Here is a 110,623-nt window from a genome sequence, read left to right as displayed (position 1 = left end):
GGCTCTGAGGCTCAACACAAGTGACCGCCGCGTCCGAACTGACCGACTACGCCAAGCTGCGCCGCATGCCGTTCTACTATGCCTATTCCGTGTTGACGGCCACGGCCGTGCTGTGCGGCGTCGGCGCCCCCCTTGTGCTGTTCGCGGCCGAGCTTGGCATCGACAAGGACCGGATCGGCCTCATCGGCGGCATCCTGCCCTTGTTCCAGATCCTGGGCATTGCCAGCATCCCGGTGGTGCTCCGGTTCGGCACCAAGCGGCTATCCGCCCTGGCGCTGCTGGCGCGCTATCTCTTCCTCTTGCCGCTGTTCGCCGCGCCGATGTTCATCGACGCGCCGAACGTCGTCTTTCTGCTCATTTTCGGGGCGGTCATCTGCTACGCCATCGGCCGGACACTGTCCGAGGTGTCTGTCATTCCATGGTCGCAGGAATTCCTTCCACGCCTCGTGCGCGGCCAGATCAGCGGCAATCTGGCCATCGCCTATCTCCCCGTGGCGCTGATCGGCTCGCTTCTTATCCAGCGCTGGCTCGATGGGCAGGAGGGCATAGAGCGGTTTTATCCGGTCTTTGCCTTCGGCATAATCGTGGGCATTGCCGGGGCGCTGTGCCTATTCGGCATGCCCGGCGGCGCGCCGCGCCCGACGACGCGCACCGCCAGGGATGCGCTCGCCCAGCTCAAGGTGCCGCTACGCGACCGCAATTTCCTCGCCTTTCTCTATTCGTCCGGCAGCCAGTTCCTCGTCCACTCGGCGCTTGCCGTCTTCCTGCTGCTGTTCTTCCGGGAACGGCTGGGCATATCGAGCGGGCAGATCGTGCTCATGGCCGCGCTCATTCCGGTCGGCTCCGCCGCCGGCAGCTATGCCGCCGGCTGGTTCATCGATCGCCATGGCACCCGCGCCATCCGCATCACCCTGCAATCGCTGCAGGTGGCGATGCTGCTCGGCCTGCCATTCATCCACCCCGAGCTGCCCGTTGTCGAATTCCTGGCGGGGATGGTGTTCTTCCTCTTCGGTTTTCTCGTCCAGGGCGCCATGGTGGCCGGCAATATCTACATGCTGAACTATGTCCCGCCCGCCGACCGCGAGAGCTATATGGCGCTCGCCTATTCCAGCGACGGCATATTCGGCGGCGGCCTGACCGTGATCGCCGGCGTACTAGTGCAATATTTCGAGCACAACGCCTTTGTTGTCGGCACCACCCAATTCGGTGGCTATGAAGTCCTGTTCTTCGTCACCGCGCTGGTCACGATCTCTTCCGCCGCAGTCTTTGCCCTCCTCAAGGAGGAAGGCGCGACCGGCGTTCGCGACTTTCTCGGTCAGTTCTCGACAGGCAATCCGCTCCGCGCGCTCTGGGGCATCCAGCGCTCATCGAGCTTCACCTCCGAGCAACGCCGTCGCGACCTTGTCTATGGTTTCGGCGGCACCGGCAGCACGCTGGCCAAGGACGAACTCATTTCCGCCCTTTCCGACCCCAGCTTCGATGTCCGCCACGAGGCCATTCGCGCCCTCGGCCGCCTGCCGCCCACGCCCAAGGCCATCCGCGCGCTCGAAACCATTCTCGATTATGAAGGCCTGATCGAGCTGCAATATGCCGCCCTCGATAGCCTGGGCCAGCTGCAATCGCGGCCAAGCGCCGGCAAGATTGCGGGCTTTCTCGCCGATGCCAATCCGCTCTTGCGCAGCCGGGCCGCCCGCTCGCTCGGGGATATTCGCGACGAGACCCATCTGCCGGCGCTCAGACAGATGCTGGACGAGGACAGGGACATCGACTGCCGCCTTGCTGCGGCCTCCGCCCTCGGAAAATACCGGGATCGAGACAGCATCCCCGCCCTGGTGGCGATCTATTGCGCCCAGGTCACCGACACCCACGCCGTCAGCGAACCCCGCAGCAAGGTCGTGCTGCTCGCCATCGCGAAGATTCTCGGCATCGAGGAGAAATTTGCCCGCAATTGGCGGCGCGAACAGCGCATGCCGGGCTATTGCCTGCCGGGCCTGCTCACGCGGCTGGCGCAGAATATCGATAGCGTCGATACCGCCAAACGCGCCCGGCGCGTGGCGCTCGAAGCGGCTGCTGCAGAGCTGGGCACGGGCCCGACCGCGGCGAGCCTTTCCGCGCTGCGGGCACTCCGCCCCGATCTCGCAGCGTCCCGGCATGCCGATGCATTGCTGGTCATCGCCCTACTCGACGGAACGACGGCAATCGACAATGCCCACCCGGCCCTGATGATCCTGCTGGCCATCGCGGCGCGGCAGGTCCTGCGGCAGCCGACCGGAAGCGCGACAAAATAAGGACGTAAACTGTTTCACCGCGTCACCGACGCGGTGAAATGCTCTAGGGCGCGATCAGCGCCCAGCCGATATCCATGCAGCCGGACTTTCCGCCGTAATAGACCACCAGCACCTGCCCGTTGCGCAGGGCCGTGGCCGATGGCAGGCCAAAGCTCCACATCTCCATGTCGGCTAGCGCCTCGCCCAGCGAAGCGCCATTCTCGGCACTGGCGGCCTGCTCCTGGGTATACAGCACCACTTCGCTCTCGGCGCGGAATGGCGCCTCGACGCTGTCGGCCAGCCGCGCCCGGATGGAGCGCGTGCCGAACCGGTCGACATAGGCCAACACCACGCGCCCATCGCCAAGGATCGCCAGCCGGGCCGCCTGGTCGGCAAAGCCGATATCCTCCGGCGCCGTCCAGCTGCGGCCCGCATCCGCACTCACGCGGCGATGGATATTGCGATATTCCCCCGCTTCGCGATCGAAGGTCCAGGCAAAGCTGACGAGGCGCCCATCTGGCGCGGCAGCAATCCGCAGATCCCAGTTGAAAATCCTGTTGGTCGGATCATGCGCCGAAACGAGCGGTGCCGACCAGCTTTGTCCCTCATCGTCCGAAAACAGCAGAACCGCCTTCTGGTCCCATGTGCCGGCATCGAGATAGGTCTTGTTGGTCTCTATGCTCATCGCCAGCCGCCCATCGGCGAGCAGAACCAGCGGCGCGGTCAGGCTGGGCGGGCCGATGTCTTCGGGCAGCGCGACATGCCACCAATCGCTCCAGCTCAGCCCATCATCGTCGGAGCGGCTGAGCAAGATCGCCATGGGCAGGCACCCCTCGGTCTCCGCATTGAACAGCGGCTGACCGGGAAAGCTGGTCCGATCCACCCACATGGCGGCGGCGATGATAACGCCTGGCCGCAACGCGGTGAGATAGGCAAGCTTGAGCGTGCCCTTGCGTCCATTGAGGTCGGGCGAAGCCGGCAAGCCGGGATGGGCGACCCAGCCCTTGCCATCGCCATGATCGGCCCGGACGGTGATTGCATCGTCGTCGCCATCCTTGCCCGAACCGTGCCGGGCCGTGACGATCAATTTCCCGCTGGCCAGTTCTACGACGCTGGGAAAGGTATGGCAGGCGCGCGCCGTCCCGGCCTCGCCGGCCATCAGCACACCAGAGGCAATTGTCTTCATGAGCGGTGCTGCTCGCGCCCGGGCCAGCCCATTAGCAATTGCGCCGATTTTTCCGCCTCGCGCGCCTTGGCTTCATCCTTGAACACCTTCATCACGCAGCGCGGTTCGGTGCGGCTGATGACGTCATAGACGAGGTGATAGCCGGTCTTGTCCATGATCGGCCCGATCCAGCCGGCGCAATGGTCGCAATAGCGTCCCATAGGCGCAGCGTCATTGTCCTGCACCTTGCTCAGGCTCGGACATTCGTTCATCCGCAACTCGATATGGTCGTCATCGACCATGATATCCATGTCGCAGTTTTCTTCTTCCTCGATCACCGACCAATATTCGTACATGCCCTGAAGGCCCTTGGTCTCGATCAGCTCGAGGATATGGCGCTCCTGGTTCTTCGAGATCGCCAGCCAGTAGAGTTCGAGGTCTTCCTCGCCCCGGGTCTCGAGGAATTTGTAGACCTCGTTGTAAAAGCGGGTGAAGTGATCGCTGGGGATCATGCACGCCTCCTGATGACCTGGCGGCAGGCGCCCGGTCCGGTGATCTCGGTGTCGATACGGTAGGGGCTGCCCTCCGCAATGGCCTCGTTGACCTTGATCGTCTGGTCGCAGAAATGGGCCGACACCGCAGGCGCGATCTTGGCGACGTGGTGATAGGCGGTGCAGTGCCGCACCGTCAGCACGATTTCCTCCTCGCCCACCGCGATGTCGTAATCGGCACTTTCGCGGTCGAAGAAATAGCGCCAGTGACGAACCATCTCGTTGGCGTCGCCGTCCATCATGTGGCGGCGGAGATCGGCATAGACGTCCTTGCCCACCTTGGCGAAGATCTCGTGCAGGACGTCCACGCCATAGCGCTCGACGATGAAATCAATCGTCGTATTGGTCGCCCCGTGGAAATCGAGATGGACATTGCCCTCTTCCTGATAGCGGAGAGGTTTTTCCTGCGGCTCATTCATGGTCGCGCCTATGATGAGTTTTGCCACCGATGATTGTTTCGAGCACGGTGAAATCCTTGGGGTCGAGCACCGCGAAATCGGCGAGCTTGCCGATTTCGATACTGCCCATGTCGCGGTCCCTGCCGATGACGCGCGCTGGCACGAGGCTCGCCGCATGGGCCGCCTGCACCAGATCGGCTCCGGCCATGTCGATATAATTGCGCATGCCCTCGTCCGGTGTCAAAGACGAGCCGCAAAGCCCGCCATCGCGCGATCGCACGGCCTTGCCGGGGGCGCTGGTGACGAAATAGCCCGGATAGAATTCGAACTCCGTGCCCGGCAGGCCGGCATATTTCATCGAATCCGTTTCGAGGAACACCCGATCCGCCGGCAATTGCGCCAGGATGCGCAACAGCTTGGGATGGGCATGAATGCCGTCCGCCACCACACCCAGCGCCAGATGACGTTCGGCCATCAGCGCGTCGGGCAGGGAAAACACATGCACGCCCGAATTGTCCGGCGGCAGCGTGCGCATCACGTCATACATATGGGTGACCGCGTCGATCCCCCAGCTGACATAGCGCGAGACATCGTCGGGCGCCGCCTGGCTGTGGCCGAAATGGATCGACACCCCTTCCGCCTTCATCGTCTTGATGAAGGCTTCCGCCCCCGGCAGTTCCGGCGCAATCGTCACCGCCGCCAGCCGCCCCTTGGCGCTGTCGAGCATGCGCTTGGCCAGTTCCGGCGATGGCAGCTGCAAATTCTGCGGATTGTGGGCGCCGGGCGAATTGAAGCACGGCCCCTCGCTATGAATACCGATGGCGCGGGCCCCACTTGCCCTGGCACACGCATCGGCCAGACGCTCCAGCACACCGGAAAATTCAGCCGGAGGCTGGCATCCGATCGAGGGCAGGAATGCGGTGACGCCCCGCGCCGTCAGCTTGGTCGACGAATCGGGCACGCCGTCCGGCGTCGCATCGGAATAAAGATTGAGGTCGAACCCATGCTGCAGCACGTCGATCATGCCGGGGAAGACCAGTTTGCCGGCAATATCGATCTTTTGCCAGTCGGCGCCGGTCACCGCGCCGGGCAGCGCCAGGCCGACAATGCGCTCGCCCTCGACCAGCACATCGCGCCGAACGACACCTGAAGGCGTAACAACCAGCCCCCCAGCCCAGTTCTGCTTGACACCCATTGGTGAACCCTTATTAGCATGTTATTATGCTAATGAGTTAACTCAGTTCCTTCCGGGTGTAAATATGGATCGGCGCACTGTCTGCATTACGGGCTCGACCCACGGTATCGGTCTTGGCCTCGCGCGCGCCTTTGCCGCTGCCGGGGCGCGGCTCGTGCTCAATTCCCATCGCCAGGACGAGCACTCCGAGGCTGCCATTGCCGAGCTTTCCGCGCTGACCGAAGTCCACTTCGTAAAGGCCGATCTCACCCGTTCCGGCGAGGCCGAACGGCTGGTCGAAGCGGCACATTCGCGTTGGGGCACGCTCGATACCCTGGTCAACAATGCCGGCACCTTTGCCGACACGACCTTCGGCGAACTCACCGAGGACATGTTCGACCGCACCTTTGCGCTCAATGTCCGGGCCTATCTCTTTGCCGGCCAGGCCTTTGCCAATCGCGTCGCTGCCGACCAGACCGGCGCCAGCATTATCTGCGTCGGCTCGACCAATTCCATGGCCGCCGAGCGCGATAGCGTGGCCTATGACGCGTCCAAGGGCGCCGTGCTGATGCTGGTCAAATCCATGGCCGTCACGCTCGCCGCGCGCGGCATCCGCGTCAATGGCATCGGCCCCGGCCTCGTGCGCACCCCGCTCACCGCCAATGCGCTGGCCTCGGACAGCGTCAGGAAATCGCTCGAACGCCAGATTCCACTCGGACGAATTGCCGAGCCCGATGATATTGGCGGGGCTGCGGTCTTCCTTGCATCTGACGCGGCACGCTATATCACGGGGCAGATGCTGTTCATCGATGGCGGGATTCTCGCCAATCAAATGTCCTGGGGCACCGAGCCGTGAATGTAGACCTGACACCGCGACATCTACAATTGCGGGATCTCCTGTTCCGCCGCTGGAAGACCAATGGACTAAAGGCCGGCGACAAGATCGAGTCCCAGAACGAGATCACCAAATTCTGTGATTTCTCGCTGATTACTGTGATCAAGACCCTCAAGGATCTTGAAGCCGAGGGGGTCATCCGCCGGCAAGTCGGGCGCGGCTCCTTCCTGGTCGAGACCCCCTGGTCCGAGGCCCATCACCGCGTCGGCTTCTTCTACAACCGCAACATCGTCGGCGGCGGCATTTTCGACAACGAGTTCTATACCCGTCTCGTGATTGCGCTCGAGCGCGGCGTTGTTTCCGATGGCCACGAGTTCATCATGGGCAGTTTCACCCACGACAAGATGCCCATCAGCCTGTGGGACCGGCTCGACATGGTGGTGCTGACCGGCGTCACCGAGCAGACCGATATTTCGCCGCTGAGCCAGACCACCAGCCAAATCAGCGTGCTCGACGCCGTCATCGATCTGCCGGGGGTGCATTCCTACCGGCTCGACTACGGCCCGGCCTTCGAGCAGATGTTCGCCCATCTCGGCGACCAGCCCCACCGCGTGCTCTATCTCGATACGGTCCACGTCTCGTCCGAGCAGGGCGCACGCCTTGCCGCCTTCCGCGCAGCCTGCGCCGCTTCCGATGTCCCGCACACCTTGCAAATCGCCACGGTCGACCAGGAAAACGAGCTGTCCGATCTTTCCGCGCTCGAACAAACCGTCACCGATTTCCAGCCCGATCTCATCTGCGGCTACATGCACCACCGCTGGCACGGCCGTATGGCCGAGTGGCAGGCCAAGCCCGTCCGCATCTATCCCTTCGGCCTCGATTCACGCCGCCCCGGCTTCGTCGTTGAAAGCGGCGACTGGATGAAAAGCGTTCTGCCCATCATCTACGAAAAGCTCGAGGACCGGCCCGGCGCCGCCGAAATCCACACTTTCCCCGCCCATTTCGTTCCCTGACCAAAGGATATTTGCATGCTCAAGCTCATCGACAAAGGCGCCCGCTCGCACCTGCCGTTCAGCCCCGCCTTCATTGCGGGCGATTTGATGTTCGTTTCCGGGCAGGCTTCGGTCGATAGCGAGACCGGCGTGATCATCCCGGGCACGTTCGAAGAAGAAATGCGCCGTTCGATCGAAAATTTGCGCGCCATTCTCGAAGCGGCCGGCCTCACACTCGATCACGTCATCAACGTCAAATCCTACCTCGCCAGCGAGGAAGACGGCGCGCTCTACAACAAGATCTATCCCGAATATTTCTCCGAGCCGCGCCCCAGCCGCAGCACCATCAACGGCGTTCTGGGCACCAAGCTCAAATTCGAACTCGACTGCGTGGCGTATACCAAGGCCACCCGCCAGCAAGCCGTGCGCGACTGATTTTTTGATCCCGTCATCCCCGCGCAAGCGGGGACCTCTGGCCGAGCAGGAAAAACTGAGGTTCCCGCTTGCGCGGGAATGACATCGAGCAAAAAACGCTTCCCAGTTGTGGGGAGGACAAGACGATCCTCTCCTCCCCACACATCTAACGTCTCCTGCGCCTCCCTCCCCCTTGTAGGAGGGAACGAGGGTGGGGGTTCCTTTATGAAAATCAGGCTCGGAGCTTCCCTCGGGCTTGACCCGAGGGCCCCTATCCACGCGCACGGGTCAAGCCCGAGGGAAGCACCGTGATCAATTGACGATGCGGGCAAACCCAGGCACGGTCATCCGGCTCTTGCGCCCCCTCTCCCCTCAGGGGAGAGGGATGGGGTGAGGGGTGAAGCCCCAGCAAGAACTCACGGACGCTCTTCACTCACATAAGAGATCCCTAAACCTCCAGCCCCAGCGGATCGGCATCGAGCGGCCAGATCGGGCGCGGCAGGCGCTTGAAGGGCAGTGCGCTCCAATCGGGATTGCTGGTTCCGGGCGTCGCCACGAACAGCTGCAGCCGCGAGATCGGCGCGAACAGATCCTTCTGCTTGTAGAGGTTCTTGATCGAAACAACCTGCTTGGTTTCGTAGACAATGCCATGCCGGCTCATCAGATCGAGCGAATAAAGGTTCGTCCGCTGCGAGGTCAGCAGCACCTCGATCCCCTCCACCCGCACCACGGCCACGTCGCCCACGCCGATCCTCTCGTCCCCGATATGGCTCTGCCAGGAATCGCGCGCCAGATGCAGCACTTCGGCCTCGGCATCGAGCGCCGGGCCCGAATGGGGCTCGAACTTGCCGCCAATGCGCAGCTTGAGCTTGGCGCCCAGCCCGACCTGGAAGCAAATCTTGACCGCCAGCGGATCCCAGAGCGGCACAATGGCCGCATTGCGTATGCCCGCATCGATGAAGGCACGCAGCACATGGGTGGTGTCGCCCGGCGCGCCGCTGCCGATCTGATCGGACGTGTCGGCGATCACCAGCGGCATGTCGCCGACGATCTTTGCCTCTTCAATAGCCTGAGCAAACGGCGTGAACGGCAGCGTCGCCTCGGCGCGGATCGCATAGAAGCGCTTGCCGAAATCTTCCGCTACTGCCCTGGCCTTGGCCTCATCGCCATCAACGACGGCCAGCATTTTGACGCCCGCCAGCGGCACGTCGGCCCAGGGGAAACCATGGTTGAGCGACAGCGACAGGACGCCGTCCTTCCCCTCCGCCGCTTCCATCGCGGCGCAGAAAGCCGGCATCGGGCCGTCCATCGTGGTGGGGAACAATCCCATCGTGCGGCAGTCGAACAGCGCCATCTTCGGGTCGATCTCGCCCGCCAGCGTCCGCTTCATGAGGTCAAACACCTCGTCGGCGCGCTCATTGTGATCGATATGCGGATAGGTCTTGTAGAAGACGATGAAATCGGCCGCCTCGATCAGAACATGGTCGATATGGGCATGCAGGTCGAGCTCGAGCCCGATCCGCACCGATGGTCCGACAATGGCGCGGACCCGGCTGACGAGGTCGCCTTCGCAATCGTCGTAACCATCCGCCACCATTGCCCCGTGCAGATAAAACAGCACCGCATCGACCGGCCCGGCCGCCTTGAGATCGCCGAGAATACGGTCCCGCATGGTTTCATAGGCGTCGCGGGTCGTCGGCCCGGCTGGATTGGCGAAGGCGAACAGGCTCTGGACCACTTCCCAGCCCTCTTCCTGTCCGCGTCGGTGCCAGGTCTGGGTCGGGCCGCTCCAGGGCGACGGATCGGCGGCAGCGATATCGGCCTCGTTCCAGAACGCCCCCTGGAAATCGTCGAGCCCGGTGGGGAATGAGGCAAAAGTGTTGGTTTCGGTGCCGAGCGTGGCGATGAAAAGACGCATGAAGCGATCCCTGTCAGATGTCGAGACGATGACTGTGCTGGTCGAGCCAACTGCCGGGAACGAGCACCGCGGCGCGGGCCCGCTCATCCTCGGCCTTGACCTTCTCGGTAAAGACTGGCGCGTGCCCGTCCTGCGGGCGATAGCCCAGAAGCTGCCGCGCCGGCTCAATGTCCCAGCGCATGCCCGGATTGTCGGAGACGAGGTTGAAAATCCCGAACCCGAGCGGGGCCGCCGTCTCCGCGCAATCCATGGCGTGGCAGAAATCACGATTGGAGAGCCACATCTCCTGCCCCCAGCTGCCGATACCGAGATCGGGTCCCGCCAGATTGTCTCCCGGCCAGATATTGCCGATGCGGAAGGCGAGGAAATCGGCGCCGCTCTCGGCCGCGAAGGCCCGGCCCATCTCCTCCCCGATCAGCTTTGACACCGCATAGGGGTTGAGCGGCAGCGGCGGGGAGTCCGAGCGGATGGCTTCCGTGCGGAAGCGATAGCCGCCCATCACCTGGTTGGTCGAGGCAAAGGCCACGCGCCTCACCCCGGCCTCCCGCGCCGCCCGCAGCACATTGGCCGTGCCCACCACATTGGCGGGATGCACTTCCTCCCATTTCGCCACCGGGCGGATGTCTCCCGCCAGATGGATGACGGCATCGACCCCATCGAAGAGGCGCGTCCATTCCGGGCCGAAAGCGCTGATATCGGCCTCATGGATGCCCTCGCCCGCGCGCCGGTCGAGCAGCACCAATTCGTGCTCGCTGGTGTCGCGCCAATGGGCAATCAGTTTGCCGCCGAGATTTCCGGCGGCGCCGGTCAGGAGAATACGCGCCATGCGTCAGTTCACTTGTGTCAGTCGTTGAAATTGCAGGTCGGAAAGCCCAAGGCCCTCCGCCGACGCCACGATCTGGCCGAGCGTCGTCGGATCGAGCGGAATACCCTCGTCAAGCCGCTGCCGGCGCGTCGCCAGTTCCGGCTCCCCGGGCAGGAGGACACGGCCCGGATGATCGTTGTTTTCCGACTGCATCCAGGCCAGCACCTGCGCCATCTCCCCGCCGAACGCCTCGAGCGTCCCCATGCGTTCGGGCGAGACGATGATGGACAGCATGGAATTGATCACGGCGGGGTCGCTGGTGCCGTCATGCTGGGTTTCCCCGCCCAGAAGCGCCGCGCCCAGCAATTCGCAGGCCAGCGCCAGCCCCGAGCCCTTGTGCTGGCCAAAGGGCGTCAGCACGCCAGGAGGCGTCGTGAACAGTTCATTGGGGTCGTTGGTGGGCAGGCCCTCGGCCGTCAAAAGCGCATTGTCGGGCAATGTCCTGCCCTCGTTGCGATAGACCCGCACCTTGCCCATGGCCAGCGTGCTGGTGGCAAAATCGACGATGACCGGCTCTGCCCCGGCGCGCGGAAAGCCGGCCGCGAAGGGATTGGTCCCGAGCCGGGCCCTGGTCCCGCCAAAGGGCGCGACGAAGGGTCCGGCGACCACATTGACGAAGTGCACCGAGACCAGCCCCGCCGCCGCACATTGTTCGGCCCAATGCCCGATGCGTCCCAGATGGTGGCTGTTGCGCAAGCCGATGATCGCACTGCCATGGTCCTTTGCGCGCTCGATGCCCAGTTCCATGGCGCGATGGCCGGTCACCTGGCCCACCCCGCGCTGCGCATCGAAAATGATCATGCCGCCCATGTCGGAGACGAGCCTCAGCTCGCTTTCGAGCATCATCCCTCCGGCCTTGAGGCTCGCGAGATACATCGGCACCACGCCGACGCCATGCGAATCATGGCCGCGCAGATTGGCCTCGACGAGGTGCACGCCGATCAGCGCCGCGGTCTCCTCCGAAGCACCGAGGGCAACGAACAATTCCACCACGGCAGCACGCAATACATCGGCATCGACCTGCATGGCTCATCCCCCGCCAAGGCAATTTCGCCAAAGCCTATGCCAGCGTCGCCGCGTCTGTAAGCCAGTTCCGTTTCGCGCCAAGGAACGCCGCGCCCAAAAAACGCAAAAGCCCGGCATCCCGATCGCGGAACGCCGAGCTCAAATTCCTGTCCGGTGATCCCCGGTCAGAGCGCCGCCGACACCCGCGGCAGGCTGGTGGTGACGCGCTTGGCCGCGCCCTGCAGCGCCTCTGCCGCCCGCTCGACGAGGGTCTTCATCCGATTGTCCGGCGCCGACAGGCTCATCGCGGCAATCGGAAAACCCTGCCCGTCGAAAATCGGCACGCCGATGCAGGTAACCCCGTCCTCGTTCTCGCCGCTTTCGATGGCAAAGCCGCGCTTGCGCGTTTCTTCCACATGGCGGCGGAAGGTGCGCAGATCGGTCACCGTGCGATAGGTCCGCGGCTCGAATTGCGCGCCGACAATGGCATCGACCCGATCATCCGGCATGAAGGCGGCGATGGCCTTGCCCAGCGAGGTCGAATGGATGGGATGGCGATGCCCGATCCGGGCCTGGAAACGCTGCGAGCGCGTCGCCTCGCGAATGTCGACATAAACCACTTCATGGTCGTCGAGCACGGCCAGGTTGATCGTCTCGCGAAAGCCGTCCGCAAGCTCGTCCATCTCGCGCTGCGCCGTGCTGCGCAGGCTGTGATAGAGCTGGTCGATCCGCGCCAGCTCGCGAAACCGCTCACCGACCCCGTAGCGATCCTGCACGATGTCGTGGGCAAACAGGCCCGCGGCCGACAGCGTCTGCAGATAACGGAACACCGTGGTCTTGGGCATGTCCAGCGCCTGCACCACTTCGGTCAGCGTTACGTCATGGGCCTGGCTGGCCACATAGGCGAAGACCTGCATCGCCTTCGCCACTGGCAAAACCGAGTATTGGTCGTTCACTTTGGTCAAATCTCGCCTCCAGACAAAGGCCGCCACCCTTTTTCCCTCAAGGAGAACGGCACCGGCTGGAATAGGAAATCAAGCTGCTTAACATGTCAACATACCCAATTTTTGCACATGATCTAAGCAGGCGGATCCGGCTTATTTCGTTAAGCGAAACTCGGTCGCATTTACACCGGACGATACCGGGTGCCTCCTTGCAGCAAGTGCGTGTCGTTGGGGCCCGATCCGATCGGAGTGACACGCGAGTGGGAAAAACATAAGCAAGGGAAAACACATGCCTACGATCTCCAAGTCTTTCCGTCTGGGAGTGACCATGCTGAGCGCCGCCGCGGCGATCATGGCTGCGGCCCCAGGCATTGCCCTGGCCGCCTCGCCCCGCGCCGACGAAGGCAAGATGATCCTCGTCGCCCGGCAGGATCCCGGCACGCTGGACTACACCAAGAGCAATCTGACCGCGCTGCGCCTGTGGATTCCGGCCAATGTCGTCGAGCCGCTGGTCTATTTCAACAAGGACGGCACCGTGTCGCCCGGCGTTGCCGAGAGCTGGACCATCAGCGATGACCGGCTGACCTACACCTTCAAGATTCGCGAGGCCAAATTCTCCAATGGCGAGGCGCTGACCGTCGACGACGTGGTCTATTCGCTCAACACCATGAAGGCGAGCCCGGTCACCCAGAACTCCTCGCCCTACCAGGCGGTCGAAACGATCGAGAAAACCGACGACAGCACCGTCACCATCACCCTCTCCCGTCCCAGCCAGGGTTTCTGGCGCGGCATGGGCTCGACGGCGGCGCTGATCCAGCCCGAGGCCTCGGCGGCGACCATCGCCACCAACCCCATAGGCACCGGCCCCTACAAGGTGGTCAGCTACACCTCGAACTCGAGCTTCGAATTCACCGTCAACGAGAATTACTGGGGCGATGCCCCCGCGGTGAAGGACGTCACCGTCCGCATCATCACCGATGGCACCGCGGGCCTCAACGCTCTCGAAGCCGGTGAAGTCGACGCCCTGCCCGTCATCACCATCGACCTCTGGGAACAGCTGACCGCGCGTGGCCTCGATGACAAATTCTCCATGGTCACCTATCCCCAGATCGGCGAGCCGACCTATGCGGTGATCAACCAGAAGCTCGATCCCGAGCTGCGCCAGGCGCTCGCCATGACGCTGGATCGCCAGGCTTATAATGACGCTTTCGGCGCATCGTGGGGTGCGGAAAACACCTGCACCTTCGCCCTGCCCAACCAACCCTGGTACGAGGCCGAGAGCCCTGAATCCTGCCCCTATCCCTATGACATCGAAAAGGCCATGGCGCTCGTGGCCGAGAAGGGCTACGCCGCAACGCCGCTCGAATACGCTTCGCTCAGCGACGTGCCGGATCTGTCCCTGCCCGCCGACATCATGGTCCCCACCATGCAGGCCGCAGGCTTCAATATGAGCCGCAACGCCATCGACCTGGCGCGCTATTCGCAGCTCATCTTCCAGGGCCGTCCGCCGCAGTTCGATGTCACGGTCATGTCGGGCGACGCCGACCCAACCCAGTTCGCCTGCCCCGATCCCAACGCAGCCGGCTGGAGCACCTATTGCTCGGCTGAATACACCCAGGCCCTGTCCGACGCCGACGAAGCGCTGACCGACGAGGATTACCTGGCCCTGATGCAGAAATCGGCCGATATCCTGCGCAAGGATGCCGTGATCGTGCCGATCATCGCCAAGAAGGGCGTTGGCCTGTTCGAACCCGACCTCAAGGGCTTCGTCGAGCCGCGCGTGGCCGTCGCCATCGAATTCGCGCCGCTGCACTGGTAAGTCTGTAGTCTGGCGGGGCCGGCCCGGAGTCGGCCCCGTTAATTGTATCTGTTAAGAGGAGGCGCCCAGCTCTATGCCGGTCTATATCGCCCGAAAGCTGGCCTTTTTCCTGCTCGCGGTCATCGCCGCATCCATCGCGATTTTCCTGCTCATCCGCGGCGCCGGTGGCAATGTCGCCGCCATCATCCTCGGCAAGGACGCCACCGCCGACGCCATCAATGCGCTGTCCCAGCAATACGGCCTCGACCGTCCCATGGTGGTCCAGTATTTCGACTGGATCGGAAATCTCCTTCAGGGCGACCTCGGGCGCTCCTTCCGCACCAATGAAGCGGTCACCGACCTCGTCGTGTCGCGCCTGTCCATCTCCATTCCGCTCTGCGTCTCCGGCCTCCTGCTCGGGCTTCTCATCGCCATTCCGGCGGGGACATATTCGGCGCTCAATTCCGACAAGCCCATTGGCGCGCTGATTGCGCTGCTCAGCCAGGTCGGCATCGCCGTGCCCGTCTTCTGGGCCGGCATTCTGCTCTCGCTGTTGTTCGGCGTGCGGCTGGGCTGGCTGCCCACCGGCGGCTGGACCAATTGGGACGCCAATTTCTGGGGCGCTGTGCGCTCGCTTGTCCTGCCGGTGATTTCCCTCGGCGTCATCCTCGGCGCCTCGCTGACGCGCTATGTGCGCTCCGCCGTGCTCGATGTGATGAACCAGGATTATGTGCGCACCGCCCGCGCCACCGGCATGACGCGCATGCAGGCCCTGCTCCAGGTTGGCCTGCGCAATGCCGCCCTCCCCATCGCCACCGTGGTCGGCCTCCAGATCGCCGAGCTGATCGGCGGCACCGTGATCATCGAGACCGTGTTCTCGCTGCCCGGCCTCAGCCGCATGATCCTCGCCAATGTCGCCGCCCGCGAAGTCATCGTGGTGCAGTCCACTGTCATGCTGATCATCATCTTCGTCATGTTCATCAATCTGCTCGTCGACCTGCTCTATGGCGTGCTCGACCCGCGCGTGAGGCTCACCCGATGAGCGGCGTTTCCACCGTCACACCGGCAAATCCGGCACGCGCCCGCCGCCCGCGCTGGCGCACCAATACAGCCCTGCTGCTCGGCATCATCCTGACCATCGGCTTTGTCGGCATCGCCATCGCCTCGCTGTTCTACCTCCCGCACAATCCAAACGTGCCGCGCATTCCCGACCGGCTGCTGCCGGCCGGCTCGCCCAATTACCTCCTCGGCACCGACGTTCTCGGGCGCGATATCCTCTCCCAATTGATGGTCGGCGCCCGCACCTCGCTGATCGTCGGCGCCGGTGGGGCCTTTATCAGCCTCATCATCGGCACCATCGCCGGGCTCTCGGCCGCCGCCTTCGGCAAATGGGCCGACGAAACCATTTCGCGCGGCGCCGATATCATGCTGTCCATCCCCGGCATCGTCACTGCGCTCGTGCTCGCCGCCACCATCGGTTCAGGCGCCCTCACGACGATCCTGGCACTCTCTGCCTTCTTCACGCCGTCCTTCACCCGCGTCATCCGCTCGGCTTCCATGTCGGTGCTGCAGGAGGATTTTATTACCGCGGCGCGCATGTATGACCGGCCGACCTGGTTCATCCTCATCCGCCACGTCCTGCCCAATGTGGCGGGCGTCATGATCGTCCAGTTCACCCTCTATTTCGCCGCCGGCATCCTCACCGAGGCGGGCCTCTCCTATCTCGGCGTCGGCGTCACCCGTCCCTCCATTTCCTGGGGCATGATGCTCAACGAAGCCCAGCAGCAGGTGGGCATTTCCTCGCCCCTCGCCATGTGGCCGGGCCTTGCCATCGTCTCCGTCGTTCTCGGCCTCAACCTCCTCGGCGATGGCCTGCGCGATATTCTCGATCCCAAGCTGGCGCGGAGGAAATAATGACCAGTCCCGCAGCCATCGAAGTCCGCGACATGCGCGTGGGCTATGAAGACCTCACCGCCGTGCGCGGCGTTTCCTTCTCCGTTCCCGCCGGCGGCCGCATGGGCCTTGTCGGAGAATCCGGCTCGGGCAAGAGCATGACCGCCCTTGCCCTGATGGGCCTGCTTCCCGCCGGCTGGCGGACCGACGGCGAAGTGCTCCACGACGGTGTCAATCTCACCACCGAGCCGGACCGCGCCTTCTCGGCCCGGCGCGGACGGACCATCTCCATGGTGTTCCAGGACCCCATGTCCTCGCTCAATCCGGTGCGCCGCGTCGGCGATCAGATCGCCGACGTCATCCATCGCCACAATGGCGTCAGCCGCCGCGAGGCCATGGCCCAGACCATCGATCTGATGGCGCAGATGAATTTGCCGCGCCCCGAGCAATTGGCCCGTTCCTACCCCCACCAGATCTCCGGTGGACAGAAACAGCGCATCATGATCGCCATGGCGCTGGCCTGTTATCCCCAGCTCATCATCGCCGACGAGCCGACGACCGCGCTCGACGTCACCGTGCAAAAGCAGGTCCTGCGCCTCCTCAGCGCCGCCACCCGCGAGCGTAATTCGGCCCTCCTGATGATCACCCATGACCTGCCCGTCATCGCCGCCATGTGCGACACGGTCGCGGTCATGTATGCCGGGCGCATCGTCGAATATGGCAGTGTGGCCGATGTCTTCGGCAATCCACGCCATCACTATACGCGGGGCCTCCTCGACTCCCAGCCGACCATGGACAATATCGCGCTCGACGGCACGTCCCGGCTCGTCTCCATCCCCGGCATGGTGCCGCCCTTGCAGCGCCTGCCCAGTGGCTGCGCCTTCCATCCGCGTTGCCCCGCTGCCACCGACATCTGCCGCAGCAACATGCCCGAACTCGACAGGGGCACCACCGGCGTCGCCTGTTTCCACCCGGTCGCTCCAGCCCGGGAGCCCGCCGCATGACCCAGCCAATGGAACGCCGCCCGCTCCTCGCCATGAGCGGTGTCACCCAGACCTATGCCCTGCCGCGCACAAATCTGTTCGGCCCCAAATCGAGTTTCACCGTCCTCGACGGCATCGACTTCGATGTCTGCGCTGGCGAAGGGGTCGGCCTTGTCGGCGAGAGCGGCGCGGGCAAGACCACGCTCACCCGCATTCTCACCGGCATGGAAAAGCCCCAGACCGGCACCGTCACCTTTGACGGCGCCGATATCTGGTCGGGCGATGTCGCCCACCGCGCTTATTTCCGTCGCTCTGTGCAGATGGTGCTGCAAAATCCGCGCAGCTCGCTCGATCCGCGCATGCGCGTCGGCACGGCCCTGCTCGAGCCCATGCGCAGCCTCAAGATCGCCGGCGATCACACCAAGCGCCTCTACGAGGTGCTCGACCAGGTCGGGCTCGACCGCAGCGCGCTCGAACGCTATCCACACGAGTTCTCCGGCGGCCAGCTCCAGCGTGTCGCCATCGCCCGGGCGCTCATGCCCAATCCCCGCGTCCTCGTCGCCGACGAACCGGTCTCGGCCCTTGACGTCTCCATCCAGGCTCAGGTGCTGAACCTCCTCAAGGACCTCGTCCGCGATTTGCAACTGGGCCTCGTCTTCATCGCCCACGATCTCTCGGTGGTCGCCTATACGACCAGCCGCGTTTCCGTCATCGCCGCCGGCCGCATCGTCGAAGTGGGCCAGCCCGTTGAACTCTTCACCCACCCCAGGGCCAAGGAAACCCAAAACCTTGTCGATGCGGTGCTGACAGTGGAAGCGGGCCTGGCGGGTACGGCGCTTTAAGCGCCGGTTCCTTCTCGGCCCGGGGCGATTGCCGCGTATTTCGTCGAGACACCGGGCTTCCCTCGGGCTTGACCCGAGGGCCACTCCGGGAGCTTCGATGCGGCCAGCGCCCGCTGATAAAGACCCTCGGGTCAAGCCCGAGGGAAGCACTGCGCCCGGGGAGCTATTGGGCCAAAGCGGGACCTGCCCGCACCAACTCTCCCCCTCCCGCGGCGAATAACCCGAACTATTCCGCACCACGAAATAGCCCGGCGTTTACCTCGAGCGCCCACTGGTGTGTGTTGGACAAAACAACTCGAGGAGCAGCGAATGCTGAAGTTCGACGAGTCCGCACGCATTATCGCGTCCGAGTCTCGCTTTGTGTCCGGCGGCGTGAACAGCAATTTCCGTCTTGGCATGGGCCCCGGCCCCCTGGTCTTCACCCATGGTGAAGGGGCCTATCTCCATGACGTCGATGGCAACAAGCTGATCGATTATTATTGCGGCATGGGCGCCACGGTTCTCGGCCACAGCCCCAAGGGCGTGCAGCAGGCCGTCAAGGACCAGGTCGAAAAAGGCATTCTCTTCGCCGGCCAGTCGCCTATCGAATATGAAGCCGCCCGCATCATCTGCGAGCGTATCCCCAGTGCCGAGCGCCTGCGCTTCGGCTCGTCGGGCTCCGAAGTGGCCCAGGCCGCAATGCGCCTCGCACGCGCTGCAACCGGCCGCCGCGCCATCGTCAAGTTCGAGGGCCACTACCACGGCTGGTTCGACAACATCCTGTGGTCCACCGCTCCCGCTCTCGCCGACGCCGGCCCTGCCGACGATCCGGCGTTGATCGCAGGCAGCAAGGGCCAGGGCGCGAACGATGGCGACGGCCTCGACGTGCTGCAGTGGAACGACCTCGCCGCCGTCGAGGCGCGCCTGGCCAAGGGCGACGTCGCTGCGCTGGTGATGGAAGCTGCCATGTGCAACCAGGGCGCCATCGCACCGGGCGAAGGCTATCTCGAGGGCGTGCAGGCCGCATGCCGCAAGCACGGCACCATCCTCGTCTTTGACGAAGTCATCACCGGCTTCCGCCTCGGCCAGAAGGGCGCCCAGGGCCGCTTCGGCATCACGCCCGATCTCTCGCTCTTCGCCAAGGCCATCGCCAACGGTTTCCCCGTGGCCGCCATTGTCGGCCGCGCCGACCTGATGGACCTGTTCGCCACCGGGGGCGTGCTGCACGGCGGCACCTTCAATTCCCAGCCCGTCGCCATGGCCGCCATGGTGGCGACGCAGAAGGCCCTCACGCCCGAGCACTACGAGAAGACTTCGGTCTATGGCGTGCGCCTGCGCGACGGCATCCGCGACATCTTCAAGGAAGTCGGCATCAAGGCCCAGGTCACCGGCTTCGAGCTGATGTTCCACATCGGCTTCGGTCTCGACGCGCCCGCCCGCAACTATCGCGACCTCGCCCGCGCCGACAAGGCCGGCTATTCGCGGTTCTCGCAGGCCCTGCTGCGCAACGGCGTTCGCGTCCTCGAGCGCGGCGCGTGGTTTGTCTCCTCCGAGCACAATGACGAAGTCGTCGACAAGACCCTTGAGGCCGTTCGCGCTGCCGCCAAGGAAGTGGCGCCCACTCTGGGCAACTGACGAAATAATCGGGCGGAGGCTCTTTCCAGGCTGCCTCCGCCCGATTTGCTTGCCACTTCCCTTGCCACCGCCCATGCAGTAATGCTCGCCCCAACCACCGGGATCGGCAAGAGGGACGCCCAGATGCGCGAGGGCGACATCATCAACGGACTGGTCCGGGGCCTCGCGGTCATCGAGTGCTTCGACGAAGAGCACGCCCGCCTCTCCATCACCGACGTGGCCGAACGCACCGGCCTTGAGCGCGCCACGGCGCGACGGTGCCTGCTCACCCTCGTCCATCTCGGCTATGCCAGCTATGACGGCAAATTCTTCCAGCTGACCCCGCGCGTCCTCAGCCTCGGGCACACTTATCTCTCGGCCATGCCGCTACCGCGCCTCGTCCAGCCCTTCCTCGAAGAGCTGTCGCGCGAAACCAGCGAAAGCACCTCGGCCGCCATGCTCGACGGCACCGACATTCTCTACATCGCCCGCGCCTCGACGCGCCGCGTCATGTCGATCAATCTCGCCCCCGGCGCCCGCTTGCCCGCCTATTGCACCTCCATGGGCCGCACGCTCCTCGCCGCCCTGCCGCCCGCCGAGGCGCGCGCCATTCTCGACCGATCCGATCTCGTCGCCTATACCGATCGCACCAAGGCCGACATTCCCGGCATCACCACCGAGCTTGCCGTCATCGCCGCCCAGGGCTTTGCCGTCATCGACCAGGAGCTCGAACTCGGCCTCGGCTCCATCGCAGTGCCGCTCTACAACGCCTCCGGCAAGGTGGTGGCCGCCATCAATATCGGCGCCCAGACCGCCCGCGCCTCCACTTCGCACATGATCGCCAATTTTTTGCCCCTCATGCGCAAGGTCCAGGCCGAACTCCGCCCGATCCTGCGCTAGCTGGCTTTGCACCGACGCTGTCCCTCCCCCTGCCAGGGGGAGGTTAGGAGGGGGTTTTGGGGTTTCCGTATCCCTCAACAGGGCACCAAGCTTCCCTCGGGCTCGACCCGAGGGCCACTTCGCGAGCCCCGTATCGACGGTTTTTTTTGGGACGAGACCCTCGGGGCAGGCCCGAGACAGCACCGCCCGCGGACGAGGCGCGCGCCCTTCCTACCAAAATCAATGCAAGCACTGGCTCCACCCCACCCACCGGCGGCCACCCTCCCCGTTGCGGGGACCTCCGTTTCCTTTCCGGCACAACCGCCCCCAGGAGAAACAGAGGTTCCCGCTTCCGCGGGAATGACATCGGAATTGTGGATGTCTCCGAGCCGAAGCCGCGTCCCACCCACCGGCAGATACCCTCCCCCTTGAGGGCTTCGAGCCGCTTCAACAATCGCTCCAGTGGAGCGATTGTCGGCGAGAAGGCCGTGAGAGCTACGCTCGAATGGCTGGCAGGGACGGGTGCGATATAGCAACCAGCCGAAAGCCTCTCGGATTCCCCTGACACCGCGTCACAAATCCCGTCACAAACCCTTCACTTTAGAAAATTTCCTAGATTTATCAGCATCTTAATCCGTCACACACACGTCACGAAACCGCAATAAAACCGTTAATGCGCACCAATAAGGTCTGCGGCGTCACGAGGCGGCCCCATCATGGCTGGCCCGGCTCAGAACCGAATTCCGAAAGGGAACTTTCATGAAGACCGCACTTTACGCCAGCACCGCTATTCTCGCGCTTGCCGCCTTCGCCACGCCGGCCTTTGCCCAGTCGCGCGATACCATCCAGATCGCCGGCTCCTCGACGGTCCTGCCCTTCTCGTCCATCGTGGCCGAAGAATTCGGCGCCACCTTCCCCGAGTTCAAGACCCCGGTCGTCGGCTCCGGCGGCACCGGCGGCGGCTTCCGCCAGTTCTGTGAAGGCGTCGGCGCCAACACCATCGACATCGCCAATGCCTCCCGCCCGATGCGCGACAGCGAGCGCGAAGCCTGCACCGCAGCCGGCGTCACCGACATCCGCGAGATCCAGTTCGGCTTTGACGGCATCGTCTTCGCCTCCGCCGCTTCCGGCGCCGATTTCGCCCTGACCCCTGCCCAGGTGTTCAAGGCCATCGCCGCCAAGGTTCCGGTCGATGGCGCACTCGTCGACAATCCCTACACCTCCTGGGACCAGATCGACCCGTCCCTGCCGGCCCAGCCGATCGCGCTGGCCATCCCCGGCTCCAATCACGGCACTCGCGAAGTCTTCCAGGAACGCGTCGTCACCCCCGGCGCTGAAGCAGCCGAGCTGCCCGAAGGCCTCTCCGACGAGGAAATCGAGGCCGTCGAAACCACCTTCCGCCAGGATGTCGTGGTCGAGATCGCCGGTGACTACACCGAGACCCTCGCGCGCCTCACCGCCAATCCGAATACGGTCGGCGTCTTCGGCCTCTCCTTCTACGACCAGAACCGCGACACGCTGAAGGTCGCAACCGTCGATGGCGTCTCGCCCTCGCTCGAAACCGTTGCCTCGGGCGAATATCCGGTCAGCCGCCCGCTGTTCTTCTACGTCAAGGGCCAGCACATCGGCACCATTCCGGGCCTCGCCGAATTCACCGAATACTTCCTCTCCGAGGGCGTTTCGGGCACGGGCGGCATCCTCGAATCCGCTGGCCTCATCCCTCAGCCGGCCGAAAAGTCCGCTGAAGTCCTCGCCGCCTTCCAGGCCCAGTAAAACCAATCCTGCGGGTCGCATCGCCTCCGGTGCGGCCCGCATCTCCTCCCGTGTCAGCCAGGAAAACCTGACAAAGTGAACACAACGATCGCTGCCGGTCTGCTCCTCGTTCTTCTTGGCCTGGCTTACCACCTTGGCTGGTCGAAAAGCCGCGCTCTTGTCACGTCCGACGGGCAGCGGGTCCATTCCCGCCCGCACTATCATGGCGCCCTCGTTGCGCTCTGGACGCTCATTCCCGCGCTGCTCGTCCTGGCGATTTGGGCTTTCTTCTCGCCGGGCGTCACCCACTGGTTCACCGTCTCCCAGCTCCCGGCCGATGTCGTCGCCAGCCTCGACCAGCTGGGCCTCAACGCCCAGCTCCAGCGCATCCGCGACATCGCCTCCGGCTTCGGCGTTACCGGCGAGATCCAGCCATTCGAACAGGCTGCCGGAAACAATCTAGGGCGGTTCCAGCTCCTCAGCTTCCTCATCATGATCGGCGCTGCGGCGGGCCTCGGCATTCTGGGCCTGACCTTCGCCCGCAAGCGCATCAGTCCGCGCCTTCGCGCCCGCAATGAGGTCGAGCGCGCCATTTCCCTGGCGCTGATCGCCTGTTCGGCCGTCGCCATCCTCACCACTCTGGGCATCGTCGCCTCGCTGGTCACCGAAGCCTTCCGCTTCTTCACCTTTGTCAGCCCGGCCGACTTCTTCTTCGGCACCGTCTGGGCCCCAAAATTCTCCTCCACCGGCGCCGGTGACGCCGGCCAATATGGCCTCCTGCCGCTCTTGACCGGCACGCTGATGATCTCGGCCATCGCCATGCTGGTCGCCGTGCCGATCGGGCTGATGACCGCCATCTATCTCAGCCAATATGCGCACCGGTCGGTCCGCGCCGTGGTCAAGCCGATCGTCGAAATTCTCGCCGGCATCCCCACCATCGTCTATGGCTTCTTCGCCCTCGTCACGGTTGGCCCGTTCCTGCGCAATCTCGGCGATGCCATCGGCCTTTCGATCAGCGCCACCAGCGCGCTGACGGCGGGCCTCGTCATGGGCGTGATGATCATCCCCTTCATCTCCTCGCTCTCGGATGACATTCTCAACCAGGTGCCGCGCACTCTGCGCGATGGCGCCTATGGCCTGGGCGCGACCCAGTCCGAAACCATCCGCAATGTGCTGCTGCCCGCGGCCCTGCCCGGCATTGTCGGCGCCTTCCTCCTCGCCGTCAGCCGCGCCATCGGCGAAACCATGATCGTGGTTCTGGCCGCCGGCAATGCGCCGATCCTCCGCGGCAATCCGCTTGAGCCGGTCTCGACCATCACCGTTTCCATCGTCAACCAGCTGACCGGAGATACCGATTTCACCGGTCCCCAGTCGCTGGTCGCCTTTGCCCTGGGCCTCACGCTCTTCGTGATGACCCTCTGCCTCAACATCGTTGCCCTCTACATCGTCCGCCGCTTCCGGGAGCAGTATGAATGACCGACCAGTCCTACAGCGCTCCCGCTGACGCCGTCGCCCGCCGCGCCGCTGTTCGCGCCGGTCTCAAGCGCCGTCATCTGGGCGAACGCATCTTCCGCGTTTCGGGCATTGTCGCCATCGTCCTGGCGCTGGGCTTTGTGGCCATGCTGTTCACCGATGTGCTGCGCAAGGGCATCCCCGCCTTTACCCAGGCCAACATCACGCTCGATGTCACCTTCGATCCCGAGGTGATCAAGGTCGATCCGGCCCCGGTGCGGACCGAAGGCCAGTCCGACGCCGAATACCGCGCTGCCCGCCTCGGCTGGGAGCGGCAGGTTGCCATGCTCAACTGGAACCGCATCATCGAGGCCTCCCTGCGCGCCGCCGTGCCGGAAGGCTTTGAGATCGACAGCCGCCAGATCCTCACCATTCCCGAGACCGACGCCCGCCACCGCGTCCGCGAGATCTTCGTCAACGATCCCTCCGTGCTCGGCCAGACCCGCACTGTGACCCTGCTCGCCTCGGCCAATACCGACAATTGGGCCAAGGGCAATATCAACCGCGATTTGGGCGACGCCCAGCAACAGCTGTCCGCCCCCGCCCGCACCCTCATCGATGCCTTCGAGCAGGAGGGCATCATCACCCAGGGCTTTGCCTGGTCGCTCTTCACCAATGTCGACAGCCGCTCCTCCCCGGCGGCCGCAGGCCTGCTTGGTGCGCTCATGGGCTCGCTTTGGATGATGCTGATCGTCGTCGTCCTCGCCGTGCCCATCGGGGTCGGCAGCGCCATCTATCTCGAGGAATTCGCGCCAAAATCGCGCTTCACCGACCTCATCGAGGTCAACATCAACAATCTCGCCGCCGTGCCGTCCATCGTCTTCGGCCTGCTCGGCGCGGCGGTGTTCATCAACTGGTTCCACCTGCCGCTTTCCGCGCCGCTGGCGGGTGGGCTGGTGCTGACGCTGATGACCCTGCCCACCATCATCATCGCCACCCGCGCCGCCCTGCGCGGCGTCTCCCCGGCCCTGCGCCAGGCAGCCCTGGGCATGGGCGCCAGCCGCACGCAGATGGTGTTCCACCACGTGCTGCCGGTCACCTTCCCATCCATCCTCACCGCCACCATTATCGGCGTGGCGCAGGCCCTGGGCGAAACTGCCCCGCTTCTTCTCATCGGCATGAACGCCTTCGTCGCCGCCGTGCCCGCCACCCCGGTCGAACAGGCCACCGCCCTCCCGGTCCAGATTTTCCTCTGGCAGGCCAATGAAAACCGCAATTTCTTCGAGGCCCGCACCTCCGCCGCCATCATGGTGCTGCTCGCCTTCATGATCACGCTCAATGCCATCGCCATTTTCCTGCGCTCGCGCCTCGAAAAGCGCGCTTAAGGAGATCCCGCAAAATGGATATGCTCGCCGGTAAGGTAAAGATGACCACCCAGACCCTGGACGCTGCCATGGACGCTGCAATGAACCCCGCCGCCAATCCTGCCGCGCTGATCGAGCATCCGATCCGCCTCACCGCCCGCGACGTCACCGTTCACTACGGCGCCAAGCAGGCCCTGCACGGCATTTCCATCGACATCCCCGATCGCGCCGTCACCGCCTTCATCGGCCCCTCGGGCTGCGGCAAATCCACCTTCCTGCGCTGCATCAACCGCATGAACGACACCATCGAGGGCGCCAAGGTCGGCGGCCGCATCGAACTCGACGGCGAGGACATCTACGCCCCCGATCTCGACGTGGTCGAACTGCGCGCCCGCGTCGGCATGGTGTTCCAGAAGCCCAATCCCTTCCCCAAGTCGATCTACGACAATGTCGCCTATGGCCCGCGCATCCATGGCCTCGCGCGCAACAAGACCGATCTCGACGAGATCGTCGTCAATTCCCTGCGCAAGGCCGGACTTTTCGAAGAGGTCAAGGATCGCCTCGCCGAGCCCGGCACCGGCCTTTCCGGCGGCCAGCAGCAGCGCCTCTGCATTGCCCGCGCCATCGCCGTCGGCCCCGAAGTCATCCTCATGGACGAGCCCTGCTCGGCCCTCGACCCGATCGCCACCGCCATCATCGAAGAGCTGATCGACGAGCTGCGCACCAATTACACCATCGTCATCGTCACCCACTCCATGCAGCAGGCGGCCCGCGTCAGCCAGAAGACCGCCTTCTTCCACCTGGGCAATCTCATCGAGAAGGGTGACACCGAAGACATCTTCACCAATCCGGTGAACAAGCAGACCCAGGACTACATCATGGGCCGCATCGGCTGATCGCGGAACAGGAGCCATTCATGTCCAACGCCGAACATATCGTCACCGCCTATAGCGAGGAGCTTCTCACCCTCGCCCAGTCCATCGCCGAAATGGGGGGCCTCGTCGAGGCCGCCATCGAGAACGGCACCAAGGCCCTCATCACCCTCGACCGGGAACTGGCCGACCTCACCATCATCGCCGACCAGCGCATCGACGAGATGCAGCGCCGGATCGACGACATGGCTGTGTCCATGATCGCCCGCCGCCAGCCCATGGCCTCCGATTTGCGCGCCATCATCACCGCCATCCACGTCGCCAACGATCTCGAGCGCGTCGGCGACATGGCCAAGCAACTGGCCCGCCGCTCGCTCAAGCTCGAGGGCATCAGCCTCCAGCCCTCGTTCTATAACGGGGTGAAAAACATGAAGGCGCTGGTCCTCCGCCAGGTCAAGGACGCGCTCGACGCCTATGCCAATCGCGATGCGGGCGGCGCCGTCGAGGTCTGCAATCGCGATGACGAGGTCGATGCCCTGCACACTTCGCTCTTCCGCGAATTGCTGACCTATATGATGGAAGATCCGCGCAACATCACCACCTGCACCCATCTTCTCTTCTGCGCCAAGAATATCGAGCGCATCGGCGATCACGCCACCAACATTGCCGAACGCGCCTATTACCTGGCCACCGGCAAGCAGCTGACCGCCGAAGTCCAGCAACTCCAGCGCCAGCAGATCAAGATCTGACGAGACGCACAGCTCTCTCATCCACCTCCCCCTTGAAGGGGGAGGAAGGGAGGGGGTGAGGCCCCAAACGCCGACTACACGGCTCCTTCACCCGAGCCCGAACGACGGAGCACCTCCATGCCCGCGACAATTCTCGTTGTCGAAGACGAAGGCGATATCGCCATTCTCCTGCGCTACAATCTCGAAGCCGAAGGGTTTCGCGTGGTCACGGCCGAAAGTGGCGACGAGGCCCAGCAGGCCATTGCCGAAAAACTGCCCGACCTCATCCTCCTCGACTGGATGCTCCCTGAAGTATCCGGCATCGAGCTCTGCCGTCGCCTGCGCGCCCGCGAGGAAACCGCCCGCGTGCCGATCATCATGCTGACAGCCCGGGGCGAGGAAGAAGAACGCGTGCGGGGCCTCGCCACCGGCGCCGACGATTATGTCGTCAAACCCTTCTCGGTTCCCGAGCTTCTGGCGCGCATCCACGCCCTCCTCCGCCGCGCCAATCCCAATCTGGTCACCGCATCGCTCAAGGTCGGCGATCTCGAACTCGACCGCACCACCCACCGCGTCAGCCGCGCCAATCGCGATATCCATCTCGGCCCCACCGAATATCGCCTGCTCGAATATCTGATGCGCCATCCCGGCCGCGTCTATTCGCGCGAACAGCTCCTCGACGGCGTCTGGGGCAATGATGTCTATGTCGACGAGCGTACGGTCGACGTCCATATCGGTCGCCTCCGCCGCGCCATCAATCGCGGCCGCGAAGCCGATCCCATCCGCACCGTGCGGGGCGCCGGCTATGCTTTCGACGAACGGTTCGGCCAGGCGGCCTGATCATGATCACCATCTATCACAACCCCGATTGCGGCACCTCGCGCAATACGCTCGCCATGATCGTCCAGAGCGGCGAGCCTCTCCAAATCATCGACTACCGCACCAGCCCGCCCGACGAAGCGCGCCTCCGCTGGATGATCGCCGAGGCGGGCCTCTCGGTCCGCGACGCCCTCCGCAAGAAAGACACGCCCTATGAGGCGCTGGGCCTCGGCGATCCAGCCCTCACCGACGACGACCTGATCGCCGCCATGTTGGCCCACCCCATCCTCATCAACCGCCCCTTCGTTATCTCCCCCAGGGGCGTCCGCCTCTGCCGCCCCTCCGAACTGGTCCTCGACCTCCTCGAAAACCCCGACATCGGCCCCTTCACCAAGGAAGACGGCGAAATCATCATCGACGCCGACGGGCGGCGCTCATCCGCCAAATGACCACGCTCGGCCCTCGCCTCCCTCCCCTTATGGGGAGCGTCCCATCGGCCTGAGTTTGCGCTAGAAGCTTGAGGGCCACCGGCCGATCCCTCCCCCTCCCAGGGGGAGGTTAGGTGGGGGTCCGTTCGGCACTCGACGCTGCAAACCCATCCGCCTCCCTCCCCCTTGTGGGGAGGGAACGAGGGTGGGGGGCCTTGTTTGTCACCCTAGGCCGCAACCATCCTGAAACCCCCGCCGCCTAAGGCCCAACCTCCGGGGTATCGCGCAGCGGCGTCGTATCGTTGAGCGGCACGGTCTGGCGTTCGATCATGCGATGCACCATCGGATTGCCTTCGCCCCGGTGCAACGCCCGCAATTGGTCGATATTGTCCGCATCGGCCTTGGTGCGCCGCATATTGTGCCGGACATAGTCGATCCAGGTCGGCACGTGGTAGCTTTCGACCCACAATTCGGGATGTTCCAAATCACGCAGCAGCGACCATTGCCGCGCCCCGTCTCGCATGCGGATACGGCGTCGCTCGCTCATCAGCCCCAAAAAGCGCGGAATATCCTCCTGGGCGATGTGATAATCGATCATCACCATGATCGGCCCGCTGCGCGGCCTGAGATCGAGCCGCAGCAGGGGTTCGTTGAAGGTGTCGAGCGGGTTGAGGTCGCGGTCGTCGAACTGCGGCAGGGCCAGGCGGAACCCCACCAGCATGCAGAGGATCAGCACCACGCTTGCCGAGGCCAGCGCCCAGTCCGGCCCGATGCTGTCCGCTGCCGCGCCCCAGAGCCAGCTGCCCGCCGCCATGCCGCCAAAGGTGGCAGTCTGGTAGAGCGAGAGCGCCCGCCCCACCACCCAGCGCGGTGAGGAGAGCTGGATCGAGACGTTGAACAGCGACAGCGCCAGAACCCAGCAGGCGCCGGCCGGCAACAACGCCAGATGGCTGAGGATGGGATCGCGGCTAAAGCCGAGCGTCACGCAGGCAATGGCAAAGCCAAGGCATGCCATGCGCACGATGGCTTCATTGCTGAAGCGTTGGCGCACGCGCCCATTGAGGAAGGCGCCGATGATAGCACCCAGCCCGAAACAACCGAGCAGCGTGCCATAGACCATGGCCCCGCCGCCGACGAATTCGCTGGCCACCGACGGCAACAGCGCCAGCACCACGATGGCCGCAACGCCGAAGAGGAAGCCGCGGAACAGCACGGTCAGCAGATTGGGCGACAGCGACACATAGCGAATGCCCGCCCACATGGCCCGCCCCAGCGTCTCGCGCGGCAGCCGCGCCGGGACGCGGTTGGGCTTCCAGCGCCAAAGCGCCCCGATCAGCGCCAGATAGGAAACCGCATTGATGGCGAAAGCCGCGCTGGCCCCTGCAAAGGCAACGATGAGCCCGCCCACTGCCGGGCCGACGCTTCGCATCATGTTGAAACCCATGGCATTGAGCGTCACCGCACCCGGCAGCTCATCCCTGGGCACGAGATCGCCCATCGAGGCCTGCCAGGATGGGTTGAACAGCGCCGATCCGCAGCCGATGAGAAAGGTGAAGGTCAACAGCAGCCAGGGATTGAGGAGGCCCATGAAGGCGAAGACGGCCAGCACCAGCGACACCAGCGCCATGCCCGACTGGGCGATCAGCATCACTGTGCGCCGGTCGAAATTGTCGGCCAGCGCCCCCGCGGCGATGGAAAACACCATAATCGGCAGCGTCGTCGAGGCCTGCACCAGCGCCACCATATTGTGCGAAGTGGTGAGGGTCGTCATCATCCAGCCCGCCCCGACCGACTGCACCAGCCCGCCAAGATTGGACACCAGCGTCGCCAGCCACAGCAGGCGGAAATGTTCGTGGCGAAATGGCGCCAGTATGGATGGGCGCTCGGACATTGGGCCTCTCAATTCTGCCTCTTGTTTTCATGCGCCATGCCCACTTCCGAGGCAAGGCTGATCGCTTAGGCCGAACCCCGGCCAGCGGCGTTGGTTCCTGCTTCGTGGGCACAAATGTGGCGCTAAACGAGAACCTCCTCGTCCTCCACCAGAAGCCGCGCCAGAATGCGCAATCCTCTTTCCAATTGTCGTCGATTGGGGGGCGCGACAATGCAGAGGCGCAGGCCCCCGACCGGCTCGGGGCCGACCTGCATGGTCGAAGGGGCTCCGAGCCGCAATCCGGCTTCGCTCGCCCGTCGCGCCAATTGCTCGGCCCGCAAGGGATCGAGCGGCAGCCACACATGCGGCGCGCCTGCCGGCATCGGCATGGCCCCGAGACCCAGAATGGTCCGCGTCATCTCGAGCCGCGCCAGCGCCTCGGTGCGCAGCACCGGCAAGACGGCGTCGGCGATCCCGGTCTCGATCATGGCCGCACCCAGTTCGGCCGTCAGCGGCGGCAGGCCCCAGCTCTCCGCCCGCATCCGCCGCCGCACACTGGCCATGAAGGCCGCCGGCGGCGCGATCACCCCCAGCCGGATCAGCGGCGTCAGGCTCTTGGAAAAAGACGTGACGAAGAATGTCCGCTCGGCCACGAGATCGCGATAGAGCGGCCCTGGCTTGGTCGAATAGATCCCGTAAATATCGTCCTCGACGATATAGCCGCCCTTGTCCGCCACCACCCGAGCCAGTTCCGCCCGCCGCGCCGGACCGGTTTCATAGCCCATCGGGTTCTGGCACACCGGGGTCAAATAGACCGCCGCCGGGCCCGTTTCGGCCAGGAGGCGCGCCAGCGCATCGGGCAAGGGCCCTTCGTCGTCCCGCGCCACCGGCAATACCGGCAGGCCGAGAATTCCCGCTGCCGCAATGGCGCCCGGAAAGCTCGCGCCCTCGGTGATCACGGCCCGCACCACATCCTTCAGCGCAGCAAAGGCCAGATGCAGCCCCTGCTGGGCGCCGTTGACCAAAACGATGTCATCGGCCGCCATGGGCGACCGGCGCTGGCCGATCCAATTGGCGACGACGGCCCGCTGCGCCGGCGTGCCGGTAAAATCGACATAGCCGCCATTGGGCAGCAACAGCGCCCGCTCATTGGCCAGCGCGCTGGCCTCGGCCCATTGCCCGGCGCTGACCAGCGGCGGCGGCGCATTGATCGAGAGATCGACAAAGCCCTGCGCCTCCCCGGGCGGCGCCGCTTGCTGGCGCACAAATGTGCCCCGCCCGACTTCGCTGCTCACCACGCCGCGCGCGCTCAACGTGTCGATGGCGCGGGTCACGCTGCCGATGGACACCGACATTTCCCGCGCCAGCGCCCGATGGGTCGGCAGCTTGTCCCCAGCCCGATACCGCCCCTCGGCGATGGCGCGCACGACTGCATTGGCCACGCGCTCATGCACGGCCACGCCGCTCAGTTCGTCGGATTGGCTCGACATTGTATCGCTCATCGCGGAAATTGTATCATATGCATCACTCGACCTTACAGCACGTCTTCACAGGGGTCCACCAATCCGCAGTTCGAGCCCGCCAATGCTAACACTTTGCTAACCAATTCGCGCCCAGTGCGAATGCAAAAAGCGCCTCCGCCCAGCCGGTGACCCGCAACCACCCGCTCAACGGCCCAGTCTGGTGCGTTGTCGCCCACGCGCCGGCAAAACGCCTTTCTGGCCCGGCCGACAGCCCCTACTTCCCTGACAACCACCTCCCCCGCTGATCCCCGGATTTATCCTCGCCACCGCCGACGCTGATACAATTCACCCGTACAAGGATGACATGAGAGGCGAGGCAAAAACCGGCCATCGACGGGCATAAGCAGAAGAAACCGCAGCGAAAACTGGCCATGGCGCCACCATAATGTCAACTATATTGACATAACAATACTTCAGTGATTGTATCGTCCATATTCGCAGAGGGGTGATACAAAATGACCGCCAGCGCCTTCCGTCTTTCCGCCCGCGCCGAAACCGTCAAGGCCTCGGAAATCCGCGAACTGCTCAAGCTTGTCGGCCGCCCCACCATGATTTCCTTTGCCGGCGGCATTCCCGACCCCAGCCTCTTCGCCCTCGGCGATTTCCAGGCGGCGGCCCGCGAAATCTTTGCAGGCCCCGCCAGCGCCCGCGAGGCCCTGCAATATTCGACGACCGAGGGTTTTCTGCCGCTGCGCCAATGGCTTGCCGACTATATGGGCAAAAAGGGCGTCGCCGCCGGTCCGGACAATATCCTCGTCACCTCCGGCTCCCAGCAGGCGCTCGACCTCATCGGCAAGCTCACGCTCGACCAGGGCGACACTGTCCTCGTCTCCCGCCCGTCCTATCTCGGCGCGCTCCAGTGCTTTACGTCCTATGGCGCCCGCTTCGCTGCCCATGATGCACCGCTGGACGTGGCCACCGATCCGGCCAAGCTCCTCTATCTCATACCGGATTTCGCCAATCCCGATGGCCGCACGATGGACCGGGGCGCACGTCTAGCCGCCCTCAGCCGTGCCGAACGGCTCAATGCCCTCATCGTCGAGGACGCCGCCTATACCGATCTGCGCTATGACGGGGCCGACCTGCCGCCCATCGCCGCCCTCGACCAACAGCAATCGGGCTCGATCGAACTGACCCGCACCCTCTATTGCGGCACCTTCTCCAAGACGCTTTCCCCCGGCCTGCGCATCGGCTGGGTCTGCGGCCCGGCCGCCCTCATCCGCAAGCTGGCATTGTTCAAGCAGGGCGGCGATCTTCACACCGCCACCTTCAACCAGCGCCTCATGCATCATGTCGCCCTCACCGGCTTCGAGGCGCAGATCGAGCGCAGCCGCATCACCTATCGCGCCCGGCGCAATGCCATGCTCTCCGCGCTCGAGCGCCATGCCCCGCCTGCGCTGCGCTGGACGCGGCCGGAAGGGGGTATGTTCATCTGGCTCACACTGCCGGAAGACATTGATGCCACAGGGCTTTTGTCCGAAGCCATCGCCGCGGACATTGCCTTCGTGCCCGGCGGCGCCTTCTTCACCGATGGCTCCGGCCGCAATGCGATGCGCCTCAGCTTCTCGCTCGCCGACGAAGCCCAGATCGAAATCGGCATCTACAAGCTCTGCGCCCTTATCAACGCGCCGCGCAAGAAACGGGCCGCAATGGGCCGCTAGGCTCTGCTACCATCGCGGGGACAGTCGAATCGGATCCCGGCCATGCCCTCCATCCCGACGCAGCGGTACAACCCGCTGCATTTTCTTGCTGCCTTCGCCAGCGGCGGCCTCCTCACCCTTGCCGTCTTCGTCAATGGAGAAGCAGGCCGGTTCGGCGGGGCGATGTTCTCCTCCTGGCTGGCGCATGGCGTGGGGACAATCGTCGCCATTCCCCTGCTCGCCCTTGTCTGGCGCGACCAGCGCCGAGCCGCCGCCCAGGCCAGCGAAACAGTCGGCAAGGCCCCGCTTTGGGGCTATCTCGGCGGCATCATCGGCGCCGCGACGGTCATGCTGACCTCCACCTCGGTCAATTCGCCCCTCGCCCTCGCCGGCACGCTGGCGCTGGGTCTGGCCGGCCAGGTCATCCTCAGCCTCGCCGCCGATTTCTGGGGGCTGCTCGGCCTGCCCAGGCGCCGCCTCGATTGGCGCGACGCCGGTGCCGTTGCCCTCATCGCCGCCGGCTCCCTCCTCATCATCCTCTTCGGCCTCGGTGCGGCATGATCCTTCCCATTTTCGCCGCCTTCATCGCCGGCACGCTGATCATCCTCAGCCGCCAGGTCAATGGCCGGCTGGCCATGTCCACGACGCCGCTGATCTCCTCGTTCTGGAACCACATCGTGGGCTTCGTTTTCCTCACGCTTATTGGTCTCGTGCTTGGCGGCCTTATTCCAGCCAATCTGGCTGAAATGCCCTGGTGGATCTATTCGGGCGGCGCTATCGGCGTGGTCTTCGTCACCGCCGGCTCCTGGCTCATCACCCGCATTGGTGCGGTCAATTCCACGATCATGGTCATCGCCGGCCAGATGGTCTTCGGGGTGATTTTCGATCTGTTGCGTGGCCAGCCGATCACCCTCTGGGCCTGCGTCCTCGGCGTGGTCCTGATCCTCGCCGGCATGGCCCTCACCCAGCGCCGGCCATAAAAAAACGGGGCCCATCGGCCCCGTCTTCTCAAAGCAATGTCGATCCGCTTAGCCCGCGGCGGTATAGGCCGTCTTCACCACGGTGAAGAACTCGGCCGCATATTTGCCCTGCTCGCGCGGGCCATAGCTCGAGCCCTTGCGCCCGCCGAACGGCACGTGGAAGTCGACGCCCGCGGTCGGCACGTTGACCATCACCATGCCCGCTTCCGAATTGCGCTTGAAGTGCGTCGCATATTTCAGCGAGGTGGTGACGATACCCGCACTGAGGCCGAAATCGGTGTCGTTGGAGATTGCCAGGGCCTCTTCATAGTCCTTGGCCTTGATCACCGCCGCAACCGGCCCGAAGATTTCCTCGCGGGCAATGCGCATCGAGTTTGTGGCTTCGGTAAAGAGCGTCGGCTGCAGGAAGTAGCCGTCCGTCGCCGCCTTCACCCGCTCGCCGCCGGCGACAAGCCTGGCGCCCTCGGCCTTGCCGATCTCGATATAATCGGTGTCCTGCTTGAGCTGGCTGGGATCGACCACGGGACCGATCTCGGTGTTCTTGTCGAGAGCATCGCCAACACGCAGATTGCGGGTGCGCTCGGCCAGGGCCTCGACGAATTTGTCGTGGATCCCTTCCGTGACGATCACGCGCGAGGCCGCCGTGCAGCGCTGGCCGGTCGAGAAGAAGGCCGACTGCGCCACCGATTCGACGGCGATCTTGAGGTCGGCGTCGTCCAGCACGATGGTCGGGTTCTTGCCGCCCATTTCCAGCTGGAACTTGCGGTTGTGCTCGATCGAGGCGGCCGCCACGCGCTTGCCCGTCCCCACCGACCCGGTGAAGGAGATCGCGGTGACGTCCTTGCTGTCGAGCATGGTCTGGCCGACGACCGAGCCCTTGCCCATGACGAGGTTGAGGACGCCCTTGGGCAGGCCGGCCCGCACCAATATATCGACAATCGCCCAGGTCGAGCCCGGCACGAGGTCGGCCGGCTTGATCACCACGGTGTTGCCATAAGCCAGCGCCGGCGCGATCTTCCAGGACGGAATGGCGATCGGGAAATTCCACGGCGTGATGATGCCGATGACACCCAGCGGCTCGCGGGTGATTTCAACATTCACGCCCGGGCGTACGGACGGTAAGATCTCGCCCGCCAAACGCAGCACTTCGCCGGCAAAGAAATCGAAGATCTGGCCGGCGCGGGTCACCTCGCCAATGCCTTCTGGCAGCGTCTTGCCCTCTTCGCGGCTCAAGAGCTCGCCCAGTTCCTGCTTGCGCGCCAGGATCTCGTCGGCGGTCTTGCGCAGGATGGCGTGGCGCTCGAGAATGCCCGAGCGCGACCAGGCCGGAAACGCTGCCTTGGCGGCAGCGATCGCCCGATTGGCCTCCTCGACGGAAGCGCGGGCATAGACGCCCACCACATCACTGAGATTGGAGGGATTGATGTTCTCAATCCCATCAGTCCCCACCCAGTCGCCGTCGATGAGGTTCTTGTGCAGTTCGGTCATATCGCAAGCCTTTCGGATCGTGTGGGTCAGCGCGAGACGCAGTGCGCTAGAGAAGGTCGGCGCGAGCCAGATCGCGCAGCAAATGGCTGGAGCCGTAGGTCCAGGGGGGGCATTTGGTAGATAGGTTCACCCGGTTCGAAAGTGTACCCAGGCTCGGCGTCGAAATCGAAACAATGTCGCCGATCTTGTGGGTGAACCCCTTGCCGGCCCCGTCGCGATCCTTGACGGGCGCGAACATGGTGCCGAGATAGAGCACCAGCCCATCGGGATATTGATGGTGCCCGCCGATCGTGGCTTCCACCAGCGACGCGGGGGTGCGCGAGATCTGGCCCATATTGGAATGGCCTTCGAGCACGAAGCCATCCTCGCCCTCGACGCGGAGCACGATCTCGGACTGGCTGATCGTTTCGAGCGTGAACTCGCCATCGAAGAGCCGCACGAACGGGCCCAGCGAAGCCGAAGCGTTATTGTCCTTGGCCTTGCCCAGGAGCAGGGCCGAACGGCCTTCGACGTCGCGCAGATTGACGTCATTGCCAAGCGTCGCGCCGATGATCTCGCCACGGCTTGTCACCAGCAGCGCCACTTCCGGCTCGGGATTGTTCCAGCTCGAAATCGGGTGGAGGCCAACCTCGGCGCCATGGCCCACCGAGCTCATCGGCTGGCCCTTGGTGAAGATTTCCGCATCCGGGCCGATGCCCACTTCCAGATACTGGCTCCAGACGCCCTTTTCGATCAGCGCCGCCTTGACCTTCATGGCGCCATCAGAGCCCGGCACCAGCTGGCTGAGATCGGTGCCTATGAGGTCGAGAATTTCGGCGCGCAAGTCGTCGGCGCGAGACTTATCCCCGCGCGCCTGCTCTTCGATTACTCTTTCGAGCAGCGAAACGACAAAGGTGACGCCGGAGGCCTTAATAGCCTGCAGATCGATGGGAGAGAGAAGGGTAATTTGATCCGCATCGGTCGGACCATTGAAGGGCTTGCCGAGGACCGTCTCGGCGTCACCCAGGATTTTGCCGTTTGCACTGCGAACATGTTCAGCCGCCTTGCCGCTTTCGGCAATGTCCCGGACGGTCGCGAACCCCTTGGTGGTGATATCCACCAATTGTCCGTCCCGCACCGTCACGATACGCGGATATGCGTATCCCGGCACGCGGGCGCGTCCGATCAAGACGCCGCCGGGGATCGAGTTGCTGCCCATGTTTCTTGCCTCCCGCTTTTGTTGTCGAGTGACTAACCCGGCATGACGACCGGGCGCAAGCCAAACCGGCAAAAAGTCATACTTATAGTCGACATCTCGGCGCAAAGTGCTGCCCGGAAGGCGTTCAGTTTCCGTTCAGCCACGCCGCAATACTGACGCATTAGATGGGGACATCTCTCCATCCCTGTGTGACCAAGGAGTCTCTCATGCGTCTATCGAGCGCCCTCGTACCCTTCGCCCTCATCGCCACCGCAATCCCGGCCTATGCCGGGTCGATCACCATCGAGGGTCAGGGCGAAGTGCGCGCCGCGCCGGACATGGCCATGATCAGCTCGGGCGTAACCACCCAGGGCAGCACCGCGCGCGAGGCGCTGGATGCCAACACCGCTTCCATGGCCGAACTGATCGCCGCCCTCAAGGCCGAGGGCATCGAGGCCCGCGACATCCAGACCTCGGGCTTTTCGGTGAGCCCGAACTATGTCTATTCGGACGCCCGCGACGAGAACGGCTACTCCCTGCCGCCCAAGATCAATGGCTACCAGGTGTCCAACACCGTCAGCGTTGCCGTGCGCGATCTTGCCGAACTCGGCTCAATCCTGGACAAGTCCGTTACCGTCGGCGCCAACACCATCAATGGCGTCAGCTTCTCGGTGGCTGACCCGGCCGAGCTTTACAATGAGGCCCGCAAGTCTGCCTTTGCCGATGCCCGCAAGAAGGCCGAACTTTATGCCACCGCCGCCGGCGCGACCCTCGGCGAGCTCGAATCTATCGTGGAAAGCCAGGGTTTTAACTCTCCCCAGCCCTATCCAATGTATGCCCGCGCCGAGATGGCTGCCTCCGCGCCCGTGCCGGTCGAAGCCGGCGAAATGAGCTTTGCCATCACCGTCAAGGTCGAGTGGGATTTGGACAACAAAGCCAACTAAACGGTGCAGGAACGCGATTTTGCCACGTTTCGGCCAAATCGCCCATGCCAATCACCTCATGCAATGGCCCCGCAATTTTGGGGCCATAAGCGTGTGAGCTACCCGGATCCCCTCTCTGAGGGGCTCGGGGCGGTGGGGACGGCTTCCGTAGTCACCCGTCCCCACCAACCCCTCCCGATCGGAGGCCATGCCGCCTCGAAATCATAGGCGCGGCTCCTACGCCAACACCTTCCAAACCATGTTGAGGCCAACCAGCACGAGGAAGGCCGCAAAGACATATTTCAGCGTCTTCTGGTCGAGCCGATGCGCCAGCGCAGCCCCCAACGGTGCGCAGAACGCGGCCAGGACGCCGACCAGCACCAGCGCGACAAGGTTGATATAGCCCAGGCTAAGCGGCGGCAGGTCCGCCACGCCCCATCCGGAAATAAGGAAGCCCAGCGTTCCCGAGAGCGCAATGGCAACGCCGATGGCCGCCGAGGTCCCCACCGCCTTGTGCATGGTCTCGCCAAATGACACCAGCGTGGGCACGGTCAGCGAGCCGCCGCCAATCCCCATCAGCGACGACAGGTACCCCACCACAAAGCCTGCAGCTCTGTGGGTGCCGGCCGAATTGCGCAGATGGCCCATCAGCTTGGTCTGGAACGAAAACAGGATATTGGCCGCGATGACAAAGGCCAGGACCGCAAAGACGATGCGCAGCACATCTCCGGAAAACCAGCCCGCCATGAGCCCGCCGATGAATGTCCCCGCCACGATGAACGGCGCCCACAGCCGGAACACCTTCATGTCCACCGCACCGCGCTTGTGATGCGCCCGCGCGCTCATGATCCCCGTCGGAATGATGATGGCAAGCGAGGTGCCCACCGCAACGTGCTGGACGATGTCGGGATCAAATCCCATCAGCAGCAGCGCATTGCCAAGGGCCGGCACGATCACTGCCCCGCCGCCGATTCCGAGCAGGCCCGCAGCGATGCCCGAGACCACTCCGGTCGCCAGCATCCCCACCACGAACGGCCAATAGGCCAGGACGGCGTTCCAATCCATGCTCATTCCCCGATAAGATGTAAAACCACCTCGCGCCGATGGGGGCGCCTGCGGTGTTCAAAAAGATAGATGCCCTGCCAAATCCCCAGCACGGGCCGCCCGTCGGCAACGGGAATACCCAGTGAGGTCTGGGTCAGCGCCGCCTTGATATGGGCCGGCATGTCGTCCGCACCTTCCGTCGTATGCACCAGCCAGTCCATGCCCTCGGGCACAAGACGCCGGAAGAACCCCATCATATCCGTCTGGACATCCGGGTCGGCGTTTTCCTGGATCAGCAACGAACACGACGTGTGGCGCACGAACGCGGTCAGAAGTCCGGTCTCGACGCCGCTGGCTGCCACGACATCACGGAGCCGGGCGGTGAAGTCGAACAGACCCTGCCCGCGCGTTTCGATTGTTAAGCTGTCGATGGCTTGGCGCATGTCGGCACGCTAGCACGACGTGCCGCAGGAACCAGAGGCTGGCCCGCCCCAATCCGTCCACCGCCCCAATTGCGCCTTGTTCTGTCCAGCGCGAGGCTCATCAGAAAGCTGGGGGAACTGTCTCTAATGCCCGGCGTTGGGGCCTTTCAGCGGAGGGAGGGCCTCAATCAAGCCCCCTTCCCCATTCAGATTGGGTTCAGACGCTTGCCGCGATGCTCGTGCCAACGTGTCTCCGAGACGACGAAGGAATCAATAATGCGCCTCAAAAACTGGCTCTTGACCGGCACCAGCATCGGTCTCCTCGCACTCGCACCGCTATCCGCCAATGCCCAGGATGGGGATTTGCGCGCTGCCTACGAAGCCTATGCTGCTGCCCAGGCAAGCGGCGACGCCGCTGCCCTCGAGGCCGCGCAAGGCGCTTTGACGGAGCTATGCATCGTCGCCGGCTATACGAGCCTGGATGAGTGCATCGCGGCCATTAACGGCGGCGCCCCGGCCCCTGTGCTGGAGGAAGCCCCTCCGGCAGAGGAAATCCAGCCGGAAGCACCTGTCGAAGAACCCCAGCCTGAAGCCCCGGCCGAGCAGCCGCCTGCCGAAGCACCGCCTGCCGAGCAGCCTTCCGAACCCCAGCCTGAGGCCCCGGTCGAACAGCCGGCCGAGCCCGCTCCGGAAGCGCCGGTCGAGGAGCCTGCCCCGCAGCCCGAAGCGCCTGTTGAACAGCCGGCCGCCGAATCTCCTGTGGAGGCTCAGCCTGCTCCCGAAGCCCCCGCTCCGGTCGAAGTTGCGCCAGAAGCGGCTCCCGCGCCCGAAGCGCCTCCGGCACCCGCCGCTGAAGCAGCACCGCCTGCAGAACAGCCTGCTGCCCCCGCAGCACCGGCTGCCGATTACGGCGCCCTTCTCGGCGCCCAGGTGGAAGCTTACAACGGCGCCGTTGCCGATCTGATGGCGGGCAATGACCCCGCCGGTGCCCAGGCCCGGATCGATGCTGCACGTGCCGAAATAGCCCGCCTCTGCGCCGAAGCCGGCCTGGGCGACGAACAAACCTGCCTTGCAAACTTCGGCCTGCAACTGCCTGCGATCCCCGCCTTGCCCACAGCGCCCGCGCCTGAGCAGCCCGCAGCGCCAGCACCCGCTCCGGCTGACGCCCAGCCGCCCGCAGCCGGCGAGCAGCCGCCTCCGCCAGCCCCGGGCGAGCAGCTTCTCACCCCTGAAGGCGCCCCGGCCGAGATTATCCCTGACCTCCCCGAAGGCATCACCCAGGAACAGGTCGCACCGGTCCTCGACAGCGCCAAGGACGACGCTGCACCACCGCCGCCGGCCGTGGAAGGCGCCCCAGCGGCTCCTGCTCCAGAAGGCGCTCCCGTCGCTCCTGCAGCCCCGGCCCAGCCGGAGGCTCCGCCCCCGCCGCCGCCGACCAGCGATTTTGAAGCCCAGACCCTCATCGCACCGGCCGAGGCGCAGATCGTTTCGGTGACTGCTGAAGAAGGTCAGGTTTTTGAGGTTACCGGGGCCCCCGCGGCGCCGACGGCCCTGCCGCCCAACGTGACGATCGTCAACCAGACCAATGTGGTCAACAACGTCACCAACAACACGACCAATGTCGACAATTCGACCACCAATATCGGCCAGCAGAACAACGTTCAGCAGAACAATGTCCAGCCGCCCGCCGTCCAGCCTTTGGGACCGGGCGAAGCAATCACCCAGGTGATCTTCCAGGTCGGTAGCCAGCTCGTCGTCAATTCCATCGGCCAGGACACGGACCGCTTCTACAATGCCCAGCAGGACGAGGTCTTCTACGAAAACCTGCGCAATGGACGGGTCCGCGAAACCATCACCCGGCCCGATGGCAGCAAGGTCGTCACCGTCCGCAATGCCAATGGCGATATCCTGCGCCGCTCGCGCATTACCCCGGATGGCCAGGAGGTCGTGCTCGCCTATTTCGACGAACGCTATGACACGGACCTGCTCGAGTGGCGCGACCCCGGTGCAAACCTGCCGCCCCTGCGCCTCAATATCCCGGTGCGGGACTATGTGCTCGACGCCGAGTTTGCCGACGAGGACGAGCTGGAAGTCTTCTTCCGCCAGCCGCCGGTGGAACAGGTCGCCCGCATCTACTCCATCGATGAGGTGAAGCGCTCCGCACGTGTCCGCGACAGTGTCCGTCGTCTCGAAGTGGGCAACCTCACCTTCGACACGGGTGCCGCAACCATCGGCCGTGATCAGGTCGGGGCACTCTCGGGCGTTGCAAACGCCATGCTCGGCCTGCTGCAGCAGAACCCGGCCGAAACCTTCCTTATCGAAGGTCACACGGACGCGGTTGGCTCGGATGTCTCCAATCTGGGCCTGTCGGATCTGCGCGCAGCCACCGTGGCGCGCATTCTGACCGACTTCTACGGCGTTCCGCCGGAAAACCTGGCCACCCAGGGCTATGGCGAACGTTATTTGAAGATCCGGACCGAAGCGGCCGAGCGGGAAAACCGCCGGGTTACCATCCGCCGCATCACCCCGCTGATCACGCTCGCCAGCAACTGATCACCAGCGCACACAATCGACAAGGGGGCCGGTCCACCGGCCCCTTTTTTGTGCCGAGAAGGCCTCTTGCGTGCGTGCGGACCCTCTTCTTGGCGGAGAAATGTCGGACCAAGCTCCAAACAGGCACGAAGGTGAACCGCCGCATGCCGCAGAAACGGCATGTCTATCCCGTTGTCTCGCCTAAGTCTTTTTCCTGCCATAATTGTTTTGGGCGATGTGATCACGCTTAAGGGAACTCTCGGGCATAGGTCGCGTTCTTTAGCCAGCGTTGAAACAAAGGAGCGAACATATGGCTACCCCGGAACGCGATACTGTTTACACCCAAGACGGCAACCGCACCGTATATACCCGCGAAAGCAATGGTACGGGCTGGTTTGTCGGCATCATCGTCGCCCTGGCACTTCTGGCCATCGGCTATCTTGTCTTCTCGGCCAATTCGGGCCCGTCGACGACTGTTGATGTCAATGGCGCCCCTGCCATTGAAAGCCCTGTGACCGACCCCGCGGTGGCTCCGGCCCCGATGACTGAAGCGCCCGCCCCGGCAACTGAAGTGGCCCCGATGACTGAGGCTCCGGCCCCGGCTACCGACGCGGCCCCGGCAACCGAAGCTCCGGCTCCGGCAACTGATGCGGCTCCTGCCACTGGCACGGAAACCGCTCCGGCCCCCGCCCCGGGCGCCTAAGCTTTAAGACCCCCGCCTCGGTCCTCCCCCGAGGTCTCTGGGCCCCAGCATCAGCTGGGGCCTTTTGTTTGTGCCCCTTATTGCATCGGGCCATCCCCGTCCCCACCTTGATCCGAACACCAAGGGAGCTTGAATGTTCAATATCGATCAGATCCTCAAGACGCTGCAGACCGACCCCAATGCGCAGCGTACCGCCGTGACCGGTGCGGCCGGCTTGGCTGCTGGCATGCTGCTTTCCGGGAAGGCCGGAAAATTGCTGGAGGGCACGGCCAAATTGGGCGCCGTGGCGGCTCTGGGTGGCCTGGCCTACAGTGCCTGGCAGAATTACCAGCGCCAGCAACCGTCCGGGGCTCCATCCCGTGAGGACGCATTCATTCCCGCCCACGCGGACACGCAGGGCCATGAAGAACTCGGCAAGACCCTGGTTCGCGCCATGATCGCGGCAGCCAAGGCCGATGGTCGGATCGACGCGGAAGAAAAGGAAGCCATTTTCGAAAAGCTCAAGGCGATGTCGCTTTCGGCCGAGGAAAAGGCATGGGTGTTTGACGAGCTTTCAAGCCCTCTCGACATCAACGCAGTGGTCGCGCGCGCCGATACGCCCGAGCATGCCGCCGAAATCTACGCCGCATCTCTGGTCGCCATTTCGGCCGATACCGCGGCCGAGCAGGCCTATCTCGAGGTCCTGGCCGGCAAGCTCAAGCTTGCGCCGGCACTCGTCTCCGAGATCCACAAGGCCGCCGGAGAAAGCGCGCCGCAGGCCGCTTCGACCCCACCCTCTCCCTTCGCCTATACGCCCTCCGCCAACACTGTCTGATTGAGTTACCGCGCGTCGAGAGGCGCGCGGTAACACCCATGTGCGTTCTTGCAGTCCCTGCACTCGGCCGCCATCTCTGGCGGCAAGGAGATCACCATGGAACTCGGACTTTACTCATTTGCGGAAAACACCCCCGATCCGTTGAACGGCAATGCGCTGCAATCGCCAGCGGAACGCCTTCGCGACCTGATCGAGGAAATCGAGCTGGCCGACCAGCTTGGCTTGGCCTTCTACGGGCTGGGTGAGCATCACCGGCCCGACTATGTCGCTTCGGCCCCGACCACCATTCTTGCCGCAGCTGCAGCGCGCACCAAATCCATCCGGCTGTCGACCGCTGTCACCGTCCTCAGCTCGGAGGACCCGGTTCGCGTCTACCAGCAATTTGCCACGCTCGATCTTATCAGCAATGGCCGGGCCGAAATCATGGCGGGCCGCGGCTCGTTCATCGAGAGCTTCCCGCTCTTCGGCTACAAGCTCGACGATTATGATGATCTGTTCGAGGAAAAGCTCGAAATGCTGCTGGCCATCCGCAAGGGCGGCAAGATCGCCTGGCCGGGCAGCCAGCACACCCAGCCCATTCCGGGTCTCGAGATTTACCCCAAGCCCGTGCAGGATCCGCTGCCGCTGTGGATCGCCGTCGGCGGCACGCCCAATTCCGTGGCCCGCGCCGCCTATCATGGCCTGCCGCTGATGATTGCCATCATCGGCGGACGACCGCGCCAATTCGTGCCGCTGGTCGAACTCTATCGCCAGACCGGCGCCAAGGTCGGCCACGCCGCCTCGATGCTGAAGCTGGGCGTTTCCGGCCACGGTTTCATTGCCGAGGATAGCCAGGCGGCGCGCGACATTGCCTTCCCAGCCCATAGCGCCGCCATGAGCCGCATCGGGGCAGAGCGCGGATGGCCGCCATCCACCCGGGCACAGTTTGACGCCGGCGCCACTCCGGAAGGCGCCTATTACATGGGCTCGCCGCAGGAGGTCATCGACAAGATCCTGATGCAGCACGAGTGGTTCGGCCACGATCGCTTCGGCCTTCAGCTCAGTGTCGGGACACTGCCTCATGACAAGGTCATGAAGTCGATCGAGCTCTATGGCACAGTGGTCAAGCCCGCGATCGACAAGGCTTTGGGGACTACTTCCCCGAGCGTGTGATCGAGCGGATCGCCAGCGGGGGCACGCCGGACTTTTCGGAGATGGCGCGGTCCTGTTCCTCGATAGCGGCCTTGGCGGGTTCATCCCCGTCGAGGCCACCGAGCAGATTGGCGTCGACCTTGCGGTTGGAGCGCTGCGAGCCGTCTTCGTAAATGACGTTGAACATGACGAATTCGGTGCGGGCTGTTGGCTTTCTGGCCATGATAAACTCCTTTGGACAAAACATGACCGCGAGCCCGGGGGGCCCGCGGTCTTCGTTGGATTCAGTAATGGGGATCAGCGGTAGATGTGGTCGCCCTGCTCGTCGATGATCTGCCGGCCCTTGCTCAGTGCAAGCGCAATCAGATCGTCGCGGGAATTCATGCGGTCGGCACGGATGAAGCGGTAAATCTTGAGCTCGCCGCCAATATCCTTCTCGATGGTTCCGGCAAGCTGTAGCTCACCGCCGGCCTTCATCTCGATAGCCTTGATAAGGTGGCCCTTGTAGCTTTCCTCGCCCATGACCTTGTCACCGGCTGGCTCGGTGGTGGCGGCTTGCCCACCACCAAAAAGCTTCTTGAAAAACGACATGAGCGGCCCTCCTCCTTATTGCGGTCTGCGCACCGGCCGGGGTCGCACCAGCTCGCCGCGCTTTTCCATCTCTTCCTGCAACCATAGCGGGGAGATGTCAAAATAGTTGGGCCAGGTCGGCACCCCGTTGGCGAGGCCTACCTTGGCGAAATAGGCACGATCCCGAAGCGGCTCGGTCCCCTCACCCCGTTCGGCGAGCATGGGTCCCGCGTTGAAGGTGCCCTGTGTTCCATCCGAGAACACCACCACCAGCTTGTAGGGGATGGCGGCCCGGATGGACGTTATTTTGAGACGGGGAGTTGCCATAGGCAGCTCCTAATTGTCGAGGAAGCTCCGCAGCTTGCGGCTCCGGCTCGGGTGCTTGAGCTTGCGCAGCGCCTTGGCCTCGATCTGGCGAATACGCTCGCGTGTCACCGAGAACTGCTGGCCAACCTCTTCAAGGGTGTGGTCGGTGTTCATGCCGATACCAAAGCGCATGCGCAGCACGCGCTCTTCGCGCGGCGTCAGCGAAGCCAGAACCCGCGTGGTGGTTTCACGCAGATTCGACTGGATCGCCGCATCGATCGGCTGGATCGCGTTCGAGTCCTGGATGAAATCGCCCAGGTTCGAATCTTCTTCGTCACCGATCGGCGTCTCGAGCGAGATCGGCTCCTTGGCGATCTTGAGGACCTTGCGGACCTTGTCGAGCGGCATCTGCAGCTTTTCGCTGAGCTCTTCCGGCGTCGGCTCGCGGCCGATTTCGTGGAGCATCTGGCGGCTGGTGCGGACGATCTTGTTGATCGTCTCGATCATGTGCACCGGAATACGGATGGTGCGCGCCTGGTCGGCGATCGAACGGGTGATCGCCTGGCGGATCCACCAGGTCGCATAGGTCGAGAACTTGTAGCCGCGACGATATTCGAACTTATCGACCGCCTTCATCAGGCCGATATTGCCTTCCTGGATGAGATCGAGGAACTGCAGGCCGCGGTTGGTGTACTTCTTGGCGATGGAGATCACGAGACGCAAATTCGCCTCGACCATTTCCTTCTTGGCGATCGCAGCTTCGCGCTCGCCCTTCTGCACCTTGTGAACGATGCGGCGATATTCGGCGATATCGAGACCGGTCTCGGTGGCCAGCGTCGCAATGTCCTGGCGGATGTCGTGGACGGTGTCGGCTTCGCGGCGTGCAAATTCGCCCCAGCCCTTGCCGGCCAGGCTTTCCAGCCCCTGTTCCCAGGTCGGATCGAGCTCACGCCCGTAGTAGTTCTGCAGGAAGGCTTCGCGCTTGACGCCATAGCTTTCGGCCAGGCGCAGCAGGCGACCTTCGAGCTTCACCAGACGCTTGTTGATGTCGTAGAGCTGCTCGACCAGGCTTTCGATACGGCTGGCATTGAGCGAGAGCGACTTCACATCGGTGATGACTTCGCCGCGCAACGCACTCAGCTGTTCCGTTTCGGCATCCGATATGGCGGCGGATCGGTCTTCGGCATGACGATCCTGCATCTCGCGCATCTGGCCATAGGCCTCGGCGATGCGGTTGAAGGTCTCCACAACCTGCGGCTTGAGCTCGGCTTCCATGGCCGAGAGCGACAGGGCGTTGTCGAATTCGTCGTCATCGTCCTCGACCGGATCCTGCGGGGGCTCCGGCTCTTCGGGGACGTAATCGTCATCTTCGCCCGACGAGGCGCGCTTTGGGGCGGCCTTGGGCTTGTCCTTGCTCGTCTCGGGTTCGGCCTTGACCGGCATTTCCACGGTCGGCGCCGCCTGCTTGGCGTCCGGGCCGGCATAAGTGGCTTCAAGATCGATAATATCGCGCAGCAGGATTTCACCCTGCGCCAGCTGATCGCGCCAGATAATGATAGCCTGGAAGGTCAGCGGGCTTTCGCAGAGGCCCTCGATCATGGTCTCGCGACCGGCCTCGATGCGCTTGGCGATGGCGATTTCGCCCTCGCGGCTCAAAAGCTCGACCGAGCCCATTTCGCGCAGATACATGCGCACCGGGTCGTCGGTACGGTCCGAGCCCGACTTTGCATTCGAGGTATTGGCGACGGCCGTGCCGGCGGAAGGGGCGACCTCCGTACCGGTGTCTTCCTCGTCCTTCTCGACTTCGGTCTCTTCGACCTCGTCCTCATCGACGACGTTGATGCCCATTTCCGAGAACATGGACATGAAGTCTTCGATCTGCTCCGAGCTGGTCTCGTCGGAAGGCAGGACGGCATTCAATTCTTCATAAGTGACGTAGCCGCGCTTCTTGGCGACCTTGATCAGCTTCTTGACCCCAGCATCGTTCTGGTCGATCAGGGGGCTGTCATTGGACGTCTCGGGAGCCCCGGCTTCGGGCTTCTCGGTGTCCTTGCTGACTTTGTTCGCTGCCTTGGTGGCCATCTGCTACTCCTCGGGACCCGCGGTCATCGGGCGCCGGACTTGTCATAGGTGGGGACAGCTCAAGACAAGGTAAAGGTTTGGTCACCAAGCCGTTAACGACCCGGTCTATCATGGCTCGCATTGGGACTGCGCCAGCGATAATCCGCATACGCAAAAAGCGCGCGTCGTCACAGGCTTTTAGGTCGATCCTAAAAACTGCGAGTCGCGCGTCCCGATAGCGAACCAAACCCTTCGATCAATGCCTCTGTGCCATCGACAGTGGTAATCTGGTTCTTGATGTCTCGCAGCCGTTCAAAGGTTTCTTCGCTCGGGTCTTCGCCCAGCGCGGCTTCGGCTGCCTTCAATTCCCTATTTAGCTGAACTTTCTTGTTATGCAAGGCCAGCGCATGACTTAATCCGATCTCGGCGTCCGTCGCTGCGGTTTCCGGCCCCGCCTGCCACACACCTTGGCGCAACAATGTGTCGCGCATGCGTTCGAGCGCTTCCCCGTGCCCGCGCGCGCCCAGCGCGGACTTGAGATCGTCGGCGGAGATGTCATGGTGTCGCACCACGAGCGCGAGGATGTCGCTCAGCACCTTCTGCGCCAGCGGCGTTTCGCAATCGAGCGCCGCCAGAATTTCGAAGCTGTGCTCCACGAGAGACGGGTGGTTGACGAGGGTCAGGATGATCGTCGCCTCGCGTGGCGTGACATTGGCCACGGCGCTCGGCCGCATCAGCCGCGAATTGCGCAGCGTGTCGGAAACGACAAGGCGCGGCGTTCCCCGCGACGGAAATCCGTAGGCCCCACTCTGTCCATAGGCGGGCCGCCCCCGGCCTGCATCCCGCCCCTGCCGAAGCGGGGCAAAGAACGCCTTCAATTTTTCGTCAAACGCCTGCTGGTAGTGGAAGCGCACACTGCTGTCGCCGATGACATTGGCGCGCTCGCGCAACCGCGCCTGCAGGGCTGCTCGCTCTTCCGGCGCCTCCGGCACCAGCCCACCCGTCTCAAGGCTCCACACCATGTCCGAAAGGCTGCGCGCCGTGTCGATCACATCGGCAAAGGCCTGCCGACCCTGGGCCTTGATCAGATCGTCCGGGTCCTGCCCCTCGGGCAGGGTCGCGATCTTGACGCTGCGTCCGGGCTTGAGATGGGGGAGAATGATATCGATGGCCCGCTCGGCTGCCTTGAGACCGGCCTTGTCGCCGTCAAAGCACAGCACCGGCACCTCTGCCATCCGCCAGAGCAATTGCAGATGCTCTTCCGTCAAGGCGGTGCCGAGCGGCGCCACCGCGCCCTCAAAGCCGGCAGACACCGCCGCGATCACGTCGAGATAGCCTTCAACCACGACGACTGTGGCGTCGTTGCGCACCGCAGCCCGCGCCGAATGACCATTGTAAAGCGTCTGGCGCTTGGAAAAGAGCTGGGTTTCCGGCGAATTGAGATATTTCGCCGGCACGTCCGGGCTCATCGCCCGGCCACCAAAGGCGATCACACGCCCTTTGAAGTCCGAAATCGGGAACATCACCCGGTTGCGGAACCGGTCATAGGTCAGCGGATCGTCGTCCCGGCTGGTCACGAGGCCAGTATCGATCATCGCCTGCGCCGATACGCCGTTGGCCGCCAGGTGCTCCTTGAGCCCGTTGCGGCTGTCCGGCGCAAAGCCGATCCGGAAGCGGGTCTGGCTGATCGGGGAAACGCCGCGCTCGAACAGATAGCCGCGCGCCCGCGCTCCAATATTGTGCGCCAGGGCCGCTTCGAAATATTTCGTGGCCAATTCCATGACATCGAGCAGGCTCTTTTGCGCCGCGTCGCGCTTTTCGATCCGCTCGTCGCGCGCCGGCATCGGCACGCCCGCCATGCCCGCCAGCTTTTCCACCGCTTCCGGGAAACTGAGGCCGACTTTCTCAGTCAGGAACCGGAAATGGTCGCCCGAAGCGCCACACCCGAAGCAGTGATAGATGCCGCGCCGGTCGTCGGCATGAAAACTCGGACTCTTTTCATTGTGAAACGGGCAGCAGGCCCACATGTCGCCCTTGCCGGGCTGACTCTTGCGCTTGTCCCAAAGCACATGCTCGCCCACCACCTGCGTGATGGACAGGCGCTGTCGAATTTCTTCCAGGAACTGATCGGAGAAGCGCATGCGTGTTAAGTAAGCACTCTGACGCGCCGAGTCACGGTCAAGGAACTTATCCACAGCATGTCTCGATACAAAAAACTGCCGCTGACCATGTTGCTCGCCCTGACCACGCTGCCCGCGCTGATGATCGGCACGGTCCTCTGGTTCGTCGCCGACATCTTTCCGGCTTGCACCATCACCGAGCAGTCCCGGCTGGCCGCGCCGGATGGGGCCTTCGATCTCGTCACCTTTTCACGGGTGTGTGGCGAGGACACGCCGCCTAATACCCAGGCTGCACTGTTACAGCCGGGAGCGACCGTTCCCGACGATGTCGCCAGCTTTGTCTCCGTGGGCGCAAGCACCGATTTTGCGCCGCGCTGGACCGCCGGACAGGCTCTCGAACTGAGCCTGCCCGCCGACGCCCAGATTTTCCGCAACGACGACACTGTCGCCGGCGTGGCCGTCACCTATCGTTGAGCGCTCAGGCTTCCTTGCTGCGCTGGTAGAGCCGCCAGGCCCAGCCGAACAGCCCTATGGCCAGAATGATGAGCACGACCCCGCCCATGATCACGCCGACCGCCGCCGTCAACACCGGGAACAGGAGGAACACCAGCCCCAGCAGCACATAGGAGATGCCCGAGAGCACTACGGGCCAGATCCGCGCATAGCTTTCACGCTCCCGGACCACCACCACGATCTGCATCACGCCAACGAACAGCGCAGCGATGCCGACCAGCGTCGACATGAACGTCACCGTGAAGATCGTCGCGAGGAACGGGCTGATCAGGATGACGATGCCAAGAATGAGCGATGCCGCATTGGCGATAACGTCGAACCAGTAATTGCCGCTTTTGCCGCCGCCGAACGTCAGGCTCCAAAGCCCCAGCGCGCCATCGATCAGCAACAGCACGCCACCGAACAGCACCAGCACGGCCAGCGCATCGATCGGAAAGATCACCGCGTAGAGTCCAGCCAACAGCATGAATACGCCCCGCAGGGCGGTTGCCAGCGCGAAACGTTTTTTGGTCCTGGATGAAATAGACATCTGTGCCCTCCATGCACGCCGGAACATCGGGTGCCGGTCCAGTTTAGCGCGTCGCACCGGCTCCAGCCAGTCTCGCATCGCTTTAGATTATCTAAACCCGCGATTGCCAATTGTGCATTGATCCAGGGGCCAGCCCATGGAATGTAACCGTCTTCCTTTTTGAGGCCGCGCGACCAGGCGGTATTGTCTTCATGTCTTTGCCGCTCATCGCCCTCTTTCTTGCAGCCTTTGCCTTCGGCACCGCCGAATTCGTCATTGCCGGCGTCCTCCCGGAGGTCGCCCTGGGCCTCGGCGTCACCGTGCCGGTCGCCGGCTACCTGATCTCGGGATATGCCATCGGCATCGCGATCGGCGGGCCGCTATTGGCGCTGGTGACCAAGAAGATGCGCCGCAAGACGCTGATACTCGTGCTGGGATCGGTCTTCGTCGCTGGCCAGGTCTTGAGCGCCCTCGCCCCGAATTTCGAGCTGCTGCTCCTCGCGCGTCTCCTCGTGTCATTCGTGCATGGTACGTTTTTCGGCATCGCCGCCATTGTTGCCGTCAGCATAGCGCCGCCGAACCGAAAGGGCTTTGCCGTGGCCCTCATCCTGGCGGGCCTCACCGTCTCGAACATTCTGGGCGTTCCGGGGGGAACGGCCGTCGGCAGCGCCTATGGCTGGCGCGCAACATTCTGGGCCGTGGGTGCGGTCGGGCTCGTGGCCACCATCGTTATCGCCCTTTTCCTGCCCGCGCGGGCTGGCGAAGGGGCCAGTGCCAGCAGTTTCCGCCGCGAATTCAAGGCCCTCGGCCGCCAGCAGGTCTGGAGCTCACTCCTCATCGCCGCCCTGGTCATGGTCGGCCAATACAGCCTCTTCACTTTCATCGCACCATTTCTCATCGAGGTGACGCGCCTCGATACCGGCACTGTGCCATGGATGTTGCTGCTTTACGGCGTCGGCTCCACTGCGGGCGTGTTCATCGGCGGGCGCCTCGCCGACTGGAACATGATGCGATCTCTCACCGTGATCCTCACCGCCCAGGCCGTGCTGTTCATCATCGTGCACCTCGTCAGCCCCTATGCGGTGCCGATGGCGTTTCTGGCCCTCTTGTGGGGCGGCACCAATTTCGCCTTCGGCTCGCCGCTGCAGGCCCGGATCCTCACCTGGGCCAGTGACGCCCCGAACCTGGCGTCCTCGCTTATTCCCACCGCCTATAATGTCGGCATCGCCATTGGCGCTATCCTTGGCGCCGTCCTGCTCGAAGCCAATTTCGGCTACGCCAATTTGCCCTTCATCGGGGCGGCGGCCTCAAGCCTGTCCGTACTCCTGGCCATCGGCTCGCATCTTGCAGAACGACGCAGCAGCGCGATCCCGCCGGTTTCTACCCTGGCCGGTTAGCCGCCGACGGCTCGTCTCGCTCCATTGCAATTGCGTGGGTTTGGTAACGGAAACTTCCACAATGGAGGTTACCAACCAGCAAGGGAGCGAGGGGGAGCCACATGATCATCGACAATGCGTCATTGTTGATCGCAATCACGTTTTCCAGCGTGGCCCTGATGGGGGCTCTCATTATCGGCTGGTACAATGCGCGTGGGGAAAAGTACCTTGCCCTCGGCGCTGCGGGCATCGGACTGATCGTGGTGAGCATGGCCATTCTCGGCCTGCGCAACGGCGCCTATGACTTCACCATCCAGTTCGTCCCCTATTTCCTGCTGATTTCGGGGATGAGCTTCATCTATGCAGGCGCCCGCCAGTTCCGCAACGCCGCCAGCACCTTCAGGTCCCCGATCATCACCTGGGCCGTATCCGTGGTCAGCCTCTCCATCCCGCTGATCGCCGGCTATTCGGGCACCGGCACCCTCATCCTCAACTGGATCGCCGCGGCCTATATGCTGCTCTGCGCTTGGGAATACTGGCGCGGCCGCCACGAAGCGCCCGTCGCTCTTGTCGCCAACACGATCCTTTACGTCCTCGTCTCGACGTCTTTCGTCGCTGCCGCGATCATGCTGATCATCGACGGCCGGGCAATTATAGACGCCCCTCCCGACAATTGGGCAGAGCACTTCAACCTCATCATGTCGATTGTTGGCCTGACAGGCATCGGCGCCATAACCCTCACCCTGCACCATGCCCGCGCTGCCCGCCGCCACCGGCACGAGGCAAACACTGACTCTCTGACCGGTGTTCTCAACCGCCGCGCGCTATTCACCCATTTCCCCGAGGACGAAATCGTGCCCGAACTGGTCGTTGCCATGTTCGATCTCGACCATTTCAAGCAGATAAACGACCGTCGCGGCCACGCTGCCGGCGACAAGGTGTTGCAGAGCTTCGCCCAGACCCTCCGGGCCGAGACTCGCGGGGCGGACATTCCGGCCCGGTTGGGTGGAGAGGAATTCTGCGTGGTATTTCCGGGCCTCGACCGGGAGGCGGCGCTCGTCATTGCCGAGCGCATTCGCGCGGCCTTCGCGGCAAAGGCCATTCCCACAGGTCACGACAATGGCATCGCTACGGTCAGTGCCGGGCTTGCATCGGGCGGTGGCGAGGAAACTTTCAGCTCGCTGCTCAGCCGTGCCGACGCGGCGCTTTACAAGGCCAAGAGGAGCGGGCGCAACCAGGTACAACTGGCCGCACTCCGCCTCGTGGCCTGATCAGGCAGTCAGTGCCGCGCGCACCTGCCCGCTGACCTTGCCGAAGTCGATCCGGCCCGGATAATCCACCTTGAGCTGGCCGATGACCTTCCCCATGTCCTGCGGTCCGGCCGCCCCGACCGTGGCGATTGCAGCGGTAATTGCGGCGGCGACTTCCTCGTCTGTAAGGCGCTTGGGCAGGAATTCGTTGAGAATATCGATCTCTTCCTTTTCCACCGTCGCCAGATCCGAGCGACCGGCCTGCGCATAGATGGCAAAGCTCTCTTCGCGCTGCTTGACCATCTTCTGGATGATGGCCAGAATCTCGTCCTGCGTGGCCGGCCCCTTGCCGTCGCCGCGATTAGCGATATCCCGGTCCTTGATCGCCGCATTTATGGCGCGCAGCGTGCCGGTCCGGCGCTGATCGCGGGCTTTTAGCGCAAGTTTGAGACCTTCGCTGATCGTTTCACGCATGAGAAAACGCTCCTTGCTATGCAATTTATCGCCCCCATATAGGCATGAAACGCCGGGCGCGCTACTTGCGCTATCGGGCGCAGGCTTCTAAGAGGAGGCCTTAACCTACATCTTCGCAAACTGATCGGGGACGGCTCCGCCCACCCGGTTTGTCGCGCGACCTTATCGAACCAACAGTGGAGACCGACCGTGACCGGCTGGCAGCAATCCCCCGCGACCGCAGTGCTAATTCTGGCTGATGGAACGCGCCTCGAGGGTCGCGGCATCGGCGCCGTCGGCCACGCAGCCGGCGAAGTCTGCTTCAACACGGCGATGACCGGATATCAGGAAGTGCTGACCGATCCGTCCTATGCCGGACAGATCATCACCTTCACCTTCCCCCATATCGGCAATGTCGGCACCAATGACGAAGACATCGAGACGGTCAACATGGCCGCCCTGTCCGGCGTCCGGGGCGTGGTCCTCAAGGCTGACATTACCAACCCGTCCAATTATCGCGCCGCCGAAAAGCTCGATGCCTGGCTCAAGAAGCGCAACATCGTCGGCATCACCGGCATCGACACCCGTGCGCTGACTGCCCTCATCCGTGAAAATGGCATGCCCAACGGCGTCATCTCCCATGAACCGTCCGGCATGTTCGACGAACCCTCTATCCAGGCAGAGCTTGACGCCTTCCCCGGCCTCGAAGGTCTCGACCTTGCCAAGGAAGTGACCACCGCCCAGACCTACCACTGGGACCAGACCAGCTGGGAATGGAACAAGGGCTACGGCACGCTCGACAATCCAGAGTTCCATGTCGTCGCCGTCGACTTCGGTGCCAAGCGCAACATTCTGCGCTGCCTCGCCGACCAGGGCGCCAAGGTCACCGTCGTGCCCGCCACGGCGACTGCCGCCGACATCCTGGCCCATAATCCCGATGGGATTTTCCTGTCCAATGGCCCCGGCGATCCGGCAGCCACCGGCAAATACGCGGTACCGACCATCCAGAAGCTGATGGAAACCGGCAAGCCGATCTTCGGCATCTGCCTGGGTCACCAGCTGCTCGGCCGAGCATTGGGTGGCACCACCTCGAAGATGCATCAGGGGCACCACGGCGCCAATCACCCGGTCAAGGACCTCACCACCGGCAAAGTGGAGATCACCTCCATGAACCACGGCTTTGCGGTCGACGCCGCCTCACTGCCTGCTGGCGTCACCCAGACCCACATCTCGCTGTTCGACGGGTCGAATGCCGGTCTGGCTGTCGATGGCAAGCCGATCTTCTCGGTCCAGTACCACCCCGAGGCCAATCCGGGTCCGCAGGACAGCCACTATCTGTTCACGCGTTTCCTCAACCATGTGCGCAAGCAGAAGGGTGTCGAGGAAAAGCCGGAATATGTCGCTCCCGGCGCCGCCGCCTGAGTGTCAGCGCCGGGGCGCCAGCCCTGAACGCATGCGAAAATACCGAAGGGCGTGGTTCACACCGCGCCCTTTGTCTTTTTGAGAACCGACACCGGCGCGGTCAGTCGTAGGTGTCTTCGTCGGCGCGTGCCGAAAGTCGCCCATCCGCGCCCGGCATGTCGCCGTCATCCTTGGGTTCGGGCAGCTTGCTGTCTTTCGTCTGGGCCGATTTGCGCTCCTTCTCCGCGCTTTCCGCGGGCGTCGAATCGGGCAAACCCTTCGTCTTTTTCTCGGTCATCTCACTCTCCTTCTCTCTGGAAAGAAGAACGCATTCCCCTGACCCGCGGTTCACAAGCGGACCCCTCTCTTCTGCTCCAGCCAGGCTTTCCTATCGCGCGGTAACAATCGTCCGGTTGGGCAAGGCTGCAACCTCAAATCCCAGATTCCGCGCCAACAGCGCAAAGGCCCGGCTGCCATTGTGCGCCTTGTAGGCTTTGTCAGGAAACCGCGCGCCCGCTTCAATCACGTCCGCGCGCACCAGCAGCAGATCGCACCCCACGACAGTCACCGGCGCAACATTGAGATAGCGGAAATCAACCAGCGGTCGCACCGCCCCACTGACTGGCAATCGCGCATCCGCCTCGCGACCGCCGGCCCGATAGAGCGATTTGAAGATATCCTGCGTGTAGAGCATGGTCGCTTCATTGCGATCCCTGCCCTGCGCGTCGACCACCTCGACAGTCACAACCGGACGATCCGCCGACACCATGGCTTCGAGCGTCCCGGCGGGAACCGCGGTCACACGCCCGTCGAGCACGACGCAATGCCTTCCCCGCCCCGCCTCGAGCATGCCATTGCGACGGCTGTTCTCCTCCTCAACGGCGGGAAACACCTCAAAGCCGAGGCCAGATTCGGCGAGCGTCGCGCTGGCCGCCCCAATCGCGCCCGCATCGCTGCCGAAAAGACCGATCGAAAGTTTGTCCTTGGGATAGCTGATGGACTTGAGAACCGACGCGACAGCCTGGGTCCCCGCGCTGAGATCAACGGCGACAAAAATTTCCGGCCAGGTGGCAGGGGGGTCGATCACCTGGCGCGCATAGCTTCGGCTCGGCTTACCGAAATCCAGCCCCGCCAGATCCGCGTGTTGGCGGCCGCGCCACCACCATTGCACCCGGTTCGGTATGCGCCAGAAACGCGGCCCCTTGTAGTAGACCGGCATAAGCCAGGAATTTCGCCACAGATGGGAAACCAGCGCCGGTTCGCCGCGCCCGATGGTCGTGAATTCCTCCGCCACTGCATCCGCATAGGCCTCAGAGGTGGGCGCCGGCTTGCCCCATCCCGACAGCGGGCTCCAGAAATTGGGCAGCAGCACATCGGGCCGCTCCTCGCGCGGCACACGAAGGCCGATCCCGTTGACGAAACGCGGTCCGGTCGCATCCACCACATCCTCGGTCGCCGAACAGCGCGCCATCTCGTCGATGCATCGCTGCCAGAACACATGGCCCGGCTCGGACCCCATGAAGGCGTTGCACAGGAGGAAAGGCATGCCGCGATAGCGCCCGTCATTCTCCTCGACATGGATTTCCGGCTCGGCCCCTACGAAACACGCGCTCTCCAAGCACAGGCGATCGATCCGCCCCTTGGGCCACATATCGAGGTCGGCATAGATGCCACCCTCATGGTGCAGCACGAAAAAACGCCAGGCGTCGGCGCGAAAGATCCCCGAGCGATAGCCGTCGAAAGTCGCCAGATGCTCGGGATAGTGCGCTTCCACCAATGCGCGAATATCGGCATCATCCCACAGCTTCAGCTCATAATCGGGATGGGTGCGCTTCCATTCATCCCAGGTGCGCTGCGCAAACCGCGTGAGCGTCTTGGTCTTCCAGGTGAAGTGGATGATCTTCGGGATGGTCATCGAGGCTCCGGCACGAGAGCGTTTCCAGGAAAAGTGGGCACCACTTTTCCGGTTCGGAAGCGCGACAAAACAAGGACTTAGAGTGATGTCATCGTGTCGACGACACGGTGAAATGCTCTAGGAATGCGCCGGAGCCATAAACCATCACCGTGTCAGATGCTTGCCGAAAATGTGTCGCAGTCCGCCGGATTGCCGGTGCGGTAACCGCGTTCGAACCACGCCTTCCGCTGCGCCGACGTGCCATGGTTGAACGTCTTGGGCACGGCAAATCCCTGCATCCGCTTTTGCAGTGTATCGTCCCCGATCTGGTTGGCCGCATTGAGCGCTTCCTCGAAATCGCCCGCTTCGAGCAAATTCTGCTGGCCGGCATAATTGGCCCAGACACCTGCATAACAATCGGCCTGCAATTCGACCCGAACCGAATAGGCATTGGCCTCGGTCGCGCTCATCGCCTGACGGCGCCGGTTGAATTCGGGCAGGACGCCCGTCAAATTCTGGACGTGGTGACCAACTTCGTGCGCCAGCACATAGGCCTGGGCAAAATCGCCCGGTGCACCAAACTGGCGGTGCAATTGGTCATAAAAGCTCAGATCGATATAGACCCGCGAATCGCCCGGACAATAGAAGGGTCCCACGCCCGAATCGGCCATGCCGCAGGCCGTATCGACCTGGTTGGTGAACAGCACGACCCTTGGCTCGGGATAATCGCTGCCGGAAGCCGCAAAGACCTCACCCCAGAGGTCTTCCGTTTCCTTGACCACGACGCCGACGAAATCGGCAAGTTCATCCTGCCCTTCGGCTGGCAATTGACGAGAGGATGCGGTGGATGGCGCGCTGCTCTGCCCATCGGTGAGCATGTCGAGCGGGTTCTGCCCGGTCACCAGCCACAGGATGCCGAGCACCACCACGATGCCGATGACCCCGCCAATCCCGCCGCGCGAGCCACCCCCTGAGGGAATGCGGATGCCGCCGCCGCGGCCCATGCCTCCCAATCCGCCGAGGCCACCCAGACCGCCCCCAGCCTGACCCCGACGATCCTCGATATTGCTGCTGCGCTCGCGCCCACGCCATTTCATGTTCAGTCGCCTTCTCTATCTGCCCCGACAGCTAGCATAAGCGCTAACTTGGGAAACAGGTTGCAACGGTCTCCCGGCAATCCGACCTTGCCGCAAATTGACCACACGGTCAAAACTCCCTAGCCTCAGCCTACCTCCGTCATGCCAGCGTCAACTGGTAGAGGCATGAGCAGGCTGCTCGTCATGAGCGACAAGGGCCGGTCGCAAGCCGGCTGCCCGGGAGCCTTGCCCCCGGCGCGACCCTTCTCACATGGAGATTTTTGATGAACTTCCTACCCAGGATTTCTCGTCGGGGCTTCTTGGCCGGTTCGGCCAGCCTTGGCGCCATGGCCGCCATGCATCCCTTCGCCGTCATGGCTCAGTCCAATCAGGCCCATCTGCGGCTGATGGAGACGACCGATTTGCATGTGGCGGTCTTTCCCTATGACTATTTCAGCGACGCCCCCAACGATACGATGGGCCTGGCGCGCACCGCCTCGATCATCGAGCAGATCCGCTCCGAAGCCGGCAATGCCATGCTGATGGACAATGGCGACATTATCCAGGGCAACCCCATGGGTGACTATTACGCCTACGAAAAAGGCCTCAATCAGGGCGATGTGCACCCCATCATCGCCGCCATGAACGTGCTTGGTTACGAAGCCGCCACTCTGGGCAATCACGAGTTCAACTACGGCCTCGACTATCTCGATCGCGCTCTCGAAGGCGCCGAATTCCCCTTCGTCTCGGCCAATCTGGTCCGCGGCACGCTGGCGGCCGATGCGCTCCAGGACGACACCTACATCGCCCCCTATCTCATTGTCGAAAAGGAACTGACCGATGGCGGCGGCGGCACGCGCACCGTCAAGGTCGGTCTCATCGGTTTCCTGCCGCCGCAGATCCTCACCTGGGACGCCACCCATCTCGCCGGCAAGGTCTCGGTCCGCGACATTGTCGAAACCGCAAGGGCCTACGCTCCGAAAATGCGCGAGGAAGGGGCCGACATCATCGTCGCCCTGTCCCATTCCGGCATTGCGCCCGATCAGGGTCCGGGGGCCGAAAACGCCGCCCTTCAGCTTGCCGCCGTCGAAGGCATAGACGTCGTCTTCACCGGGCACCAGCATCTGGTCTTCCCGGGTACAGACCATGAGGGGATCGAAGGCGTCGACGTTTCCGCTGGCACGCTCAGCGGCAAGCCCGCCGTCATGCCCGGCTTCTGGGGTTCGCATATGGGCCTCATCGACCTCCTGCTCGAGCAGGACGCGGACGGCAAATGGGCCATCGTCTCGCACACTTCCGAAGCCCGACCGATCTTCGAGCGCGTCGATGGCAAGGTGAACCCGCTGGTCGAGGACGATCCGGAGGTGGTCGCTGCAGCCCAGGAGGACCACGAGGAAACGCTCGAATATGTGCGCCGCCCTGTAGGCCAGACCGCCGCACCGCTGCACTCCTACTTCGCCCTTGTGGCCGACGACCCCTCCGTCCAGATCGTGAGCCAGGCCCAGACCTGGTATATCGAGCAGATGATGAAGGGCACCGAGAACGAGGGGCTCCCTACCCTCTCGGCAGCGGCCCCGTTCAAGGCAGGCGGTCGCGGTGGTCCGGATTATTACACCGACGTCCCGGTCGGGCCGGTCGCCATCAAGAACGTGGCCGATCTCTATCTCTACCCCAACACCATCCAGGCCGTGGTCATCACCGGCGCCGATGTTAAAAATTGGCTCGAACGGTCAGCCGGTATCTTCAAACAGGTCGAAAAAGGCGCCACCGATGCCGAACTGATCGACCTGACCTTCCCGTCCTACAATTTCGACGTCATCGACGGCGTGACCTACAAGATCGATATCACCCAGCCATCGAAATACTCTGCGGATGGCAAGGAGGAGATCAATCCGGACGCCAGCCGCATCGTCGACCTGATGTATGACGGAAAGCCCATCGATCCCGCCCAGAAATTCGTCGTCGCGACCAACAATTATCGCGCCGGCGGCGGCGGCAGTTTCCCCGGCATCGGCCCCGACGTCATCGCCTTCATCGGCCCCGACACCAATCGCGATATCATCATCCGCTATATCGTCGAAAACGGCACGATAAACCCCAAGGCCGACAGCAATTGGTCCCTCGCCCCAATCGGCGACACCACGGTCCTCTTCGCCACCGGGCCGAAAGCTGCCGAACACGTGGCCGACGTTACCGCCGTCAGCATCGAGCCAACGGGCGACACCGACGCAGACGGCTTCGGCATCTACCGGATCGCCCTCTAGGCAGAGCCAGATCCGGTCTGTTCAAGCCTTAAGGGAGCCGCTAAGGCTCCCTTATCTCTTTGTCGGGAGGTCTACCCTTGCTGCGCGCCGTCCTCGCCATGACCCTTGCATTTCTCGCCCTGCCCGCCCAGGCCGAAGTCCCGCTCACCGGCTATTTCACCGCCAGCAAGTCCTGCCCCGCCTATCAATCGATCAATCGCCAGACCAATCCCGGCAATATTCAAACAAGGCCCGGCACGGCCTACGATCTCCTGGCCGGCAACACGGCGCAGCCCACTCATCTCTGGATCGCGGTCCCCGGTGCCACTCCTGAGCGTCGATGGGTCGCCGTCGATTGCGGCACCCGCGCTGTCGACGCCGAAGGCCGGGTCGATGCGCCGCCACCTTCGCCCGCACCGTCCACCTATCGCGGCACCCAATATATCCTCGCCGTCAACTGGCAGCCGGCCTTCTGTGAAACCACTCCGCGGGCCAGCGAATGCCGCAACCAGAAGCCCAACAGTTTTGAGGCCACCAATTTCACGCTGCACGGTCTCTGGCCGCAGCCACGCAACAATCAATATTGCGATGTCACCCCCGGTGAACGCTATGCCAGCCAGGACGGCCGCTGGCGCGATCTCCCCCGCATCGACCTGCCCATGGCCCTTCGGCGCGAGCTGGAACAGGTCATGCCCGGCAGCCTGTCGGGCCTGGATCGCCACGAATGGACCAAGCACGGCACCTGCTACGGCCAATCGGCGGATCAGTATTACGCGGATTCCCTCGATCTCATGCTCGCCCTCAATGCGTCGCCAATCGCCGAGCTCTTCGCCGCCAATATCGGCAAGCGCATCACCCTCGCCCAGATCCGCGCTGCCTTTGACGAGGGTTTTGGACGCGGCGCCGGCGAACGTGTCAACGTCTCCTGCGCGCAGGACGGCAACCGGACCATCATCACCGAGCTGACTATCGGCCTCACCGGCACCATCGACGGGCCCGACTCCCTTGCCAGGCTCATCCACGCCGCCAGCCCCACCGACGGCGGCTGCCGCTCAGGCCAGGTCGACGCCGTCGGCCTGCGCTAACCGCTCAAGGCTCAGTCTCCGCCATCCAGTCGGCTGCGCAGCGCCAGCAATTCCCGCCGCAGGCTTTCTGCGCCGGCTTCGGTGAGACCCGTGCCCCCTGCCGCGGCCAGGGGAATGGACATGGCCTTGGCCTCGAGCGCCCGCCCTGCCTCGGTCAGGGTGATGCGCACCTGCCGCTCGTCGTCCTCGTCCCTCCGGCGGGCAACCAGCCCGCGTGCCTCGAGCCGCTTGACCAGCGGCGTGATCGTGCCTGAATCCAGAAACAGCTGATCCCCCAGACCCTTGACGGTTATGTCATCCTTTTCCCACAGCACCAGCAACACCAGATACTGCGGATAGGTCAGGTCCAGAGCATCCAGCCTCGGCTTGTAAAAGCGGGTGAAGGCATGCCCTGCCGAATAGACGGCGAAGCATAGCATCTGGTCGATTTTCGGCATGGACGATCGGGTCACATTTCATCCTCAGCGGCGGCGAACAAAATCTAGCATGAAAAATTCTATTGCGTGCAATTTAATTGTGCGCAATACATATGCCATCAAAACGAAGGGATGCCCCGATGATCAAGTCAGCACTTTACACCGCTCACGCCCACACCACCGGTGGCCGCACCGGCACCAGCACCACCGATGACGGGCGCCTGTCTCTCACCCTCGACACCCCCAAGGCCCTCGGCGGTAATGATGGCGCCGGCACCAATCCCGAGCAGCTTTTTGCCGCCGGCTATTCCGCCTGCTTCCTCGGCGCGCTCAAGGCTGTGGCCCGCGCCGATAAGGTGAAGATCCCGGATGAGGCGACCATCGACGCCTCTGTCTCCATCGGCGAGAATGCCAAGGGCGTGGGCTTTGCCATCGCTGCCGAGCTGCAGATCACCCTCCCCGGCTTCGAGCGCGCCCAGGCCGAAGACCTCGTCGCCAAGGCCCATCAGGTCTGCCCCTATTCCAATGCCACGCGCGGCAATATCGACGTCACCTTGACGGTCCTCTGATCGGGACACCGCGCGCGGACGGCCCGCCCGCGCGCAACCTTGTCTTAACGATGCGCATAAACGCGCCATGAAGCTATCGAGCCTTAGGCTGGTCCCGATCCCTCCCGGAGCCCGCCATGAGCCCTCCTGCCCTTGCCCTCAAGGGCCTGTCGAAATCCTTCGGCCGGCCGGTCCTGCACGATCTCGACCTAACCATCCCCGCTGGTGAGTTCTATGCCCTGCTTGGCCCCAATGGCGCGGGCAAGACCACGACCTTGCGCATGGTGGCCGGGCTCCTGCCTCCGGACGCAGGCTCCATCGAAATTTTCGGCATCGACGCCCGCCGCGATCCCGTCGCCGCCAAGCGGCTGATGGCCTGGGTCTCCGACGAGCCCATGGTCTATGAGCGACTGACCCCGCTCGAATATCTCGAATTCGTCGCCGGCCTCTGGCAGGTCGAGCCAGGCAGGGCCGAGCGCTCCGCCCACGATCTCATCGACTGGCTGGGCCTCAAGCCTCACGCCGACGACCTTTGTGGCAGTTTTTCCAAGGGCATGCTTCAGAAGGTCGCCCTTGCCGGCGCCTTGGTGCACGATCCAAGCCTCATCATCCTCGATGAACCCCTCACCGGGCTTGATGCCGGCTCCGCCCGTCAGGTCAAGGACGTGCTCCTCGAAAAGGTGCGCCAGGGCTGCACGATCATCATGACCACCCACATTCTCGAAGTGGCAGAGCGTATGGCCGAGCGGATTGGGGTCATCGCCCAGGGCCGTCTCATCGCCGAGGGAACGCTGGAAGAGCTCCGTGCCCGCAATGGTCATGATGGAACGCTCGAGGAAATCTTTCTCGGCCTCGTCGCCGAGGACAGCGCCGCGTGACCCTCCCCTCAAGCTCGATCCTCTGGTTCGCCCATCACGAGTTCCGTCTCGCCTGGCGCGACTGGCTTGCCATGATGTCAGGCGGCAAGAGACGCCGCGCTTTCGGCCTCGTCCTCGGCGGACTGATCGTCTACGCCATTCTCCACCTGATCGCCGCTTCTCTGGTCTCGACCGCCCTCGCCGACGGCGTTTCGGCCGACAAGCCAACCCTCGTGCTCGTATCTGGCCTCGGCCTCCTCTTTTTCGCGGTCATGCTGTCCCAGGCGCTGGAATCGATCACCAGGGTCTATTACGCCCGCGCCGATCTCGATCTGATCCTCAGCTCCCCGGCCTCGAGCCGCCGCGTTTTTGCAGTCCGCGCCTGCGCCACGGCGGTTTCGACAATGGCGCTGAGTTGCCTGCTGTTCAGCCCCCTCATCAATGCGCTCGCGGCTCTGTCCGGCCCGCAATGGCTGCTCGCCTATCTTGTCGTCATCGCCCTCTCGGCCTTGGCCGTTTCGATCGCCATTGCCGTCACCCGCGCCCTTTTCGCGCTTGTCGGCCCCAAGCGAACGCGCCTCATCGCCCAGATCGTCGCCGCCATCATCGGCGCCGGCTTCGTCATCGGCATCCAGGCCGTCGCCATCATCTCGCTCGATGATTTTTCGCGCTATGCCCTGTTCCAGTCCGAAGCCCTGATCGCGGCCAGCCCGTCGCTCGACAATCTTCTCTGGCTCCCCGCGCGCGGCGCCATGGGCGATCCCTTCGCCGCCTTTGCGGTTCTGCTCGGCGGCCTGGCGCTTCTGGTCTTGTCCGTGTCCGCCTTTGCCGGCAGCTACCAGGATCTCGCGCTCTCCACCGCCGGTGTCGGCCAGGCCAGAAGCCGCCAGCGTCGCGCCCGCGCCCAATTCCGTCCCCGCTCGCAGCGCCAGTCACTTCGCCTCAAGGAATGGCGCCTGCTGCGCCGCGATCCCTGGCTTCTGTCGCAAACCCTGATGCAATTGCTCTATCTCTTGCCCCCGGCCCTGCTGCTCTGGGTCAATTACGGGCAAAGCATCAACAGCTACATCGTCGTGGTCCCAGTTATCGTCATGGCCTCGGGCCAATTGGCGGGTGGCCTCGCCTGGCTCGCTCTTTCCGGCGAAGACGCATTCGACCTCGTCAACACCGCGCCTCTTCCTCCCAGCACCATTCTGCGTGCCAAGATAGAAGCGGTGCTGGCCATCATCGCCATCGTCCTGGCCCCCTTGTTGCTGGTTCTGGCGTGGCTCTCCCCGCCCATGGCCGGCATCACCGCGCTCTTTGCGGGCCTGTCCGCCGCCTCGGCCACGGCCATACAAACCTGGTTCCTGGTCCCCTCGCGCCGCGCTTTGTTCCGGCGGCGCCAGACCGCCTCTCGCGCTGCCACCATAAGCGAGGCCTTTGCCTCAATCCTGTGGGCGGGGACGGGCGCGGCGTTGGCCGCCGGCACCGTCCTTGCGATACTACCGGGCTTTCTGGCGCTTCTGGTTCTCGGCATAGCACGGGCGCTCGCGCCGCGACGAATTCAGGATATTCCCAATGCTGATGCGTGAAGCACGCCCCGACGACATTCCTGTCATGCTCATCCTCGCCCACGCTGGCGACGCCCGCGGTGCGGAAACGCCACCCCTCGATACAGATAGCCTATCCGATCTTCGCTACCGGCAGGCTTTCGACACTATTTCCGCCGACCCCAATAACTGGCTCTACGTCGCCGAGCACAATGGCCAGGTTGTGGGGACGCTCCAGATCACCCGCGTCCCCGGCCTCTCTCGCCTCGGCACCTGCCGCGCCATGCTCGAAAACGTCTTCGTCGACCCCGATCATCGCGGCGCGGGCATCGGCACGGAAATGATGAATTGGGCCATCGCGCACTGCCGTGACCTCGGCTGTTCAATGGTCCAGTTGACCTCGAACAAGCTGCGCCTCGACGCGCACCGCTTCTATTCCCGCCTCGGCTTCGAGGCGACCCATGAAGGCTTCAAGCTCTATTTCTGAGCGCTTAGCGCGTTTACAGGAAAAGTGGACAGCACTTTTCCAGTTCGAAAGCGCGACCAAGACTGACTTGGAGTAATTTCATCGCCGCAATAACGCGGTGAATGCTCTAGAACAGAATGGCGAGGCCCATCACTGCCAGCAGCACGATGATGCCGATCCCGATCAACATCAGCACGAAGACGATCTTGGCCAGGCCCGCGGCCCCGGCCGATACCCCGGTAAAGCCCATGGCTCCCGAGACGACGGCGACGACGATCAGAATAAGGAGAAGTTGCAGCATGACGCGTCCTGCATTTGGATGATCCTTGCAGAAAACGTCACGCCGCGCATTTGTGTTCCCTAGGGAGCCAATCCAACCGGTACGGGCGGAGGCGTCTTGAGCACGGTAATGCGCACCCGCTCATTGGCGGCCATGTAGGGATCATTGGGGAAGAACGGCTCGTCCGTTGCGCGTCCGGTCACGGCCTTGATCCGGTCATCGGAAAGTCCGAACTCTCCGAGGATCGAGCGCACCACATTGGCGCGGTCTGCCGACAGCTCCCAGGCGCCATAGCGCGGATTTTCATATCGCGTACCCGCTGCCGTATGTCCCGAGACAGTCATCTGCGCATTGAGTTTCTGCAGCACCGGGGCCATGGCGGCGACGGCGGCGCGCGTCACTTCGACGGGATATTTCGAGCCTTCGGGAAACATCCGCCGTCCCTGCTGATCGACAATCTGGATATCGAGCCCGTCCTCGGTCTCTTCCACCATGAGATTGTCGATAAAGGGCGTCAGCTCCGGCATGGATTGCCAGGCCTGACGAATGCTGGCGGCCGCCGAATGGAAATCCTGCGCATCACGGGATTTGAGATCGAACTCGGAATCGCTGGACGCCTGCCGCTCGCTGCCGTTTTCCTGCGCCTGTCCGCCCGTATCGAGGTCAGCTTCGCCCGTCGTCGCATTGTCCGGCGATGCGGGTTCACGCGCCGTTATATCTGCGGCCGAACCGGACATGGCGGCACCGTCATTGACCATGGCAATGCCGCCCATCACCCCGCCGGCACCGCTTGTCGCAGTGCTGATCGAGGGCGGTGAGAAATAGTCGGCCAGCCCCTGCTTCTGCTCGGCGGTGGTCATGTTGATCAGCCACATCAGAAGGAAGAAGGCCATCATCGCCGTCACGAAATCGGCATAGGCGATCTTCCACGCGCCACCATGGTGGGCATGCTTATGCTTCTTGACCTTCTTGATGATGATCGGCTGCTGGAAATTGGCCATGGCGGGCGCCTTATACGATATCTATCAAGTGGCCGCCGGCAGGGCCGCAGTGGCTTCTTCGACCTCTTCAAAGCTCGGGCGCACTTCGCTCATCAGCGCCTTGCGCGCAAATTCCACGGCCATGACCGGCGGCTGGCCGCCGATATGAGCCAGCAGGCCAACCTTCATGGAGAGGAAATATTTCGACTCCGCTTCGAATGTGCTGCGCAGCGACTGCGCCATAGGCCCGAAGAAGCCATAGGCCACGAACACGCCGAAGAACGTGCCGACCAACGCGCCGCCGATCAGATGGCCCAGCACTTCAGGCGGCTCGGTAATCGCGCCCATGGTCTTGATCACGCCCAGAACGGCGGCGACAATACCCAGTGCGGGTGTTCCGTCCGCCAGCGCCTGCACGGCACTCACGAGGCGTTCCTGCTCCTGGTGATGGGTCTCGAGTTCCTCGTCCATCAACGCTTCCATCTCGTGGGCGTTGTTGGTGCCCATGGTCACCATGCGCAGATAGTCGCACATGAACTCGACCGCGTGATGGTTCTGGGCAAATGTCGGAAAGCGGTTGAACAGCTCGGATTCGTGCGGGTTCTCGATATGCGCTTCGATCGCCAGCACGCCCTTGGACTGGATCAGCTTGTAAAGGCTGAACTGCAGGCCGAGCAATTCGACATGGGCCGCCTTGCTATAGCGTGGGCCGCGGATCAGGGTCTTGAAGATAAAGCCGGTCTGCTTGAGCACAGGCGCCCCGTTGCCAATGATATAGGCCCCGATCGCCGCGCCCAGGATGATCACGAATTCCCAGGGCTGCCACAATACCTCGACATGTCCGCCCATAGCGGCGTACCCGCCGAGCACGCAGGCAAACACAAAAATGACACCGATTATGAGACGCATGGGACCCGACCTGGACGCAACACTAAACTGAGCGGGGTGCGGCAGCGTTGACTCTGCCTACTCCAGCGCCCCGACAATGCCGGGTTTAGCCTTAACAGCGGGTGTATAGTGGTGCACATGGCGGTCGGGACCCGCTTTTTACCCTCCCCATGACAGCAGGCTCAGTATCGTGCTAACCCCACACCCTTTCCCGAACCCGGCGATGTCATGACTGCTGCTGCGCCTCTCTCCATCTATCTCGTCGCCACACCGGGCCTTGAGGCGCCGCTGGCCGAAGAGGCGCGCTCCGCCGGCTTCAACGACGCCAGGGTCGTCGAGGGCGGCGTGTCATTTGCCGGCTCCTGGCACGATGTCTGGCGCGCCAATCTGCAATTGCGCGGCGCGACACGCGTCCTTGCCCGCATCGCCGAGTTTCGCGCCATGCATCTGGCGCAACTGGACAAGCGGGCCCACAAGCTCCCCTGGTCCGATTTTCTCGTCCCGGGCACGCCGTTGCGGGTTGAAGCCAGCTGCAAGCGCTCGCGCATCTATCACGATGGCGCGGCCGCCCAACGCGTGTCCAAGGCGCTCGAGGACACTCTGGGCGCTACCATCACCGAAGACGCGGCCCTGCGCATCATGGTGCGCATCGAGGACGATCTGGTCACCATCAGCATCGACACGAGCGGGCAGTCCCTGCACAAGCGCGGCTTCAAGGAGGGCGTCGCCAAGGCCCCCATGCGCGAAACCATGGCTGCCATGTTCCTGGCTCAATGCGGCTACTCCGGCGCCGAGCCCGTGCTCGACCCGATGTGCGGCTCCGGCACCTTCGTCATCGAAGCCGCCGAGATCGCTGCGGGCCTCCTGCCCGGCCGCGCCAGGGACTTCGCCTTCGAGCACCTCCCCTCCTTCAACCGCGCCGCCTGGGCTGAGATGCGCCGCCCCGGCCCCCTCGCCACACCCGAGCACCGTTTTCACGGCTCCGACCGCGATGCCGGCGCCATCCGCATGGCAAAAGAAAACGCGGACCGGGCAGGCCTGGCCGAACTGATCGAGTTCCAGACGCAAACTATTGAAAACCTTGAGCCTCCGGCCGGTCCTCCCGGCCTCGTCATGGTCAATCCGCCCTATGGCACCCGCATTGGCGACCGCGCGCCCTTGGTCCCCCTCCACCGCACCATGGGCACTGTCCTCAAGACCCGGTTCAAGGGCTGGCGCGTCGGCATCGTCACCGCTGACAAATCCCTCGCCCAGGCCACCGGGCTCTCCTTCCAGCCCATGTTGCCAGCCGTTCTTCATGGCGGCATCCGCGTCGCGCTCTACCGCACCGGCCCGCTCTGAGCGCGCGGAATTGCGTAAAATTTGAACCAATTGCTAACCATAATGGCAGCTCTGCGCCCAGCGCACGCAACCATTGCCCCCAAAATGGCTTGCTTTGGCATCATCTTGATTCTGGTCGTCACCAGCCAAGGACCCCAGCCATGTCGGACCTTTCGCGCATCCTCGTAGCCGAGGACGAAATTCTGTTGCTTCTGTCGCTCGTCGACGGCCTTGCCGAGTACGGTCACGAGGCCGTCCCGGTCACCAGCGCCCGTGCCGCTGTCAGCCTGCTCGATACTGGCATCGACGCTCTGGTCACCGATATTGAACTGCCGGGCAATTATAGCGGCCTGCAACTCGCCCGGCTCACGGCCCGGCTGCGCCCCGGCCTGCCGATCGTTGTCGTGTCGGGTGGCGTCCGGCCCAAGAGCGACGACCTCCCACCCGGCGCGATCTTCCTGCCCAAGCCCTATCGCGTCGAAGACATACTCTCGGCGCTGGAGCGCCAGCGCACCGCCCGCGCGGCCTGAGCCGGTCGCTACGCGCCCTCGGCCTGCCGTGCGCGCACAATGTCGAGATAGGCAAGGCACATCGCAATCACCTGTTCCCGCACGTCGGCCTGCCGCTTGACCGGCAAATTGCGCTCGAACACATTGCGCACCGTGCCGAAAATCACCGACAGCAACGTCAGGTTGACGAGCTCCAGATCAGTGAATTGCGCATCGCTGGCACTCCTGAACATGGCAAGCGTGGCCGCATCGGTTCGCCGCGCAAAAGCCTCGACGAGCGCGTCATTGTCGAGTTCCACCGCCGATTGGTAGAGCGCCCGCGTCACCTCGCTTCGCTCGGTCTTGGCGTCCCAATAGGCGTTGACCAGCGCGTGCACCATCTCACCGACCGGCGCACCGTGCCGCGCCGAACAAACCGCCTCCACCTTCTCGGCGACAAAATCGAGATAGCGCTCGTTGAGCGCGTAGATGAGCGCCTGCTTGTGCGGAAAATATTGGTACATCGTCCCAACTGACACACCGGCCCTCTCGGCCACCCGCGTCGTCGTCAGCCGCGTCTGTCCCTCCTTGAGCAAAACCTGAATGCTGGCCTCGAAAATCGCGTTAAGCGTCACGCTGGCGCGCCGCTGAACAGGCTTTTTGCGGGCCTCCAGATGGCTGGGATGTGCGGCGTCCATATGCGAATCCTCAAACTGAATGATCCTTCATATACTCCGTTCCATCTTCAGGACAAAGGAACGAATCCTTCATGACCGCCTCTCCCCGCATTGCCCTCGTCACCGGCGCCAACAAGGGCATCGGCCTCGAAATCGCCCGCCAACTCGCCTCCGAAGGCATCATCGTCTATATCGGCGCCCGCGATCCCGCCCGTGGCGAGGCCGGTGCCTCCAGCCTCGCTGCCGAAGGCCTGGCCGCAAAAAGCCTAGTGCTTGACGTTACCGACGAAGCCAGCATCGTCGCAGCGGCAGCAGTGCTCGCCGCCACCCACGACCACCTCGATATCCTCGTCAACAATGCCGGCATCGTCGATCCTGCCGATGCTCCCCCCGGCAGCGCCTCGCTCGACGCGGTCCGCCGCCTCATGGACACCAATTTCGTCGGCGCGCTCGGCGTTACCCAGGCCGTGCTCCCGCTCCTGCGCAGGGCCCCGGCCGCCCGCATCGTCAATCTTTCGAGCTCATTGGGCTCGCTGGCGGTCAACAGCGATCCCACCTCGCCCTATTATTCGGCCCGTCTTATTGGCTACAACGCCTCCAAGGCCGCCCTCAACATGCTGACCATCCAGCTCGCTGCCGAACTGGCTGGCACCGGCATCACCGTCAATTCGGTGAGCCCCGGATACGTGAAGACCGACCTCACCGGTTTCAATGGCTATATGACCCCAGAGGAAGGCGCGCGCCTTCCGGTCCAATATGCCCTCCAGGATGAAGCCCCGGTCACTGGCCGCTTCCTTGAACCCGGCGCTGAAACCCCTTGGTGATTGCACCGCCTGGCGGCCCATCCCCTCGCCCTTCCGGCAAGAGGGGATGGGCACGCTTTCTTCCTCCCGGGGAAAAGCGCCCCCGCAAGGCGATAGCGCGCAGGGTGGGCCCGGGGCCAAAAAACCATCGCAGGGCAAACCGGAAGCCCTCGCCCTTCACTGCGACGCGCACCCGAACGGCAGGAAGGTACTGGCCACGCCCTCGTTCATCATCACGATCGAGAGCAAATTGGCGATCTCGATCTCTTCGATCGACTGCGGGCAGGCGCGGCTATTGTCGCGGCAGCCAGAGGCAATGAAGTTCTCGTTCATCGCGATGAAATTGTAGTTCAGATCATCCGACCCGACCTGGTCGATGGCCCGCCCCCACGCCTTCTCGTAAAGACTGCATTTCTGCTGCTGCCAGGCGCTTGCCGTTTCCTCGGCTGGCGCATGGGAGCCAAGCGCCAGCAGCAGGACGAGAGCGAGGCCAGGACGCATCACTCATTTTCCTCGTCTGCGCAGGCGACCTTGCCCACGACGGCCCCCTCGGCCGCCGCGCGCTCAAGGCAATCGCATTGTTCCTCGAAGCGCAATTGCTCGTCCTCGGTCAGCTTTTCCCCTTCCACCAGCAAATCCAGCTGAGAGCGGCACAATGTCGCCTCCGAAGCCAGCATGCCCTGCGCATATGCCGGCCCTGCGATCATCGCCACAACAAGAGGAACAAGAGAGAATTTGGTCAGTGCATGGATCATGCTCGTTGTTTTACCGCTCAATGCGGCGTCGATAGGGCCGTGCGAACATCATCCTGCCATTCCGATTTGAGCGCCCGGGGCGGCAGCCAATGTCTTATAGCGGCTCTCTTGCGCACCGTTCCCCCTTCCCTTCCGCCGACTCTTCCGCTAAACCGCCCGCTTAACCACCATGTTCGGTCTTTTCCCCTGCGCTGCAGTGCTCAACTGCCACGCGGGTTTCGCGCGGACAGGTGTGTCCGGGCGATTCTTCCCCTCGCCCGCCTCAGTAAGATCAGAGCAGAGCGAGCCCCGAATGCCGAAGCGTACCGACATAAAATCGATCCTCATCATCGGCGCGGGCCCCATCATCATCGGGCAGGCTTGCGAGTTCGACTATTCCGGCACCCAGGCGTGCAAGGCGCTCAAGGAAGAGGGCTACCGGATCATTCTGGTGAACTCCAATCCGGCGACGATCATGACCGATCCCGATCTTGCCGACGCCACCTATATGGAGCCGATCACGCCTGAAGTGGTTGCCAAGATCATCGAGAAAGAGCGCCCCGATGCGCTCCTGCCCACCATGGGCGGTCAGACGGCCCTCAATTGCGCGCTCTCGCTGCGCAAGATGGGCGTCCTCGAAAAGTACAATGTCGAGATGATCGGCGCCACCGCCGAAGCCATCGACAAGGCCGAGGACCGCGAGCTCTTCCGCGACGCCATGAAGAAGATCGGGCTTGAAACCCCGCGCTCCATGCTGGCCCACAATTCCATCGAAGCCCTTCAGGCGCTCGAGGTCATCGGCCTTCCCTGCATTATCCGCCCGTCCTTCACCCTGGGCGGCACCGGCGGCGGCATCGCCTACAATCGCGAGGAATATCTCGCCATCTGCGAAAGCGGCATCGACGCTTCGCCCACCAATGAAGTTCTGGTCGAGGAAAGCGTCCTCGGCTGGAAGGAATACGAGATGGAAGTTGTCCGCGACAAGAAGGACAACTGCATCATCATCTGCTCGATCGAGAACATCGATCCGATGGGCGTACACACCGGCGACTCGATCACCGTCGCGCCGGCCCTGACGCTGACCGACAAGGAATACCAGATCATGCGCGACGCCTCGCTGGCGGTCCTGCGCGAGATCGGTGTGGAAACCGGGGGCTCCAACGTCCAGTTCGGCATCAACCCGGCTGACGGCCGCATGGTTGTCATCGAAATGAACCCGCGCGTGTCCCGTTCGTCCGCGCTCGCCTCCAAGGCCACCGGCTTCCCGATCGCCAAGGTCGCAGCCCGTCTCGCCGTCGGCTACACGCTCGATGAATTGGACAATGACATCACCGGCGGCATGACCCCGGCCTCGTTCGAGCCGACCATCGACTATGTCGTCACCAAGATCCCGCGTTTCGCCTTCGAGAAATTCCCGGGCGCCGACAATCGTCTGACCACCGCCATGAAGTCGGTCGGCGAGGCCATGGCCATCGGCCGTACCTTCCAGGAATCGCTTCAGAAGGCGCTGCGCTCGCTCGAAACCGGTCTTACCGGCCTCAACGAGATCGGCATTCCCGGCCTCGGCGAAGGCGAAGACAAGAACGCCATCAAGGCCGCCCTCGGCACCCCGACGCCAAACCGCCTTCTGCACGTCGCCGAAGCCATGCGTCTCGGCGTTTCCAACGAAGACATCTTCGAAGCCTGCAAGATCGATCCGTGGTTCCTCGAGCAGATGCGCGGCATCGTCGACATGGAAGCCAAGGTCAAGGAATTCGGCCTGCCCAAGGACGCCGTCAATCTGCGTCAGCTGAAATCCATGGGCTTCTCCGACGCCCGTCTGGCCCAATTGGCCGGCCTCAAGGCGTCCGACGTGCGCAAGCTGCGCCATAGCCTCGAAGTGCGCCCTGCCTTCAAGCGCATCGACACCTCCGCGGCCGAGTTCGCCTCGCCCACCGCCTATATGTATTCGACCTATGAAGTGCCCTTCGGCGGCAAGGTCGACGACGAGGCCCGCCCGTCCGATCGCAAGAAGGTCGTCATTCTCGGCGGTGGCCCGAACCGTATCGGCCAGGGCATCGAGTTCGATTATTGCTGCTGTCATGCCGCCTTCGCGCTGGCTGATGCCGGCTACGAAACCATCATGGTCAACTGCAACCCGGAGACCGTCTCGACCGACTACGACACCTCGGACCGCCTCTATTTCGAGCCGCTGACCGAAGAGGACGTCATCGAGATTCTCGAGACCGAAAAGCAGAACGGCACGCTCCACGGCGTCATCGTCCAGTTCGGCGGCCAGACCCCGCTCAATTTGGCAGAGGCTGTGCTCAAGGCCGGCGTTCCGATCCTCGGCACCCAGCCCGACGCCATTGATCTCGCCGAAGACCGCGATCTCTTCTCCAAGCTTCTCAACAAGCTGGAGCTGACCCAGCCCAAGAATGGCATCGCCTATTCGCTGGAACAGTCGCGCCTTGTTGCCGAACGGCTGGGCTATCCGCTGGTGATCCGCCCGTCCTACGTTTTGGGTGGTCGCGCCATGGCCATCGTTCATTCGGCCAAGGAATTCGAGACCTATATCCAGGACACCCTGACCGGCCTCGTGCCGCCAGACATCCTGCAGCGCTACCCCAACGACAAGACCGGCCAGATCAACTCGGTCCTCTCCGATAACCCGCTGCTGTTTGACGCCTATCTCTCGGGCGCCACAGAAGTCGACGTCGACTGCCTCTGCGACGGCAAGACCGTGTTCGTGGCCGGCATCATGGAGCACATCGAGGAAGCCGGCATTCACTCCGGTGACAGCGCCTGCTCCCTGCCCCCGCGCACCCTCTCGCCCGAGATCATCGCCGAGTTGAAGCGCCAGACCGCTGAACTCGCATTCGCGCTCAAGGTCGGCGGCCTGATGAACGTCCAGTTCGCCATCAAGGACGACGTCATCTACCTGCTCGAAGTGAACCCGCGTGCCTCCCGCACCGTGCCCTTCGTCGCCAAGGTCATCGGCGAACCCATCGCCAAGATCGCCTCGCGCATCATGGCCGGTGAGAGCCTTGAGAGCTTCAATCTCGTCGAGAAAAAGCTCAAGCACATCGCCATCAAGGAAGCCGTGTTCCCGTTCAACCGCTTCCCCGGTGTCGACACGGTTCTCGGTCCCGAGATGAAGTCGACCGGCGAAGTCATCGGTCTCGACACCGATTTCGCCATCGCCTTCGCAAAATCCCAGCTCGGCGCCGGCCAGAAGGTGCCGACGTCCGGCAAGGCCTTCATCTCGGTTCGCGATCAGGACAAGCCCGACATCATCGACATGGCCCGCCATCTCGTCGAAGCCGGCTTCGAGATCCTCGCCACCGAAGGCACCCAGCGTTATCTCGTCGACAACAACATTGCCGCCACCAAGATCAACAAGGTGCTCGAAGGCCGTCCGCACATCGTCGACTCGATGAAGAATGGCGGCGTGCAGCTCGTGATCAACACCACCGATGGTCTGAAGTCGATCTCCGACAGCCGCGACATCCGTCGCACCGCGCTGCTCGCCAAGATCCCCTATTACACCACCATCGACGGCGCCATGGCCGCGGTCGAAGGCATCATCGCCTATCGCCAGGGCAATCTGCAGGTCCGTCCCCTGCAGGATTATTTCGTGGCCTGAGCCGCTAACGACCTTGCACCTCCCCTTCGCGGGGGGCTCGAAGGGGGTGTCGATCTCGACACCCCCTTTTTCTTGGGCTAAATCACAGCCCACCATGAAGTCCGCAGACCGAACCAGCGCCATAGCGTTCCTGCGCGCCTGACACGCGCCGAGGGAACGCCTTTCAAACCGGCCAAACGCGCCGGCGCACACTGCTGCGCGCCCACCGGTCCTCCCAAAATATTCCGCAATTCGTGCCGCCCCTGCGGCCAAATCTTCATGGATCAATCATGTCCAATTACTTCGAAAGCCCGTTCCTGGGCATTCCGCTCGATCGTCAGGTCACCAATCCCAATATCATCGTCGGCCGTTACAGCTATTATTCCGGCTATTATCACGGCCACGGCTTCGACGATTGCGCCCGCTACCTGATGACCACCCCGGGCGTCGATCGGCTGATCATCGGCGCCTTCTGCTCCATCGGCTCTGGCGCCGCCTTCATCATGGCCGGCAATCAGGGCCACCGAAACGACTGGGTCTCAACCTTCCCCTTCGCCTTCGTGCCGGATGCGCCTGAATTCGCCACGGCCAACAATGCCTTCCAGCCCGCTGGCGATACGATCATCGGCAATGACGTCTGGATCGGTTCGGAGGCCATCATCATGCCGGGCGTAAAAGTCGGCGATGGCGCCGTCATCGGCACAAGGGCTTTGGTGACAAGGGATGTCGAGCCCTACACCATTGTCGGCGGCAATCCGGCAAGACCCATCCGCAAGCGCTTCGCCGATGAGGACATCGCGCTCCTCCTTGAGATGAAGTGGTGGGACTGGCCGGCCGAAGATCTCACCGATGCCATGCCATTGCTGACATCGGCCGACATTGCGAGCCTCTACGCCTTCTGGCAGCGCCAATAGGGCTCAGCGCTGCCCGGGCTTCCCGGGCAGCGCCTCAGGCGGCGAAGAACCGGCCCACCAGATCCAGCGCGCCCTTTATGTCTTCATCCGTCACATCGAGGTGCGTCACCCAGCGCTGCTGGCCATAGCGCCCGCTGACGCCCACCCCATTCTCGGTGAGAAAGGCCGTCAGCCGCTCTTCCAACGCCGCCTCGCTGTCCACCCACAAAATATTGGTATCCGGCTGCGTTACTCGCAGCGCCTTGTGCTTGCCCAGCCCCTCGGCCAATGCCTTGGCGCGGCGATGATCCTCGGCCAGCCGTTCGACGTGGTGATCGAGCGCATGCAGCCCCGCCGCCGCCAGAATCCCTGCCTGGCGCATCCCGCCGCCCAGCATCTTGCGATGCCGTCGCGCCGTCTCGATGAGATCGCCGCGCCCCACCAGCACCGAACCCACTGGCGCTCCCAGCCCCTTGGACAGGCAGATCGAGACGCTGTCGAACGGCGCGGTGAAGGCGCCAATGTCCATCCCCAGCGCCACGCAGGCATTGAAGGCCCGCGCGCCGTCGAGATGCAGCCCCAGCCCGTGTTTTTGTGCGATGCCCGCGATCTCTTCCATATAGGCGAAAGGCAGGACGCGGCCTCCAAAGGTGTTCTCGAGCGCGATCACCCGCGTCACGGCGAAATGGCTGTCGCCCGGCGCCTTGATCGCGTCCTCGACCTCCTTGGGGTCCATGGTGCCGTCCGGGCGATGTGCGATCGGTTGGGGCTGGATCGACCCCAGCACAGCCGCGCCGCCTGCCTCGTATTTGTAGCAATGCGCATTCTGGCCGGCGATGAATTCGTCGCCGCGCCCGCAATGGCTCATCAGTGCCAGGAGGTTCGATTGGGTCCCTGAAGGCACGAAAATCGCCGCTTCCTTGCCCAGCATTCCGGCCATGCGCTGTTCGAGCAGATTGACGCTCGGGTCGTCGCCATAGACGTCGTCGCCCACTTCCGCTGCCGCCATGGCCGCACGCATGGCCTCGGTCGGCTTGGTGACAGTGTCGGAACGGAAATCGTGGCGAATCGAATTCATGGGGCTCTCCTGGCGAACCCCTTCTATGTGCCAAGCAGGCTCAATTTCCGCTAGGCCGCAACGTCCCCATCTTCGCTGCCGTCATTGGCAGCGGTCAGCTCCATGCCCGGTTTGCGCGCCACCACCAAAATTCCGTTGATCGGCGCCCCGCGATCGAGACGCAGCACCGCGGTCTCGAAGCGCAACACCTCGAGGCCCGCCACCACGAGCGCGTCCCGCGTCGCCTGCACCCCATGGGCGTAGCGCAGGCTGGGGCGCAGGAACACCGGCTCCTCGCCATCATGCGCCTCGAGCGAAAAGGCAACGAGCCCTCCGGGCCGAAGCGCTGGCATCAGCGCGGCGAGCACCGGCTGCAACGCGCCGCAATAGATGAACACATCCGCGGCCGTCACGAGATCTGCGTCGGCGCGCCTTGTGTTGAGCGCGGCCACGAGCTCGGCCTTCTGCAGGCTGTCATAGATCCCCTTGCGCGCCGTTTCGGCAATCATCGCTGCCGAAATATCGACCCCTTCGAGATGATCCACCTTGGCGCGCACCCGCTCGCCCATCAACCCGGTGCCGCAACCGAGATCGATGGCCTTGGCAAATCGGGCGATGCCCAGCGTCGCCATCTCCTGGCTGACCATTTCGTCGAGCAGGTCGGGCACCCGATAGCCGAGCTTGCCGACCAGCGACTGCTCGAATTGGGGCGCATATTGATCGAACAGCGCTTCGACATAGCCGACCGCGGTCCCCTGACCGGCGGGCCCCGCATCATGGGCCGCCAGTTTCAGCGTCGCGCCGAAAATGCCGTCGTCGTCGAGCGCTTCCAGCCGCCGCCAGGCCGAAATCGCTCCCGACACATTGCCCGCCTTCTCGTGATAGGCGCCCGCCAGGTCCCAGCCGCCTGCCCAGTCCGGCGCGATTTCGAGCGCCTGCATCATCAACTCGGCGGCTGCATCATGCTCGCCGCCTTCCGCCAGCGCACGGGCATAGTCGGCACGCCGGTCGGCAATCACATCACCCGAAGAGTGAAACGACTTGCTCAAGAGAGGGAACTTTCATGAAATCACCGGCCGGGCTGGCGCAGCGCGCGGGATTTGCAGGATTTCATCGCCGTTTTCAAGAAAATTGCGCATCCACATCATGGAAAATACAGGAAGGCCTTTCTTCTCTATACAAGTGGTATAGAATAGCCCTCACCAGACTCTGGAGCGGCGCCACAGTTTCGGACCGCACCCCCACAATCCAGACTCTGTGCCCCTTTGCGGGCAGTTGCTTCGACCCCTCCCGGATCGGAGTTTTTTGACGGCTGGAAATGGTTTAACCTGGAAAAGGCATGTCCTTCTCCGGGCCTTTTGTCGTGAGCATTCGCCATATTGAAGTGCGATCAAATTCACGCTAGGTTCAAATTATCGAATATTGCGGCCGACTGATCTGAAGACGAATTGCCATTCGCCATTGCTGAAGTCATCTACCGATATTTCGATATCAACTAAGATCACGACCGGGCACGGTCTGGGTCGCCTACAGCATCGACTGCACGAGGGAACGCGCATATGGCAACGGGCACCGTTAAGTGGTTCAATGGCCAAAAAGGTTATGGTTTCATCCAGCCGGATGAGGGTGGTGCGGACGTTTTCGTCCATATCTCCGCTGTCCAGCGTTCGGGCCTGAACGGCCTGGATGAAGGCCAGAAAGTTACCTACGAGATCGTCAAGGACAAGCGGACTGGCAAGTCCGCCGCCGACAACCTCCAGGCCAGCTAAGCACCATTGCAAGTAAAAGGGCGCGTCCTCTTGGAGGGGCGCGCCCTTTTTCTTTTCTAAAGACCCTCGGGCGCGACCCGGATCAGGCGTCCATTGGCCTCATCCGTGAGGAGGTAGATTGCCCCGTCAGCGCCTGTTCGCACGTCGCGGATGCGCCCCAACTGCCCTTCGAACAGCGGCTCCACTTGCTGCACGGCATCCCCCTCCATGTCGATGCGCACCAGCACATTGCCGCTGAGCCCGCCGGCGAGCAGATCGCCCTGCCATCCGGCAATGAGATCGCCATCATAGAAGTCCAGTCCCGACGGCGAAATGGATGGATCCCAATAGTGCAGCGGCTGCTCCAGCCCCTCTTTTGTCGTGCCCTCGCCGATCGCCAGTCCCGAATAGTCGCGGCCATAGGTAATAACTGGCCAGCCATAATTCTTGCCCGCTTCAGGCTTGTTCACCTCGTCGCCACCGCGCGCACCATGCTCGACAGTAAAGAGCGCACCATCCTCTTCCCGCACTGTGGCACCCTGCGGGTTGCGATGGCCGATGCTCCAGAACGCCGGATGCCAACCCTCGATCTTGGGATTGTCCTGCGGAATGCTTCCGTCCGGGGCAATCCGCACCACGCCACCGGCGAGGTCCTGCGGGTCCTGCGCCCTTTCCATGTCGCCTCGCTCCCCAAGTGTCACGAACAGATTGCCATCAGTGCCGATGGCGATGCGCGACCCGAAGTGGCGATTGGAATTGTTGAAATTGTTCATGCGGAAGATGACGGCCTGGTCCTCCAGCCGGCCACCATCGCCCTCCAGCACAAGTCGCGCCGCCATAACTGCCGTCCCGGTGCCGCGCTGCAGGCCCGCGCTCGCCGCCGGTTCGGCGAAGGTGAGAAAAATCCGTCCGCTCGTTGCAAAATCGGGTGCCAGCGCCAGGTCCAGCAAACCGCCCTGCCCGACCGCAACCACCTCGGGCACGCCCTCGATCGGCGGACCGACCACGCCATCATCGACGATGCGCAATTGCCCGCTGCGTTCGGTCACGAGGAACCTGCCATCATCGAGAAACCCCAGTGCCCAGGGATGATCGAGGCCCTCTGCCACAACATTGGCCGTCAGCGGGCCGGCACTGCTGTCGATGGTCTGGGCCACGGCCGACCCGTGGCTGACGACAACAGCCAGTAAAATTGCCACAGGCGTTCCAAAGCCAGAGATTGTCATGAACGTCCCTTCCACTATTTGATCCGACATCTTGAACGGCGACAGGATCAGCCTATCTCCTGTTGCGCACATCCGCTTGACCGGAACGCGCCGTGCGGGCAAGTTGCGCATGTCTTCCTAAAAACTTGTCGTGAAGCGGAGGCCGAACGCAGTTTGGCGAGGGGACAACATGCTGGATGCGCCCGACAGGTGCGCGCCAGCCCACACTCATTCGTGGCGCGTCATGGTGTTTCTCTTCAGAGATGCCGTGGCGCGCCGGATTTCTTTGCCGAGCCCACTGGAGGCGAGACGATATGGACAAGATCCCGATGACGGTTCAGGGCCACAAGGCCCTGGGCGTTGAGTTCGAACACCGCACTGCAACCGAACGGCGCCGCATTATCGAAGCGATCGCAGAAGCCCGCGCGCATGGCGATCTTTCGGAGAATGCTGAATATCACGCCGCCAAGGAGCAGCAGAGCCTCAATGAAGGCCGCATCAAGGAGCTCGAGACCATCCTTGCCCTGGCTGATATCATCGATGTCAGCAAGCTGAGCGGCACCACGGTCAAGTTCGGCGCTACCGTCACCTATATCGACGAGGACACCGAGGAAGAAAAGACCTACCAGATCGTGGGCGATCCCGAGGCCGACGCGTCGGCCGGCCGTATCTCGATCTCCTCCCCGCTTGCGCGCGCCATGATAGGCAAGTCCGTGGGCGATTCGTTTGAAGTGGCTGCCCCCGGCGGCTCGCGCAGCTACGAAATCCTCAAGGTGCGCTATATCTGACACCCGGATTGGGGCTTCGGCCCCTTTCTTCTGTGTCTTTCGCGCATAAACGGGTCATTGTCTGCCACCCGGTTCACACAGCGCCTTGAAACCTCCCTGCTTCGCCCCTTAACTAGGGGCGAGGGATAATTCCTTTGTCTTACGGAGACCTGTCGCGATGCACGCGAAAGTCATCATCATCGGTTCCGGTCCTGCTGGATATACGGCGGCCATCTATGCGGCGCGCGCCATGCTCGAACCCGTGATGATCCAGGGCCTCCAGCCCGGCGGCCAGCTCACCATCACCACCGATGTCGAGAACTATCCCGGCTTTGCCGACGTCATCCAGGGCCCCTGGCTGATGGAGCAGATGAAGGCGCAGGCCGAGCATGTCGGCACAAAGATCGTCAACGACATCATCACCCATGTCGATTTCGATCGTCGTCCCTTCGTGCTCACCTCCGATAGCGGCACAAGTTACACGGCAGACAGCATCATCATCGCCACGGGCGCCCAGGCCAAATGGCTGGGCCTACCCTCCGAGCAGAAATTCCAGGGCTTTGGCGTTTCCGCCTGTGCGACCTGCGATGGCTTTTTCTATCGCGGCAAGCAGGTCCTCGTGGTCGGCGGCGGCAACACGGCCGTCGAGGAAGCGCTCTTCCTCACCAATTTCGCCGAAAAGGTCATCGTCGTGCATCGCCGCGACGAATTCCGCGCCGAGCGCATCCTGCAGGATCGCCTGTTCAAGAACCCGAAAATCGAAGTGCGCTGGAACACCGAAGTTGTCGAAGTCGGCGGCGCGCCGATGCCGCCCTCGGTCAATACGGTCCGCCTGCACAACCGGGTCACCGGCGAGAATTATGACCAGCCGATCGACGGCATCTTCGTGGCCATCGGCCACGCACCGGCAACGTCGATCTTTGCCGGCAAGCTCGACATGAAGCCGGGCGGGTATCTGCAGGTGAAGCCCGGCACCACCGAAACCAATATCCCCGGCGTCTTTGCGGCCGGCGACGTCACTGACGACGTCTATCGACAGGCCGTCACTGCCGCAGGCATGGGCTGCATGGCTGCGCTCGACGCCGAGCGCTTCCTTGCCGAACATGAACTTGCCGAAGCTGCGGAATAGGCTGCGACAGCATGTCCGGGGTAAAACTTCAAACCGTCACAATGACTTCCCGTCTGTCGTCTAAGGCGGGGCGAGTTCCTTCACCCGGCTGATCAGCACAAAGAAAGCGTCAATGAAAATGCTCGACTGGGACAAGCTCCGGATTTTCCACACCGCCGCTGAGTCGGGCTCTTTCACCCACGCTGCCGAAAAGCTGGGCATGAGCCAGTCTGCCGTCAGCCGGCAGATCTCGGCGCTCGAGGACGATCTGGGCCTCAAGCTTTTCATCCGCCATGCACGCGGCCTGGTGCTCACCGAGGTGGGCGAACAATTGTTCCGCACCGCCCATCGCATGCACTGGGAATTGCAGCAGGTCGAGACGCAGATGTCCGAGAGCCAGGACGAACCCACTGGCCCGCTCATCGTCACCACCACGGTCGGCATCGGCTCGACCTGGCTATCGTCGCGACTCGATGAGTTCTTGCAGCTCTATCCGCTGATCCAGCTCGAAATCCGCCTCAATGACGCCGAACTCGACCTCGCCATGCGCGAGGCCGACGTGGCCATTCGGCTGCACCGGCCCAACCAGTCCGAGATGATCCAGCGCAAGCTGTTCACCGTGCACAACCATTTCTATGCCAGCTCCTCCTATATCGAAGATCACGGCATGCCCAAGGCCGTTGACGACCTGGACGAGCACCGCATCATCAGCTTCGGCGAGCCGGTCCCGTCCTATCTCGGCGACATCAACTATCTCGAGCGCCTCGGCCGTCCCGATTCCAGCCCGCGCCGCGCCGTGCTCAAGGTCAACGCCATCTATGGCATGATGCAGGCCTGCCGCGCCGGCATCGGTGTCGCCATGCTGCCTGCCTATGTGACCGAAAAGGAAGACGGTCTCGTCCAGGTCCTGCCCGAGATCGAGCTGCCCGCCTACGAGGCCTATTTCGTCTATCCACCGGCCTTGAAGAATTCCAAGCGCGTCGGCGTCTTCCGCGACTTCCTCGTTTCCAAGGCACGGGAATGGTCGTTCTGATTTGCCCCGCATAACCACCATCGCCTTCGATGCCGATGATACGTTGTGGCAAAACGAGCGCTATTTCCGCCTGACAGAACAGCGCTTCGCCGCCCTTCTGGCGCCCTATACCGACGCGCCGGACCTGGTTGAGCGCCTCATCGAATCCACCAAGCGCAATCTGCGCTTTTACGGTTTCGGCATGAAGGGCTTTGCCCTCTCCATGGTCGAAACGGCCCTTGAGGTCACCGAACATCGCGTCCCCGGCACGGTCATTGCCGAAATCCTCGCCGCCGGCCGCGAATTGCTGACCTACCCGATCGAAACCCTGCCCTATGTCGATCAGGCGCTGGCCGGCCTCGAACGCGACTATCGGCTGATCCTGATCACCAAGGGCGATATCTTCGACCAGGAGCGCAAGCTCGCCGCCTCCGGGCTTGCCGACTATTTTGCCGCCATCGAAATCGTCGCAGACAAGACCGCAGCCACCTATGAGCGCCTCTTCGCCCGCCATACCGAAGGTGCTGAGCACACCGTCATGGTCGGCAATTCCCTGCGCTCCGATATCCTTCCGGCCCTCGAAGCCGGTGCCTTCGGCGTCTATGTGCCACACGACCTCACTTGGTCCTATGAGCACGCCGAGGAACCGCCGGCATCCCCGCGCTATGCCCGGATCGAGCATCTGGGGCTTCTCGAAGCGACCCTGGCCGCTTTCACCCACGCGCCCTGATCTGCTTCGTCCCGCCTCTCGTGAGCGACCTAGCTCGGGCAATCGCTGATTAAGACTTTGGCAATGTTGAGATCGGGCGCGCACAAGAAATATGCGCGGCAAACTTCGCAGTTCTAGGCCATCTAATCCTTGATTTTGCTTGCCTATTTCGTCCGCCATGCGAGAGGCGCATATCTGACATGTCAGTGGACTGGTTGGCGAATAGGCATCCCGCCCATATATGCAGCACATCACAGCGCGCTTGTTTTCTCCCTCCTCCCTTGCAACGCGCTGCGTTCCCTCCTAGCGGGCTTTTGGCTCGCGACCCTGGTGGCTCCGCTCTCCCCTCGGGCGGAGCCATTTTTTTGTCTTGTGCCATGCGAATTTGCATAGCTGACATGTGACGGCGCCTATTGCCTACTGAACTGGTAGAGTACATATAGGGCGTGTCGCTGAGACGTTCTTCCGAACCTCCTCCCTCGGAACTCTGTATCGCGACACTGAGTTGCGGATCTCTCCTCCTCCCTGATCCAAGGCTCTTGGCAGAATGGCATACTCCTCCTCCCTTGCCCTTCTGCCCCACTTTCGATCTGGATCTGCCGATCATCTTTGATCTGGCCTGCCGATCATCGGGCTCCAACTTCGGTTGGAGCCCTTTTTTTCTCTCCCCGCCCCCACCTCCCTCGCGCCGCTTTTTCACCGCCAGGAGAGGGGTGCGACAATCTGCCTAAGAAATGGACAGATTGACGCTGTGCCTAATGCATAGCTGACATGCTCACTTCTGCATTGCTGACCAGACGGTCAAAATCTATATTGCTCCTTGTCGACGCGACGCCGCTCCTTCTCCTCCTCCCTAGGACCCGCGACGCTCGGCACCGGGTTTCAGCCGTATCCTCCTCCCTCGGCTGGGGCCCACCGGTTCTGCGCATATCCTCCTCCCTTGCGCGGGGCCAAAACTCTCGATTTGGCTTCGGCCCTATCATAAGGCTCCAACTTCGGTTGGAGCCTCTTTTTTTGCCTGCACCACCCGCGGTCCGGAAAAACAAATCGAGCATTTCGCCTGCGCAACGAAACAGCGAGCGGCGCGAATCTGCATGGCAGCACTTCCCATTGCGCGTTTGTGCGCCGCTTCAGAACGTCGCATATTTCGCGCGAAAGCGGGATCGTGGTGACCCGCTTCCTCCAAGGTCGGAAGCTCTTGCTAAAGACCTCTAGCCCCGCCCATCCCCTCGGGCGGGGCTTCTTTATTTCAGGGTTTCGGCAGAATCAGCCCGGCAAACTTTGCCGACGCCTCCGTCCCCGACCTCCCTCGCCATTGAAATCAAAAGATAATTTTTCGGCACAACACTTGCTTAACCATTTTCAGCAAGGAGCTTTGCCATGGTCGCCGTCACCTCCACCTATTATTCCAGCTATACGAGCACGTCCTATTCGTCCGCGGCCAGCAAGGCCGGCACGGCGGCCACAGGCGCGGCGACCACCGCAGCAACTTCCGTCACTCTATCCGATGCGGCCCGCGCCGCCCTCGCCGAGCGCGATCTCCTGACAGTGGTCAGCGATGCTCGGGCCAAGCTCGCCAAATTGCTCGAGGAAGTGGGCCGCACCTCACCCCTCGAGGGCGACGAACTGGCGCTTGATCTCTCGAGCCTTGATGCACGCGAGCTCTATGCCCTGGCCAGCGACAAGAATTCGAAGGCGGATGAGAGCGAGGCCGCAACCCTTGAAATGCAGCGCCGCCTGGAAGCCGCCTTGGCCGGCCCCCTCGCCATCGCCGATGTGACCGGCGACTTCACCGGCCTCTATAAGGCCGCCGCCAGCTATTTCGACACTCTCGGCCCCGAGGAAAAAGCCAGCGCCGACTGGAAGGCCGGCCGGGACGCCCTCACCGAAGGCCTCAAGCAATTGCAGGCCGATCCAAAGCGGTTCCCCGATGCCGGCGAAGATGATCCCGTCGCCCTCTATATCGCCCTTGTCGAGGCCAAGGACGCCACCGGCCAGCAGAGCATGGTCACCCTTGCCGCCAATGCCCGCGCCGTGCTCGACAAGCGCTATGCCGACGCACAGGCGGCGGGCAAGACACCCACATTCAATCCCTATTCATCGCGCGGCGCGCTCATCGACCTCTCGGATCTGTCGAGCCGTTCGCTCTCGGCCATCGTCCTCAACGAGGGCGGCCAGTTCAGCACCGACGAGATCAAGGCCGCTCAATCGACCTTGCGGACCAAGTCCAGCGCGGCGCTGATGGCCGGCCTCAAATCCGCCGGCCAGTCGGGCGACCCCAGCGCCTTCAGCCAGAACGTCATCGCCGCCTTCTCCTCGCTCAGCCCCGAGGAGCGCCAGGCCGCCGGCTGGTCCGACAAGCTCTACGAAGCCGCAATCGCCAACTACAACACCTCCAGCAAGCTCATGCAGATGTTCACCGAACTCGGCGCCAGCGGCCCCACAGCCAAATCCAGCGGCCTCGCCGGCCTTCTGGGAAGTTAATCGGCAAGATCCACGCCTGAGAGCGGTCGGACCGGCATGAACTGGGCCAGCTCCAATCGCACGGAACGTGCTTTCCGAACCTCCGGCCAAAGCTGGTTTGCGAGCCGCAGGCCCTCTGCGGCATCGCCCGCCATTTCGACCGTGACATGGGGCGTCCACTGGCCAGGACGATAATGGGGACGGATACGATCCACCGGCACGACGTCGGCGATCCGCTGCTGGAGGTCGAAAAGCGCTGCCCCGCCGTCGCAGGCAAGCCAGACGATGCTCGTATCGGGAAATTGCCGGGCAGGCCCAAGCGACAGGTCAAGTCCTCGCTCGCCTGCCATTGCATCAATGGCGCCGCTGAGCGAAGTGGCCAGATCATCATCGTCCGAGACGATCAGCGACACATGCGGGGCATAGCCAAGATTGTCCATGGCGCTGCAGATGCCACTGTCTGCCAGCGCCTGCCAGACACGCCGTACCGCGCCGTCGACCTCGGGGTCGAAGAGAAGCGATACGGCGATCGCCATTATTTCACCCCGCCACAGAACGCCTGGATGCGCCGCACCGCTTCTTCAAGCTCTGCATTCGCCGCCGCATAGCTCAGCCGGAAATGCCCCGGCAGGCCGAACGCAGTGCCATGCACCAGCGCCACCCCTGCTTCTTCCAGCAGCGCCATGACGAAATCCTCGTCATTGGCGATCAGCTTGCCGCCCGCACTGGTCTTGCCCAGAAGCCCCTTGCACGAGGGGAACACATAAAACGCCCCCTGCGGCGTCAGGCATTCAACACCATTGGCCGCATTCAGGCCCGCAACCACCAGATCGCGCCGCCCCTGGAACACGTCGCGCCACTCGGCGAGGAATTCCTGTGGGCCATCCAGTGCCGCAACGGCCGCCCATTGCGAGATCGAGGAGGGATTGGTCGTCGACTGGCTCTGAAGCTTCGTCATCGCCGCCAGCAAGGGCCGCGGTCCGGTGCAATAGCCGATGCGCCAGCCGGTCATGGCATGGGACTTCGACACTCCGTTCATGGTCAGCGTGCGCGCCTGCAGCGCCGGCTCGACCTGGGCGATGGTGGCAAAGGTGCCGCCGTCGTAGACCAGGACCTCGTAGATATCGTCGGTGAGGATGTGCACATGAGGATGGCGCAGCAGCACATCGGCCAGCCCGCGGAGCTCGTCAGCCGTATAGGCCGCGCCCGTCGGGTTGGACGGCGTATTGAGGATCAGCCACTTGGTCTTGGGCGAGATCGCCCTTTCCAGCGCAACCGGCGTCAGCTTGAACCCGCTCGCCGCATCCGCCACGGCGAACACCGGTTCGGCCCCGCAGAGACGTACGATCTCGGGATAGCTGACCCAATAGGGAACCGGCACCACGACCTCGTCGCCCGGATTGAGCGTCGCCATCAGCGCGTTGAAGATGATCTGCTTGCCGCCCGAGGAGATGAAGCAGTCCGCAGCAGTCACGTCGAGGCCATTGTCGCGCTTGAACTTGCGGGCGACCGCTTCCTTGAGTTCGGGGATGCCGTCGACATTGGTGTAGCGCGTCTTGCCCTCGTCCATTGCCGCCTTGGCGGCGTCGCGCACATGCAGTGGCGTGTCGAAATCGGGTTCCCCGGCCGAGAGCGCAATGATGTCCTTGCCCTCCTGCGCCATCATGCGCGCTTTCTGGGTGATCCCCACTGTCGCCGACGGCGCCACGCGCGCGAGTGCATCAGAAAGAAAACCCATCAAAGCCTCCGGAGAATTGGACGGCATTTGTGTATTGCATGGCGCCGCCCGCGGGAAGGCCTATTGGCGGGGTGGCGCCGTCGTCTCGCGCACCACGAGTGCGGCGGGCAATATACGCCGGCCCTCCACCTGCTCGCCTCCGAGAGCGGCCTCAACCGCCAACCGCGCAATGTCCTTCATGGGCTGCTGAACCGTGGTCAGTTTGGGCGTTGCCACCGCAGATTCGGGCACGCCGTCAAAGCCGACGACAGACACGTCGCCCGGCACGCTCAGCCCGTTGCGGATCAGCCAGTCCACCGCCCACATGGCAATCTTGTCCGACATGGCAAGAATAGCGCTCGGCCGCTCCCCGCTGCCGAACAGCGCCGCCATGCTCTCCTGCGTGCTCCCGGCGTCTTCCTGCGTCACCATGATCGGCACGCTGGCGATGTCGATCCCCGCAGCCTCCATGGCCTGCCAATAGCCGAAGGCCCGGTCCCTGGAGGTCGAGTATTTCGCCGCCCGCATCTGCGCCTCGCTTGCCGGACCGACGAGATCGTCATCGAGCTGGGTGGAGAGGATGGCGAGCCGCCGATGGCCAAGGCCGATGAGATGCTCCGCCGCCAGGCGCGCACCGCCGACATTGTCGACCCCGATGGCAGGGATGGTCTGATCTGCCGCCCCGATGGCCAGCGCTACAAAGGGAAGCCTGCGCGCCCTCGTGATCTCGACCAGACGCTCTCCGCCCTCGACGCAAAGCAGGATGAACCCATCCACCACGGCGGAACCGATGTTCCAGTCCAGCCGCTCGTCACTTTGCGCCGACACCAGTGCCACGCCCGCGCCCTGCGCGTCGCAGATTTCGGAAATCTCGGCCAGCAGATGCCGCGCCCACAGATCCTCGAAGAAATAGCTCAGCGGCTCGATCGCCGCGACCCCCACCGCATTGACCCGTCCGGCCCGCAGCAGCCGGCCGGCAACGCTCGGCCCGCCATATCCCAGCTTGCCGGCAGCCTTCAAAACGCGCTCGCGCACTTCTTCGCGGACAACCTCCGGACGGTTGAACACATTTGATGCCGTGCCCTGTGAAACCCCGGCCTCCCGCGCCACGTCCCGCAGCCGCACCAGTTCCTTTTCGGCCATGCCATTACTCCGTTCGCACCCAGCTTAGGTCAATTCTTGGATCGGTTCAATTTCTGCTTGACTCCCACCTGCCACGGCGCAATATTGAACCGATTCAAGAAAGGCATTCACCCTCGCTTTGAATCGATTCAACATGTAGCCGAATGAGGAGTTGAAAATGATACCCGCCAGCTATCTCTTCAAGACAATCTACCACGACACCTGGGACCACGCCGGGCCCGAGGAGAGCAAGGAGAGCGAGGAAAAGCGCCCCCCGCGCACCGGCCATCCCATCTCAATGGCCCTCGCCCTTTCCGCTCTGAACAGCATTTTCCGGCGCCAAATGGTAACATTTCGCTAACCCATAAGGTCGAACGGCCACACTTCTGCCCCCAAATTGCCGCTCGGCCTCCTTAGTCGAACCCTATTCGGATGGTTTATTGCCAGCATCGGAAGTGATTAAAAGTTTCAGTCCCATGCAGCCTTCCAAAGCCACACCACGTCGCAAGAAAGTCCGCCTCGCCGTAGCGCTCGGCTCCAGCCTGGTCGGGCTTGGCGCGGCTTCTGTCGCCCTCCTGGGCGGTGTTACGCCGGCCGTGGCGGCCAATATTGCCAGCCAGCCAGACGCCCAGATCGCCGTGTTCATGGTCCCTGTGACGCTCTTGCTGATGGCCCTGCTTTTCGAAGCCGCCCGCTTCATCTGGCGCGGCCGCATCCCGGTTCAAACGCCGGCGAAGCGTTCCCTTCAGACGCATTGGCAGGGGCGCAACTAGCGGTTTCGCCTGCCTTTTCTCCGACCTCCCTGACTGACTGGCCGGCATTTTGCCGGCCTTTTTTTGCTCGACTTTTGGTGACTTGCGCCACTCCCATGGCGGGCGCACACTCCTTCCAGCAAGGAGGATATGACCATGTATGTCGAGACCATCCTGCAGGCCAAAGGCACGACGGTTTTCACCCTGCCCGAAACCGCGACGCTGGCTGAGGCCGTCGCCATGCTCAACGCCCACAATATTGGTGCCCTCGTCATCACCGGCAGTGGCGACACCGTTGTCGGCATCCTGTCCGAGCGCGACATCGTCCGCCAGCTTGGCACCGACCCGGCCGCTGCCCTCGCCCGCTCGGTACGCCAGATCATGACCGCCGATCTCGTCACCTGCACCCGCGATACGCCGATCGACCACATTATGGACCGCATGACCCGTCGCCGCGTGAGGCACATGCCAGTTCTCGACGGCACGAGCCTTGTCGGCATCGTCTCCATAGGTGATGTGGTCAAGATCAAGATCGAGGAAGTCGAGCACGAAGCCGAAGCGTTGCGCGACTATATCGCCAGCTAGACAGCCTCTCGTCTCGGCTTTTGTTCGCAGGGTGACATTCTCCTGCGCATATTCGCGGCCGCAGGCATGTCCCGGGCTTTGCTTTTTCATGCGCCTGCCATACCGTTCGGAAAACCGTAGACGGACCGCGCATGACCACCCTGCCCCTCGACCCGGCGCGTATTCGCGCTCTGTTCCCCGCCTTTTCCGAACCTGGCCTTTCCGGCCAGGCCTTTTTCGAAAACGCGGGCGGCTCCTACACCGCAAGGCCCGTGCTCGATCGCCTCGACACCTATTATCGCGCCAACAAGCTTCAGCCCTATGGCGCCTACCCGGCCTCGATCGCGGCAGGCCAGGCGATGGACCTGGCCTATGCGCGCATTGCAGAGGCCCTTAATGTCTCGACCGACTGGATCCATTTCGGCCCCTCGAGTTCCGCCAACACCTATGTCCTCGGCCACGCCTTTTCTGGCTGGCTGAAGCCGGGCGATGCCATCGTCGTCACCAATCAGGACCACGAGGCCAATACCGGGGCCTGGCGCCGTCTCGCCCAGCACGGCGTCGAGGTGCGCGAATGGGGCGTCGATCCCCGCACCGGCCAATTGTCGCTCGACACGCTGGATGCACTGCTCGACGACAAGATCCGTCTCGTCGCCATGACCCAGTGTTCCAACATCGTCGGCGAAATAAACCCTGTCTCCGAAGTGGCCATTCGCACCCGCGCGCTGGGGGCCGTCCTCGCCGTCGATGGTGTCAGCTATGCTCCCCATGGCCTGCCCGATCTCGCTGCGCTGGGCGCCGACATCTACTTTTTCTCGGCCTATAAGACCTATGGCCCCCACCAGGGCGTCATGGCCATCCGCCCTGACCTCGCGGCACAATTGCCGAACCAGGGGCATTTCTTCAACGATATCAAGCCGCGCTATCGCCTGACCCCGGCAGGCCCGGACCACGCCCAGATCGCCGCCAGCGCCGGCATCGTCGATTACCTTGAAGCCGTCGCCGATATCGCCGGAACATCAGTTGAGGGCGAAAATCCCTTCCGTCGCGCCCACGCCGCAATGCGCGCGCAGGAAATAGCCCTCGCCGCCCCGCTGCTCGAATTCCTCCGCAGCCGCAACGATATCCAGCTCATTGGCCCCGATGATCCCGAGCGGCGCGCCCCAACCATCGCCCTTCGCCACAGCCTGCCGGGACTGGAACTCGCCAAGCGCCTCGCCACCCACGGCGTGATGGCCGGCGGCGGCCATTTCTACGCCTGGCGCCTGCTCGAAGCGCTGGGGATCGACCCCAATCACGGCGTCCTGCGCCTGTCCTTCGTGCACTACACGACACCCGAGGAAATCCAGCAACTCATCCGCGCCCTCGACGCCGAGCTCTAGGCCTTTGGCACGCACCTGCCGTTTCCTGTCGGGAGGCGGCAATGCATGCCAGTTGCAGCCACACGCTCAAACCTGCACCTCCCCCTTGTAGGGGGAGGCCGGGAGGGGGTGGAGCCACACCCTCAACACCATCGCGCAATCCCCAGAGCCTCCAAAGAAAATGTCCCGCCCCGTCGCCACCGCCCTGCTTCTTATTTGCACCATGTTCTGGGGCTTTGCCTTCATCGCGCAGAAATCTGCCATGGACAGCATGGGCCCGCTGACCTTTGCCGGTGTGCGCTATCTGCTCGGGGGCCTGCTCGTGCTGCCGCTCGCCCTTCATGAACGCCGCCGCCGGCCCATCGCGCTCACCCGCACTCATTGGCTGTTCATCCTCGCCATGAGCACGGTGTTTTTCCTCGGCTCCTGGCTGCAGCAGGCGGGTCTGGCCACCACCACCGCCACCAATGGCGGCTTCCTTACCGGTCTCTACGTCTTTTTCGTCCCGCTCCTGGGCTATGTGCTGTTCCGCACCCGCCCCCATCCGATCATCTTCGCCGGCGTGCCGTTGGCGCTCATCGGCATTTATTTCCTCAATGGCGGGGGTCTCGACAGCTTCAATTCCGGCGATTGGCTCATCGTCGGCAGCGCGGTCTTCTGGGCCATGCATGTCATCCTGCTGGGTCATGTGGCCCGCATGACCGGCCTGCCCATTTTCGTCTCCTGCGTCAGTTTCCTGGTCGCCGGCATCGCCGCAAGCGCCATCGCCCTGGGCACTGAGGCACCGACCATCGCGGCCATTTCATCGGGCTGGATGGAAATCGCCTATGCCGCCGTGCTCTCCACCGCGGTCGGCTTCACCCTCCAGGCCGTCGGCCAGGAACACGTCCCCCCGGCCAATGCGGCGATCATCCTCTCGGCCGAAAGCCTCTTCGCGGCACTGGGCGGTGCGCTCATTCTCGGCGAGCGCCTGCCGCTCGTCGGTTATGCCGGCGCCACGCTGATCTTCGCGGCCATCCTGTTGGTCGAGGCCCTGCCCCCACTCTGGGCCCGCCGCCGCAGCCACATCCCCCGCACCACGAACTGACGTGAGATTGCCCGCATCCTTCAATCGGGCGTCAGGCTTCCCTCGGGCTTAACCCGAGGGCCACTTCGCGAGCCCCATAGCGACAACTGGCATGTGGTTAGAGACACTCGGGCGAGCCCAAGGCAAGCTCAGTGCACGTGAAAGCCGCGCTAAAACCTCAACTGTCGACACTCCCCCACAAAGAGGCGTGTCCACTAGGCTGAAGTCCCCTACTGATAGCGATTCATCTGGTAGGTCTTGCACATCACGAAGGCTACGCAACCCTTCAGCGTTATCTGATCCGCGCTCACCTGGGTGATGGTGCCCGCAGCCTTCTGCCCATAGATATTCAGTTCGCCCTTCCACTGGTTGGGACGGGTCTGGACCGCGTGGTCGATCAACATCGTGTTGAGATAGGGCAGGTTATCGGCATTGTCGGCGCCATTGCCCAGCCAGATCAGCTCGGCGCAGAACTGGCTGCCGTCTCCGCACATTTCCACCTTGTAACGCGAATCCCGCATTTCGATTTCCCACACACCATCAGGTGAGGCCATGGCCGGAACGCTGGCAAGGGCGGCAAGGGCGACGCCGAAAACAAATCGAAACATTGGGCACTCCATACAAGAACCAGGCAAATGTGGGCCCCCGCGCCTGAACCGCTCCTGAATGGCGTGGTACCCGCTTTTGTGCTCCACGGCCGGCTTGCTAACCCTTCACCATGATGATGCTGCGCACTCTTGTTCCCATTTCCACATCGTCGCGCTCCTCCGTTTCGCGCCACCCTCGTGCCGTGTAAAAGGCCCGCGCGCGGCTATTGAAGGCCCGCACGTCGAGCCTTGCCGCGCCATCTGCCTCGGCCTCTGCCATCAGCGCCGAGCCCACGCCGCTGCCAATATCGTCGACGGCCACATGGATGGCATGGAGGTAATCGCCGTCGAGATGATACATCCCGGCGATCCTGCCATCGCGCTCGGCCACGACGAATGACCCCAGGCAAGCTTCGACATAGCCATGGGCGGGCATTTCCCTGTCATAGCGGGCGCGGCCCTCCGGGTTCACATGCGGCCCCCAATGCGTCCGCCAGGAATTGTCCAGCAGCATCTTGAGCGCGTCGGAATCGCCCGGCCGGGCCTGGCGGATGAGAAGTTTGGACATGGTCTCCCACAATCTATTGTTGATCCGCGCGCCCCGGCCCTTCATCGTGGGGACACGAGGCGCTATTGGCTTACAACACCAACTTCCGCTCAGGATCAATTCGTGGCCAAGCTCTATTTTTCCTATGCGGCGATGAATGCGGGCAAATCCACGCTGCTGTTGCAGGCCGCCTATAATTACCGCGAACGCGGCATGCGCCCCCTGCTCTATACTTCCGCCCTCTACGCGGAGGGTGGTGAGGGCTTCATCTCCTCTCGCATCGGCATTTCCGAGCCCGCCGAACTCTACTCCGCCGGCGATGACCTCTACCAATCGGTCCGGGACTTCGACGAGGAATCCAAGGTCGATTGCGTTTTCGTCGATGAGGCACAGTTCCTCACGCGCGACCAGGTCTGGGGCCTCGCCCGCGTATCCGACCGGCTGAAGATCCCGGTCATGTGCTATGGCCTGCGCACCGATTTCCAGGGCAAGCTCTTTCCCGGCTCCATGGAGCTCCTCGCGATAGCCGATATCCTGCGCGAGATCCGCACCATCTGTACTTGCGGCGCCAAGGCGACAATGGTTGTCCGCCAGGACATGTCGGGCCGTGTCCTCACCGATGGCGACCAGGTTGCAATCGAAAAATCCGTTTATCTCTCCCTTTGCCGCAAGCATTGGGAAGAGGCTGTTGGCCGCTGGCCGGTGAAAGGACCTGCATGATGATCGTCGAATCCGCCGAACCCGATGGTGCCCTCACCATCCGCACCATCGCCATGCCGGCCGATACCAATCCCGCCGGGGATATTTTCGGTGGCTGGGTGATGAGCCAGATGGATCTGGCCGGCGCCATCGCCGCCGTCGAGCGCGTCAGGGGTCGCGTCGTGACCGTCGCGGTGGAAGCCATGACCTTCATCGCGCCGGTCAAGGTTGGCGATATTCTGTGCGTCTATACCAAGGTCGATCGCGTCGGCACCACCTCCATCACCATCGCCCTCGAAGCCTGGGTGCGCCGCAACCGGCTCGATGACCGACAGAAGGTCACCGAGGCGCGCTTTGTCTACGTGTCCCTTGATGAAAACGGCCAGAAGCGAGCCATACCCAAAGACTAACGTCCCGCTCCCAATCTGAACGAAATCGTTCAGACTGCGTTCAGCCGCCTCATGATTAGTATGGCATCAACAAAACGAAGCCCGTCCCGGAGCAAAGATCGATGAAGTCCGCAAAATTCGCCGCTGCCCTCGCCATGACTTTGCTCGGCGGCATTGCCACGGCCCTCGCCGCCCCGGCGATAACGACCGGCAACGCCAATGTGCGCCAGGGCGCTTCGGCCACCGCCCCGGTGCTGACCTCGCTGCCGGCCGGCGCCACGCTCGATGCCAATTGCTATGATCAGGGATGGTGCCAGGTAAACGGCACCGGCAATTTCAATGGCGTCAGCGGCTGGATTTCCGCTTCGCTCGTGGCCTTCACCGATGGCTCTGCCATGCCGCAGCCGCCTCGTCCCGGCCCGCAGCCCGGTCCCGGCCCACAGCCCCAGCCCCCGCGTCCCGGTGGCAACAATAGCGGCCCCGGCTTCTCGTTCGATTTCAACTTCGGCACGCCGCCGCAGACCCGTCCGCAGCCGTCCCGCCAGTCCGGCGCTTGCTTCTTCACCGAACGCAACTTCCGCGGCTCGAGCTTCTGCGTCGAGCGGGGTCAGGAATACACCCGCATGCCGCGCGGCTGGAATGACGTCATCCGCTCGGTCCAGGTTTTCGGCCGCGCCCAGGTGGATCTCTGCTCTGACAATGGTTTCTACGGCAATTGCGTGACCGTCCGCTCGGACCAGTCGCGCCTGCCCTCGGGTATTGATCGTCGCGTCTCCTCGATCGACGTCTACTAACCGCTCTATCGACGGGTCTGGAACCGATGCCGGTCCAGACCCGTTCTATCCTCACAAATCAAAGCTGAAGCCGGGCTGACGTCTGATTGCGTTGTCACGCCCGCAAGAATTGGCGCAAAGGGATCGTCATGAACCGCTACACCCGCAAGAAATTGCTCAATTTCGCCACCGGCATTGCCGTCGCCGCCACTGCCGTCGTCGTCTTCCTTCCCGCCGCCCAGGCTGCGCCAGGGACCATTACGAGCAATGTGAATGTGCGCTCCGGCCCCGGCACCAATTATGCTGTTGTCGACACCGCCCGCCGCGGCCAGCAGGTCGATGTGCAGCGTTGCGATGGCTCCTGGTGCTACATCAGCAAGCCCGGCCCTGACGGCTGGGTGTCCGCCACCTATCTCAATGCCGGCGGCCGCACCGTAAACCCGGCCCAGCCAGGCATTTCCTTCGGCTTCAATGTCCCCGGCGGCCCCTCGATCAATATCGGCGTCGGCGATCAGCGCCCGCCCGTCGTGGTCCGTCCGCAGCCCGCCCCCGTCAGCGATGTCTGCTTCTACGATCGCACCAATTTCCGCGGCACCAGCTTCTGCATGGGCCCGGGCGAAAGCACACGTGACCTGCGCGACTGGGCCGACCGCATCTCCTCGATCGACAACCCCGGCGGCTACTCAGTTCAGGTCTGCGCGGAAGCCAATTACCGCGATTGCCGCACCTACACCACCAGCGCCACTTCGCTGGGTGATTTCGACGATTACATCATCTCGGTCCGCGTCCGTTGACCCCTTGCTGCGACAGGGCATCGCCTCCTTCGGGAGGCGATGCTTTTTCGCTATGCCTCTTTGACAATCGCCGATGAAGCGTTAATGTCCGCGCCACATTCGCAATCGGACGCTTCAATGAAACTGTTCCAGCGCCTCCTCCTCGCCCTGACGATTATGGTCTCCGTCGTTTCGCCTTCCATGGCGGAATCGGTCACCGGCTCGCATGGTTGGGCTCGTCAGCCCCTCAGCCTGCGCGACGGACCGGGCGCGGCCTATGCGGTCACCGGCAATATCGCCGAAAACGCCGCCATCAAGGTTCTGCGCTGCCAGAAGGTCTGGTGCCTCGTTGATGGCCCTGGCGGGCGCGGCTGGACGTCCCTTGAACGCGTCGGCTTCGGCCTGTCGCCAGAAGGCCCGCTATTTGCCATCCAGCCCAATTATCCCGCTGGCGGCCCCGGCTCCGCGTGCTTTTACACGGGCACCAATTATTCCGGCTCCTCCTTCTGCGCCGGTCCCGGCGAAGTCTTCCCCGATCTGGCCCTGCACGGCGTCGACAACAGCTTCGCCTCAGTCAAGATCAGCGGCAATGTTTCCGCCGCCGCCTGCCGCGAGCGCAAGTTCCACTCCTATTGCGAGCGCATTGTCGAGAGCCAGCTGGTCCTTGATCGCTATCTGAACCGCAATCTCTCCTCGATCCGCGTCTACTGATCCATGAGCTTGGTTGCCCTGGCCGCAACCGTCCACGACCCCATCGGTCGCCTCGCAGAGGCGACCGTTTCCTTGTCGGGGCCCCTGCGTTCCAGTTTCGCGCACCTCGCCTTCAACGTTTCCGACGCCACGGATCCCAGAACCATCGACGCCCTGGGCCAGACCGGCGGAGCCATTATGGTCCACCCCGCCAGCGAAGCCATGATCGGCAAGGCGCGGCGGGATGCCCTGGCCTTGGCCGGAGCGGAAAATGCGGCGCTCTATACCGATTTCGATCATGTCCTGCGTTGGCTGCATCACGGACCGGGCGATCTGCAGCGCGTCCTCGACCTGCAGCCAGATCTCGATTGTCTCGTCGTCGGGCGTTCGCCCCGGGCCCTTGCGGCGGAGCCCCGTCGCCTTCGCGAAACCGAGGCGCTCGTCAACCACGCCCATGCCCTGCTGACCGGCGACAATTGGGATCTGATGTTCGCCATTCGGCGCCTCTCGCCCCGGGCCATCGCGTTGATAGTCGCTGAGAGCCGGGTCGATACCCTCGCCAATGACGTGGAGTGGCCACTTCTGGCGCGGCGCGCCGGCCTCTCGCTCGGCTATACCCAGTCCGACGCCCTCTTCTACCGAACGCTGGAGGAATTCGGCGCTGACGCGGATAGCGGGGACGAAGACCCCGTGCAATGGATCCGTCGCCTCGAATTCGCCGCCCAGCACGCCAGCGCCATGCGCCGGTTCGTGCCGGGCTGAACTCCGGCTCAGGCCACGAGCGGGAACACCTGCCGAACCCGGTCATCGCGCATCCACAGCGCCACCCACACCGCAATGCCCAGATAGATGCTGAACAGGGTATGGCTGAAGAGCGGATTGTCGACCCGCAGATTGGCCGCCAAAGCTGCGCCCAGCAATCCCGTGGTCAGCACGGCACCCAGCAGCGCCGTGCGCGGAATGAGAAAGAGGATCACGCATCCGATCTCGATCGCCGCGATCAACGGCAGATATTTGATAGGCCAGCCCACCACTTCCATCGGCTCCAGTGCCGCCTCGATCCCCATGATTTTCGGCCCCGCCGAGGCGATTGCCAGGAACAGCCCGATCAGCCCGCTCAATACCCAACCTGCAATCTTCATCTTTGTCTCTCCCGCGGCGGCCCCTTGCCCCGCCCTGTGCTCACGACGAACGAGCCGCCTCGATCCAGACTCGCCCGACAGGGCGCTCGCAGCCATTTTGGCAAGAAAGCACCCCGCCTTTATTTCGCCGTCAGACTTTCCTTCAGTTCAACGGCATCAACACAGAGGTTACACCATGGGCTTCCTGGACGATATCAAGGCCAAGATCTTCGGAACTCCCGCATCTGCGGCCATTCCCGTCGCCGCTGCGAAGCCGGCGGCCGCACCCGCCTCGTCACCAGCGGCCCCGGCCGCCGCCACGGCCCCCACTGCCGCGCCCTCCCCGCAGCAAGCCCCGGCCAACGCCGGACAGCCAGCGCCTGCCGGCACTGCCCCGGCTCCATCGGCTAGTCCAGTGGCCGCCACGCAGGTCGATGTCGCTGCAATCCTCGATGCCGCAGTCGCCGCATCGGGCCAGACGCTGAACTGGAAAACCTCCATCGTCGACCTGCTCAAGGCAATCGGCGTTGATTCCTCCCTGACGGCGCGCAAGGAACTGGCCGACGAACTCGGCTATAGCGGCGACAAATCCGACAGCGCCACGATGAATATCTGGCTCCATAAGCAGGTCCTCGCCCAGATCGCCGCCAATGGCGGCAAGGTGCCCGATACGCTTCTGGATTGAACCCTTCACCTGGGCCTGCTGGCGCCGCACGCCAGCGGGCCTCAGGGGCAATGGGGGCCAACTGAGCTGGCTTCCCGAGGGCATGAAAACGGCATAGATTTGCCCAGCGGCACGGCAGATCGAGATCCCGTGCCCGCTCTGGGAGGAGCTTCATGCCAAACATATCAAATCTCTATTTCCGCACGGCTATATTATTCCTGATCGCCGGGATCGGCCTTGGTCTGATGATGTCGATTAGTGGCGAGCACAACGTCATCGGCGCGCACGCCCATATCAACCTGCTCGGCTGGGTCACCAGCGCGCTGTTCGGCGGCTATTACGCATTGAACCCGGCCAAGGCCGCGGGCCGCCTGCCGATGGCGCAATACCTCGTCTATACCGTCGGCGTCTTCGTCATGAGCCTGTCGCTCTATTTCCTGCTTCTGGGCAATGCCGCCATGGTGCCGATCGTGGCCGGCAGCTCGCTGCTGACCTTCCTCGGCGTGCTCATCTTCGCCTGGATTGTCTGGTCCCCAGCACCCAGCGCCGCCCGCTCGCCTCTGGCCGCCTGACATCTGATATATCCGGCCTGTCGTGATATCAGGCAGGCCGGATTGCCCGGCTGTGGCTCAGTCTTCCGGCGATCTGATCCGCGCGTTTGATCCCTCGAGCGCCCAGGCGGGGTCCATCGGCTCAACCCGGTTCCGCCCCAGATCCTTGGCCAGGTAGAGCTGGCGATCGGCATTGGCGATCATCTGGTCGAGCGTTTCCGTGCCGCTGCGCAACTCGGCGACACCCAGGCTGATCGTTACGCCTTCGGGCACACCCTTTATGGCGGTCGCGGCAACGCTGGCCCGCAGCCGCTCTGCCAGGCCGCAAGCCGCTCTGAGCCCCGCAGCGGGAAGCAGCACGATGAACTCTTCCCCGCCCCAGCGGCAGAAGACGTCCCCCGCCCGCAGGCCCTGCCGGCAGACATTGGCTACCACCATGATCGCCTCGTCGCCCAGGGCATGGCCATAGCTGTCGTTGAGACGTTTGAATTTGTCGATATCGAGCAGGATGATGCTGGCCGACTTGCCATTGGCCGCACTCTCCGCGAGGGCCAGCCGGGCCCGTTCGAGAAAATACCGCCGATTGCCCACCCCGGTCAGCGGATCGGTTTCCGACATGGTCACGAGCGCAGCCCGCGCCTCGGCCAGCTGGTAGAGCAGCGAAAGCACCGCGGCGCTGATCGGCGGTGCAATGATCAGGGGCGCCACGGCCGAGATGTAGAGCCGCTCCTCGACCGGAACATGGGGCATGAAGACTGCATTGGCAAACCAGGTCATCAACACGGAGGCAACGACGCAGAGCATGGTGATCGCGGCCACGACCCGCCATTTGCCCACACGGAGCAGCCAGGCATTCAACCGTGCCTGAAGATCCAGACGACCAAACCCAATCCCATGTCCTCCTGCCTCGACCATCTTAAGCCAACACATCTTTCGGAATTTTTTGCATCGGGCCAAGGACCCAATTGACGGGCGCATTCTGTGGGCTCCCATCCGACTGGTGCCGAGAGCAGATGCCGCCATCTCCGATTGGCATCTGATGAAGCCTGCCGATTCTACTATGCTTGCCCTATCGGTCCCCTGCTGGGGATAACTTCGGCAAAAACTCCGCTTGGGGCAGCGCGAAACGACAATATCGACGCCGGCGACGGCCAGTATAGCGGCGCGTTTTGCTTTGCCGCTCTAGGGACCCGCCCAGCAATCGATCTTTCAGCCGGCGCTCCTCTTGGTCTTGCAGGCAATCCGGCAAAGACTAGACCGCAGCGACAAGCGGCTCGTGCGACTTTCGGTCTCGTCTCAATGCTCTGCTCCGGCCGGCGCGATCACGCGAATGTGTGCCGACGAGCCACGATCGAACGACCGAAACCAAAAACGTCCATTAATAGTTTTTTACGCCCAACGTCTTACGCCCTTCGGCGAGGAGACGACTCTGCCTGACATGGAAATACTCCCCGGCTGCCAGTAGGGCTGCGTTCGCGCGCCACGGCTTTTGGAGAGGATTTCTAATGGTACACATCACGCGAAAGCCCGTCGTCGCAGTGCTGAAAGAGACGGCGCAGGGCGAACGCCGCGTGGCGCTTGTGCCGGCAGACATCGGCAAGCTCAGCCAATACGACATCGTCGTTGAGGCAGGCGCAGGCCTGAACGCCGGCTTCATCGACGACGACTACACCACTGCGGGCGGCCGGATTTCGACCCGCGCCGAAGCCATTGCCGGCGCCGACCTTGTCCTTTCCGTGCGCGCGCCCGATTTTGCCGGCTTTGTCCCTGGCAAGGTGCTGATTTCGCTCGGCGGACGCGACACTGCCGTCACCGAGGCGGCCGCCAAGGCCCAGATCCTCCATCTCGGCATGGAGCGCCTCCCGCGCATCACCCGCGCCCAGAGCATGGACGTCCTCTCCTCCCAGGCGTCCATAGCCGGCTACGCAGCCGTACTCGAAGGCGCCCGCTACCTCGACACCCTCCTGCCGATGATGACCACGGCTGCCGGCATCGTTCGCCCGGCGAAGATGATCGCGCTCGGCGCCGGCGTTGCCGGCCTTCAGGCCCTCGCCACCGCCCGCCGCCTCGGCGCCGTCACCTATGGCTTTGACGTTCGTGAAGCGGCCCGCGAGCAGGTGGAAAGCCTTGGCGCCGAGTTCGTCTTCCCCGACGTTCCCGACGCAAAGGCCGAAGGCACCGGTGGCTATGCGGCCGCCCAGAGCGACGATCAGCAGGCCCGCCTCCGCCGCGCCCTGACCGCCTCGCTGTCGCGCACAAATCTGATCATCACCAGCGCCCAGATCCCCGGCCGCGCCGCGCCCATCCTGATCGACGATGAAACCATCGCCGCCATGACCCCGGGCACGGTGATCGTGGACATGGCTGCCGAAACCGGCGGCAATGTCACCATCACCCAGCCCGACGAAGTCGTGCGCCACGGCCGCGTCACCGTTCTGGGCCCGACCAATCTGCCGAGCGCCGCGCCCACCGATTCAAGCCGCCTCTACAGCGGCAATATGCGCACGCTTCTGACGCACCTCTGCAAGGACGGCGCGCTCAACCTCACAGCCGGCGACGAAATCCTCGATGCCCTCGCTGGCGGCCAGGCAATGCCTGCTCGCGCGGCCGCTTAACCCGGAGGCAGGATCATGCCCGAAACGACAATCATCCAACTCTTCGTGTTCCTGCTGGCCAGCTTTGTTGGCCTCATGACCATCCACCGCGTCCCCCCGCTCCTGCACACCCCGCTGATGGCCGCCACCAACGCCATGTCCGGCATTTCGCTCGTGGCATCGCTGGTTCTGGCCGGCGCCAATCACGGCTGGCTCGGCACCATTTTCGGCACCATCGCCGTGGCCATGGCCATGGCCAACGTCGTCGGCGGCTTCCTGATCACCGACCGCATGCTGGCCATGTTCAAGTCCGACAACAAGAAGGCCGATAAGGCAGCGAAATGACCGATATCTTTATTCAGCTCGCCTACCTTGTAGCGGCATTCTTCTTCATCAACGCGCTGCGCGTGCTCGGTCGCCCGGAAACGGCGCGCCGCGGCATGCAGATGGCCGCCCTCGGCATGCTCATCGCCGTTGTGGCAACGCTCTTCCACGCCCGCATCATTGAATATCAATGGATCGTCGTCGGCATCGTCGCCGGTGCCGCCATCGGCTATCCGCTCGGCATGTTCGTGCCGATGACGGCCATGCCGCAGCGTATCGCCATCAGCCACGCCTTCGGCGCGCTTGCCGCAACCCTCGTGGGTCTGGGCGAATACCACCACGGCTTCACCACCAATCACCTCGATAGCGGCCACGTTGCCGCCCTCGCCCTCGAAGTGCTGCTCGGTGGCCTGACCGTGACCGGCTCGATCATGGCCGCCGGCAAGCTGCAAGGCTGGTTGCCGCAAAAGCCGATCACCTTCCCCTTCCAGAACATCTCCAACTTCATCCTGCTCGGCATCGCCGTCGCCGGGCTGGTCTGGATGATCATTGTTCCCGATGCCTGGCCGATCTTCATCGTCATGCTGATCGTGTCGCTGGCCATCGGCGTGCTCATCGTTCTGCCGATCGGTGGCGCCGACATGCCGGTGGTGGTCTCGCTGCTCAACGCCTATGCCGGCCTTGCCGCCGTGGCGACCGGTTTCGCGCTCAACAACAACATCCTGATCATCGTCGGCGCACTCGATGGCGCCAGCGGCATCATCCTCTCCATCGCCATGTCCAAGGCCATGAACCGGTCCTTTGCCAACGTCCTGTTCGGCGCCTTTGGCTCCGACGCAACCGCCGCTGCCGCCGGCCCGGCCGGCGCGACCGGTGGCGAAATGTCCGCGGTGTCGTCCGAAGACGCTGCCCTGCGCCTCGCCTATGCCAAGCGCGTGGTGATCGTCCCCGGCTACGGCCTCGCCGTCAGCCAGGCCCAGCATCAGGTGCGTGAGCTTGCCGATCTCATCGAAAAGCGCGGTGGCGACGTAAAATTTGCGATCCACCCCGTTGCCGGCCGCATGCCCGGCCACATGAACGTGCTGCTCGCCGAAGCCGGTGTGGCTTATGACAAGCTCATCGACATGGACGAGATCAACGAGAAGTTCGCCGAGACCGACGTCGTGCTCGTCATCGGCGCCAACGACGTGGTCAACCCGGCTGCCAACACCAACCCGTCCTCGCCGATCTACGGCATGCCGATCCTCAAGGTCTCGGAAGCCCAGAGCGTCATCGCCATGAAGCGCGGTCCGGGCAAGGGTTTTTCGGGCGTCGAGAACGATCTGTTCTTCGACCCCAAGACCTCCATGCTCTTCGGCGACGCCAAGCAGTCGCTGATCCAGCTCGCCGCCGAAGTCAAGGAAGCCTGAAACTTCTCACAGCGCCAACACCTCCCACACCGCAGCCCCCGGCTGCGGTGTTTTCGCATTTGCGGTCCGAAGGCCGGGTCAACCCTGGTCCAACCCTGGTCACCGCCCTGACTTGTCTCGAACGTCTCGACCGAACCAAGAAGCAGCCCAACTCACTCGCTGCATCGCCGGTTTTGATGTATCTCTCAAACGGCGGTTTTCGACCCCATCTCGGCCGTTCAAGTTTGCGATCAGCAATCCCGAAAGCTGCCTCACCCTGGCGGGCAATGTTCACTATGGAAGCTGATCTTCGATGGCAGTTTTATCGACACCGACCACGCTGTTTTGATTTTGTCGCCGTCAAACTCGTAGAAAATGTTTTCAGCGAACGACACGGTCCTGCCGTTAAGTGCGAGCCCGAGGAAATTACCCTTTGGCGAGCAATTGAACCAAAGGCGAGCTGCGACGAAGGGCGGCTCACAGACTAGCAGTTCAGCCCTAAATTGGAGATCGGGTATTTGCTGAAAATCGTTTTCCAGCATCACACGGTAGCCTGCTAGTCCAAACAGTCGCCCATTATGGCTTACCTCGTCATGCACGAAATCGCCAAGACGAGACCAATCCTGTGCGTTGAGACAATCGAGATAAGACTGATATGTCGAGAGCAGCTCCTGCATTCTCCTAGCGTAGTTCAAAATCAGGATTTCTGCACCACTTTCCCTATCCGGCAATCGCAATAGCCTCGATGGTGAACAACTCCGGTGCAAATCCAACTCAATACGAAATTTGGGTAGTGTCCGGTTTACCCCGCCACATACCAGAAGTAGACGATCCGCATTTCACCCCATTTGTGAAGGTTAGTGCTGCTGCAAGTTCTGCCAATAAGACTGTTCCATGCTATGCAAGAATGGAGGCTTCGTAAGCCGACTGCATCTTTGCCAGAGCGGAGCATTGCGGCGCTGGCGAACCCAAATGAATGTGCCGCAGCTCATCCATGAACTCTGCCCAGAGTTGAGGGCCGCCATCTTCAAGGACCTGTGCACGCGTTGATAGCTCGATGGACGGTAAGGCATGGCGAATGCCCCAGGTTCCCATAAAGGCCATGAGCGGAACCAGCTCTATGGCGCTTTCTGTCAAGCTATAAACAACCCGTTGCTTGTGACCAGGGTCAGCGGCACGTGTGAGAAGTCCGCTTGCGGTTAACCGCTGCAGGCGATCTGAAAGGATGTTGGAAGCGATGCCTTCCATACTTTCGGTCAGAAACGATCGGAAGCTTCGACGACGACCACCGAACATGGTGTCACGCAGAATGATCAGGCTCCATCGATCGCCAAAGGTTTCCAAAGTCAGATTGATCGGGCATCCCGAGCGCTTCAATCTCATTGGGCTCTCCAAACTGGTTGCAAAAAAGAGGTGGTTTTTGCATCGCGTCGACTGCTACCATAGTCCTTGGAAGAACTGAACTCAGTGTCACGGAAATTGTGTCGCTAACGGATGGTAGGGAATGGCCAAGCTTTTCTTCGGAATGAACCAGTCGCTAGATGGCTATGTCGACCACACAAGGGTAGGATCACCCAGTCCCAAGCTGTTCCGTCATTTCGTCGAGCAAACAGATGCTCTTGCCGGTAGCCTCTATGGCCGAACTCTTTATGGGCTGATGACCTATTGGGATGAAGACCAGCAAGGCTGGGACGCGGATCACCGCGCATTTGCAGCGGCGTGGCGCAAGTCGCCAAAATGGATTGTGTCGAGCACACTGCAGGCGGTCGGACCCAATGCAACACTGTTGCGCGGCGACCTCGAAACAGAAGTACGCCGGCTAAAGACCGAGATCGAAGGTGAGATCGAAATTGGTGGTCCCAAGTTGGCGCGTACCCTGACCCAACTTGGCCTTATCGACGAATACCGCATCTATCTGCATCCGGAGGTTCTCGGCCACGGCACCCCCTTCTTCGCAGAAGCGCGCCCGCCATTGCGTTTAGCCAGCTATGAGCAAATCGACGACAATGTATTGAGGCTCAGTTACACCCCAGTCTGAGTGCGGGACCACCCAGCGGATTCTCGCCGGGCAACTTTGACTGCCGAAGAGTGCGAGCATGCACCAGTGCAAGAATTGTCGTGCCTGATGTTGCCTCAATCGGCGAGCTTGGGCGGCCGACCAATACAATAATCAATGAACTTCCATGCAGGCGGTCGTGCACCTGCACACATACCCACGCGCCGATAAAGGCAAATGACAGGGGAACTTGACGCCATGAACAAAAGCAAAGTTGCGTACTGGATCAGCACCGTTTTGCTGTGCATGATCTATGGATCGGGTGCGATCATGTACATTCTGCAGCGGCCGCTAGTTGAAGAGGGGTTTGGGTATTTCGGTTATCCGGCCTATTTGGTCAGTGTGTTGATCGTAGCCAAGATTGCCGCGCCCCTAACGATCCTGACACGCTTTTCAGTGCAGCTCAGCGATCTGGCTTACGCTGGTATGCTCTTTCACCTCCTTCTGGCTATTTCGGCCCATTTGAGCGTTGTCGACATGGGGTTCGTTCCAGCGCTTCTTGCCCTAGCCCTGCTGGCGGTTTCTTTCCTGACCCAGAACGCGGGGCGCAAGGTTGCGTCTCCAAATGTCCCTCTATTTGCTTTCGGCAAGTCACCTAAAATTTTGAAGCAGGTGCAGGGATGAAGTCCGGCTTCTCTGTACCCATCAAGCGCTACACAGTCGCTGATCTGCTCGTCGACGGTCATCGCATCCCTGTAAATGTGCATGTTATCGCGCATCCGGACGCAAATATCCTTGTCGATACGGGCATTCGAGAACTGCATCCGGCCGCAGCAGATATGGAGCCTCGTCTCTACCCGTTGAGTGAACTGAACTTTGACTTCGCCGGCATCGACATAGTCGTCAACACGCACCTGCACTTCGATCACTGTGGCAACAATCATCGCTTCGCCGGCAGGCCGATATATGTGCAGCAGCGCGAACTGGACGACGCACTCAACACGGACGACTACACCATTCGTGAGTGGGTCGATTCACCAGGCGTCAAGTATGTGCCCGTCAACGGCGAGCATCTACTTCTGCCTGGCATTCGCCTGGTTCCTGCTCCAGGGCATTCGGACGGCATGCAGGTCGTTGTCATCGAAACAGGTGGACGACCGATCGTGATCGGCGGCGACGTTGCGGTTTGGTTTGGTGAGTTGGATGAGCCGACTTCCGAAGGTCAATTCCGCGTGCTGTCCTTAAATCCCGAAGCGGTTTGGCTTACGCACGTCGATGAGCCCTGGCGACCTGGCAACCTGACGAAATCACCCTCGTCGAGTATGTGAAGCAAACCTCACCGAAGGCAGGGTTCACGTCTGCTTCTTAAACCGTTTTCCCGAAAGCGGACCGACGGGTAACCACCCCAACTCCGTCGGGGGGACGAATGCTTTCCCGCCATGCCGGTTTCGGAGGTTTTCCAGAAGGCGCGTCTGGAATACGGAGCTTCTCAGGCTTTAAGGCTCGTCCCTATGGGCTCGAGGTGGCGGTTTCTGGAAAGAGCTGCCGCTCCGGCAGAAATGGGTGGATCGCAAGGGCTTCCCGCATGGCGGCCAATGCCTCTGCCCCCTTGCCCTGCGCCTGAAGAATTACTGCCCTGCCGGCCAAGGCGCCAAAATGTCTGGGTTCGCGTTTGAGGACTTCCTCGATATCCGATAGAGCTCCCGCATTATCGCCGCCGAAAAACCTGGCTGTGGCTCGCAAGTTCCAGCCTTCGGGGTAGTCCGGATAGTCCATGATCAAGCTTTCGATGACTGGCATCCGGGAGAATGGGCCAGCCAGACCGGAATTCTGGATGATCTCCGACATACGCTCAGCGATGGCCTCATTCGGCGGCTGCGTCCACATAGTCCAAATTTCGTTGGCCAGTTCTCGTGCACTTGCCTCATCCTCGGCGATGGCGAGCTGGTCGAAGAGACCGTCGAGCTGTTCAGTTTGACCCAGCGTCCAGATGGAGTGTTCTGCCAGTCGGGGAGATGTCACTGCCAGCAACAGAACGAGAGTTGTGATCATGGGTCTGAGAATGCGCATGTGTTGAGCATACGGCTCCAGGGAAGGAGGGCAAGGCCTGGATAGCGGAGCCTTTCCAAGACGAGATGGTGATGACGAGGAAGGTCGACGAACGGCCCGAGGCCGGCAATCGTCTGACGTGTGCATATCTCGGCCACTCCCTAAGAACCGACCGACCCCTTTCCCCGCCGCGCGCAAAAATGCTACAAACCGTGAACCACTACCCTGCTGACATAGCGTGACAGAGCACCCATCTATGGGTTCCACTGTCCCCCTTCTGCTGATCGCGAGCGCGCCATGGCCCCCAAATCGACCCGCCCCGGCAAGGCCGAGTTTTCCATCGACGAGTTCTTCGCCGAGATCGAGAAGGCCGAGGACATCGCTGCATCCAAGCCGCTTTATGCCGAGCGCATGAAGAACAAGCGCGCCCTCGATCGCGCCGATCAGGCCGCCGCGGCTGCTGCCGCTGAGCCCCAGCCCGTCCGGCGCGAGGACACAAAAAAGACCCCGCTCGAAAAGCGCCGCACCACCAAGTCCAACAACGACACCGCCACCGGCATGTCGAAAAAGACGTCGAAGACCAAGATCAACTCCGTCGACCGCGTCGATTTCGATGGCATGGGCGAGGCCCCGCAGGCCGGGTTCAACCACGTCCCCTCCGCAAAAGTCACCGCCCGCGACATTTCCCGCGTCGCCGCCACCGATCCCGAAGCCATGTCCAAGGTGCGCGAAGCCCTCGACGCCTCGGTGAAAAAGAACAAGGCCCGCAACAACGAGGACGTTTCGGGCGCCACCACGGTCGGCGTCACCGCCACGGTGAAAGCCCTCGAGCAGATCATTCTGCACGGCCGCAAGGAAGTGGAAGGCTCCGCCCCCTGGGCGCCGCATCGCCCCGAGCGCCCGGCCAAGCGCGGCGCCTCAAAACCTTTCCGCCTCGACACCACCTATACCCCCGCCGGCGACCAGCCGACGGCGATTGCCGAGCTCGTGGAAGGCATCAACAATGGCGAGACCGACCAGGTCCTGCTCGGCGTCACCGGCTCCGGCAAAACCTTCACCGCTGCCCAGGTCATCGCCCAGACCCAGCGCCCTGCCCTGATCCTCGCGCCCAACAAGACCCTCGCCGCCCAGCTCTATTCCGAGTTCAAGGGCTTCTTCCCGGACAATGCGGTCGAGTATTTCGTCTCCTACTACGACTATTACCAGCCGGAAGCCTACGTCCCGCGCACCGACACCTACATCGAAAAAGAATCCACCATCAACGAGCAGATCGACCGCATGCGCCACTCGGCGACCCGCGCGATCCTCGAACGCGACGACGTCATCATCGTCGCCTCGGTCTCCTGCATCTACGGTATCGGCTCAGTGGAAGACTACACCGCCATGACCATCGATGTGCAGAAGGGCGAAAAGATCGATCAGCGCCAGCTGCTCGCAAAGCTCGTCGCGCTGCAATACAAACGCGGCGACACCGGCTTCGTCCGCGGCACATTTCGCGTGCGCGGCGATACCGTGGAAATCTTCCCCGCCCACTATGAAGCCGCCGCCTGGCGCGTCACCCTCTTCGGCAACGAGGTCGAGGCGATCACCGAATTCGATCCCCTCACCGGCAAGAAATCCGCCGATCTCACCTTTATCCGCGTCTACGCGAACAGCCACCACGTGACGCCGCGCACCACGATGAACCAGGCGATCAAGCAGATCCGCGCCGATCTCGCCGCGCGCCTCCAGGAACTGACCGGCGCCGGCCGCTTCCTCGAGGCCCAGCGCCTCGAGCAGCGCAGCCTCTTCGATCTCGAAATGATGGAAGCCACCGGCTCCTGCGCCGGCATCGAGAATTATTCGCGCTACTTCTCCGGCCGCCGCCCCGGCGAGCCGCCGCCGACCCTGTTCGAATATCTCCCCGACAATGCGCTGGTTTTCGTCGACGAAAGCCACGTCACCATCGGCCAGCTCGGCGCCATGTATCGCGGCGACCTCCGCCGCAAGGCGACCCTTGCCGAATACGGCTTCCGCCTGCCCTCCTGCATGGACAATCGCCCGCTCCGCTTCGAGGAGTGGAACGCCATGCGCCCGCAATCGGTCTATGTCTCGGCCACCCCCGGCTCCTGGGAAATGGACCAGACCGGCGGCGTTTTCGCCGAACAGGTCATCCGCCCCACCGGCCTCATCGATCCTCCGGTCGAGATCCGCCCGGCCACCCATCAGGTCGACGACGTCATCGACGCCATCCGCACCACGGTCAAGGCCGGCTACCGCACGCTCGTCACCGTCCTCACCAAGAAAATGGCCGAGGATCTCACCGAATATATGCACGAACAGGGCATTCGCGTGCGCTACATGCACTCGGACGTCGACACCATCGAACGCATCGAGATCATTCGCGATCTCCGCCTCGGTGCCTTCGACGTTCTGGTGGGCATCAACCTCCTCCGCGAAGGCCTCGACATCCCCGAATGCGGCCTCGTCGCCATTCTCGACGCCGACAAGGAAGGTTTCCTGCGCTCGGAAACCTCCCTCATCCAGACCATCGGCCGCGCCGCGCGTAACGTCGACGGCAAGGTCATCCTCTATGCCGACAAGACCACCGGCTCAATGGAACGCGCCCTGGCGGAAACCAACCGCCGCCGCGAAAAGCAGATCGCCTATAACGAAGCCAACGGCATCACCCCCCAATCGGTGAAAGCCCGCATCAACGACATCATCGACAGCACCGCCGAGCGCGACCACGTCACGATTTCCATCGGCAAGGGCAAGGACGGCAAGGAAAAGGTGGTCACCGGCGACAATCTCGCCACAGTCATCAAAGACCTCGAACGCGAAATGCGCGAAGCCGCGACGAATTTGGAATTCGAGAAGGCTGCAAGGCTGCGCGACGAGGTCAGACGCTTGCGCGAGATGGAACTGGATACGCTGGAGGGCGAGGTGTCTTAGTCACCTCTCCCCGCCGGGGAGAGGTCTGCGCGCAGCGCCGGGTGGGAGTCCCTCACCCGACCAAAAAATCTGCCATGAGTGCCGAAACGCTCTAATTAAGCATTTCAGGTGAAAGAGCTCATAGTTACGTACAAGCGGTCCAACTTATCTCGACGACAGCGACTGCCGATATGCCGATCCTGTCGCAACCTAATTCAGCGTAGAGTTTTGGCTTTTACTGTCTTCGACAGGCAAAGCCACCTCACCAATCCCTAACTGCGCGCGTTCTTCGTCTTCATGCACCAGACTCATAAGTTGCATAAAGCTGTGACGGTCCTCCGCTGCAGGACTGAATGGACGGCCAAATACCTCCTCGAAAGATTTCGCGAAGCGC

At 63.0% G+C, this 110,623-nt stretch carries 113 protein-coding genes (2 of these 113 cut by a window edge); 68 read left to right on the top strand and 45 right to left on the bottom strand.

The annotated features are described in order from the left end of the window. Positions 1-8, top strand: the end of a protein-coding gene (locus N0P34_RS06695; protein WP_275606238.1) for a sialidase family protein. The gene continues 1,066 nt to the left of window position 1, outside the view; 8 of the gene's 1,074 nt are visible here — the last part of the coding sequence; its start codon lies beyond the left edge, outside the window; it ends in the stop codon at positions 6-8. Positions 9-20: 12 nt separating this feature from the next. Beyond that, on the top strand, positions 21-2,288 hold the full coding sequence (locus tag N0P34_RS06690) for an MFS transporter (RefSeq protein ID WP_275606237.1): 2,268 nt from the start codon (positions 21-23) through the stop codon (positions 2,286-2,288). Positions 2,289-2,331: 43 nt separating this feature from the next. On the opposite strand, the gene N0P34_RS06685 is transcribed toward N0P34_RS06690, so the two are convergent. From N0P34_RS06685 to N0P34_RS06670, 4 genes are read right to left on the bottom strand one after another with little or no spacing between them, the layout of a single operon-like run. Further along, entirely contained in the window at positions 2,332-3,453 is a 1,122-nt protein-coding gene (locus tag N0P34_RS06685) for a sialidase family protein (RefSeq protein ID WP_275606236.1), read from the bottom strand. Further along, a complete protein-coding gene (locus N0P34_RS06680) occupies positions 3,450-3,944 on the bottom strand; it encodes a hypothetical protein (protein ID WP_275606235.1) in 495 nt (164 codons plus the stop codon). The genes N0P34_RS06685 and N0P34_RS06680 overlap by 4 nt, the downstream gene beginning before the upstream one ends. Continuing rightward, positions 3,941-4,402, bottom strand: a complete 462-nt coding sequence (locus N0P34_RS06675) for a hypothetical protein (protein ID WP_275606234.1) — start codon at positions 4,400-4,402, stop codon at positions 3,941-3,943. Before N0P34_RS06675 ends, N0P34_RS06680 begins: the two co-directional genes overlap by 4 nt. Further along, the gene (locus N0P34_RS06670) at positions 4,395-5,576 is read right to left on the bottom strand and encodes an amidohydrolase family protein (RefSeq protein ID WP_275606233.1); all 1,182 of its coding nucleotides are present in this window, start codon (positions 5,574-5,576) and stop codon (positions 4,395-4,397) included. The genes N0P34_RS06675 and N0P34_RS06670 overlap by 8 nt, the downstream gene beginning before the upstream one ends. Positions 5,577-5,640: 64 nt before the next feature. Here N0P34_RS06670 and N0P34_RS06665 point away from each other — a divergent pair, with 64 nt between their 5' ends. From N0P34_RS06665 to N0P34_RS06655, 3 genes are read left to right on the top strand one after another with little or no spacing between them, the layout of a single operon-like run. Then, on the top strand, positions 5,641-6,411 hold the full coding sequence (locus N0P34_RS06665; RefSeq protein ID WP_275606232.1) for a glucose 1-dehydrogenase: 771 nt from the start codon (positions 5,641-5,643) through the stop codon (positions 6,409-6,411). Continuing rightward, entirely contained in the window at positions 6,408-7,403 is a 996-nt protein-coding gene (locus tag N0P34_RS06660) for a GntR family transcriptional regulator (protein WP_275606231.1), read from the top strand. The genes N0P34_RS06665 and N0P34_RS06660 overlap by 4 nt, the downstream gene beginning before the upstream one ends. 15 nt (positions 7,404-7,418) lie before the next feature. Beyond that, positions 7,419-7,817: a RidA family protein gene (locus N0P34_RS06655; protein WP_275606230.1), complete on the top strand. Its 399-nt coding sequence runs from the start codon at positions 7,419-7,421 to the stop codon at positions 7,815-7,817. A 427-nt stretch (positions 7,818-8,244) separates the two neighbouring features. On the opposite strand, the gene N0P34_RS06650 is transcribed toward N0P34_RS06655, so the two are convergent. From N0P34_RS06650 to N0P34_RS06635, 4 genes are all read right to left on the bottom strand, one after another. Next, positions 8,245-9,714 carry a M81 family metallopeptidase gene (locus tag N0P34_RS06650; RefSeq protein WP_275606229.1) on the bottom strand — a complete coding sequence of 490 codons (1,470 nt, stop codon included), beginning with the start codon at positions 9,712-9,714 and terminating at the stop codon, positions 8,245-8,247. 13 nt (positions 9,715-9,727) lie between these two features. Beyond that, positions 9,728-10,540, bottom strand: a complete 813-nt coding sequence (locus tag N0P34_RS06645) for an NAD(P)-dependent oxidoreductase (protein ID WP_275606228.1) — start codon at positions 10,538-10,540, stop codon at positions 9,728-9,730. Between the two features lie 3 nt (positions 10,541-10,543). Beyond that, the gene (locus tag N0P34_RS06640) at positions 10,544-11,605 is read right to left on the bottom strand and encodes a malate/lactate/ureidoglycolate dehydrogenase (protein ID WP_275606227.1); all 1,062 of its coding nucleotides are present in this window, start codon (positions 11,603-11,605) and stop codon (positions 10,544-10,546) included. 164 nt (positions 11,606-11,769) lie between these two features. Continuing rightward, complete coding sequence (locus N0P34_RS06635; protein ID WP_275606937.1) at positions 11,770-12,540, bottom strand: IclR family transcriptional regulator; 771 nt, start codon at positions 12,538-12,540, stop codon at positions 11,770-11,772. 277 nt (positions 12,541-12,817) lie between these two features. Between N0P34_RS06635 and N0P34_RS06630 the strand changes: the two genes are divergently transcribed. The 14 genes from N0P34_RS06630 to arsC all read left to right on the top strand — a co-directional run bounded on the left by N0P34_RS06630 (position 12,818) and on the right by arsC (position 27,952). Beyond that, a complete protein-coding gene (locus tag N0P34_RS06630; RefSeq protein WP_275606226.1) occupies positions 12,818-14,347 on the top strand; it encodes an ABC transporter substrate-binding protein in 1,530 nt (509 codons plus the stop codon). Positions 14,348-14,420: 73 nt separating this feature from the next. Next, a complete protein-coding gene (locus N0P34_RS06625) occupies positions 14,421-15,368 on the top strand; it encodes an ABC transporter permease (protein ID WP_275606225.1) in 948 nt (315 codons plus the stop codon). After that, entirely contained in the window at positions 15,365-16,240 is an 876-nt protein-coding gene (locus tag N0P34_RS06620; RefSeq protein ID WP_275606224.1) for an ABC transporter permease, read from the top strand. The genes N0P34_RS06625 and N0P34_RS06620 overlap by 4 nt, the downstream gene beginning before the upstream one ends. Continuing rightward, entirely contained in the window at positions 16,240-17,223 is a 984-nt protein-coding gene (locus tag N0P34_RS06615) for an ABC transporter ATP-binding protein (protein ID WP_275606223.1), read from the top strand. Before N0P34_RS06620 ends, N0P34_RS06615 begins: the two co-directional genes overlap by 1 nt. Then, the gene (locus tag N0P34_RS06610; protein WP_275606222.1) at positions 17,220-18,044 is read left to right on the top strand and encodes a dipeptide/oligopeptide/nickel ABC transporter ATP-binding protein; all 825 of its coding nucleotides are present in this window, start codon (positions 17,220-17,222) and stop codon (positions 18,042-18,044) included. Before N0P34_RS06615 ends, N0P34_RS06610 begins: the two co-directional genes overlap by 4 nt. A 309-nt stretch (positions 18,045-18,353) precedes the next feature. Then, positions 18,354-19,658, top strand: a complete 1,305-nt coding sequence (locus N0P34_RS06605) for an aspartate aminotransferase family protein (RefSeq protein WP_275606221.1) — start codon at positions 18,354-18,356, stop codon at positions 19,656-19,658. Between the two features lie 123 nt (positions 19,659-19,781). Further along, positions 19,782-20,537: an IclR family transcriptional regulator gene (locus N0P34_RS06600; protein ID WP_275606220.1), complete on the top strand. Its 756-nt coding sequence runs from the start codon at positions 19,782-19,784 to the stop codon at positions 20,535-20,537. Positions 20,538-21,275: 738 nt separating this feature from the next. After that, complete coding sequence (locus N0P34_RS06595) at positions 21,276-22,289, top strand: substrate-binding domain-containing protein (RefSeq protein WP_275606219.1); 1,014 nt, start codon at positions 21,276-21,278, stop codon at positions 22,287-22,289. 75 nt (positions 22,290-22,364) lie between these two features. After that, positions 22,365-23,744 (top strand): phosphate ABC transporter permease subunit PstC, encoded by a 1,380-nt coding sequence (gene pstC, locus N0P34_RS06590; RefSeq protein WP_275606218.1) that lies wholly within the window; start codon positions 22,365-22,367, stop codon positions 23,742-23,744. After that, a complete protein-coding gene (pstA, locus tag N0P34_RS06585) occupies positions 23,741-25,105 on the top strand; it encodes a phosphate ABC transporter permease PstA (RefSeq protein ID WP_275606217.1) in 1,365 nt (454 codons plus the stop codon). Before pstC ends, pstA begins: the two co-directional genes overlap by 4 nt. 80 nt (positions 25,106-25,185) lie before the next feature. Beyond that, positions 25,186-25,980, top strand: a complete 795-nt coding sequence (gene pstB, locus N0P34_RS06580) for a phosphate ABC transporter ATP-binding protein PstB (protein ID WP_275606936.1) — start codon at positions 25,186-25,188, stop codon at positions 25,978-25,980. Between the two features lie 20 nt (positions 25,981-26,000). Then, the gene (phoU, locus tag N0P34_RS06575) at positions 26,001-26,705 is read left to right on the top strand and encodes a phosphate signaling complex protein PhoU (RefSeq protein WP_275606216.1); all 705 of its coding nucleotides are present in this window, start codon (positions 26,001-26,003) and stop codon (positions 26,703-26,705) included. A 117-nt stretch (positions 26,706-26,822) separates the two neighbouring features. Beyond that, complete coding sequence (gene phoB, locus N0P34_RS06570) at positions 26,823-27,524, top strand: phosphate regulon transcriptional regulator PhoB (RefSeq protein ID WP_275606215.1); 702 nt, start codon at positions 26,823-26,825, stop codon at positions 27,522-27,524. Further along, positions 27,524-27,952 carry an arsenate reductase (glutaredoxin) gene (arsC, locus tag N0P34_RS06565; RefSeq protein WP_275606935.1) on the top strand — a complete coding sequence of 143 codons (429 nt, stop codon included), beginning with the start codon at positions 27,524-27,526 and terminating at the stop codon, positions 27,950-27,952. The genes phoB and arsC overlap by 1 nt, the downstream gene beginning before the upstream one ends. A 238-nt stretch (positions 27,953-28,190) precedes the next feature. On the opposite strand, the gene N0P34_RS06560 is transcribed toward arsC, so the two are convergent. Together N0P34_RS06560 and N0P34_RS06555 are read right to left on the bottom strand one after the other, a co-directional pair. Further along, positions 28,191-29,822: an MFS transporter gene (locus tag N0P34_RS06560; RefSeq protein WP_275606214.1), complete on the bottom strand. Its 1,632-nt coding sequence runs from the start codon at positions 29,820-29,822 to the stop codon at positions 28,191-28,193. Positions 29,823-29,944: 122 nt separating this feature from the next. Further along, positions 29,945-31,291 (bottom strand): PLP-dependent aminotransferase family protein, encoded by a 1,347-nt coding sequence (locus tag N0P34_RS06555; RefSeq protein ID WP_275606213.1) that lies wholly within the window; start codon positions 31,289-31,291, stop codon positions 29,945-29,947. Between the two features lie 488 nt (positions 31,292-31,779). Between N0P34_RS06555 and N0P34_RS06550 the strand changes: the two genes are divergently transcribed. From N0P34_RS06550 to N0P34_RS06540, 3 genes are read left to right on the top strand one after another with little or no spacing between them, the layout of a single operon-like run. Next, positions 31,780-32,985 carry a PLP-dependent aminotransferase family protein gene (locus tag N0P34_RS06550; protein ID WP_275606212.1) on the top strand — a complete coding sequence of 402 codons (1,206 nt, stop codon included), beginning with the start codon at positions 31,780-31,782 and terminating at the stop codon, positions 32,983-32,985. A gap of 42 nt (positions 32,986-33,027) precedes the next feature. After that, positions 33,028-33,525, top strand: coding sequence for a DMT family transporter (locus N0P34_RS06545; RefSeq protein ID WP_275606211.1), 498 nt, complete (start codon positions 33,028-33,030; stop codon positions 33,523-33,525). Next, positions 33,522-33,944 (top strand): DMT family transporter, encoded by a 423-nt coding sequence (locus tag N0P34_RS06540; RefSeq protein ID WP_275606210.1) that lies wholly within the window; start codon positions 33,522-33,524, stop codon positions 33,942-33,944. The genes N0P34_RS06545 and N0P34_RS06540 overlap by 4 nt, the downstream gene beginning before the upstream one ends. Positions 33,945-33,992: 48 nt before the next feature. On the opposite strand, the gene N0P34_RS06535 is transcribed toward N0P34_RS06540, so the two are convergent. Both N0P34_RS06535 and N0P34_RS06530 read right to left on the bottom strand, forming a co-directional pair. Next, a complete protein-coding gene (locus N0P34_RS06535) occupies positions 33,993-35,432 on the bottom strand; it encodes an aldehyde dehydrogenase family protein (RefSeq protein ID WP_275606209.1) in 1,440 nt (479 codons plus the stop codon). Between the two features lie 46 nt (positions 35,433-35,478). Continuing rightward, complete coding sequence (locus N0P34_RS06530; protein ID WP_275606208.1) at positions 35,479-36,630, bottom strand: fumarylacetoacetate hydrolase family protein; 1,152 nt, start codon at positions 36,628-36,630, stop codon at positions 35,479-35,481. A gap of 206 nt (positions 36,631-36,836) precedes the next feature. Here N0P34_RS06530 and N0P34_RS06525 point away from each other — a divergent pair, with 206 nt between their 5' ends. Next, positions 36,837-37,553 carry an SIMPL domain-containing protein gene (locus N0P34_RS06525; RefSeq protein ID WP_275606207.1) on the top strand — a complete coding sequence of 239 codons (717 nt, stop codon included), beginning with the start codon at positions 36,837-36,839 and terminating at the stop codon, positions 37,551-37,553. A gap of 216 nt (positions 37,554-37,769) precedes the next feature. Here N0P34_RS06525 and N0P34_RS06520 read toward each other — a convergent pair whose 3' ends face one another. Beyond that, positions 37,770-38,597: a sulfite exporter TauE/SafE family protein gene (locus N0P34_RS06520; RefSeq protein ID WP_275606206.1), complete on the bottom strand. Its 828-nt coding sequence runs from the start codon at positions 38,595-38,597 to the stop codon at positions 37,770-37,772. Positions 38,598-38,599: 2 nt separating this feature from the next. Then, entirely contained in the window at positions 38,600-39,019 is a 420-nt protein-coding gene (locus N0P34_RS06515; protein WP_275606205.1) for a secondary thiamine-phosphate synthase enzyme YjbQ, read from the bottom strand. 255 nt (positions 39,020-39,274) lie between these two features. Here N0P34_RS06515 and N0P34_RS06510 point away from each other — a divergent pair, with 255 nt between their 5' ends. From N0P34_RS06510 to N0P34_RS06495, 4 genes are all read left to right on the top strand, one after another. After that, the gene (locus tag N0P34_RS06510; RefSeq protein WP_275606204.1) at positions 39,275-41,551 is read left to right on the top strand and encodes an OmpA family protein; all 2,277 of its coding nucleotides are present in this window, start codon (positions 39,275-39,277) and stop codon (positions 41,549-41,551) included. Between the two features lie 289 nt (positions 41,552-41,840). Beyond that, the gene (locus N0P34_RS06505; RefSeq protein WP_275606203.1) at positions 41,841-42,233 is read left to right on the top strand and encodes a hypothetical protein; all 393 of its coding nucleotides are present in this window, start codon (positions 41,841-41,843) and stop codon (positions 42,231-42,233) included. Positions 42,234-42,366: 133 nt separating this feature from the next. Then, positions 42,367-43,047, top strand: coding sequence for a tellurite resistance TerB family protein (locus N0P34_RS06500; RefSeq protein ID WP_275606202.1), 681 nt, complete (start codon positions 42,367-42,369; stop codon positions 43,045-43,047). A gap of 96 nt (positions 43,048-43,143) precedes the next feature. Further along, a complete protein-coding gene (locus N0P34_RS06495; RefSeq protein WP_275606201.1) occupies positions 43,144-44,199 on the top strand; it encodes an LLM class flavin-dependent oxidoreductase in 1,056 nt (351 codons plus the stop codon). On the opposite strand, the gene N0P34_RS06490 is transcribed toward N0P34_RS06495, so the two are convergent. The 5 genes from N0P34_RS06490 to dnaG all read right to left on the bottom strand — a co-directional run bounded on the left by N0P34_RS06490 (position 44,180) and on the right by dnaG (position 49,256). Continuing rightward, a complete protein-coding gene (locus N0P34_RS06490; RefSeq protein ID WP_275606200.1) occupies positions 44,180-44,401 on the bottom strand; it encodes a hypothetical protein in 222 nt (73 codons plus the stop codon). The genes N0P34_RS06495 and N0P34_RS06490 overlap by 20 nt on opposite strands. A gap of 74 nt (positions 44,402-44,475) precedes the next feature. Continuing rightward, positions 44,476-44,769, bottom strand: coding sequence for an HlyU family transcriptional regulator (locus tag N0P34_RS06485; protein WP_275606199.1), 294 nt, complete (start codon positions 44,767-44,769; stop codon positions 44,476-44,478). 15 nt (positions 44,770-44,784) lie between these two features. After that, positions 44,785-45,075: a DUF2442 domain-containing protein gene (locus tag N0P34_RS06480; RefSeq protein WP_275606198.1), complete on the bottom strand. Its 291-nt coding sequence runs from the start codon at positions 45,073-45,075 to the stop codon at positions 44,785-44,787. A gap of 9 nt (positions 45,076-45,084) precedes the next feature. Continuing rightward, positions 45,085-47,136 (bottom strand): RNA polymerase sigma factor RpoD, encoded by a 2,052-nt coding sequence (gene rpoD / locus N0P34_RS06475; RefSeq protein WP_275606197.1) that lies wholly within the window; start codon positions 47,134-47,136, stop codon positions 45,085-45,087. Positions 47,137-47,324: 188 nt separating this feature from the next. Further along, positions 47,325-49,256, bottom strand: coding sequence for a DNA primase (gene dnaG, locus N0P34_RS06470; RefSeq protein ID WP_275606196.1), 1,932 nt, complete (start codon positions 49,254-49,256; stop codon positions 47,325-47,327). A 57-nt stretch (positions 49,257-49,313) separates the two neighbouring features. Here dnaG and N0P34_RS06465 point away from each other — a divergent pair, with 57 nt between their 5' ends. Then, positions 49,314-49,709 (top strand): hypothetical protein, encoded by a 396-nt coding sequence (locus tag N0P34_RS06465; protein ID WP_275606195.1) that lies wholly within the window; start codon positions 49,314-49,316, stop codon positions 49,707-49,709. Positions 49,710-49,713: 4 nt separating this feature from the next. On the opposite strand, the gene N0P34_RS06460 is transcribed toward N0P34_RS06465, so the two are convergent. Beyond that, positions 49,714-50,277 (bottom strand): DUF308 domain-containing protein, encoded by a 564-nt coding sequence (locus tag N0P34_RS06460; RefSeq protein WP_275606194.1) that lies wholly within the window; start codon positions 50,275-50,277, stop codon positions 49,714-49,716. 191 nt (positions 50,278-50,468) lie between these two features. On the opposite strand from N0P34_RS06460, the gene N0P34_RS06455 reads away from it, so the two are divergent. Both N0P34_RS06455 and N0P34_RS06450 read left to right on the top strand, forming a co-directional pair. Continuing rightward, a complete protein-coding gene (locus tag N0P34_RS06455; protein WP_275606193.1) occupies positions 50,469-51,653 on the top strand; it encodes an MFS transporter in 1,185 nt (394 codons plus the stop codon). A 101-nt stretch (positions 51,654-51,754) separates the two neighbouring features. Next, positions 51,755-52,903 carry a GGDEF domain-containing protein gene (locus N0P34_RS06450; RefSeq protein WP_275606192.1) on the top strand — a complete coding sequence of 383 codons (1,149 nt, stop codon included), beginning with the start codon at positions 51,755-51,757 and terminating at the stop codon, positions 52,901-52,903. On the opposite strand, the gene N0P34_RS06445 is transcribed toward N0P34_RS06450, so the two are convergent. Continuing rightward, on the bottom strand, positions 52,904-53,356 hold the full coding sequence (locus tag N0P34_RS06445; RefSeq protein ID WP_275606191.1) for a GatB/YqeY domain-containing protein: 453 nt from the start codon (positions 53,354-53,356) through the stop codon (positions 52,904-52,906). It lies immediately after the preceding gene. A 189-nt stretch (positions 53,357-53,545) separates the two neighbouring features. Here N0P34_RS06445 and carA point away from each other — a divergent pair, with 189 nt between their 5' ends. After that, on the top strand, positions 53,546-54,757 hold the full coding sequence (gene carA / locus N0P34_RS06440) for a glutamine-hydrolyzing carbamoyl-phosphate synthase small subunit (RefSeq protein ID WP_275606190.1): 1,212 nt from the start codon (positions 53,546-53,548) through the stop codon (positions 54,755-54,757). 100 nt (positions 54,758-54,857) lie between these two features. Here the strand turns inward: carA and N0P34_RS06435 are convergent, their stop codons facing one another. The 3 genes from N0P34_RS06435 to N0P34_RS06425 all read right to left on the bottom strand — a co-directional run bounded on the left by N0P34_RS06435 (position 54,858) and on the right by N0P34_RS06425 (position 57,727). Then, complete coding sequence (locus tag N0P34_RS06435) at positions 54,858-55,034, bottom strand: hypothetical protein (protein WP_275606189.1); 177 nt, start codon at positions 55,032-55,034, stop codon at positions 54,858-54,860. 90 nt (positions 55,035-55,124) lie between these two features. Further along, positions 55,125-56,651, bottom strand: a complete 1,527-nt coding sequence (locus N0P34_RS06430; RefSeq protein ID WP_275606188.1) for a glycosyltransferase — start codon at positions 56,649-56,651, stop codon at positions 55,125-55,127. Between the two features lie 152 nt (positions 56,652-56,803). Further along, the gene (locus N0P34_RS06425; RefSeq protein WP_275606187.1) at positions 56,804-57,727 is read right to left on the bottom strand and encodes a neutral zinc metallopeptidase; all 924 of its coding nucleotides are present in this window, start codon (positions 57,725-57,727) and stop codon (positions 56,804-56,806) included. Between the two features lie 263 nt (positions 57,728-57,990). Between N0P34_RS06425 and N0P34_RS06420 the strand changes: the two genes are divergently transcribed. Next, entirely contained in the window at positions 57,991-59,970 is a 1,980-nt protein-coding gene (locus N0P34_RS06420) for a bifunctional 2',3'-cyclic-nucleotide 2'-phosphodiesterase/3'-nucleotidase (RefSeq protein ID WP_275606186.1), read from the top strand. A gap of 77 nt (positions 59,971-60,047) precedes the next feature. After that, positions 60,048-61,034 carry a ribonuclease gene (locus N0P34_RS06415; RefSeq protein WP_345774454.1) on the top strand — a complete coding sequence of 329 codons (987 nt, stop codon included), beginning with the start codon at positions 60,048-60,050 and terminating at the stop codon, positions 61,032-61,034. Between the two features lie 11 nt (positions 61,035-61,045). On the opposite strand, the gene N0P34_RS06410 is transcribed toward N0P34_RS06415, so the two are convergent. After that, a complete protein-coding gene (locus tag N0P34_RS06410) occupies positions 61,046-61,471 on the bottom strand; it encodes a MarR family transcriptional regulator (RefSeq protein ID WP_275606933.1) in 426 nt (141 codons plus the stop codon). 119 nt (positions 61,472-61,590) lie between these two features. Between N0P34_RS06410 and N0P34_RS06405 the strand changes: the two genes are divergently transcribed. The 4 genes from N0P34_RS06405 (at position 61,591) to N0P34_RS06390 (ending at position 64,874) form a co-directional block, all read left to right on the top strand. After that, positions 61,591-62,019 (top strand): organic hydroperoxide resistance protein, encoded by a 429-nt coding sequence (locus N0P34_RS06405; protein WP_275606185.1) that lies wholly within the window; start codon positions 61,591-61,593, stop codon positions 62,017-62,019. A gap of 116 nt (positions 62,020-62,135) precedes the next feature. Continuing rightward, complete coding sequence (locus N0P34_RS06400; protein WP_275606184.1) at positions 62,136-62,876, top strand: ABC transporter ATP-binding protein; 741 nt, start codon at positions 62,136-62,138, stop codon at positions 62,874-62,876. Beyond that, positions 62,873-64,429, top strand: coding sequence for a permease (locus tag N0P34_RS06395; RefSeq protein WP_275606183.1), 1,557 nt, complete (start codon positions 62,873-62,875; stop codon positions 64,427-64,429). The genes N0P34_RS06400 and N0P34_RS06395 overlap by 4 nt, the downstream gene beginning before the upstream one ends. Beyond that, positions 64,416-64,874 (top strand): GNAT family N-acetyltransferase, encoded by a 459-nt coding sequence (locus tag N0P34_RS06390; protein WP_275606182.1) that lies wholly within the window; start codon positions 64,416-64,418, stop codon positions 64,872-64,874. Before N0P34_RS06395 ends, N0P34_RS06390 begins: the two co-directional genes overlap by 14 nt. Positions 64,875-64,980: 106 nt before the next feature. Here N0P34_RS06390 and N0P34_RS06385 read toward each other — a convergent pair whose 3' ends face one another. The 3 genes from N0P34_RS06385 to motA are packed head-to-tail and all read right to left on the bottom strand — an operon-like array spanning position 64,981 to position 67,022. Continuing rightward, on the bottom strand, positions 64,981-65,154 hold the full coding sequence (locus N0P34_RS06385; RefSeq protein WP_275606181.1) for a DUF1328 family protein: 174 nt from the start codon (positions 65,152-65,154) through the stop codon (positions 64,981-64,983). Positions 65,155-65,213: 59 nt separating this feature from the next. Further along, positions 65,214-66,134: a flagellar motor protein MotB gene (locus N0P34_RS06380; protein ID WP_275606180.1), complete on the bottom strand. Its 921-nt coding sequence runs from the start codon at positions 66,132-66,134 to the stop codon at positions 65,214-65,216. Positions 66,135-66,158: 24 nt separating this feature from the next. Next, the gene (gene motA / locus N0P34_RS06375; RefSeq protein WP_275606179.1) at positions 66,159-67,022 is read right to left on the bottom strand and encodes a flagellar motor stator protein MotA; all 864 of its coding nucleotides are present in this window, start codon (positions 67,020-67,022) and stop codon (positions 66,159-66,161) included. Positions 67,023-67,229: 207 nt separating this feature from the next. On the opposite strand from motA, the gene N0P34_RS06370 reads away from it, so the two are divergent. Next, positions 67,230-68,342: a class I SAM-dependent RNA methyltransferase gene (locus N0P34_RS06370; protein ID WP_275606178.1), complete on the top strand. Its 1,113-nt coding sequence runs from the start codon at positions 67,230-67,232 to the stop codon at positions 68,340-68,342. A 140-nt stretch (positions 68,343-68,482) separates the two neighbouring features. Then, positions 68,483-68,851 (top strand): response regulator, encoded by a 369-nt coding sequence (locus tag N0P34_RS06365; protein ID WP_275606177.1) that lies wholly within the window; start codon positions 68,483-68,485, stop codon positions 68,849-68,851. An 8-nt stretch (positions 68,852-68,859) separates the two neighbouring features. Here N0P34_RS06365 and N0P34_RS06360 read toward each other — a convergent pair whose 3' ends face one another. After that, the gene (locus tag N0P34_RS06360; RefSeq protein ID WP_275606176.1) at positions 68,860-69,507 is read right to left on the bottom strand and encodes a TetR/AcrR family transcriptional regulator; all 648 of its coding nucleotides are present in this window, start codon (positions 69,505-69,507) and stop codon (positions 68,860-68,862) included. Positions 69,508-69,578: 71 nt separating this feature from the next. On the opposite strand from N0P34_RS06360, the gene N0P34_RS06355 reads away from it, so the two are divergent. Next, a complete protein-coding gene (locus N0P34_RS06355) occupies positions 69,579-70,310 on the top strand; it encodes an SDR family oxidoreductase (RefSeq protein ID WP_275606175.1) in 732 nt (243 codons plus the stop codon). Between the two features lie 156 nt (positions 70,311-70,466). On the opposite strand, the gene N0P34_RS06350 is transcribed toward N0P34_RS06355, so the two are convergent. Then, positions 70,467-70,790, bottom strand: a complete 324-nt coding sequence (locus tag N0P34_RS06350; RefSeq protein WP_275606174.1) for a hypothetical protein — start codon at positions 70,788-70,790, stop codon at positions 70,467-70,469. Beyond that, positions 70,790-71,044: a hypothetical protein gene (locus N0P34_RS06345; protein WP_275606173.1), complete on the bottom strand. Its 255-nt coding sequence runs from the start codon at positions 71,042-71,044 to the stop codon at positions 70,790-70,792. The genes N0P34_RS06350 and N0P34_RS06345 overlap by 1 nt, the downstream gene beginning before the upstream one ends. A 292-nt stretch (positions 71,045-71,336) precedes the next feature. Here N0P34_RS06345 and carB point away from each other — a divergent pair, with 292 nt between their 5' ends. Both carB and catB read left to right on the top strand, forming a co-directional pair. Then, positions 71,337-74,648 carry a carbamoyl-phosphate synthase large subunit gene (gene carB / locus N0P34_RS06340; RefSeq protein WP_275606172.1) on the top strand — a complete coding sequence of 1,104 codons (3,312 nt, stop codon included), beginning with the start codon at positions 71,337-71,339 and terminating at the stop codon, positions 74,646-74,648. Positions 74,649-74,917: 269 nt separating this feature from the next. Continuing rightward, positions 74,918-75,541 (top strand): type B chloramphenicol O-acetyltransferase, encoded by a 624-nt coding sequence (catB, locus tag N0P34_RS06335; protein ID WP_275606171.1) that lies wholly within the window; start codon positions 74,918-74,920, stop codon positions 75,539-75,541. A 34-nt stretch (positions 75,542-75,575) separates the two neighbouring features. On the opposite strand, the gene ltaE is transcribed toward catB, so the two are convergent. After that, positions 75,576-76,598 carry a low-specificity L-threonine aldolase gene (gene ltaE, locus N0P34_RS06330; RefSeq protein ID WP_275606170.1) on the bottom strand — a complete coding sequence of 341 codons (1,023 nt, stop codon included), beginning with the start codon at positions 76,596-76,598 and terminating at the stop codon, positions 75,576-75,578. Positions 76,599-76,648: 50 nt separating this feature from the next. After that, complete coding sequence (locus N0P34_RS06325; RefSeq protein WP_275606169.1) at positions 76,649-77,626, bottom strand: methyltransferase; 978 nt, start codon at positions 77,624-77,626, stop codon at positions 76,649-76,651. A gap of 510 nt (positions 77,627-78,136) precedes the next feature. Between N0P34_RS06325 and N0P34_RS06320 the strand changes: the two genes are divergently transcribed. Then, on the top strand, positions 78,137-78,346 hold the full coding sequence (locus tag N0P34_RS06320; RefSeq protein ID WP_275606168.1) for a cold-shock protein: 210 nt from the start codon (positions 78,137-78,139) through the stop codon (positions 78,344-78,346). Between the two features lie 56 nt (positions 78,347-78,402). Here N0P34_RS06320 and N0P34_RS06315 read toward each other — a convergent pair whose 3' ends face one another. Further along, entirely contained in the window at positions 78,403-79,551 is a 1,149-nt protein-coding gene (locus N0P34_RS06315) for a PQQ-dependent sugar dehydrogenase (protein WP_275606167.1), read from the bottom strand. A gap of 293 nt (positions 79,552-79,844) precedes the next feature. Between N0P34_RS06315 and greA the strand changes: the two genes are divergently transcribed. From greA to N0P34_RS06290, 5 genes are all read left to right on the top strand, one after another. Then, entirely contained in the window at positions 79,845-80,318 is a 474-nt protein-coding gene (gene greA / locus N0P34_RS06310; RefSeq protein ID WP_275606166.1) for a transcription elongation factor GreA, read from the top strand. A gap of 157 nt (positions 80,319-80,475) precedes the next feature. Further along, positions 80,476-81,426 (top strand): thioredoxin-disulfide reductase, encoded by a 951-nt coding sequence (trxB, locus tag N0P34_RS06305; protein ID WP_275606165.1) that lies wholly within the window; start codon positions 80,476-80,478, stop codon positions 81,424-81,426. Between the two features lie 112 nt (positions 81,427-81,538). Beyond that, the gene (locus N0P34_RS06300; RefSeq protein ID WP_275606164.1) at positions 81,539-82,438 is read left to right on the top strand and encodes a LysR family transcriptional regulator; all 900 of its coding nucleotides are present in this window, start codon (positions 81,539-81,541) and stop codon (positions 82,436-82,438) included. Between the two features lies 1 nt (position 82,439). Beyond that, positions 82,440-83,147, top strand: coding sequence for an HAD family hydrolase (locus tag N0P34_RS06295; RefSeq protein WP_275606163.1), 708 nt, complete (start codon positions 82,440-82,442; stop codon positions 83,145-83,147). 1,359 nt (positions 83,148-84,506) lie between these two features. After that, positions 84,507-85,610, top strand: a complete 1,104-nt coding sequence (locus N0P34_RS06290; RefSeq protein WP_275606162.1) for a hypothetical protein — start codon at positions 84,507-84,509, stop codon at positions 85,608-85,610. Here the strand turns inward: N0P34_RS06290 and N0P34_RS06285 are convergent. Genes N0P34_RS06285 through N0P34_RS06275 form a run of 3 tightly spaced genes read right to left on the bottom strand, consistent with a single transcriptional unit; the run spans position 85,607 to position 88,449 of the window. Beyond that, the gene (locus N0P34_RS06285) at positions 85,607-86,125 is read right to left on the bottom strand and encodes a 2'-5' RNA ligase family protein (protein WP_275606161.1); all 519 of its coding nucleotides are present in this window, start codon (positions 86,123-86,125) and stop codon (positions 85,607-85,609) included. The genes N0P34_RS06290 and N0P34_RS06285 overlap by 4 nt on opposite strands. Continuing rightward, positions 86,125-87,327 carry a pyridoxal phosphate-dependent aminotransferase gene (locus N0P34_RS06280; protein ID WP_275606160.1) on the bottom strand — a complete coding sequence of 401 codons (1,203 nt, stop codon included), beginning with the start codon at positions 87,325-87,327 and terminating at the stop codon, positions 86,125-86,127. Before N0P34_RS06280 ends, N0P34_RS06285 begins: the two co-directional genes overlap by 1 nt. Before the next feature lie 60 nt (positions 87,328-87,387). Continuing rightward, positions 87,388-88,449 carry a LacI family DNA-binding transcriptional regulator gene (locus N0P34_RS06275; RefSeq protein WP_275606159.1) on the bottom strand — a complete coding sequence of 354 codons (1,062 nt, stop codon included), beginning with the start codon at positions 88,447-88,449 and terminating at the stop codon, positions 87,388-87,390. 157 nt (positions 88,450-88,606) lie between these two features. Between N0P34_RS06275 and N0P34_RS06270 the strand changes: the two genes are divergently transcribed. The 5 genes from N0P34_RS06270 (at position 88,607) to N0P34_RS06250 (ending at position 92,192) form a co-directional block, all read left to right on the top strand. Continuing rightward, positions 88,607-88,789, top strand: a complete 183-nt coding sequence (locus N0P34_RS06270) for a hypothetical protein (protein ID WP_275606158.1) — start codon at positions 88,607-88,609, stop codon at positions 88,787-88,789. A 115-nt stretch (positions 88,790-88,904) separates the two neighbouring features. Continuing rightward, a complete protein-coding gene (locus N0P34_RS06265) occupies positions 88,905-89,201 on the top strand; it encodes a hypothetical protein (protein WP_275606157.1) in 297 nt (98 codons plus the stop codon). 135 nt (positions 89,202-89,336) lie between these two features. After that, entirely contained in the window at positions 89,337-89,765 is a 429-nt protein-coding gene (locus tag N0P34_RS06260) for a CBS domain-containing protein (protein WP_275606156.1), read from the top strand. Positions 89,766-89,896: 131 nt separating this feature from the next. Further along, complete coding sequence (locus N0P34_RS06255) at positions 89,897-91,126, top strand: aminotransferase class V-fold PLP-dependent enzyme (RefSeq protein ID WP_275606155.1); 1,230 nt, start codon at positions 89,897-89,899, stop codon at positions 91,124-91,126. Between the two features lie 160 nt (positions 91,127-91,286). Beyond that, positions 91,287-92,192, top strand: coding sequence for a DMT family transporter (locus N0P34_RS06250; protein ID WP_275606154.1), 906 nt, complete (start codon positions 91,287-91,289; stop codon positions 92,190-92,192). A gap of 209 nt (positions 92,193-92,401) precedes the next feature. On the opposite strand, the gene N0P34_RS06245 is transcribed toward N0P34_RS06250, so the two are convergent. After that, positions 92,402-92,779, bottom strand: a complete 378-nt coding sequence (locus N0P34_RS06245; protein ID WP_275606153.1) for a DUF2147 domain-containing protein — start codon at positions 92,777-92,779, stop codon at positions 92,402-92,404. 97 nt (positions 92,780-92,876) lie between these two features. Continuing rightward, positions 92,877-93,326: a GNAT family N-acetyltransferase gene (locus N0P34_RS06240; RefSeq protein WP_275606152.1), complete on the bottom strand. Its 450-nt coding sequence runs from the start codon at positions 93,324-93,326 to the stop codon at positions 92,877-92,879. A 102-nt stretch (positions 93,327-93,428) separates the two neighbouring features. Here N0P34_RS06240 and N0P34_RS06235 point away from each other — a divergent pair, with 102 nt between their 5' ends. The 6 genes from N0P34_RS06235 to N0P34_RS06210 all read left to right on the top strand — a co-directional run bounded on the left by N0P34_RS06235 (position 93,429) and on the right by N0P34_RS06210 (position 97,391). Beyond that, positions 93,429-94,025 (top strand): thymidine kinase, encoded by a 597-nt coding sequence (locus N0P34_RS06235; RefSeq protein ID WP_275606151.1) that lies wholly within the window; start codon positions 93,429-93,431, stop codon positions 94,023-94,025. Next, entirely contained in the window at positions 94,025-94,414 is a 390-nt protein-coding gene (locus N0P34_RS06230) for an acyl-CoA thioesterase (RefSeq protein WP_275606150.1), read from the top strand. Before N0P34_RS06235 ends, N0P34_RS06230 begins: the two co-directional genes overlap by 1 nt. A gap of 101 nt (positions 94,415-94,515) precedes the next feature. After that, a complete protein-coding gene (locus N0P34_RS06225) occupies positions 94,516-95,187 on the top strand; it encodes an SH3 domain-containing protein (protein ID WP_275606149.1) in 672 nt (223 codons plus the stop codon). A gap of 128 nt (positions 95,188-95,315) precedes the next feature. Further along, positions 95,316-95,960: an SH3 domain-containing protein gene (locus N0P34_RS06220; RefSeq protein WP_275606148.1), complete on the top strand. Its 645-nt coding sequence runs from the start codon at positions 95,316-95,318 to the stop codon at positions 95,958-95,960. Positions 95,961-96,077: 117 nt separating this feature from the next. After that, the gene (locus N0P34_RS06215) at positions 96,078-96,650 is read left to right on the top strand and encodes an SH3 domain-containing protein (protein ID WP_275606147.1); all 573 of its coding nucleotides are present in this window, start codon (positions 96,078-96,080) and stop codon (positions 96,648-96,650) included. 3 nt (positions 96,651-96,653) lie between these two features. Next, positions 96,654-97,391, top strand: a complete 738-nt coding sequence (locus N0P34_RS06210; RefSeq protein WP_275606146.1) for a hypothetical protein — start codon at positions 96,654-96,656, stop codon at positions 97,389-97,391. A gap of 8 nt (positions 97,392-97,399) precedes the next feature. Here N0P34_RS06210 and N0P34_RS06205 read toward each other — a convergent pair whose 3' ends face one another. After that, positions 97,400-97,771, bottom strand: coding sequence for a DoxX family protein (locus N0P34_RS06205; RefSeq protein ID WP_275606145.1), 372 nt, complete (start codon positions 97,769-97,771; stop codon positions 97,400-97,402). Positions 97,772-97,946: 175 nt separating this feature from the next. Here N0P34_RS06205 and N0P34_RS06200 point away from each other — a divergent pair, with 175 nt between their 5' ends. Next, entirely contained in the window at positions 97,947-98,435 is a 489-nt protein-coding gene (locus N0P34_RS06200; RefSeq protein WP_275606144.1) for a DUF3597 domain-containing protein, read from the top strand. Between the two features lie 152 nt (positions 98,436-98,587). Beyond that, complete coding sequence (locus N0P34_RS06195) at positions 98,588-98,986, top strand: hypothetical protein (RefSeq protein ID WP_275606143.1); 399 nt, start codon at positions 98,588-98,590, stop codon at positions 98,984-98,986. Positions 98,987-99,043: 57 nt separating this feature from the next. Here N0P34_RS06195 and N0P34_RS06190 read toward each other — a convergent pair whose 3' ends face one another. Then, the gene (locus N0P34_RS06190) at positions 99,044-99,823 is read right to left on the bottom strand and encodes a GGDEF domain-containing protein (protein ID WP_275606142.1); all 780 of its coding nucleotides are present in this window, start codon (positions 99,821-99,823) and stop codon (positions 99,044-99,046) included. Positions 99,824-100,470: 647 nt separating this feature from the next. On the opposite strand from N0P34_RS06190, the gene N0P34_RS06185 reads away from it, so the two are divergent. From N0P34_RS06185 to N0P34_RS06175, 3 genes are read left to right on the top strand one after another with little or no spacing between them, the layout of a single operon-like run. Beyond that, complete coding sequence (locus tag N0P34_RS06185) at positions 100,471-101,580, top strand: NAD(P) transhydrogenase subunit alpha (protein WP_275606141.1); 1,110 nt, start codon at positions 100,471-100,473, stop codon at positions 101,578-101,580. 15 nt (positions 101,581-101,595) lie between these two features. Further along, entirely contained in the window at positions 101,596-101,904 is a 309-nt protein-coding gene (locus N0P34_RS06180; RefSeq protein ID WP_275606140.1) for an NAD(P) transhydrogenase subunit alpha, read from the top strand. Next, entirely contained in the window at positions 101,901-103,292 is a 1,392-nt protein-coding gene (locus tag N0P34_RS06175; protein ID WP_275606139.1) for an NAD(P)(+) transhydrogenase (Re/Si-specific) subunit beta, read from the top strand. Before N0P34_RS06180 ends, N0P34_RS06175 begins: the two co-directional genes overlap by 4 nt. A gap of 251 nt (positions 103,293-103,543) precedes the next feature. Here N0P34_RS06175 and N0P34_RS06170 read toward each other — a convergent pair whose 3' ends face one another. After that, entirely contained in the window at positions 103,544-103,948 is a 405-nt protein-coding gene (locus N0P34_RS06170) for an ester cyclase (protein ID WP_345774453.1), read from the bottom strand. Between the two features lie 220 nt (positions 103,949-104,168). Then, positions 104,169-104,654: a helix-turn-helix domain-containing protein gene (locus tag N0P34_RS06165; protein ID WP_275606138.1), complete on the bottom strand. Its 486-nt coding sequence runs from the start codon at positions 104,652-104,654 to the stop codon at positions 104,169-104,171. A 121-nt stretch (positions 104,655-104,775) separates the two neighbouring features. Between N0P34_RS06165 and N0P34_RS06160 the strand changes: the two genes are divergently transcribed. The 3 genes from N0P34_RS06160 to N0P34_RS06150 all read left to right on the top strand — a co-directional run bounded on the left by N0P34_RS06160 (position 104,776) and on the right by N0P34_RS06150 (position 106,595). Next, positions 104,776-105,309, top strand: coding sequence for a dihydrofolate reductase family protein (locus tag N0P34_RS06160; RefSeq protein ID WP_275606137.1), 534 nt, complete (start codon positions 104,776-104,778; stop codon positions 105,307-105,309). A 216-nt stretch (positions 105,310-105,525) separates the two neighbouring features. Further along, complete coding sequence (locus N0P34_RS06155; protein ID WP_275606136.1) at positions 105,526-105,951, top strand: DoxX family protein; 426 nt, start codon at positions 105,526-105,528, stop codon at positions 105,949-105,951. After that, a complete protein-coding gene (locus N0P34_RS06150) occupies positions 105,948-106,595 on the top strand; it encodes an MBL fold metallo-hydrolase (RefSeq protein WP_275606135.1) in 648 nt (215 codons plus the stop codon). The genes N0P34_RS06155 and N0P34_RS06150 overlap by 4 nt, the downstream gene beginning before the upstream one ends. 181 nt (positions 106,596-106,776) lie before the next feature. Here N0P34_RS06150 and N0P34_RS06145 read toward each other — a convergent pair whose 3' ends face one another. Beyond that, positions 106,777-107,337 (bottom strand): hypothetical protein, encoded by a 561-nt coding sequence (locus tag N0P34_RS06145; protein WP_275606134.1) that lies wholly within the window; start codon positions 107,335-107,337, stop codon positions 106,777-106,779. A gap of 276 nt (positions 107,338-107,613) precedes the next feature. On the opposite strand from N0P34_RS06145, the gene uvrB reads away from it, so the two are divergent. Beyond that, the gene (gene uvrB / locus N0P34_RS06140; protein ID WP_345774452.1) at positions 107,614-110,250 is read left to right on the top strand and encodes an excinuclease ABC subunit UvrB; all 2,637 of its coding nucleotides are present in this window, start codon (positions 107,614-107,616) and stop codon (positions 110,248-110,250) included. Positions 110,251-110,439: 189 nt separating this feature from the next. On the opposite strand, the gene N0P34_RS06135 is transcribed toward uvrB, so the two are convergent. Further along, positions 110,440-110,623, bottom strand: partial view of a hypothetical protein gene (locus tag N0P34_RS06135; RefSeq protein ID WP_275606133.1) — the 3' end only. It continues 671 nt past the right edge of the window; 184 of the gene's 855 nt are visible here — the last part of the coding sequence; the start codon falls outside the window, past its right edge; its stop codon occupies positions 110,440-110,442.

This window comes from Devosia sp. FJ2-5-3 (assembly GCF_029201545.1).
Taxonomy (GTDB): domain Bacteria; phylum Pseudomonadota; class Alphaproteobacteria; order Rhizobiales; family Devosiaceae; genus Devosia.
The sequence above is the reverse complement of the archived record's forward strand: the minus strand, read 5'-3'. Positions and strand labels throughout refer to the sequence as shown.

What these genes read in the sequence shown, in the direction of transcription:
- N0P34_RS06685 (WP_275606236.1), bottom strand. Translation starts at nt 3,453, where the DNA reads ATGAAGACAATTGCCTCTGGTGTGCTGATGGCCGGCGAGGCCGGGACG.
- N0P34_RS06680 (WP_275606235.1), bottom strand. Translation starts at nt 3,944, where the DNA reads ATGATCCCCAGCGATCACTTCACCCGCTTTTACAACGAGGTCTACAAA.
- N0P34_RS06675 (WP_275606234.1), bottom strand. Translation starts at nt 4,402, where the DNA reads ATGAATGAGCCGCAGGAAAAACCTCTCCGCTATCAGGAAGAGGGCAAT.
- N0P34_RS06670 (WP_275606233.1), bottom strand. Translation starts at nt 5,576, where the DNA reads ATGGGTGTCAAGCAGAACTGGGCTGGGGGGCTGGTTGTTACGCCTTCA.
- N0P34_RS06665 (WP_275606232.1), top strand. Translation starts at nt 5,641, where the DNA reads ATGGATCGGCGCACTGTCTGCATTACGGGCTCGACCCACGGTATCGGT.
- N0P34_RS06655 (WP_275606230.1), top strand. Translation starts at nt 7,419, where the DNA reads ATGCTCAAGCTCATCGACAAAGGCGCCCGCTCGCACCTGCCGTTCAGC.
- N0P34_RS06650 (WP_275606229.1), bottom strand. Translation starts at nt 9,714, where the DNA reads ATGCGTCTTTTCATCGCCACGCTCGGCACCGAAACCAACACTTTTGCC.
- N0P34_RS06645 (WP_275606228.1), bottom strand. Translation starts at nt 10,540, where the DNA reads ATGGCGCGTATTCTCCTGACCGGCGCCGCCGGAAATCTCGGCGGCAAA.
- N0P34_RS06640 (WP_275606227.1), bottom strand. Translation starts at nt 11,605, where the DNA reads ATGCAGGTCGATGCCGATGTATTGCGTGCTGCCGTGGTGGAATTGTTC.
- N0P34_RS06630 (WP_275606226.1), top strand. Translation starts at nt 12,818, where the DNA reads ATGCCTACGATCTCCAAGTCTTTCCGTCTGGGAGTGACCATGCTGAGC.
- N0P34_RS06625 (WP_275606225.1), top strand. Translation starts at nt 14,421, where the DNA reads ATGCCGGTCTATATCGCCCGAAAGCTGGCCTTTTTCCTGCTCGCGGTC.
- N0P34_RS06620 (WP_275606224.1), top strand. Translation starts at nt 15,365, where the DNA reads ATGAGCGGCGTTTCCACCGTCACACCGGCAAATCCGGCACGCGCCCGC.
- N0P34_RS06615 (WP_275606223.1), top strand. Translation starts at nt 16,240, where the DNA reads ATGACCAGTCCCGCAGCCATCGAAGTCCGCGACATGCGCGTGGGCTAT.
- N0P34_RS06610 (WP_275606222.1), top strand. Translation starts at nt 17,220, where the DNA reads ATGACCCAGCCAATGGAACGCCGCCCGCTCCTCGCCATGAGCGGTGTC.
- N0P34_RS06605 (WP_275606221.1), top strand. Translation starts at nt 18,354, where the DNA reads ATGCTGAAGTTCGACGAGTCCGCACGCATTATCGCGTCCGAGTCTCGC.
- N0P34_RS06600 (WP_275606220.1), top strand. Translation starts at nt 19,782, where the DNA reads ATGCGCGAGGGCGACATCATCAACGGACTGGTCCGGGGCCTCGCGGTC.
- N0P34_RS06595 (WP_275606219.1), top strand. Translation starts at nt 21,276, where the DNA reads ATGAAGACCGCACTTTACGCCAGCACCGCTATTCTCGCGCTTGCCGCC.
- pstA (WP_275606217.1), top strand. Translation starts at nt 23,741, where the DNA reads ATGACCGACCAGTCCTACAGCGCTCCCGCTGACGCCGTCGCCCGCCGC.
- pstB (WP_275606936.1), top strand. Translation starts at nt 25,186, where the DNA reads ATGAACCCCGCCGCCAATCCTGCCGCGCTGATCGAGCATCCGATCCGC.
- phoU (WP_275606216.1), top strand. Translation starts at nt 26,001, where the DNA reads ATGTCCAACGCCGAACATATCGTCACCGCCTATAGCGAGGAGCTTCTC.
- phoB (WP_275606215.1), top strand. Translation starts at nt 26,823, where the DNA reads ATGCCCGCGACAATTCTCGTTGTCGAAGACGAAGGCGATATCGCCATT.
- N0P34_RS06560 (WP_275606214.1), bottom strand. Translation starts at nt 29,822, where the DNA reads ATGTCCGAGCGCCCATCCATACTGGCGCCATTTCGCCACGAACATTTC.
- N0P34_RS06555 (WP_275606213.1), bottom strand. Translation starts at nt 31,291, where the DNA reads ATGTCGAGCCAATCCGACGAACTGAGCGGCGTGGCCGTGCATGAGCGC.
- N0P34_RS06550 (WP_275606212.1), top strand. Translation starts at nt 31,780, where the DNA reads ATGACCGCCAGCGCCTTCCGTCTTTCCGCCCGCGCCGAAACCGTCAAG.
- N0P34_RS06545 (WP_275606211.1), top strand. Translation starts at nt 33,028, where the DNA reads ATGCCCTCCATCCCGACGCAGCGGTACAACCCGCTGCATTTTCTTGCT.
- N0P34_RS06540 (WP_275606210.1), top strand. Translation starts at nt 33,522, where the DNA reads ATGATCCTTCCCATTTTCGCCGCCTTCATCGCCGGCACGCTGATCATC.
- N0P34_RS06535 (WP_275606209.1), bottom strand. Translation starts at nt 35,432, where the DNA reads ATGACCGAACTGCACAAGAACCTCATCGACGGCGACTGGGTGGGGACT.
- N0P34_RS06530 (WP_275606208.1), bottom strand. Translation starts at nt 36,630, where the DNA reads ATGGGCAGCAACTCGATCCCCGGCGGCGTCTTGATCGGACGCGCCCGC.
- N0P34_RS06525 (WP_275606207.1), top strand. Translation starts at nt 36,837, where the DNA reads ATGCGTCTATCGAGCGCCCTCGTACCCTTCGCCCTCATCGCCACCGCA.
- N0P34_RS06520 (WP_275606206.1), bottom strand. Translation starts at nt 38,597, where the DNA reads ATGGATTGGAACGCCGTCCTGGCCTATTGGCCGTTCGTGGTGGGGATG.
- N0P34_RS06515 (WP_275606205.1), bottom strand. Translation starts at nt 39,019, where the DNA reads ATGCGCCAAGCCATCGACAGCTTAACAATCGAAACGCGCGGGCAGGGT.
- N0P34_RS06510 (WP_275606204.1), top strand. Translation starts at nt 39,275, where the DNA reads ATGCGCCTCAAAAACTGGCTCTTGACCGGCACCAGCATCGGTCTCCTC.
- N0P34_RS06505 (WP_275606203.1), top strand. Translation starts at nt 41,841, where the DNA reads ATGGCTACCCCGGAACGCGATACTGTTTACACCCAAGACGGCAACCGC.
- N0P34_RS06500 (WP_275606202.1), top strand. Translation starts at nt 42,367, where the DNA reads ATGTTCAATATCGATCAGATCCTCAAGACGCTGCAGACCGACCCCAAT.
- N0P34_RS06495 (WP_275606201.1), top strand. Translation starts at nt 43,144, where the DNA reads ATGGAACTCGGACTTTACTCATTTGCGGAAAACACCCCCGATCCGTTG.
- N0P34_RS06490 (WP_275606200.1), bottom strand. Translation starts at nt 44,401, where the DNA reads ATGGCCAGAAAGCCAACAGCCCGCACCGAATTCGTCATGTTCAACGTC.
- N0P34_RS06485 (WP_275606199.1), bottom strand. Translation starts at nt 44,769, where the DNA reads ATGTCGTTTTTCAAGAAGCTTTTTGGTGGTGGGCAAGCCGCCACCACC.
- N0P34_RS06480 (WP_275606198.1), bottom strand. Translation starts at nt 45,075, where the DNA reads ATGGCAACTCCCCGTCTCAAAATAACGTCCATCCGGGCCGCCATCCCC.
- rpoD (WP_275606197.1), bottom strand. Translation starts at nt 47,136, where the DNA reads ATGGCCACCAAGGCAGCGAACAAAGTCAGCAAGGACACCGAGAAGCCC.
- dnaG (WP_275606196.1), bottom strand. Translation starts at nt 49,256, where the DNA reads ATGCGCTTCTCCGATCAGTTCCTGGAAGAAATTCGACAGCGCCTGTCC.
- N0P34_RS06465 (WP_275606195.1), top strand. Translation starts at nt 49,314, where the DNA reads ATGTCTCGATACAAAAAACTGCCGCTGACCATGTTGCTCGCCCTGACC.
- N0P34_RS06460 (WP_275606194.1), bottom strand. Translation starts at nt 50,277, where the DNA reads ATGTCTATTTCATCCAGGACCAAAAAACGTTTCGCGCTGGCAACCGCC.
- N0P34_RS06455 (WP_275606193.1), top strand. Translation starts at nt 50,469, where the DNA reads ATGTCTTTGCCGCTCATCGCCCTCTTTCTTGCAGCCTTTGCCTTCGGC.
- N0P34_RS06450 (WP_275606192.1), top strand. Translation starts at nt 51,755, where the DNA reads ATGATCATCGACAATGCGTCATTGTTGATCGCAATCACGTTTTCCAGC.
- N0P34_RS06445 (WP_275606191.1), bottom strand. Translation starts at nt 53,356, where the DNA reads ATGCGTGAAACGATCAGCGAAGGTCTCAAACTTGCGCTAAAAGCCCGC.
- N0P34_RS06435 (WP_275606189.1), bottom strand. Translation starts at nt 55,034, where the DNA reads ATGACCGAGAAAAAGACGAAGGGTTTGCCCGATTCGACGCCCGCGGAA.
- N0P34_RS06430 (WP_275606188.1), bottom strand. Translation starts at nt 56,651, where the DNA reads ATGACCATCCCGAAGATCATCCACTTCACCTGGAAGACCAAGACGCTC.
- N0P34_RS06425 (WP_275606187.1), bottom strand. Translation starts at nt 57,727, where the DNA reads ATGAAATGGCGTGGGCGCGAGCGCAGCAGCAATATCGAGGATCGTCGG.
- N0P34_RS06420 (WP_275606186.1), top strand. Translation starts at nt 57,991, where the DNA reads ATGAACTTCCTACCCAGGATTTCTCGTCGGGGCTTCTTGGCCGGTTCG.
- N0P34_RS06410 (WP_275606933.1), bottom strand. Translation starts at nt 61,471, where the DNA reads ATGCCGAAAATCGACCAGATGCTATGCTTCGCCGTCTATTCGGCAGGG.
- N0P34_RS06405 (WP_275606185.1), top strand. Translation starts at nt 61,591, where the DNA reads ATGATCAAGTCAGCACTTTACACCGCTCACGCCCACACCACCGGTGGC.
- N0P34_RS06400 (WP_275606184.1), top strand. Translation starts at nt 62,136, where the DNA reads ATGAGCCCTCCTGCCCTTGCCCTCAAGGGCCTGTCGAAATCCTTCGGC.
- N0P34_RS06390 (WP_275606182.1), top strand. Translation starts at nt 64,416, where the DNA reads ATGCTGATGCGTGAAGCACGCCCCGACGACATTCCTGTCATGCTCATC.
- N0P34_RS06385 (WP_275606181.1), bottom strand. Translation starts at nt 65,154, where the DNA reads ATGCTGCAACTTCTCCTTATTCTGATCGTCGTCGCCGTCGTCTCGGGA.
- N0P34_RS06380 (WP_275606180.1), bottom strand. Translation starts at nt 66,134, where the DNA reads ATGGCCAATTTCCAGCAGCCGATCATCATCAAGAAGGTCAAGAAGCAT.
- motA (WP_275606179.1), bottom strand. Translation starts at nt 67,022, where the DNA reads ATGCGTCTCATAATCGGTGTCATTTTTGTGTTTGCCTGCGTGCTCGGC.
- N0P34_RS06370 (WP_275606178.1), top strand. Translation starts at nt 67,230, where the DNA reads ATGACTGCTGCTGCGCCTCTCTCCATCTATCTCGTCGCCACACCGGGC.
- N0P34_RS06365 (WP_275606177.1), top strand. Translation starts at nt 68,483, where the DNA reads ATGTCGGACCTTTCGCGCATCCTCGTAGCCGAGGACGAAATTCTGTTG.
- N0P34_RS06360 (WP_275606176.1), bottom strand. Translation starts at nt 69,507, where the DNA reads ATGGACGCCGCACATCCCAGCCATCTGGAGGCCCGCAAAAAGCCTGTT.
- N0P34_RS06355 (WP_275606175.1), top strand. Translation starts at nt 69,579, where the DNA reads ATGACCGCCTCTCCCCGCATTGCCCTCGTCACCGGCGCCAACAAGGGC.
- N0P34_RS06350 (WP_275606174.1), bottom strand. Translation starts at nt 70,790, where the DNA reads ATGCGTCCTGGCCTCGCTCTCGTCCTGCTGCTGGCGCTTGGCTCCCAT.
- N0P34_RS06345 (WP_275606173.1), bottom strand. Translation starts at nt 71,044, where the DNA reads ATGATCCATGCACTGACCAAATTCTCTCTTGTTCCTCTTGTTGTGGCG.
- carB (WP_275606172.1), top strand. Translation starts at nt 71,337, where the DNA reads ATGCCGAAGCGTACCGACATAAAATCGATCCTCATCATCGGCGCGGGC.
- catB (WP_275606171.1), top strand. Translation starts at nt 74,918, where the DNA reads ATGTCCAATTACTTCGAAAGCCCGTTCCTGGGCATTCCGCTCGATCGT.
- ltaE (WP_275606170.1), bottom strand. Translation starts at nt 76,598, where the DNA reads ATGAATTCGATTCGCCACGATTTCCGTTCCGACACTGTCACCAAGCCG.
- N0P34_RS06320 (WP_275606168.1), top strand. Translation starts at nt 78,137, where the DNA reads ATGGCAACGGGCACCGTTAAGTGGTTCAATGGCCAAAAAGGTTATGGT.
- N0P34_RS06315 (WP_275606167.1), bottom strand. Translation starts at nt 79,551, where the DNA reads ATGACAATCTCTGGCTTTGGAACGCCTGTGGCAATTTTACTGGCTGTT.
- greA (WP_275606166.1), top strand. Translation starts at nt 79,845, where the DNA reads ATGGACAAGATCCCGATGACGGTTCAGGGCCACAAGGCCCTGGGCGTT.
- trxB (WP_275606165.1), top strand. Translation starts at nt 80,476, where the DNA reads ATGCACGCGAAAGTCATCATCATCGGTTCCGGTCCTGCTGGATATACG.
- N0P34_RS06300 (WP_275606164.1), top strand. Translation starts at nt 81,539, where the DNA reads ATGAAAATGCTCGACTGGGACAAGCTCCGGATTTTCCACACCGCCGCT.
- N0P34_RS06290 (WP_275606162.1), top strand. Translation starts at nt 84,507, where the DNA reads ATGGTCGCCGTCACCTCCACCTATTATTCCAGCTATACGAGCACGTCC.
- N0P34_RS06285 (WP_275606161.1), bottom strand. Translation starts at nt 86,125, where the DNA reads ATGGCGATCGCCGTATCGCTTCTCTTCGACCCCGAGGTCGACGGCGCG.
- N0P34_RS06280 (WP_275606160.1), bottom strand. Translation starts at nt 87,327, where the DNA reads ATGGGTTTTCTTTCTGATGCACTCGCGCGCGTGGCGCCGTCGGCGACA.
- N0P34_RS06275 (WP_275606159.1), bottom strand. Translation starts at nt 88,449, where the DNA reads ATGGCCGAAAAGGAACTGGTGCGGCTGCGGGACGTGGCGCGGGAGGCC.
- N0P34_RS06270 (WP_275606158.1), top strand. Translation starts at nt 88,607, where the DNA reads ATGATACCCGCCAGCTATCTCTTCAAGACAATCTACCACGACACCTGG.
- N0P34_RS06265 (WP_275606157.1), top strand. Translation starts at nt 88,905, where the DNA reads ATGCAGCCTTCCAAAGCCACACCACGTCGCAAGAAAGTCCGCCTCGCC.
- N0P34_RS06260 (WP_275606156.1), top strand. Translation starts at nt 89,337, where the DNA reads ATGTATGTCGAGACCATCCTGCAGGCCAAAGGCACGACGGTTTTCACC.
- N0P34_RS06255 (WP_275606155.1), top strand. Translation starts at nt 89,897, where the DNA reads ATGACCACCCTGCCCCTCGACCCGGCGCGTATTCGCGCTCTGTTCCCC.
- N0P34_RS06250 (WP_275606154.1), top strand. Translation starts at nt 91,287, where the DNA reads ATGTCCCGCCCCGTCGCCACCGCCCTGCTTCTTATTTGCACCATGTTC.
- N0P34_RS06245 (WP_275606153.1), bottom strand. Translation starts at nt 92,779, where the DNA reads ATGTTTCGATTTGTTTTCGGCGTCGCCCTTGCCGCCCTTGCCAGCGTT.
- N0P34_RS06240 (WP_275606152.1), bottom strand. Translation starts at nt 93,326, where the DNA reads ATGTCCAAACTTCTCATCCGCCAGGCCCGGCCGGGCGATTCCGACGCG.
- N0P34_RS06230 (WP_275606150.1), top strand. Translation starts at nt 94,025, where the DNA reads ATGATCGTCGAATCCGCCGAACCCGATGGTGCCCTCACCATCCGCACC.
- N0P34_RS06225 (WP_275606149.1), top strand. Translation starts at nt 94,516, where the DNA reads ATGAAGTCCGCAAAATTCGCCGCTGCCCTCGCCATGACTTTGCTCGGC.
- N0P34_RS06220 (WP_275606148.1), top strand. Translation starts at nt 95,316, where the DNA reads ATGAACCGCTACACCCGCAAGAAATTGCTCAATTTCGCCACCGGCATT.
- N0P34_RS06215 (WP_275606147.1), top strand. Translation starts at nt 96,078, where the DNA reads ATGAAACTGTTCCAGCGCCTCCTCCTCGCCCTGACGATTATGGTCTCC.
- N0P34_RS06210 (WP_275606146.1), top strand. Translation starts at nt 96,654, where the DNA reads ATGAGCTTGGTTGCCCTGGCCGCAACCGTCCACGACCCCATCGGTCGC.
- N0P34_RS06205 (WP_275606145.1), bottom strand. Translation starts at nt 97,771, where the DNA reads ATGAAGATTGCAGGTTGGGTATTGAGCGGGCTGATCGGGCTGTTCCTG.
- N0P34_RS06200 (WP_275606144.1), top strand. Translation starts at nt 97,947, where the DNA reads ATGGGCTTCCTGGACGATATCAAGGCCAAGATCTTCGGAACTCCCGCA.
- N0P34_RS06195 (WP_275606143.1), top strand. Translation starts at nt 98,588, where the DNA reads ATGCCAAACATATCAAATCTCTATTTCCGCACGGCTATATTATTCCTG.
- N0P34_RS06185 (WP_275606141.1), top strand. Translation starts at nt 100,471, where the DNA reads ATGGTACACATCACGCGAAAGCCCGTCGTCGCAGTGCTGAAAGAGACG.
- N0P34_RS06180 (WP_275606140.1), top strand. Translation starts at nt 101,596, where the DNA reads ATGCCCGAAACGACAATCATCCAACTCTTCGTGTTCCTGCTGGCCAGC.
- N0P34_RS06175 (WP_275606139.1), top strand. Translation starts at nt 101,901, where the DNA reads ATGACCGATATCTTTATTCAGCTCGCCTACCTTGTAGCGGCATTCTTC.
- N0P34_RS06170 (WP_345774453.1), bottom strand. Translation starts at nt 103,948, where the DNA reads ATGCAGGAGCTGCTCTCGACATATCAGTCTTATCTCGATTGTCTCAAC.
- N0P34_RS06165 (WP_275606138.1), bottom strand. Translation starts at nt 104,654, where the DNA reads ATGAGATTGAAGCGCTCGGGATGCCCGATCAATCTGACTTTGGAAACC.
- N0P34_RS06160 (WP_275606137.1), top strand. Translation starts at nt 104,776, where the DNA reads ATGGCCAAGCTTTTCTTCGGAATGAACCAGTCGCTAGATGGCTATGTC.
- N0P34_RS06155 (WP_275606136.1), top strand. Translation starts at nt 105,526, where the DNA reads ATGAACAAAAGCAAAGTTGCGTACTGGATCAGCACCGTTTTGCTGTGC.
- N0P34_RS06150 (WP_275606135.1), top strand. Translation starts at nt 105,948, where the DNA reads ATGAAGTCCGGCTTCTCTGTACCCATCAAGCGCTACACAGTCGCTGAT.
- N0P34_RS06145 (WP_275606134.1), bottom strand. Translation starts at nt 107,337, where the DNA reads ATGCGCATTCTCAGACCCATGATCACAACTCTCGTTCTGTTGCTGGCA.
- uvrB (WP_345774452.1), top strand. Translation starts at nt 107,614, where the DNA reads ATGGCCCCCAAATCGACCCGCCCCGGCAAGGCCGAGTTTTCCATCGAC.